At 67.5% G+C, this 113,920-nt stretch carries 99 protein-coding genes (1 of these 99 cut by a window edge); 48 read left to right on the forward strand and 51 right to left on the reverse strand.

From position 1 onward, the window contains the following. From ACO07J_RS03385 to ACO07J_RS03430, 10 genes are all read right to left on the reverse strand, one after another. Positions 1-154: NAD(P)-dependent oxidoreductase (locus ACO07J_RS03385; RefSeq protein WP_422029685.1), on the reverse strand; the 154-nt coding region annotated here is incomplete at its 3' end. 13 nt (positions 155-167) lie between these two features. Then, on the reverse strand, positions 168-1,115 hold the full coding sequence (locus ACO07J_RS03390; RefSeq protein WP_422026317.1) for a glycosyl transferase family protein: 948 nt from the start codon (positions 1,113-1,115) through the stop codon (positions 168-170). After that, positions 1,112-3,742, reverse strand: coding sequence for a molybdopterin-dependent oxidoreductase (locus ACO07J_RS03395; protein WP_422029687.1), 2,631 nt, complete (start codon positions 3,740-3,742; stop codon positions 1,112-1,114). Before ACO07J_RS03395 ends, ACO07J_RS03390 begins: the two co-directional genes overlap by 4 nt. Beyond that, positions 3,742-4,071 (reverse strand): nitrite reductase small subunit NirD, encoded by a 330-nt coding sequence (nirD, locus tag ACO07J_RS03400; RefSeq protein ID WP_422026319.1) that lies wholly within the window; start codon positions 4,069-4,071, stop codon positions 3,742-3,744. Before nirD ends, ACO07J_RS03395 begins: the two co-directional genes overlap by 1 nt. Continuing rightward, positions 4,068-6,503 carry a nitrite reductase large subunit NirB gene (gene nirB, locus ACO07J_RS03405; protein ID WP_422026321.1) on the reverse strand — a complete coding sequence of 812 codons (2,436 nt, stop codon included), beginning with the start codon at positions 6,501-6,503 and terminating at the stop codon, positions 4,068-4,070. The genes nirD and nirB overlap by 4 nt, the downstream gene beginning before the upstream one ends. A gap of 69 nt (positions 6,504-6,572) precedes the next feature. Continuing rightward, on the reverse strand, positions 6,573-8,255 hold the full coding sequence (locus ACO07J_RS03410; RefSeq protein WP_422026323.1) for an ABC transporter ATP-binding protein: 1,683 nt from the start codon (positions 8,253-8,255) through the stop codon (positions 6,573-6,575). Between the two features lie 5 nt (positions 8,256-8,260). After that, a complete protein-coding gene (locus tag ACO07J_RS03415; RefSeq protein ID WP_422026325.1) occupies positions 8,261-9,343 on the reverse strand; it encodes an ABC transporter permease in 1,083 nt (360 codons plus the stop codon). 114 nt (positions 9,344-9,457) lie between these two features. After that, positions 9,458-10,822: a CmpA/NrtA family ABC transporter substrate-binding protein gene (locus ACO07J_RS03420; RefSeq protein WP_422026327.1), complete on the reverse strand. Its 1,365-nt coding sequence runs from the start codon at positions 10,820-10,822 to the stop codon at positions 9,458-9,460. 268 nt (positions 10,823-11,090) lie between these two features. Continuing rightward, positions 11,091-12,266 carry an ABC transporter substrate-binding protein gene (locus ACO07J_RS03425; RefSeq protein ID WP_422026329.1) on the reverse strand — a complete coding sequence of 392 codons (1,176 nt, stop codon included), beginning with the start codon at positions 12,264-12,266 and terminating at the stop codon, positions 11,091-11,093. Continuing rightward, positions 12,263-12,847, reverse strand: coding sequence for an ANTAR domain-containing response regulator (locus ACO07J_RS03430; RefSeq protein WP_422026331.1), 585 nt, complete (start codon positions 12,845-12,847; stop codon positions 12,263-12,265). Before ACO07J_RS03430 ends, ACO07J_RS03425 begins: the two co-directional genes overlap by 4 nt. Before the next feature lie 272 nt (positions 12,848-13,119). Between ACO07J_RS03430 and ACO07J_RS03435 the strand changes: the two genes are divergently transcribed. The 4 genes from ACO07J_RS03435 (at position 13,120) to ACO07J_RS03450 (ending at position 18,622) form a co-directional block, all read left to right on the forward strand. After that, a complete protein-coding gene (locus ACO07J_RS03435) occupies positions 13,120-15,363 on the forward strand; it encodes a TonB-dependent receptor domain-containing protein (RefSeq protein WP_422026333.1) in 2,244 nt (747 codons plus the stop codon). Position 15,364: 1 nt separating this feature from the next. Further along, positions 15,365-17,095: an ABC transporter ATP-binding protein/permease gene (locus ACO07J_RS03440; RefSeq protein ID WP_422026335.1), complete on the forward strand. Its 1,731-nt coding sequence runs from the start codon at positions 15,365-15,367 to the stop codon at positions 17,093-17,095. Then, positions 17,092-17,820, forward strand: coding sequence for a hypothetical protein (locus ACO07J_RS03445; RefSeq protein WP_422026337.1), 729 nt, complete (start codon positions 17,092-17,094; stop codon positions 17,818-17,820). Before ACO07J_RS03440 ends, ACO07J_RS03445 begins: the two co-directional genes overlap by 4 nt. A gap of 130 nt (positions 17,821-17,950) precedes the next feature. Next, a complete protein-coding gene (locus ACO07J_RS03450) occupies positions 17,951-18,622 on the forward strand; it encodes a ChaN family lipoprotein (protein WP_422026339.1) in 672 nt (223 codons plus the stop codon). Here the strand turns inward: ACO07J_RS03450 and ACO07J_RS03455 are convergent. From ACO07J_RS03455 to ACO07J_RS03475, 5 genes are all read right to left on the reverse strand, one after another. Then, positions 18,619-20,109, reverse strand: a complete 1,491-nt coding sequence (locus ACO07J_RS03455) for an AMP-binding protein (protein WP_422026341.1) — start codon at positions 20,107-20,109, stop codon at positions 18,619-18,621. The genes ACO07J_RS03450 and ACO07J_RS03455 overlap by 4 nt on opposite strands. Then, complete coding sequence (gene sauS, locus ACO07J_RS03460; RefSeq protein ID WP_422026343.1) at positions 20,106-21,509, reverse strand: acylating sulfoacetaldehyde dehydrogenase; 1,404 nt, start codon at positions 21,507-21,509, stop codon at positions 20,106-20,108. Before sauS ends, ACO07J_RS03455 begins: the two co-directional genes overlap by 4 nt. A gap of 62 nt (positions 21,510-21,571) precedes the next feature. After that, a complete protein-coding gene (locus ACO07J_RS03465) occupies positions 21,572-22,540 on the reverse strand; it encodes a tripartite tricarboxylate transporter substrate binding protein (protein WP_422026345.1) in 969 nt (322 codons plus the stop codon). Positions 22,541-22,582: 42 nt separating this feature from the next. Continuing rightward, positions 22,583-23,047 carry a tripartite tricarboxylate transporter TctB family protein gene (locus ACO07J_RS03470; RefSeq protein WP_422026347.1) on the reverse strand — a complete coding sequence of 155 codons (465 nt, stop codon included), beginning with the start codon at positions 23,045-23,047 and terminating at the stop codon, positions 22,583-22,585. After that, positions 23,044-24,555: a tripartite tricarboxylate transporter permease gene (locus ACO07J_RS03475; RefSeq protein WP_422029689.1), complete on the reverse strand. Its 1,512-nt coding sequence runs from the start codon at positions 24,553-24,555 to the stop codon at positions 23,044-23,046. Before ACO07J_RS03475 ends, ACO07J_RS03470 begins: the two co-directional genes overlap by 4 nt. A gap of 128 nt (positions 24,556-24,683) precedes the next feature. Here ACO07J_RS03475 and ACO07J_RS03480 point away from each other — a divergent pair, with 128 nt between their 5' ends. Continuing rightward, positions 24,684-25,697, forward strand: a complete 1,014-nt coding sequence (locus tag ACO07J_RS03480; RefSeq protein ID WP_422026349.1) for a LacI family DNA-binding transcriptional regulator — start codon at positions 24,684-24,686, stop codon at positions 25,695-25,697. Between the two features lie 14 nt (positions 25,698-25,711). On the opposite strand, the gene ACO07J_RS03485 is transcribed toward ACO07J_RS03480, so the two are convergent. Then, on the reverse strand, positions 25,712-26,494 hold the full coding sequence (locus tag ACO07J_RS03485) for an IclR family transcriptional regulator (protein WP_422026351.1): 783 nt from the start codon (positions 26,492-26,494) through the stop codon (positions 25,712-25,714). A gap of 97 nt (positions 26,495-26,591) precedes the next feature. On the opposite strand from ACO07J_RS03485, the gene ACO07J_RS03490 reads away from it, so the two are divergent. Then, positions 26,592-28,721 carry a malate synthase G gene (locus ACO07J_RS03490; RefSeq protein WP_422026353.1) on the forward strand — a complete coding sequence of 710 codons (2,130 nt, stop codon included), beginning with the start codon at positions 26,592-26,594 and terminating at the stop codon, positions 28,719-28,721. Between the two features lie 14 nt (positions 28,722-28,735). Beyond that, positions 28,736-29,155, forward strand: a complete 420-nt coding sequence (locus tag ACO07J_RS03495) for a GlcG/HbpS family heme-binding protein (RefSeq protein ID WP_422026355.1) — start codon at positions 28,736-28,738, stop codon at positions 29,153-29,155. Between the two features lie 22 nt (positions 29,156-29,177). On the opposite strand, the gene ACO07J_RS03500 is transcribed toward ACO07J_RS03495, so the two are convergent. Genes ACO07J_RS03500 through ACO07J_RS03530 form a run of 7 tightly spaced genes read right to left on the reverse strand, consistent with a single transcriptional unit; the run spans position 29,178 to position 35,684 of the window. Beyond that, entirely contained in the window at positions 29,178-30,221 is a 1,044-nt protein-coding gene (locus ACO07J_RS03500; RefSeq protein ID WP_422026357.1) for an ABC transporter ATP-binding protein, read from the reverse strand. Further along, entirely contained in the window at positions 30,221-31,006 is a 786-nt protein-coding gene (locus tag ACO07J_RS03505; protein WP_422026359.1) for an ABC transporter permease, read from the reverse strand. Before ACO07J_RS03505 ends, ACO07J_RS03500 begins: the two co-directional genes overlap by 1 nt. Beyond that, the gene (locus ACO07J_RS03510; RefSeq protein ID WP_422029691.1) at positions 31,003-31,869 is read right to left on the reverse strand and encodes an ABC transporter permease; all 867 of its coding nucleotides are present in this window, start codon (positions 31,867-31,869) and stop codon (positions 31,003-31,005) included. The genes ACO07J_RS03505 and ACO07J_RS03510 overlap by 4 nt, the downstream gene beginning before the upstream one ends. 31 nt (positions 31,870-31,900) lie before the next feature. After that, a complete protein-coding gene (locus tag ACO07J_RS03515; RefSeq protein ID WP_422026361.1) occupies positions 31,901-32,941 on the reverse strand; it encodes an ABC transporter substrate-binding protein in 1,041 nt (346 codons plus the stop codon). 48 nt (positions 32,942-32,989) lie between these two features. Further along, entirely contained in the window at positions 32,990-33,913 is a 924-nt protein-coding gene (locus tag ACO07J_RS03520) for a PfkB family carbohydrate kinase (RefSeq protein WP_422026363.1), read from the reverse strand. Continuing rightward, entirely contained in the window at positions 33,910-34,935 is a 1,026-nt protein-coding gene (locus ACO07J_RS03525) for an ADP-ribosylglycohydrolase family protein (RefSeq protein WP_422026365.1), read from the reverse strand. Before ACO07J_RS03525 ends, ACO07J_RS03520 begins: the two co-directional genes overlap by 4 nt. Positions 34,936-34,946: 11 nt before the next feature. Beyond that, positions 34,947-35,684, reverse strand: coding sequence for a GntR family transcriptional regulator (locus ACO07J_RS03530; RefSeq protein WP_422026367.1), 738 nt, complete (start codon positions 35,682-35,684; stop codon positions 34,947-34,949). Between the two features lie 140 nt (positions 35,685-35,824). Here ACO07J_RS03530 and ACO07J_RS03535 point away from each other — a divergent pair, with 140 nt between their 5' ends. Beyond that, the gene (locus ACO07J_RS03535) at positions 35,825-36,631 is read left to right on the forward strand and encodes an enoyl-CoA hydratase/isomerase family protein (RefSeq protein WP_422026369.1); all 807 of its coding nucleotides are present in this window, start codon (positions 35,825-35,827) and stop codon (positions 36,629-36,631) included. A 5-nt stretch (positions 36,632-36,636) separates the two neighbouring features. Continuing rightward, complete coding sequence (locus ACO07J_RS03540) at positions 36,637-38,238, forward strand: AMP-binding protein (RefSeq protein WP_422026371.1); 1,602 nt, start codon at positions 36,637-36,639, stop codon at positions 38,236-38,238. A gap of 6 nt (positions 38,239-38,244) precedes the next feature. On the opposite strand, the gene ACO07J_RS03545 is transcribed toward ACO07J_RS03540, so the two are convergent. Together ACO07J_RS03545 and ACO07J_RS03550 are read right to left on the reverse strand one after the other, a co-directional pair. Then, positions 38,245-39,063 carry an SDR family NAD(P)-dependent oxidoreductase gene (locus tag ACO07J_RS03545; protein WP_422026373.1) on the reverse strand — a complete coding sequence of 273 codons (819 nt, stop codon included), beginning with the start codon at positions 39,061-39,063 and terminating at the stop codon, positions 38,245-38,247. A gap of 27 nt (positions 39,064-39,090) precedes the next feature. Continuing rightward, positions 39,091-40,059, reverse strand: coding sequence for an isopenicillin N synthase family dioxygenase (locus ACO07J_RS03550; RefSeq protein WP_422026375.1), 969 nt, complete (start codon positions 40,057-40,059; stop codon positions 39,091-39,093). 130 nt (positions 40,060-40,189) lie between these two features. Between ACO07J_RS03550 and ACO07J_RS03555 the strand changes: the two genes are divergently transcribed. Further along, a complete protein-coding gene (locus ACO07J_RS03555; protein ID WP_422026377.1) occupies positions 40,190-41,152 on the forward strand; it encodes a GlxA family transcriptional regulator in 963 nt (320 codons plus the stop codon). A 31-nt stretch (positions 41,153-41,183) separates the two neighbouring features. Here the strand turns inward: ACO07J_RS03555 and ACO07J_RS03560 are convergent, their stop codons facing one another. Next, positions 41,184-41,864: a GntR family transcriptional regulator gene (locus ACO07J_RS03560; RefSeq protein ID WP_422026379.1), complete on the reverse strand. Its 681-nt coding sequence runs from the start codon at positions 41,862-41,864 to the stop codon at positions 41,184-41,186. A 113-nt stretch (positions 41,865-41,977) separates the two neighbouring features. On the opposite strand from ACO07J_RS03560, the gene ACO07J_RS03565 reads away from it, so the two are divergent. Next, the gene (locus ACO07J_RS03565) at positions 41,978-42,808 is read left to right on the forward strand and encodes a phytanoyl-CoA dioxygenase family protein (protein ID WP_422026381.1); all 831 of its coding nucleotides are present in this window, start codon (positions 41,978-41,980) and stop codon (positions 42,806-42,808) included. 75 nt (positions 42,809-42,883) lie between these two features. On the opposite strand, the gene ACO07J_RS03570 is transcribed toward ACO07J_RS03565, so the two are convergent. Further along, positions 42,884-43,642 (reverse strand): pyrroline-5-carboxylate reductase family protein, encoded by a 759-nt coding sequence (locus ACO07J_RS03570; RefSeq protein WP_422026383.1) that lies wholly within the window; start codon positions 43,640-43,642, stop codon positions 42,884-42,886. Positions 43,643-43,794: 152 nt separating this feature from the next. Here ACO07J_RS03570 and ACO07J_RS03575 point away from each other — a divergent pair, with 152 nt between their 5' ends. After that, positions 43,795-45,564: a cobalamin-dependent protein gene (locus tag ACO07J_RS03575; RefSeq protein WP_422026385.1), complete on the forward strand. Its 1,770-nt coding sequence runs from the start codon at positions 43,795-43,797 to the stop codon at positions 45,562-45,564. A 178-nt stretch (positions 45,565-45,742) separates the two neighbouring features. Here ACO07J_RS03575 and ACO07J_RS03580 read toward each other — a convergent pair whose 3' ends face one another. Beyond that, the gene (locus ACO07J_RS03580) at positions 45,743-46,810 is read right to left on the reverse strand and encodes a TauD/TfdA family dioxygenase (protein WP_422026387.1); all 1,068 of its coding nucleotides are present in this window, start codon (positions 46,808-46,810) and stop codon (positions 45,743-45,745) included. A gap of 79 nt (positions 46,811-46,889) precedes the next feature. On the opposite strand from ACO07J_RS03580, the gene ACO07J_RS03585 reads away from it, so the two are divergent. From ACO07J_RS03585 to ACO07J_RS03610, 6 genes are all read left to right on the forward strand, one after another. After that, entirely contained in the window at positions 46,890-47,804 is a 915-nt protein-coding gene (locus ACO07J_RS03585; protein ID WP_422026389.1) for a LysR family transcriptional regulator, read from the forward strand. Positions 47,805-48,093: 289 nt separating this feature from the next. Beyond that, positions 48,094-49,128 (forward strand): TonB family protein, encoded by a 1,035-nt coding sequence (locus ACO07J_RS03590; RefSeq protein ID WP_422026391.1) that lies wholly within the window; start codon positions 48,094-48,096, stop codon positions 49,126-49,128. A 177-nt stretch (positions 49,129-49,305) separates the two neighbouring features. Then, positions 49,306-51,207: a PAS domain-containing protein gene (locus ACO07J_RS03595; RefSeq protein ID WP_422026393.1), complete on the forward strand. Its 1,902-nt coding sequence runs from the start codon at positions 49,306-49,308 to the stop codon at positions 51,205-51,207. A 39-nt stretch (positions 51,208-51,246) separates the two neighbouring features. Beyond that, positions 51,247-52,092, forward strand: coding sequence for a CheR family methyltransferase (locus tag ACO07J_RS03600; protein ID WP_422026394.1), 846 nt, complete (start codon positions 51,247-51,249; stop codon positions 52,090-52,092). Beyond that, positions 52,089-52,574: a chemotaxis protein CheD gene (locus tag ACO07J_RS03605; protein WP_422026396.1), complete on the forward strand. Its 486-nt coding sequence runs from the start codon at positions 52,089-52,091 to the stop codon at positions 52,572-52,574. The genes ACO07J_RS03600 and ACO07J_RS03605 overlap by 4 nt, the downstream gene beginning before the upstream one ends. Then, positions 52,571-54,148 (forward strand): chemotaxis protein CheW, encoded by a 1,578-nt coding sequence (locus ACO07J_RS03610; RefSeq protein WP_422026398.1) that lies wholly within the window; start codon positions 52,571-52,573, stop codon positions 54,146-54,148. Before ACO07J_RS03605 ends, ACO07J_RS03610 begins: the two co-directional genes overlap by 4 nt. Before the next feature lie 30 nt (positions 54,149-54,178). On the opposite strand, the gene ACO07J_RS03615 is transcribed toward ACO07J_RS03610, so the two are convergent. From ACO07J_RS03615 to ACO07J_RS03650, 8 genes are all read right to left on the reverse strand, one after another. Beyond that, positions 54,179-55,462: a TRAP transporter large permease gene (locus ACO07J_RS03615; protein ID WP_422026400.1), complete on the reverse strand. Its 1,284-nt coding sequence runs from the start codon at positions 55,460-55,462 to the stop codon at positions 54,179-54,181. After that, the gene (locus ACO07J_RS03620; protein ID WP_422026402.1) at positions 55,455-55,979 is read right to left on the reverse strand and encodes a TRAP transporter small permease; all 525 of its coding nucleotides are present in this window, start codon (positions 55,977-55,979) and stop codon (positions 55,455-55,457) included. Before ACO07J_RS03620 ends, ACO07J_RS03615 begins: the two co-directional genes overlap by 8 nt. Before the next feature lie 52 nt (positions 55,980-56,031). Continuing rightward, positions 56,032-57,012 (reverse strand): TRAP transporter substrate-binding protein, encoded by a 981-nt coding sequence (locus ACO07J_RS03625; protein ID WP_422026404.1) that lies wholly within the window; start codon positions 57,010-57,012, stop codon positions 56,032-56,034. An 87-nt stretch (positions 57,013-57,099) separates the two neighbouring features. Then, positions 57,100-57,981 carry an NAD(P)-dependent oxidoreductase gene (locus tag ACO07J_RS03630; RefSeq protein WP_422026405.1) on the reverse strand — a complete coding sequence of 294 codons (882 nt, stop codon included), beginning with the start codon at positions 57,979-57,981 and terminating at the stop codon, positions 57,100-57,102. A gap of 33 nt (positions 57,982-58,014) precedes the next feature. Next, positions 58,015-59,502 (reverse strand): aldehyde dehydrogenase family protein, encoded by a 1,488-nt coding sequence (locus ACO07J_RS03635; protein ID WP_422026407.1) that lies wholly within the window; start codon positions 59,500-59,502, stop codon positions 58,015-58,017. A gap of 204 nt (positions 59,503-59,706) precedes the next feature. Continuing rightward, positions 59,707-60,792, reverse strand: coding sequence for a TRAP transporter substrate-binding protein DctP (dctP, locus tag ACO07J_RS03640; protein ID WP_422026409.1), 1,086 nt, complete (start codon positions 60,790-60,792; stop codon positions 59,707-59,709). 25 nt (positions 60,793-60,817) lie between these two features. Continuing rightward, entirely contained in the window at positions 60,818-62,116 is a 1,299-nt protein-coding gene (locus ACO07J_RS03645; protein WP_422029693.1) for a TRAP transporter large permease, read from the reverse strand. A 16-nt stretch (positions 62,117-62,132) separates the two neighbouring features. Further along, entirely contained in the window at positions 62,133-62,633 is a 501-nt protein-coding gene (locus ACO07J_RS03650) for a TRAP transporter small permease subunit (RefSeq protein WP_422026411.1), read from the reverse strand. A gap of 256 nt (positions 62,634-62,889) precedes the next feature. Between ACO07J_RS03650 and ACO07J_RS03655 the strand changes: the two genes are divergently transcribed. From ACO07J_RS03655 to ACO07J_RS03675, 5 genes are all read left to right on the forward strand, one after another. Further along, on the forward strand, positions 62,890-64,833 hold the full coding sequence (locus tag ACO07J_RS03655; RefSeq protein WP_422026413.1) for a TonB-dependent receptor domain-containing protein: 1,944 nt from the start codon (positions 62,890-62,892) through the stop codon (positions 64,831-64,833). 89 nt (positions 64,834-64,922) lie between these two features. Continuing rightward, the gene (locus ACO07J_RS03660) at positions 64,923-66,347 is read left to right on the forward strand and encodes a dihydrolipoyl dehydrogenase (RefSeq protein WP_422026415.1); all 1,425 of its coding nucleotides are present in this window, start codon (positions 64,923-64,925) and stop codon (positions 66,345-66,347) included. Between the two features lie 98 nt (positions 66,348-66,445). Beyond that, a complete protein-coding gene (locus ACO07J_RS03665) occupies positions 66,446-66,949 on the forward strand; it encodes a 2Fe-2S iron-sulfur cluster-binding protein (protein ID WP_422026417.1) in 504 nt (167 codons plus the stop codon). Next, on the forward strand, positions 66,946-67,920 hold the full coding sequence (locus ACO07J_RS03670) for an FAD binding domain-containing protein (RefSeq protein ID WP_422026419.1): 975 nt from the start codon (positions 66,946-66,948) through the stop codon (positions 67,918-67,920). The genes ACO07J_RS03665 and ACO07J_RS03670 overlap by 4 nt, the downstream gene beginning before the upstream one ends. Continuing rightward, the gene (locus tag ACO07J_RS03675; RefSeq protein WP_422026421.1) at positions 67,917-70,097 is read left to right on the forward strand and encodes a xanthine dehydrogenase family protein molybdopterin-binding subunit; all 2,181 of its coding nucleotides are present in this window, start codon (positions 67,917-67,919) and stop codon (positions 70,095-70,097) included. Before ACO07J_RS03670 ends, ACO07J_RS03675 begins: the two co-directional genes overlap by 4 nt. Before the next feature lie 12 nt (positions 70,098-70,109). Here ACO07J_RS03675 and ACO07J_RS03680 read toward each other — a convergent pair whose 3' ends face one another. From ACO07J_RS03680 to torT, 8 genes are read right to left on the reverse strand one after another with little or no spacing between them, the layout of a single operon-like run. Continuing rightward, a complete protein-coding gene (locus ACO07J_RS03680; RefSeq protein WP_422026423.1) occupies positions 70,110-71,084 on the reverse strand; it encodes a biotin-dependent carboxyltransferase family protein in 975 nt (324 codons plus the stop codon). After that, positions 71,074-71,946, reverse strand: coding sequence for a 5-oxoprolinase subunit B family protein (locus ACO07J_RS03685; RefSeq protein ID WP_422026425.1), 873 nt, complete (start codon positions 71,944-71,946; stop codon positions 71,074-71,076). The genes ACO07J_RS03680 and ACO07J_RS03685 overlap by 11 nt, the downstream gene beginning before the upstream one ends. After that, positions 71,943-73,340 (reverse strand): acetyl-CoA carboxylase biotin carboxylase subunit, encoded by a 1,398-nt coding sequence (locus tag ACO07J_RS03690; RefSeq protein WP_422026427.1) that lies wholly within the window; start codon positions 73,338-73,340, stop codon positions 71,943-71,945. The genes ACO07J_RS03685 and ACO07J_RS03690 overlap by 4 nt, the downstream gene beginning before the upstream one ends. Positions 73,341-73,344: 4 nt before the next feature. Continuing rightward, a complete protein-coding gene (locus ACO07J_RS03695) occupies positions 73,345-73,584 on the reverse strand; it encodes an acetyl-CoA carboxylase (protein WP_422026429.1) in 240 nt (79 codons plus the stop codon). 40 nt (positions 73,585-73,624) lie between these two features. Further along, positions 73,625-74,353 carry a 5-oxoprolinase subunit PxpA gene (gene pxpA, locus ACO07J_RS03700; RefSeq protein ID WP_422026431.1) on the reverse strand — a complete coding sequence of 243 codons (729 nt, stop codon included), beginning with the start codon at positions 74,351-74,353 and terminating at the stop codon, positions 73,625-73,627. Positions 74,354-74,366: 13 nt separating this feature from the next. Next, entirely contained in the window at positions 74,367-75,398 is a 1,032-nt protein-coding gene (locus ACO07J_RS03705) for an ABC transporter permease (RefSeq protein ID WP_422026433.1), read from the reverse strand. Then, positions 75,398-76,951 (reverse strand): sugar ABC transporter ATP-binding protein, encoded by a 1,554-nt coding sequence (locus ACO07J_RS03710; protein WP_422026435.1) that lies wholly within the window; start codon positions 76,949-76,951, stop codon positions 75,398-75,400. Before ACO07J_RS03710 ends, ACO07J_RS03705 begins: the two co-directional genes overlap by 1 nt. Before the next feature lie 22 nt (positions 76,952-76,973). After that, entirely contained in the window at positions 76,974-78,056 is a 1,083-nt protein-coding gene (torT, locus tag ACO07J_RS03715; RefSeq protein ID WP_422026437.1) for a TMAO reductase system periplasmic protein TorT, read from the reverse strand. 308 nt (positions 78,057-78,364) lie between these two features. Between torT and ACO07J_RS03720 the strand changes: the two genes are divergently transcribed. Beyond that, positions 78,365-79,264: a LysR family transcriptional regulator gene (locus ACO07J_RS03720; protein ID WP_422026439.1), complete on the forward strand. Its 900-nt coding sequence runs from the start codon at positions 78,365-78,367 to the stop codon at positions 79,262-79,264. Positions 79,265-79,398: 134 nt separating this feature from the next. Here ACO07J_RS03720 and ACO07J_RS03725 read toward each other — a convergent pair whose 3' ends face one another. Continuing rightward, entirely contained in the window at positions 79,399-80,112 is a 714-nt protein-coding gene (locus ACO07J_RS03725) for a GntR family transcriptional regulator (RefSeq protein ID WP_422026441.1), read from the reverse strand. 275 nt (positions 80,113-80,387) lie between these two features. Here ACO07J_RS03725 and ACO07J_RS03730 point away from each other — a divergent pair, with 275 nt between their 5' ends. The 10 genes from ACO07J_RS03730 to ACO07J_RS03775 all read left to right on the forward strand — a co-directional run bounded on the left by ACO07J_RS03730 (position 80,388) and on the right by ACO07J_RS03775 (position 91,595). Beyond that, the gene (locus tag ACO07J_RS03730; protein WP_422026443.1) at positions 80,388-81,959 is read left to right on the forward strand and encodes an ABC transporter substrate-binding protein; all 1,572 of its coding nucleotides are present in this window, start codon (positions 80,388-80,390) and stop codon (positions 81,957-81,959) included. A gap of 102 nt (positions 81,960-82,061) precedes the next feature. After that, the gene (locus tag ACO07J_RS03735) at positions 82,062-83,039 is read left to right on the forward strand and encodes an ABC transporter permease (RefSeq protein WP_422026445.1); all 978 of its coding nucleotides are present in this window, start codon (positions 82,062-82,064) and stop codon (positions 83,037-83,039) included. An 18-nt stretch (positions 83,040-83,057) separates the two neighbouring features. Next, on the forward strand, positions 83,058-83,990 hold the full coding sequence (locus tag ACO07J_RS03740; RefSeq protein ID WP_422026447.1) for an ABC transporter permease: 933 nt from the start codon (positions 83,058-83,060) through the stop codon (positions 83,988-83,990). 12 nt (positions 83,991-84,002) lie between these two features. Further along, on the forward strand, positions 84,003-84,992 hold the full coding sequence (locus tag ACO07J_RS03745) for an ABC transporter ATP-binding protein (RefSeq protein WP_422026449.1): 990 nt from the start codon (positions 84,003-84,005) through the stop codon (positions 84,990-84,992). Beyond that, positions 84,992-86,083 carry an ABC transporter ATP-binding protein gene (locus ACO07J_RS03750; RefSeq protein WP_422026451.1) on the forward strand — a complete coding sequence of 364 codons (1,092 nt, stop codon included), beginning with the start codon at positions 84,992-84,994 and terminating at the stop codon, positions 86,081-86,083. Before ACO07J_RS03745 ends, ACO07J_RS03750 begins: the two co-directional genes overlap by 1 nt. Then, positions 86,083-86,706, forward strand: a complete 624-nt coding sequence (locus tag ACO07J_RS03755) for a flavin reductase family protein (RefSeq protein ID WP_422026453.1) — start codon at positions 86,083-86,085, stop codon at positions 86,704-86,706. The genes ACO07J_RS03750 and ACO07J_RS03755 overlap by 1 nt, the downstream gene beginning before the upstream one ends. 23 nt (positions 86,707-86,729) lie before the next feature. Further along, positions 86,730-87,926, forward strand: coding sequence for an amidohydrolase family protein (locus ACO07J_RS03760; RefSeq protein ID WP_422026455.1), 1,197 nt, complete (start codon positions 86,730-86,732; stop codon positions 87,924-87,926). Positions 87,927-87,955: 29 nt separating this feature from the next. Beyond that, a complete protein-coding gene (locus ACO07J_RS03765; RefSeq protein WP_422026457.1) occupies positions 87,956-89,413 on the forward strand; it encodes an amidohydrolase family protein in 1,458 nt (485 codons plus the stop codon). Next, a complete protein-coding gene (locus ACO07J_RS03770) occupies positions 89,410-90,897 on the forward strand; it encodes an amidohydrolase family protein (protein WP_422026459.1) in 1,488 nt (495 codons plus the stop codon). Before ACO07J_RS03765 ends, ACO07J_RS03770 begins: the two co-directional genes overlap by 4 nt. Next, the gene (locus tag ACO07J_RS03775; RefSeq protein ID WP_422026461.1) at positions 90,894-91,595 is read left to right on the forward strand and encodes an aspartate/glutamate racemase family protein; all 702 of its coding nucleotides are present in this window, start codon (positions 90,894-90,896) and stop codon (positions 91,593-91,595) included. The genes ACO07J_RS03770 and ACO07J_RS03775 overlap by 4 nt, the downstream gene beginning before the upstream one ends. Here ACO07J_RS03775 and ACO07J_RS03780 read toward each other — a convergent pair. From ACO07J_RS03780 to ACO07J_RS03790, 3 genes are read right to left on the reverse strand one after another with little or no spacing between them, the layout of a single operon-like run. After that, positions 91,576-93,279 carry a hydantoinase B/oxoprolinase family protein gene (locus tag ACO07J_RS03780; RefSeq protein ID WP_422026463.1) on the reverse strand — a complete coding sequence of 568 codons (1,704 nt, stop codon included), beginning with the start codon at positions 93,277-93,279 and terminating at the stop codon, positions 91,576-91,578. The two genes, ACO07J_RS03775 and ACO07J_RS03780, sit on opposite strands and share 20 nt — an antisense overlap. Beyond that, complete coding sequence (locus ACO07J_RS03785) at positions 93,276-95,339, reverse strand: hydantoinase/oxoprolinase family protein (protein WP_422026465.1); 2,064 nt, start codon at positions 95,337-95,339, stop codon at positions 93,276-93,278. The genes ACO07J_RS03780 and ACO07J_RS03785 overlap by 4 nt, the downstream gene beginning before the upstream one ends. 1 nt (position 95,340) lies before the next feature. After that, a complete protein-coding gene (locus ACO07J_RS03790) occupies positions 95,341-96,126 on the reverse strand; it encodes a helix-turn-helix transcriptional regulator (RefSeq protein WP_422026467.1) in 786 nt (261 codons plus the stop codon). A 142-nt stretch (positions 96,127-96,268) separates the two neighbouring features. Between ACO07J_RS03790 and ACO07J_RS03795 the strand changes: the two genes are divergently transcribed. Genes ACO07J_RS03795 through ACO07J_RS03820 form a run of 6 tightly spaced genes read left to right on the forward strand, consistent with a single transcriptional unit; the run spans position 96,269 to position 102,120 of the window. After that, positions 96,269-97,393 (forward strand): class II histone deacetylase, encoded by a 1,125-nt coding sequence (locus ACO07J_RS03795; protein WP_422026469.1) that lies wholly within the window; start codon positions 96,269-96,271, stop codon positions 97,391-97,393. Between the two features lie 25 nt (positions 97,394-97,418). After that, a complete protein-coding gene (locus tag ACO07J_RS03800; RefSeq protein ID WP_422026471.1) occupies positions 97,419-98,744 on the forward strand; it encodes an ABC transporter substrate-binding protein in 1,326 nt (441 codons plus the stop codon). After that, a complete protein-coding gene (locus tag ACO07J_RS03805; protein WP_422026473.1) occupies positions 98,729-99,517 on the forward strand; it encodes an ABC transporter ATP-binding protein in 789 nt (262 codons plus the stop codon). The genes ACO07J_RS03800 and ACO07J_RS03805 overlap by 16 nt, the downstream gene beginning before the upstream one ends. Next, complete coding sequence (locus tag ACO07J_RS03810) at positions 99,514-100,230, forward strand: ABC transporter ATP-binding protein (RefSeq protein WP_422026475.1); 717 nt, start codon at positions 99,514-99,516, stop codon at positions 100,228-100,230. Before ACO07J_RS03805 ends, ACO07J_RS03810 begins: the two co-directional genes overlap by 4 nt. 1 nt (position 100,231) lies before the next feature. Continuing rightward, complete coding sequence (locus ACO07J_RS03815) at positions 100,232-101,110, forward strand: branched-chain amino acid ABC transporter permease (RefSeq protein WP_422026477.1); 879 nt, start codon at positions 100,232-100,234, stop codon at positions 101,108-101,110. After that, on the forward strand, positions 101,107-102,120 hold the full coding sequence (locus tag ACO07J_RS03820) for a branched-chain amino acid ABC transporter permease (RefSeq protein ID WP_422026479.1): 1,014 nt from the start codon (positions 101,107-101,109) through the stop codon (positions 102,118-102,120). The genes ACO07J_RS03815 and ACO07J_RS03820 overlap by 4 nt, the downstream gene beginning before the upstream one ends. 31 nt (positions 102,121-102,151) lie before the next feature. Here the strand turns inward: ACO07J_RS03820 and ACO07J_RS03825 are convergent, their stop codons facing one another. Genes ACO07J_RS03825 through ACO07J_RS03835 form a run of 3 tightly spaced genes read right to left on the reverse strand, consistent with a single transcriptional unit; the run spans position 102,152 to position 105,189 of the window. Next, complete coding sequence (locus tag ACO07J_RS03825; protein ID WP_422026481.1) at positions 102,152-103,084, reverse strand: NAD(P)H-dependent flavin oxidoreductase; 933 nt, start codon at positions 103,082-103,084, stop codon at positions 102,152-102,154. A 10-nt stretch (positions 103,085-103,094) separates the two neighbouring features. After that, complete coding sequence (locus ACO07J_RS03830) at positions 103,095-103,967, reverse strand: SDR family oxidoreductase (protein WP_422026483.1); 873 nt, start codon at positions 103,965-103,967, stop codon at positions 103,095-103,097. A gap of 1 nt (position 103,968) precedes the next feature. Continuing rightward, positions 103,969-105,189 carry an acyl-CoA dehydrogenase family protein gene (locus ACO07J_RS03835; RefSeq protein WP_422026485.1) on the reverse strand — a complete coding sequence of 407 codons (1,221 nt, stop codon included), beginning with the start codon at positions 105,187-105,189 and terminating at the stop codon, positions 103,969-103,971. Positions 105,190-105,495: 306 nt separating this feature from the next. On the opposite strand from ACO07J_RS03835, the gene ACO07J_RS03840 reads away from it, so the two are divergent. The 8 genes in view from ACO07J_RS03840 to ACO07J_RS03875 are tightly spaced (at most 10 nt apart) and all read left to right on the forward strand, a layout consistent with a single transcriptional unit that may run on beyond the window. Beyond that, positions 105,496-106,278: an enoyl-CoA hydratase-related protein gene (locus tag ACO07J_RS03840; RefSeq protein WP_422026487.1), complete on the forward strand. Its 783-nt coding sequence runs from the start codon at positions 105,496-105,498 to the stop codon at positions 106,276-106,278. Continuing rightward, a complete protein-coding gene (locus tag ACO07J_RS03845; RefSeq protein ID WP_422026489.1) occupies positions 106,275-108,104 on the forward strand; it encodes an acyclic terpene utilization AtuA family protein in 1,830 nt (609 codons plus the stop codon). Before ACO07J_RS03840 ends, ACO07J_RS03845 begins: the two co-directional genes overlap by 4 nt. Further along, positions 108,101-108,799: a TetR/AcrR family transcriptional regulator gene (locus ACO07J_RS03850; protein ID WP_422026491.1), complete on the forward strand. Its 699-nt coding sequence runs from the start codon at positions 108,101-108,103 to the stop codon at positions 108,797-108,799. Before ACO07J_RS03845 ends, ACO07J_RS03850 begins: the two co-directional genes overlap by 4 nt. A 3-nt stretch (positions 108,800-108,802) precedes the next feature. Next, positions 108,803-109,594, forward strand: coding sequence for an ABC transporter ATP-binding protein (locus ACO07J_RS03855; protein ID WP_422026493.1), 792 nt, complete (start codon positions 108,803-108,805; stop codon positions 109,592-109,594). Further along, positions 109,591-110,355 carry an ABC transporter ATP-binding protein gene (locus ACO07J_RS03860; protein WP_422026495.1) on the forward strand — a complete coding sequence of 255 codons (765 nt, stop codon included), beginning with the start codon at positions 109,591-109,593 and terminating at the stop codon, positions 110,353-110,355. The genes ACO07J_RS03855 and ACO07J_RS03860 overlap by 4 nt, the downstream gene beginning before the upstream one ends. A 2-nt stretch (positions 110,356-110,357) precedes the next feature. Next, positions 110,358-112,199, forward strand: coding sequence for an AMP-dependent synthetase/ligase (locus ACO07J_RS03865; RefSeq protein ID WP_422026497.1), 1,842 nt, complete (start codon positions 110,358-110,360; stop codon positions 112,197-112,199). Between the two features lie 10 nt (positions 112,200-112,209). Continuing rightward, on the forward strand, positions 112,210-113,082 hold the full coding sequence (locus ACO07J_RS03870) for a branched-chain amino acid ABC transporter permease (RefSeq protein ID WP_300892794.1): 873 nt from the start codon (positions 112,210-112,212) through the stop codon (positions 113,080-113,082). Continuing rightward, positions 113,082-113,920, forward strand: the 5' portion of a protein-coding gene (locus ACO07J_RS03875) for a branched-chain amino acid ABC transporter permease (RefSeq protein ID WP_422026499.1). It continues 208 nt past the right edge of the window; the window shows 839 of its 1,047 coding nt (coding positions 1-839); the start codon lies at positions 113,082-113,084; its stop codon lies off the right edge, out of view. The genes ACO07J_RS03870 and ACO07J_RS03875 overlap by 1 nt, the downstream gene beginning before the upstream one ends.

The following is a 113,920-nucleotide window of genomic DNA, read 5'->3' on the forward strand; positions in this document are numbered from 1 at the left end:
GCCCCTGCAACTCTTCCTCCAGCGCCGCCGCCACCAGTACGATCCCGGCATCGGTCTTCAGCATCAGCCGCGCCTTCTGCGCCGCCTGTTCGCCGCCGCCGACGATGACGACGCGCCGGCCGGTGGTGCGAATGAACATGGGAAAGGCTTTCATGGCTGTCTCCTTGTCAGGCAATGCACCGGGCGGGCCGCGTCCGCCACAGGGTTTCGGCCTCGCGCGCGGCGCCCTCCCGCCCCAGCGTCGCCAGCGCCAGCGCGGCGGTGCCCAGCACGATCTCCGTCTCGAACCCCGGCCGCTGCGCACCGCTCCAGACCTCCCCCAGACCGGGCCCGTCACCGGCCAGCCGCCGCGTCTCCTCCACCCGCGCGCCGGCCTTGCCCTGCCAAGCCTCGCCCCCGCGCAGGCCGAAGGCGGCGATCTCCTTGCCCGGATGGCGCTCGAACTCGCCCCCGCCACCCTTAATCACGCTCAGGCTCCGCCATCCCAGCCGCGCCGCCGCATCAGCCTGCAACAGCCGGTAGGACGGGTGGAACACCCCCTGCACCCCGGCCCTTGCCCGGCCCGGGTTCAGCATCCGGCACACCGTGTTGACACAGGACCGCAGGCCCAGCACCGCCCGCAACTGCAACAGCCCGAACAGCGCCGGATGCATGTCCTCGAGCGGCAGGTAGGCAATCCGCTCCCGCTCCAGCAAGGCACCGGCCTCCTCCGCCGTCCGCGCAACCCCGATCCCGGCCTCCCCCAGCCCCGCGCGCACGGCCCCGTCGGCCCCGTTCCAGCCATGCAGCAGCACCCGGTGCCCCGCCTGCGCCACCAGCCGCGCCGACAACAGGAACCACGGCGCCCCCCGTGTCCGCCCGGCGGCATAGCTGGGCCAGTCCAGGTCGACCCGGGGCATCGGCCCCACCTCGGCCTGCGCGGCCTCGGCAAACCCGGCGATCTCGTCGGCCGTCTCGCCCTTCATCCGCAGCAACATCAGCAGCGCGCCCACGGCCTCCGGCGCCGCCTCGCCCGACAGCATGACAGCCATCGCCTCCCGCGCCTCGGCGCGGGTCAGCGACCGCGACCGGCCCGGCCCCCGGCCCAGCGTGCGGACATGCGGCGCCAGGCTCATTCCGCCGCCTCGCGCGTCTGCAGCGAACGCAACAGCTCGGCGATCTCCGGCCGGCACGAGCCGCAATTCGTGCCCGCCCCCAGCGCTTCTCCGACCGCTTCGACACTGATCAGCCCCTGGGTCTCGACCGCCTCGACGATGGTGTTCACGCCGATCCCGAAACAGGAACACAAGGTGGGGCCGGGGCTGGGCACATCCGCCGGCGGCCGCCCGGTCAGCGCATCCGCCGCGCCGGTGCCGGGCAGGGTGGCGAGGTAGTCGCGCATCACGGCCACCGGCTCGCGCGCCACGAACAGCGCCCCCGCGATCCGGCCATCCCGCATCAGCACCACCCGGGCCGAGCCGCTTCCGGCATCGATGACCCAGGCCGCCGGTGCCTCCGGCGCCCCGAACAGCCGCCGCGCCTCCGCCTCCCAGTCACCGACCTCTTCACAGCCTGCCAGTTCGGCCCGGTACCCGCGTTCGGTCCGCGCCAGCGCCCAGTACGCGGCCTCCGGCGCCATCTCCTCGCAGGACACCGCGAACCCGTACCAGCGCGCCGCGAACCGGCTGACGGCGACCACCCCGGCCTTGCTCTCCGGCTGGCCCGACACCGGATCGGTCTGCGCCTCGACCACCGCATCGATCCGCGCCGCCGGGGCGGTCTCCCCGGTCCAGTGGATCGGCGCGAAGACCTGCCCAGGCTGCACCGCATCGGTGATCCGCGCCCGCAGGATGGCCTGCCCGCACGGGCTCTGCACCCGAACCAGGTCGGCGCCCCGCACCCCCAGCCGCGACGCATCGCCGGGGTGAAGCTCCAGGAACGGCTCAGCCAGGTGCGCCGAAAGGCGCGGGCTCAGCGCCGTGCGCGTCATCGTGTGCCACTGGTCCCGCACCCGCCCGGTGTTCAGCCGGAACGGATAGCGCGGCCCGGTCCGCGCCGCGGGCGGCCGCCACGTCACCGGCACCAGCCGCGCCTTGCCGTCGGCGTGAAAGAACCGGCCATCCCCGAAGAACCGCCCGCCGGTGCGCCGCCCGGTCACGGGCCACTGCACCGGCGCAAGCGCCGCGTAGCCGGCATCCGACACGTCGGCCAGACCGGAAATGTCGAAATCCCGCCCGAACTGCCCGGCAATCCCCGACAGCGCCGCATGTTCGCGGAAGATCTCGGCCGGGCCGTCGTAATCGAACGCCGCCCCGAACCCCATGCGCCGGCCCACCTCGGCCAGGATTGCCCAGTCCGGCCGCGCCGCGCCGGGGGCGGGCAGGGCGGCTCGCTGCCGGCTGATGGTGCGTTCCGAATTGGTGACGGTGCCGTCCTTCTCGCCCCACGCGGCGGCGGGCAGCAGCACGTCGGCCAGCCGCGCCGTATCGGTCCGCCCGGTCACGTCGCTGACCACGGTGAAGGGGCATTGGGCAATCGCCTCGCGCACCGCGTCGGCCTCGGGCATCGACACGGCCGGGTTGGTGTGGATGATCCACAGCGCCCGGATGCGCCCATCTCCCACGGCCCGGAACATGTCCACCGCCTTCAGCCCCGGCGCCTCCGGCACGCGCGGCGCGCCCCAGAAATCCCGCACCGCCGCCCGGTGATCGGCATTTTCCAGGTCGAGGTGACAGGCCAGCATGTTGGCCAGCCCCCCCACCTCGCGCCCGCCCATCGCGTTGGGCTGTCCGGTCACCGAGAACGGCCCGCAGCCCGGCTTGCCGATCCGCCCGGTGGCCAGGTGACAGTTGAGGATCGCGTTGACCTTGTTGCTGCCCGAACTCGACTGGTTCACCCCCTGGCTGTAGATCGTCACCACCCGCTCGGTCCCGATCCACATCCGGCAGAACGCGGCCAGCTCCGCCTCGCCCAGCCCGGTCACCGACGCGTCGTCGGCCCCCGCCGCGCGCAGCGCCGCGTTAAACCCCTCCGTCCGCGCCACGAACCCCGGATCGACCGCCCCCGCCTCGTGGATTGCGCCCAGCAACCGGTTGAACAGCGCCACGTCCGACCCCGGCACCAGCGCGAGGTGCAGGTCGGCCCCGTCGCAACTGGCCGTGCGCCGCGGGTCGATCACCACGATCCGCGTGCCCCGCGCCCGCCGCGCCGCCAGCAGACGCTGGTACAGCACCGGATGACACCATGCCAGGTTCGAGCCCACCAGCACCACCAGGTCGGCCTCGTCGATATCCTCGTAGCTGCCCGGCACCGTGTCCGTGCCGAAGGCGCGCTTGTGCCCGGCCACCGAGGACGCCATGCAAAGCCTTGAATTCGTGTCAATATTCGCCGACCCGATGAACCCCTTCATCAGCTTGTTGGCGACATAGTAATCCTCGGTCAGCAACTGGCCGGACACGTAGAACGCCACGCTGTCCGGCCCGTGCTCGGCCACGCTTTGCGCGAACCGCCCGGCCACGAGGTCGAGCGCCTCGTCCCACCCGGCCGGCCGCCCGTCCACCTCGGGCGCCAGCAGCCGCTGGCCCAGCCCCACCGTCTCGGCCAGCGCCGCGCCCTTGGAACACAGCCGCCCGCGATTGGCCGGGTGCTCGGGATCGCCGCGCACGTCCAGCCCGCCCGCCCCGTCGGGGCGCAGCAGCACGCCGCACCCGACCCCGCAATACGGGCAGGTCGACCGCGTCCCGGGCAGGCCCGCACCATCCATCACGCGGCACTCCGCGCCATCAGCCGCGCCCCGTCGATCAGGATACGCCCCGCCTCGACCCGCACCGGGAAGGTGTCGATCCGCGCCTCCTCGCCGCTGGCCTGCCCGGTGTTCAGGTCGAACACCCAGTTATGCAGCGGACAGGTCACCGACTGACCGTGCACGATGCCTTCCGACAGCGGCCCGTCCTTGTGCGGGCAGCGGTCAGCGGCGGCAAAGACCTCCTCGCCATCCGTCCGGAACACCGCCACGCAACCCAGCGCGGTCCTGATCTTGCGGGCCCCGCGCAGGGGGATGTCCTCGATTGCGCCGATATCGATCCAGCTCATTCCGCCGCCTCCAGTGTCAGGTCGGCCAGCGGCTGATACCGCGGGGCCTGTTTCGCGTGTTCCGCCCACGGGTCCTTGCGATAGACGGATTGCGACAGCTCGAACGCTTCGATCAGCCGCTGCCGCTCGGAAAGGTCGTCGACCACCCGCTCCCTGACCCAGTCGAGCCCCACCTGCGCCAGCCACTTGTAGGGGCGGTGCAGATACCGGGCGCTCTCGCGGTAAAGCTGGATGAAGGCGACGGTCACGTCGATCGCCTCCTGCTCGGTCGCGACACTGGCCAGCCGCTCGGTCTCCTTCACGTCCATGCCGGCGGCACCGCCGACCCCGATCTGGTAACCGCTGTCGACACAGACGATGCCCACATCCTTGCAGGTCGCCTCGGCGCAGTTGCGCGGACAGCCCGACACCGCCAGCTTCACCTTGTGCGGCGTCCACGCCCCCCACAGGATCCGCTCCAGCCGGATGCCCAGCCCGGTGCTGTCCTGCGTCCCGAACCGGCAGTGATCGGTGCCGACACAGGTCTTCACCGTCCGCAGCCCCTTGGAATAGGCATGCCCCGACACCAGCCCGGCCCGGTTCAGATCGGACCAGATCGCAGGCAAATCCTCGCCCTTCACGCCCAGCAGGTCGATCCGCTGGCCGCCGGTCACCTTCACGGTCGGCACGTCGTATTTCTCGGCGGCATCGGCAATCGCCCGCAATTCGCGCGGGTTGGTGATCCCGCCCCACATCCGCGGCACCACCGAGAACGTGCCGTCCTTCTGGATATTGGCGTGCTTGCGCTCGTTGACGAACCGGCTCTGCGGGTCGTCGCGATACTCCAGCGGCCAATCCGCCAGCAGGTAGAAATTCACCGCCGGCCGGCACACGTGACAGCCGTTCCGCGTGGTCCAGCCCAGCTCCTGCCAGACCGCCTCCTGGCTCTTCAGCCCGCGCGCCTTGATCAGCCGTCGCACCTCTTCATGCGTCAGCTCGCAGCAGCCGCAGATGGGCTCCTTCGCCGGGGCGGCAAACTCCTCGCCCAGCGTGACCTGCAACAGTTGTTCCACCAGCCCCGTGCATGTCCCGCAGGAAGCGCTGGCCTTGGTCTGCGCGCGAACCGCGCCAAGGTCTCCCGCGCCGCCCTCGATCGCCTGCACGATCGTGCCCTTGCAAACGCCGTTGCAGCCGCAGATCTCCGCCTCAGGCGGCAAGGCTGCAACGGCTGACAGAGGGTCCGCGGCGGCCCCCCCCTGAAAGGCCGGTCCGAAGATCAGCGTCTCGCGCATCTCCGAAATGTCGGTGCCGTCCTTGATCAGCCCGAAGAACCAGTTGCCATCGGCGGTGTCGCCATACATCACCGCCCCGATCAACCGGTCGCCCTCGATCACCAGCCGCTTGTAGACCCCGCGCGACGGGTCTCGGAACACGATATCCTCGCGCCCCTCGCCATCGGCGAAATCGCCCGCGCTGAACAGGTCACAGCCGGTCACCTTCAGCTTGGTCGACAGGCTTTTCTGCCGGAACGCCGCCGCCTCGCCCAGCAGGGTCTGCGCGGCCACCTTGGCCTGCTCGTAGAGCGGCGCCACCAGGCCGAAAACCGCCCCGTCATGCTCGACGCATTCACCCAGCGCCAGCACGTCCTCGACCGAGGTCACCATCTGGTCATCCACGTGAATGCCGCGCCCCACGGCCAGCCCGGCGGCCTGCGCCAGCGCCACGTTGGGCCGGATGCCCACCGCCATCACCAGCAGGTCGCAGGGCAGTTCGGTGCCGTCGTCCAGCTCCAGCGCCCGCACCTTGCCGTTCTCCCCCAGGATCGCCTTCGAATTCGCCTGAAGGCGCAGGTCGATCCCCTTCTCCTCCAGCGATTTCTTCAGAAGATACCCGGCCGCCTCGTCAAGCTGACGCTCCATCAGGTGGCCCATGATATGCACCACCGTCACCTGCGTGCCCCGCGCGGCCATGCCGGCAGCGGCCTCCAGCCCCAGCAGCCCGCCGCCGATCACCACGGCCCGCTTGCCGGCGCCAAGCGCCATCATCCGCTCGGTATCCTCGAGGTCGCGATAGGCGATCACGCCGTCAAGGTCATGGCCGGGCAGGGGGATCATGAACGGGTTGGAGCCGGTGCCGAAGACCAGCTTGTCATACCCCAGAACCTCGCCTGCCTCCGTGGTGACCGTCCGCGCCGCGGTATCGACCGCGGCGATACGCTCGCCGAACCGGCAGGTGATGCCATGCGCCTCGTAGAACGCGGCGTCATGGGTGACGATCTCGTCATATGTCTTTTCGCCCGACAGCACCGGGCTCAGCATCAGCCGGTTGTAATTGCCCCGGGGCTCGGCGTTGAAAAGCGTGATGTCATAGGCCTCCGGGTCGCTCTCGACCAGGTGCTCGATCATCCGCCCCGACGCCATCCCGGCGCCGATGATTATCAGTTTCCGTGTCATTTCATGATCTCCCTGCGCTTGGGGTCGGCCGCGCCGCGTGGGCGCGAAAGGTCCGATCTGCGTGCATGGTCATTCCGCCGCCATCCGTGCGGCGGTGCGCGGCGATTTGGGCGTCGCGCCATGCTCGTACTCCTCGAGGAAGTCGAGCACGTCCTGCCGGTAGGCATAGTAATCCGGGTGCTCCAGCAGCGCCTTGCGCGTGCGCGGGCGGGGCAGGTCCACCTTGGTGATCCGCCCGATCGTGGCCTGCGGACCGTTGGTCATCATCACCACCCGGTCGGCCAGCAGGATCGCCTCGTCCACGTCATGCGTGACGCAGATCGCCGTCACCTTGGTGCGGCTCCAGACCTCCATCAGCACTTCCTGAAGCTCCCACCGGGTCAGGCTGTCCAGCATCCCGAACGGCTCGTCCAGCAACAACAGCTTGGGCGACAGGGCAAAGGCCCGGGCGATGCCCACCCGCTGCTGCATCCCGTTCGACAGGGCAGTGGCGGGCCGGTCCATCGCGTCGGCCAGACCCACCCGCTCGAGATAGTATTCCACCACCTCCTGCCGCTCGGCCCTGCTGGCGCGCGGATAGACCTTGTCCACCCCGATGGCACAGTTCTCGCGCGCCGTCAGCCACGGGAACAGGTTGGGCGACTGGAACACCACCGCCCGCTCCGGGTCGGCGCCTTCCACGTGCCGCCCGTCCAGCTTGATCGCGCCCTGCGAGATCTCGTTCAGCCCTGCCGCCATGGTCAGCACCGTCGACTTGCCGCAACCGGAATGCCCGATCAGGCTGATGAACTCGCCCCGGTCGACCTTCAGGTCGAAATCCTCGACCACGGTCAGCGGGCCCTTGGGCGTGGGATAGACCTTGTGCAACTGCCCGAAATCGAGGAACCGGTTGTCGAGCAGCCCCTTCTGCGCATCCGCCACCGCCGACGGTACGCCGTGAATGGGTTGTACGTCCGGCAGGTGCCGCGTGCCCTCGACCCGCGCCTCGATGCCGATATCCATCAGGTATCCCGTCACCTCGGCCCGAAGCCGCTTGTACTCCGCATCGGTGTTCATCGCCGCCCGGTCGCGCGGTCGCGGCATCGCCACCGGGAACGACCGGCCCAGCGTCCCCTCGGGGGTCAGCGTGACGATCCGGTCGGCCAGAAGGATCGCCTCGTCCACGTCGTTGGTGATCAGCACGCAGGTCTTGCCGTCCGCCGCCCGGATCCGCTCGATCTCGTCGGCGAGGTTGGCGCGGGTCAGCGCGTCCAGCGCCGACAATGGCTCGTCCAGCAACAGAAGCTCGGGCTTCATCGCCAGTGCGCGGGCCACGTTGACCCGTTGCCGCATTCCCCCCGACAATTCCGCCGGGCGGCGCGTGGCGGCATGGCTCAGCCCCACCATGTCGACGTAATGCGCGACCTTCGCCGCCTTCTCCGCCCGGCTCAGGCCGGGAAAGACCGTGTCCACCGCCAGCCCCACGTTGCCGCTCACCGTCAGCCACGGCATCAGCGAATAGCTCTGGAAGATCACGCCGCGCTCGGGCCCCGGCCCGGTGATCGCCGCCCCCTTGAAGCGCGCCCGGCCTTCCGTCGGCTGATCGAGCCCCGCCATCAGGTTGATCAGGGTCGTCTTGCCGGTCCCCGAAAACCCGAGGATGACCAGGAATTCGCCCTCCGCCACCTCGAGGTCGATCCCCTTCAGCACATCGGCCCGGTGCGCCCCCTGGCCGAAACTCTTCGATACGTTTTCCAGTGTCAGGATACCCATGGCGCTCACCGGTTGTTCGTGAAGGTGAACAGCGACTGCAGCGCGTACATCACCCGGTCCAGCAGGAAGCCGATGATCCCGATGGTGAAGACCGCCACCATGATCCGCGCCAGCGAACTCGACGACCCGTTCTGGAACTCGTCCCACACGAACTTGCCCAGGCCGGGGTTCTGCGCCAGCATCTCGGCGGCGATCAGAACCATCCAGCCCACCCCGAGGCTCAACCGCAGCCCGGTAAAGATCAGCGGCAGCGCCGAGGGCAGCACCAGCTTGGTGATCTTGGTCCAGGTGTTCATCTTCAGGACCTTCGAGACATTCACCAGGTCCTTGTCGATCGAGGCCACGCCAAGCGCCGTGTTGATCAGCGTCGGCCACAGCGAACACAGCGTCACCGTGATCGCCGAGACCAGGAAGGATTTCGAGAACAGCCCGTCATTGGTGGCGTAGACGGCCGACACGATCATCGTCACGATCGGCAGCCATGCCAGCGGCGAGACCGGCTTGAAAATCTGGATCAGCGGGTTCAGCGCGGCATTGGCGATGGGCGACAGCCCGGCGGCAATCCCCATCGGCACGGCCACCAGCGTCGCGATCAGGAAGCCGAAGAACACCGTTCTGATCGAGGTCCAGATCTGCTGGTAATAGCTGGGCGCGCCGGTATAGGCGATGTCCTTCACCTCGTCCGCCCGGCCCGCATCGATCAGCTTCTGGTTCCGCTGGTCGACCATCGCCTCGAACTTCGCCTGTTTCGCGGCCTTCGCACCGGCATCCTCGTGCAGGGTCACGGCCTCTTGCCAGACCTGCGCCGGCCCGGGCACGGCGCCCAGCGACGTCTCGACCCGGGGCGCCAGCATCCCCCACAGCAACAGGAACACCCCGATCGCCAGAAGCGGCACCGCCAGCAGCCGCCAGATGTCGCGCATCTGGCCTTTCGGATTGTCCCCGGCCGCGGCCTTCAGGACCGGCGTCAGCCACGCCAGCCCCAGAACCTGGAACCACTTGTCGGCGGCGTTGATGCGGGTGAAAAGCTTCGCCCGCCGCGCGGCGCGCTCGGGGCTCTCGGTGAAATTCGGATCGGCGGTTGTCATCTGTCTCGCGTCCTTCATGTCGGGTGGAGGCCCCGGGTCAGGGCCCGGGGCGTGTTCTGTACTGGCCGCGCGCGCCCCGGACCTGGTCCGGGGCCTCGGCCGCGGCCGGACGGCTCAGCCCTCGACCTCGGTGCCGTTCACCGTCTGCCCGCCCTTCAGCCCGATCGGCAGGCTGTCGAGATAGGCGTTGGGCGACCGGCCGTCATAGGCGATGCCGTCGATGATGTCCCCGCCCGGCGTCGGCGCCTTGTACCCGTCGCTGTCCCAGGGGAAATCGGCCTCGTCCGCCAGGCCCTCGTCGACCAGCATCCGCGCGGCTTCCAGATAGATCTCCGGCTTGTAGACCGACCGCGCCACCTCGTCGTACCAGCTGTCGGGCTTCGCCTCGGCGATCTGCCCCCAGCGGCGCATCTGGGTCAGGTACCAGACCGCGTCGGAATAGAACGGATAGGTCGCGTTGTGCCGGAAGAAGACGTTGAAATCGGGAATGTCGCGCTTGTCGCCCTTCTCGAACTCGAAGAAGCCGGTCATCGAGTTGGCGATCACCTCCTCGTCCGCGCCCACGTATTCCGACCGGCTCAGCATCGCGACCGCCTCCGCGCGGTTGGCGTTGTCGTTCTCGTCCAGCCACATGGCCGCCCGGATCAGCGCCTTGGTCACGGCCAGGGTGGTGTTGGGATACTGCTCCGCGAACTCCGCCGAGATGCCGAACACCTTCTCGGGGTTGTTCTTCCAGATCTGGTAATCGGTGATGACCGGCACCCCGATCCCCTTGAACACCGCCTGCTGGTTCCACGGCTCGCCGACGCAATAGCCCGAGATCGTCCCCGCCTCGAGCGTCGCGGGCATCTGCGGCGGCGGCGTCACCGACAGGAACACGTCGGCGCCGATCTGCCCGGTGACGTTCTCGGGGCTGTAATACCCCGGGTTCAGCCCCCCGGCCGCCAGCCAGTAGCGCAGCTCGTAATTATGCGTCGAGACGGGGAAGACCATGCCCATGTTGAACGGCTTGCCCTCGGCCCGGAACGCCTCGACCACCGGCGCCAGCGCCTCGGCGCTGATCGGGTGCTGCGGGCGGCCATCCTCCCTCTTCGGGATATGCGGCAGCATCCGCTCCCACACCTCGTTCGACACGGTGATCCCGTTGCCGTTCAGGTCCATCGAGAAGGGCGTGACGATATGCGCCTCGGTGCCGTAGCCGATCGTCGCGGCCAGCGGCTGACCGGCCAGCATGTGCGCCCCGTCCAGCTGCCCGCCGATCACCCCGTCCAGCAGCACCTTCCAGTTCGCCTGCGCCTCCAGCGTCACGAACAGCCCCTCGTCGAGGAAATACCCGTTCTCATACGCCACGGCGAGCGGCGCCATATCCGTCAGCTTGATGAAGCCGAAGGTCAGTTCGTCCTTCTCGAGGTCCAGTTCCGCAATCGCCGGGCCCGCCAGCAGGGCGGCGGCGGCAATGCCTAGAAACAGCTGTCTCATCGGTTGTCCTTTCGATCCGCCCGGCCGAAAGAAAGCGTCGCCGGGCCAAAAAACGCGAAAAAGGCCGTCCACTTGCCACCGGACTTCCGGCAGAAAGCGAGCGACCTTGCTCAGATATTCCCGATCATTGGGAAGGAATTTCGGACCGACCCACTCCATTGCGCGTCGATGAAACCTTTATGCGGGATGGGCCCCGGCGGCGTGAAGGGAAAATCGCCGCACTGCGGCAATTCCGGCGCTGCGCCCCCGCTCCCTGCTGAAAAATCAGTCAGCCAGCCTCGTTCGGATCAAAAATCCGGCCATCGAAAAACCGGTCCGGCCGCAGGCTCAGCCGCCCGAAGGCCGAGGCGACGGGCGTTTCGTGCCGAATCGCGCCCTCCACCTTCTCCGACGCGCCGGGCAGGTCGTTGCCCGTCACCGAAAGGTGCCGCCTGTACAGGTCGCTGCGAAATGCCTGGGCGACATCCCCCGGCATCGCCGACCTGTCCACCCCGTGCGACCGCGCCATCTGCGCCGCGATCCACCTTGCCTGGCTGCGCCACGGAAAGGTGGCCGCGCCCCGGTGAAACTCGATGAACCCGTCCACCTGCCGCTGCTCGCCGCGCCCCGATACCGTCAGGTGCCCGCTCAATGCCCGGTCGATCAGCTCCGACGGCACGTCCAGGTATTGCGCCCGCGACAGGATTTCGCCCGCCGTCACCCGGCTTTCGGGGTTGGACAGCCACCGCCCCGCGCGCCACACCGCCCGCATCAGCCGGCCCAGCAGGTTCGGCTCGGTCTCGGCCCAGTCGCGGCGCACCGCCAGCACCTTCTCCGGCGCGAATTCCCAGATCGCCTTGCCCGGCAGCAACAGCGCCCCGGCCCCCTCGTCGACCGCGACCGAGCCCCACGGCTCGCCCACGCAGAAGGCATCGACCTCCCCCGCCGCCAGCGCCGAGGCCATCAGCGGCGGCGGCACGGTCCGGATCACGATCCCGTCCTCGCCCAGCGCCGTCGCCCCGCCCCAGTAGCGCAACAACTCAACATGCATGGAAAACGGAAACGGCACGCCGAAGGTGATGGGCCCCTCGCGCACCCCCGCCAGCGCCTTCGCCGCCGCCACCGGATCGTCAAAGTCGAAGCCAAAGCCGCGTGCCCGCAACCGTTCCTCGAGCACGGGCCCGACACCGATGACATTGCCGTTCACCGACAGCACCGACACCGCCGAAATCTCCGTCGATACGCCGCCCAGCCCCATCGCCATCGCCACCGGCACCGGCGACAGCAGGTGCGCCGCATCCACCCGGCCAAAGGCCAGCATGTCGCGCACAGACGACCACGACGGCGCCGCCACCAGGTCGAGCGACACGCCCTCGCTCTCGGCAAACCCCATTTCCTGCGCCACGATCAGCGGCGCCGCATCGACCAGCGGCATGAAGGCGGCGGACAGGGTGACCGTCTTCATTTCAGAAGCCCCGACGCGGTGACCAGCGCCTCGGCCACGTCCGCCACCCGGCGGCCCTGGTCCATCGCCGTCCGCCGCAACAGCGCATAGGCCGCGTCCTCGTCGATCCCCTTGGCCTTCATCAACAGGCCCTTGGCCCGGTCGATCACCTTGCGCTCTTCCAGCGCCCGCCGGGTCTCGGCCAGCTCGTTGCGCATCTGGCGCACCATGGTGAAGCGCGCAATCGCCGTGTCCATCACCGGCTTGACTCGCTCCGGCGACAGCCCGTCCACCACGTAGGCCGAAACCCCGGCCTCGATCGCGGCCTGCGCCAGCCCCCCGGCGGCGCCCGAGACGAACATCGCCACCGGCCGCTCCAGCGGGCCCGAGGCCAGCGTCAGCTCCTCCAGCATGTCGCGGGTCGGGTTGTCGATGTCGATCAGCACGATATCGGGCGCGTGGGCCGCGATCTTCCGCGCCAGCCCGCTTGCGTTCCCGATGATGTAAACGTCGCAATCCGTGGCCGCGGTCAGGGCATCGACAATGGCGATCGCCCGGTCCCGGTCTTCCTCGACAACGACGACTGTCAGCTTCCCGTCCATGTCAGCATCCGTTGTCGCAATCGCCGGCAATCACAAGACGGGCAGGGCGGAGGGCCGGCAAAATTCACCACCGCCGGGCCACCGCCAACCGGGAACGCCTCATATTTAATCACCCGTGTCGCCGGCGGGGCGGCCGTGTTTCCCGGCACGACAATAAGTTGACTCAAATTGTCGGATTAAGTAATCCCATACCCACGACTCACCTCGTACAATCGAAGCCAGCTCCTTCGTGCGCCCGCTACCAACAAGAAACGCACGAAGGGGATGGAGAAATGTCCAGTCCACGAAACGTCACGGCGCGCCTGTCGGCGTGCCTCCTGCTCGGGCTGTGGCCCGCCGCGCCGGCCCTGGCGCAGTCCGGCCATGTCGAACTTGGCACCCTCACGCTCAGAACCGACAGGGCAGGGGGGCAGGTACGCGACGTGCCCGCCAATGTCACCGTCGTAGACTCCGAAGAGATCGACGACCGCCACATCACCGACATGGAGGAACTGGTCCGCACCGTGCCCGGCGTCACCGCACCGCGCCAGACCACCGGCACCGACCCGTTCAGCACCTTCGGCGGCTTCACCATCCGCGGCGTCGGCGGCAACCGCGTGGCCATGCAGGTCGACGGCTCGCGCGTCCCCGAACGCATCATCGACGGCACCCGCGACTATCTCGATTTCAGCTTCACCAAGCAGGTCGAGATCGTCCGCGGCCCGGCCTCGGTGCTCTGGGGCGCCGACGCGCTGGGCGGGCTCGTGGCCCTCGAAACGCTCGACCCCGAAGACCTGCTTCAGGGCCGCGACCGGAGGCTCAACATCAAGGGCGGCTTCGACAGCTTCGACAACGCCACCGACGTCTCGCTCACCTTCGGCCAGCGCTTCAGCGACGACCTCTCGATCCTCGTCGGCCTCAAGCGCGCCACCGCCAACGAGCCGGAACTCTCCAACGCCCGCGACGATGGCGGCATCTACGGCTGCCCCCGCAACATCGCCTCCGGCGCCGTTCCCTGCGGCACCTTCGACCCTATGAACACCGATGCCAACCGCACGCTGGCCAAGCTGGTCTGGACACCGGGCAATCACCGCTTCGAATTCAGCGCGGACATCACCGGCCGCGAAACCGATGTCCGTCAGCTCTCGACGCTGGGCCCGGTAATTTCCTCGATCACCGGCGCCCCCACGGGCGAGGTCACCCACCAGAAAGACCGCTTCCTCGACCTCTACCGCGAACGCTACGCGATCGAGCACAGCTTCACCCCCGGTGGCACCCTGCGCGAACTGCGCACCACCTTCGCCTACACGCCCAACGGCTATTCCCGCACCGGGTTCGAGGCCTCGACCTCGGCCTCGGGCGACAGCATCGTCACCCGGGATTACCTCGGCTATTCCGAGGATTTCTACGAGCTCGACGTCCAGGCCACCTTCGACTTCATGCTGGGCCAGACCGAGCATGAGCTGATCGTCGGCTTCGACGGCGACATCGCCCGCACCGATTACGAACGCCGCGATATCGAGACCAACCTGACCACAGGCACCGTCACCGACACCCGCGCGGGCGGCTTCAACTTCGCCAACGCCACCACCACCCGCGCCGACATCTACCTGCAGGACCGGATCACCTTCGCGGGCGGCGCGTTCGAGCTGACCCCGGGCTTGCGCTTCGCCACCTACAAGATCGACCCGCGCCCCGACGCCAACTACCAGCCGGTGCCGGGCAAGGAGCCGCGCACCCGCGAACAGGAACGCCTGCTCGCCAGCCTCGGCGCGATCTACCGGTTCGACGACACCTGGTCGGTCTGGGGCAAGTACGGCGAGGGCTTCATGATGCCCACCGCGCAACAGCTCTACACCTCGCTGCCGGGCGCCTTCTTCAACCTGATCCCCGCGCCCAACCTGCGCCCCGAAGAGGTGAAAAGCTACGAGCTCGGCCTCCGCTTCGAGAAGCCCCTCGGCTTCTTCGCGATCAACGGCTTCTACGCGCAGTACGACGACTTCATCCAGGATTTCTACAACCCGCCGGGCACCAGCGACTACACCTACCGCAACATCTCCAAGGTCGACATCTGGGGGATCGAGGCGTCGGGCGCGTGGCAATTCACCGACCGCACCGGCGTCGACTTTTCCGCCGCGTGGCAGAAGGGCCGGCAGAAGCTCACGCCCACGGCGCTCGAAACCCCGCACACCCTGCCGCCGCTCACCGCGACCGTGGCGCTCACGCACGAGATCCCGTCCCGCAACCTCACCCTCGAAGGGGTGGCCACATTCGCCGCGGACGTACAGGAAACCGAAAGCCCGACCGACTTCAAACCGTCGGGCTACGCGCTCCTCGACCTCTACGCCAAGTGGGAAATCGTCGATAACGGCTTCCTCAAGCTCGGCGTCCAGAACGTCTTCGACACGCGCTACTTCGTGCCCAACGCCGCCACCTACGGGATGACGGCCAGCGCGGCCGTGGCCAAGACCAACCCGATCGAGCTTCAGACCGGGCCGGGCCGGACCTTCATGGTCAGCTTCGACCGGACCTTCTGAGATGTGCGCCGTTCTCCATCGCATCACCCGCCTGACCCGGCTCGCGGCCTCCGGGCCGGGGGCCTGGGTCGGGCTCACCATGTTCGGCTCGGTGCTCGGCCTGCAATTCGCCGACATCTGGGTCGATGTGCAGATGATCGCCTGGTACAAGCGCTTCTACGACGCGCTGGAAAACCTCGATGCCGCCGCCGCGATCCGCGAGCTCTGGGTCTTCGGCGGCATCGTGCTCCTGTCGTCCATGATCTTCCTGCTGGGCGACTACATCCGCAAGCGCCTGCTCCTGCGCTGGCGCGCCCGCCTCACCGACCGCGCCCTCGATGCCTGGACGAACGGGCACGCCTACTGGCACCTGCGCCCGGGCCTCTCGCCCAAGTCCGTCGACAACCCCGACCAGCGCATCGCCCAGGATTGCCGCCTCTATATCGAGCTTCTGCTGCAGGAAACGCTCGACCTGATCGGCCGCATCGTGGCGCTGGTCTCCTATGTCGTGATCCTCTGGAACCTCTCCGATTTCGTCCTCCGCCTGCCGGTCTTCGGCCGCGAACTCGCCATTCCCCATTATCTCGTCTGGCTGGCCTTCCTCTACGTGGCCGTCTCCAGCGTCTTCACCCACCTCATGGGCCGCCCGCTGAAATCCCTCGTCTTCCGGCAGGAACGGCGCGAGGCCGATTTCCGCTACGCGCTCGTCCAACTGCGCGACAACGCCGGCGAGGTCGCGCAATCAGCGGGCGAGCCGGCCGAACGCCGCCGCCTCGCACAGCGCTTCGACGGCATCCGCCACAACTGGTATCGCCTCATCGGGCGCGAGTTCATCCTCGGCCTCTTCACCCGGCCCTATTACCAGTCGATCCTGCGCATCCCGCTCTTCTTCGCGCTGCCCGCCTATTTTGCCGGCGCGGTCACGCTGGGCGGGCTGATGCAGCTTTCCGGCGCCTTCGGCCGCGTGACGCAAACGCTCAGCTGGTTCATCTTCTCCTACCGCGACCTGGCCGAGTTCGCCGCCGTCGCCGAACGGCTCGACGACCTCTTCGCCAGCGCCGACCGGCCGCCGCCGATGCCCGGCGCGGCCCGCGACATCATCCGCACCACCGCTTCCGACGACGCGCTGCACGTGCGAGGCCTGCGCCTGGTCACGCCGCAGGGCAGGGCGCTCTTCCCCGTGCCCGACCGCACCATCCACCCCGGCGAACGGGTCTGGATCGCCGGCGCCTCGGGGCAGGGGAAAAGCACGCTGCTCGCGGCCATCTCGGGCGTCTGGCCCTATGGCGAGGGCCAGATCGACCGGCCCGCGAACCGGATCCTCTACCTGCCGCAGAAACCGCACCTCTTCGGCGAGGGGCTCGCCGCCGCCGCCTGCTACCCCGAGGATCCCGCCGATGTCCCGCCGGAACGCATCCGCCAGGTGCTCAGCCAGCTTGGCCTCGAACACCGCCTTGCCTCGCTCGACGATGACGGCCCCGGCGCGCTCGAAGGGCTGTCGATGGGCGAGCGCCAGCGCCTCGCGCTGGCCCGTGTGCTGCTGCTCCGCCCCGCCTGGGTCGCCCTCGACGAGGCCACCAGCAGCCTCGACGCCACCGCCGAGGCCGAGATCCTGTCACTCATCAACCGCGCGCTTCCCGACACCGCGATCCTCTGCGTCTCGCACCGGGATCCGTTCCCGCTCGCCCCCTATTCGATCTGGCAGATTGGCCTGCCGCAACAGGAACAAACCCAACAAAGGAACACCGCATGACCGACACCACCCAGGATACACCCCAGGATACCACCGAGACCGCCATGGGCCGCTGGCGTCTCGACGGGGCAGACCCCGCCGCCATCCTGCAACGCCTGCCGGAGATGGATCGGGTAATGCTCGCCATCCGTCTCGACAATTTCATGCATGAACGGCTCGGCACGGTCGACAGCGTCACCGTCGAAGGCGGCCGCATCCGGATCACCGGCCCCGAACAGTCCGCCGACCTGCCGGCCGACGCCTTCGCCTCGGTCGTGCTCGACATCAGCACCATCATGCGCGACAAGCTCTACCCCCGGCTCGAATTCCTCGATGCCGCGGGCGACCGCCTCTTCTCCGTCACCGGCCTCGAAGGCGCCGCCCCGATGGAGGCCGCGCTCGCCGACCTCCCCCGCACCCCGCTCCCCACCGAGCCGCCTGCGCCCCGCGACACCACCGACCCGGACGAGATCGACCCCGCCGACCCCGGCCTCGCCCTCCTCGAAAAGCTGCAGGACAGCGCCCAGCCCGTCACCATCACCGCCGAGCTTTCCGGCCTCACCCAAAACTGGCAGGGTACGATCGAGAAAATCGTTCCGATGGGCGGATATATCAACGTGATGACCAAGGGCTTCCACCTCCACCTCGCCGGCGGCAGCGTCGCGGGCTGGGAAACCGATGCCGACGGCCACCGCGCCCTCGACACGGATGGCGCGCCCACCGGCCTGCGGGTAACCCCGGCATGAAGGCGGGCGACTGGTTCGAACCCGGCACCGGCACGCCGCTGGCCTATCCCGACCTGATCGCCCGGGCCGCCGCGCCCCGGCGGTCCTGCTTGGCGAAACCCATGACCGCGCCGATATCCACCGCTGGCAGATGCACGTCTCGGCAGCGCTGCTGGCCCATGGCCGCCCGGTCGTGCTGGGCTTCGAGATGTTCCCCGCCCGGCTTAACCCGGTGCTGGCCGAATGGGTGGCAGGCCAGCTCGACGAGGAGACTTTCCTCGAGCGCGCCGAATGGGGCGAGGTCTGGAACTTCCCGCCCGAGCTCTACCTGCCCATCTTCCGCTTCTGCCGCGACACCGGGACCGAGATGATCGGCCTCAACTGCCGTCGCGGGCTGGTCAGCGAAGTGGGCAAGCTCGGCTGGGACGAGATCACCGAGGAGGCCCGCGAAGGGCTCACCCCGTCCCGCGACGCCTCGCCCGATTACCGCCGCTACCTGTTCGAGGTCACCGGCGGCGCCCGCCCCGACCGTCAGGCCCAGTCCCCCGAAGACCCCGCCTTCGACCGGTTCGTCCGCGCCCAGCAAACATGGGACCGCGCCTTCGCCTGCCGCATCGCCTCCCGCGCGGCGCAGGACGACGCGCCACTCGTCATCGGCATCATCGGCCGTGGCCACCTCGAATTCCGCGGCGGCACGCCCTGGCAGCTCGAAGACCTCGGCATCCCCGACGCCATGGTCTTCCTGCCATGGGACGAAGGCACACCCCACCACCCCGGCCAGGCCGACGCTTCCTGCGTCATGCCCCGCCTGCCTGCCGGTTAAACCCCGAGTATATCCGCCAGCTTCAGCCGCTGGATCTTCCCCGACGGCCCCTTGGGCAATTCGTCGAGGAAGTGAATCGCATCCGGCGTCTTGAACGCCCCCAGCTTCCCACGGCACAGCTCCAGCAATTCCTCCGCCCCGAGGCTGGAACCCTCCCGCACGGCGACCGCCGCCTCCACCGTCTCGCCATACTTGGCACAGCGCCGCGCAAACGCCGCGGCCTCCACGACGTCGGGATGCGCATAAAGCGCCTCGTCCACCTCGCGCGGGGCGATGTTCTCGCCCCCCTTGATGATCAGCTCCTTCAGCCGCCCGGTGACGAAGACATACCCCTCGCCATCCATCCGGGCCAAATCGCCCGTCCGGAACCAGTCGCCCCGGAAACTCGCCCCCGTGGCCTCGGGGTTCTTCAGATACCCCAGCATCACGTTCGGCCCCCGCACCACGATCTCGCCCTCGGCCTCCGCCGCCACCGGCTTCCCCGCCTCGTCCTGTATCGCCACTTCGCAGCCATAGGCGACGCCCGACGACCCGATCTTGCGCACCTTGGGGGGCAGGGGGTTCGACAGGATCTGCGCCGCCGTCTCGGTCAGCCCCATCGTCTCGATGATCGGCACCGAGAACCGGCTCTCGAACGCCGCCTGGGTCTCCACCGCCAGCGCCGACGAGGCCGAACGCCCGAAGCGCAGCCGCCCACGGCACGCCTCGTCCGGTCCCCCCTCGCCGTGCAGCAGGTGGGAAATGATCGTCGGCACCGCCGAGAACCACGTCACCCCGCCATCCCCCGCCTGCGCCCAGAACCGCGAGGCCGAGAACCGCCCCACCATCGCCAGCGACCCGCCCGAGACCAGCGCGCTCATCACCGTCACGCACAGCCCGTTGATGTGATAGACCGGCAGCACGCAGAACCCCCGGTCCTCCGGCGTCAGGTCATGGGCAATCGCCGTGGTCCACCCCCCGGCCATCAGGCTCGCATGGCTGTGCAGCACCCCCTTCGGCCGCCCCGTCGTGCCCGACGTATACATCAGGAGCGCATGATCCCCCGGCGCCACCTCGTGCAGCGGGCCGTTCCCGTCGCCCTCCGCGCCGATCACCTCCACCCCGGCATCGTTCGCCGCGTCGAACTGCTCGCGACAGGCGGGATGCACGAAGGCAAACCGCGCCTCTGAATGCTCCAGCGCATAGGCGATGGCATCCCGCCCGGCGGCCAGGTTGATCATCGTCGCCCGAAACCCGCCCGCGAGCGCGCCGAAAAAGGCGGTGATCCCCTCGCGGCTGTTCGGCGCCACGATGGCCACGCTCTCGCCCTTCGCCACGCCCAGCCCCGTCACCTGCCGCGCAAACGCCAGCGCGTCCGCGCGCAACTCCGCCCAGCCCAGCGACGTGCCGTCCTCGGGAAACACGATCGCCGTGCCGCCCCCCTCGGCCCGCCGGTCGAGCCACGCGCCCACCGTGCCCCCGGGCGGCGTTTCCCGGTCCAGCGTCATGCCCCGGCAGCTTTCCAGTAATCGCCGAAAATCTCCTCGAGGCTCGGCTCGTTCGGCGGGATCTCCCGCACGATCCGCGTCGTCTGCAGGAAATGCTTCCAATGCACGTTGTCATTGACCGAATTCCCGCCCCAAGCGCCACAGCCCATCGACAGCGAGAATTTCATCCCGTTGGTGAACGACCCGCCCGTCGCGAATGTATGCGCCTGGTTGACGATCACCCGGCTGGTCGGCACCGCCCGCGCCAGCACCATCGGCCGCGCGTCATCCCCGGTATGCAGCCCCACGGAATGCCCCGCGCCCTGGTGCCTCTGGATCCGTCCGGTGATCTCCACCGCCTCCTCGAAATCCTTCGCGCCATAAAGCGCCAGCACCCGGCTCAGCTTCTCCTCCGACAGTGGATGCCCCGGCCCGATCCCCTTGGTCGGCACGGCGACATATTCCGTCCCCTCCGGCACCTTGCCCGTCAGCCCCAGCGCCTCGATCATCCGGTCGGCATCCTGCGCCACGACCATCCGGTTCAGGTGCCCGTCGGGGAAAAGCGCGGCCACCACCGCCGCCTCGTCCTCCACCACGGCCCCACCGGCGCGCGCCATCTCCTCCACGAAAGCCTCCCGCACGGCATCCACCACCACCACGGCATTCTCCGACGAGCAGGACGTGGCATTGTCGAAGGTCTTCGACGCCCGGATCTTCTCGGCCGCCGCCGCCAGGTCGGCGGTCTCGTCCACGATCACGGTGACATTGCCGGTGCCCACCGCCACGGCCGGCGTCCCGGCCGTCTGGGCGCGATGCACGTTGTTCTGGCTGCCTGTCGCCACGATCAGATCGCAGCTTTCCATCAGCCGCTGGGTCTTCTCCTTCGATCCCGGCGCCGGCACCATCTGCACAAGCTCCGGATCCTCGCCGATCTTGGCGAACTCGGCGTGAATGAATTCCAACAGCCGCTCGCAGCTCGCCACCCCCTTGGGCGAGGGCGCCACCACGATGGCATTGCCGCATTTGAGCGCGTTGATGATGTTGTTGGCGGGGGTCGCTCCCGGGTTCGTCGAGGGCACGATCGCCCCGATCAGCCCCATCGGCCGGGCGATCTCGGTCAGACCCGTCGCCGCATCGTCGCTGATCACCCCGTAGGTCGTAACCCCCATGATATCCCGCAACAGCCCAAGCGTCTTCCGATGGTTCTTGACGATCTTGTCGGTCACGTTGCCCAGCCCCGTCGTCTTCACCGCCAGCTCGGCCAGCTCCCGGTTGCGGCCGGGCTCCATGATCGCCCAGCCCACGGCCTGTGCCGCCCGGTCATACCGCTCCTGGCTGCCCTCCGCGTCGTAACGGGCCTGCGCGGCCCTTGCGCTGGCGATCACGGCATCGAGCTCGGGGATCGGGTCAATCGCGTTCATCTTTGAAAACCTTTCCGTAAGCCGGGGCGCGCAGGCCGTCCCGCGCACCCCGCATTGCTGGTTCAGAGACCGGCCAGAAGCTCCTTCAGCGTCGCTTCCCGCGCCTTCCACATCTCGATCACCTCGTCCCGCGTCATCACGTGCATGGGCGAGCCGCCGGCCTTCATCTTGTCGGCCACGCGCGAATTCTCGAACATCGTCGGCACCACCTCGGCCAGCTTGTCGATGATCGGCTGCGGCGTGCCCTTGGGCACCATCACACCGCGAAAGTTCACGCTGGTATTGTCGATGTCGAAGCCCTGCTCCTGCATCGTCGGCACGTCGGGCAGGAAGTCGCTCCGCTCGGTGTCGAAGACCCCGAGAATCTTCACGTTCCCCGCCTCTTTCGCGCGAAACGCGTCCGACAGGTTGTTGACCCCGCCCAGAACCTCGCCCGCGATCACCGCCTTCATGGCCCCGGCGCCGCCCGCGTTGTTGGGAATATAGGCCAGCTTCACCCCGGCCGCCTTCTCAAGCTGCAGCGCGGCGATATGGTGCCCCACGTAAAGCCCCGCGCCCGAGAAGGTCAGCCCGCCGGGGTTCTCCTTGGCGTAGGCGATCACGTCCTCCATCGAGTTGAACTCACTGTCCGCGCCCACGACGAACACCGCCGGGTCGGCGCCCCAGTTGGCGATCGGCTCGAAACTGTCGGCGCTGTATTCCACCCCGCCCTCGATCGACTGGGCGATGAAATGCGGGATGTTGTAGGCGCCCAGCGTATAGCCGTCGGCCTCGGCCTGCGTCGCCAGCCAGTTCCAGCCGACACGCCCGCCCGCGCCGGGCTTGTTGACGATCGCCATGGGCATGCCAAGCGCATCCTCGTTGCCCGCCGTCATCGTGACGATCCGCGCCTGGAAATCTGTGGCGCCGCCCGCGCCATAGCTGACCATCAGCATCAACGGGCGTTCGGGGTAGTTCTCGGCCGAGTCCGCGGCTGCGGCCCCGGTCAGGCCCATCAAGGCGATGGACGCGGCTGCGAAAAGGGTCTTCATGGGGTTTCCTCCCTTGGATGTGATCTCTGCCGCTGTTGCGGTTCAGAGGAATATCTCCCGCGGCGTGTAGACGTTGAGCAGCACCGCGAAGAGGCCGTACATCACCGCGACGAAACCCGCGGTGACAATGATGCGCTTGACCCATGTCCGCACCGCGTCATGCGGCGCCGGGTCGTAAAGCGACAGAAGCAGGAAAAAGGCGATGCCCGACGCGGTGTAGAACCCCAGCGCCTGCGCCGCCCAGAAGACATAGACCAGCGCCACGACAAGCCCCGGCAGGATGTTCCGCAGCGCCTCCGCCGACAGGCCGATCCCCACCTTCGTCTTGCCCAGCACGGCCTTGCCGAAGGTCCACAGCGCCAGCACCACGAAGGCGGTCGAGATGATCCGCGGAAACAGGAAGGCCCGCGCCGGCTCGGACGTGTAGCTGATATAGGCCACGCCGATCCCCACCGCGGCGATCAGGCCGCTGGCCACGATATGCTGTGTGCGGGGCAGGTCGCTCATGGCAGGGTCTCCCCTCTCACGATGGCGTCTTCCTTGGTGGTGTAGCGCCGCTGCCGAAGCTCCATCCAGACCGAGTAGGCGACAGACGCCACCACCAGCCCGATCAGCGTCAGGTTCAGCAGCCCGGTAAAGAAATAGGCCCCGGTGCTCGACGTCGCGTTGGCGATCATCTGACCTTGAATGAAATTCGCCTCGGCAATCGGCCCAAGGATCAGCCCCAGCACCAGCGGCGCCGCCGACAGCCCGAACCGCTCGAGGAAGAACATGCCGGTCCCCAGCGCCATCATCACGTAAACATCGCCCATCGAGTTCTGAACCGAGTAGCTGCCGAACACCGCCAGCCCCAGCACCACCGCCGCCATCACCGCATTCGGCACCTGCGCCACCCGCGCCGCCAGCCCGGCCACCAACAGCCCGAAGACGCACATCAGGATCTGCCCCACCAGCATCGAGTTGATGAAGGTCCACGCCACGTCCGGGTAGTTCTCGAACAGGTCGCTGCCGGGGAAGATCCCGTGGATCAGCAAGCCGCCCAACAGCACCGCCGCCGTGGGCGAGCCGGGGATCGACAGCGTCAGCAGCGGCACCAGCGACGGGCCCACCATCGCGTTGTTGGCGCTCTCGGCGGCAATCACCCCCTCGCTGTGCCCGGTGCCGAACTTGCGGCTCTCCGGGCTCATCCGGCGCGACTGGTCATAGGCCACCAGCCCCGCGATCTGCCCGCCCACGCCGGGGATCAGCCCGATGAACGAGCCCGTCAGCGTCCCGATGGTCAGCGCCCGCGACCGGCGGAACACCTCGCGGATGGCCTCGGTGATCGGGTGCCGCCGCACGCTCAGCACCTCCGCCTCCCGCTCCCGCCGGCCCTTCAGGAACATCGAGATCACCTGCGGAATGGCGAACAGCCCGATCAGCGCCGGGATCACGTTGATGCCCCCCGACACGCTGGAATGAAAGATGAAGCGCTGGGCGCCCATGATGTCGTCGAAGCCGATGGTCGACAGCCACAGCCCGATGCACCCCGCCAGCAGCCCCTTCACCACCGAACTGGAATCGAGCGACCCGATCACCGTCACCCCCAGGATCGCCAGCCAGAACAGGTGCGACGGCCCGAAGGCCAGCGCCCATTTCGCCAGCACCGGCGTCAGGAAGATCAGCAGCAGCACCCCGAACACCCCGCCCACGGCCGACGCCACGAAGGACAGCTGCAACGCCCGCGCCCCTTCGCCCTTCTTGGCCATCGTGTGCCCGTCGAGCGTCGTGGCGATGTTCGCCGGCGCCCCGGGGATCTTCAGCAGGATCGCACTCACCGCCCCGCCCGCGACGGTCGAGGTATAGGCGGCGCCCAGCAGAACCAGCCCCTGCGTCGCGTCCAGCCGGAAGGTGAACGGAATGAGCAGCGCCACCGCCATCGTCGGCGACAGGCCCGGCGTCGCGCCAAGGATCAGCCCGCCGATCGTCCCGATCAGCAGCAGGCCGAAATTGATCGGCGTGAACACGTCACCCATATACGCCAGGAACTCCACGCAGCCCTCCTCCCAAAACGCATTGTGGTTGACGCTCCACGGTAAGAGATGAAAATAGTAATGCAAATGTTTTCATAAATAGGCGTCAATACACGGGGCAACCATCGGAAATGAATGAGAAAAAGGCAGATATCCTCGCCGTTGCAAAGGCCGCCCGCGTCTCCCCCTCGACAGTCTCGCGCTCCTTCAACCACCCCGACCTGGTCAAGCCCTCGACTCGCAAACGCATCGACAGGGCGGTCCGCCGGCTGGGCTATATCCGCAATCGCGCGGCCCAGACGATCCACGGCATCCGCAGTGGCACCATCGGCCTGATCGTCCCCACCATCGACCAGGCGATCTTCGCCGAACTGATCCAGAGCTTCTCCGACGCGGTCGAGGAGACGGGCTTCACCATCCTGCTCGCCTCCCACGGCTACAGCCTCGACCGCGAATATGCCCTCACCCGCAAGATGCTCGAACACCGGGTCGACGGCATCGCCCTGATCGGCCTCGACCACGCCACCGACACCTACGAGCTTCTGGCCCAACAGAACACGCCGGCCCTGCTTCTGTGGAACTACGCCGAAGACGCGCCGCTGCCCTGCGTCGGCTCCGACAATTACCGCGCGGGCCACCTGATCGGCACCCATGTCGCGTCCCTCGGCCACCGTCATATCGCGGCGGTCTTCCCGCCACTCCACGGCAATGACCGCGCCGCCCAGCGGCTTCAGGGTCTCACCGACGGCCTGCGCGCCCATGGCGGCGACCCCGAGATCCTGCAACGCGAAACCCCCTACAGCGTCGCCGACGCCAAGCAGGCCGTGGCCGAGCTCATGGCCGCGCCCCGCCGCCCCACCGCCATCGTCTGCGGCAACGACGTGCTGGCCTGGGGCGCGCTGCACGCGCTCGCCCGGCTGGACATTTCCGTGCCCGGCGACGTCACCGTCACCGGCATCGGCGATTTCCACGGCTCGCAGGATTTCGAACCGGCGCTGACCACCGTCCGCATCCCGGCCCGCGCCATCGGCGCCCGCGCGGCCGAAACCATCACGGAGATGATCACCGGCGACACCCCGGCCCAAAGCCTCGCGTTGCCGCCCGAGCTCATCATCCGCGCCACCTCCGCCATGGCGCCCACCTGATCACCCCGGCCTGATCACCCCGGCGCCGCCACCCCGCCCAGCTTCGCCGTCAGCTCCGCCGCCGCCCGCGCCACCGTCTCGCCGATCGCCCCGATCCGGTCGTCCTGCAGCCGTGCCGCCAGCCCGGAAACCGAGATCGCACAGGCCGCCTCGCCCTGCGGCGACCACACCACCGCCGCGACACAGCGCAGCCCGGTCACGTGCTCCTCGTCGTCCAGCGCAAAGCCTCTCTCCCTGATCCGCGCGATATCTGCCATCGCCGTCTCCAGCCCCCGGTGCGAATGCCCCGTCTGCGGCCGGAAGCCGGTGCGCGCGGCAAACGCCGCGATATCCGCATCCTCCCACGTCGCCAAAATCGCCTTGCCCATCCCCGAACAAAACGCCGGCACCCGCCCGCCGGGGGGCGAGATCGCCCGCATGATCTCGCGGCTTTCCACCTGGCTGATCGTCACCAGCTCGTCATTGTCGAGAATGCCAAGGTTCGCCGTCTCCCGCGTCACGTCCCGCAGCCGCCGCAGGTAGGGCAGGGCGGGCGCCACGAAATTGTGCCGCCGCCCGAACGCCGCGCCCACCGCGAACGCCTCCCGCCCGACATGCCACAACGCCCGCTCCGGATCGAACTGCGCAAACCCCTGCAGCTCCAGCGTCGTCAAAAGCCTGTGCGCCGTCGACACTGCCAGCCCCGATTCCCGCGCCATGTCGCTCACGCGCACGCCCTCGTCATGCCGGCTGAGGATCTTCAGCAGGCCAAGCGCACGCGCGACGGATTGAACCCCTTCGGTGGTCTGAGTGCCCATTCGGTATACCTTTCCATACAATGGAAAATATTTTTCCGTTTCTTACAAGCCTGCAAGGCCTGCGCTAGGCGTGACGCAACGCAACGGAGGATGAAAAATGACCGCGTATGTAGACCGCCACGGGCTCTCCGTGGCCGAACCGCTTGCAAAACTGATCGAGAACGAAGTCCTCACCGGCGTCACGCCCGACGCCTTCTGGTCGGGCTATGCCGAGCTCTTGCGCGACCTCGCGCCGGAAAACGCGGCCCTTCTCGCCAAGCGCGAGAAACTGCAGGAACAGATCGACAACTGGCACACCTCCCGCCAGGGCCAGCCCCACGACCCCGCCGCCTATCGCGACTTCCTGACCGAGATCGGCTACCTCCTGCCCGATCCCGCCCCCTTCACAGTCGAAACCCAAAACGTCGACCCCGAAATCGCCTCCATCGCCGGGCCCCAGCTTGTCGTGCCGGTGATGAACGCCCGCTTCGCGCTCAACGCCGCCAACGCCCGCTGGGGCTCGCTCTACGATGCGCTCTACGGCACCGACGTGATCGAGGGCGAAGCGCAGGGCGACGGCTACGATCCGGACCGCGGCGCCAAGGTCATCGCCTGGGCCCGCGCCCATCTCGACGCGGTCACGCCCTTGGCGCAAGGCAAATGGGCCGATGTCACCGCGCTCTCCGTCGCGGATGGCACACTCTCCATCACCCTCGGTGACACCACCACCCAACTCTCCGACCCGGACCAATTCGCCGGCCACACCGACAGCGGCAACGTCCTCCTCACCGCCCACGGCCTGCTCATCGAACTGGTCATCGACCCCAAGTCTCCCATCGGCAAGGACGACCCCGCCAACATTGCCGACGTCAAACTCGAAAGCGCCCTCACCGCCATCCAGGATTGCGAGGATTCCGTCGCCGCCGTGGATGCCGAGGACAAGTGCCTCGCCTACGCCAACTGGCTCGGCCTGATGCGCGGCGATCTCGAGGACAGCTTCGAGAAGGGCGGCAAGACCGTCACCCGCCGCCTCAACCCTGACGTCACCTATACCGACCCGCAGGGCAAAACCGTCACCCACTCGGGCCGCGCCCTGCTGCTGGTGCGCAACGTCGGCCACCTGATGACCACCGATGCCGTGCTGATGGACGGCGCCGAGACCCCCGAGGGCATGCTCGACGCCGCCGTCACCGTCGCCGCCGCCATGCACGACCTCGGCAAGGACGGCCCGCGCAACTCCCGCGCGGGCTCCGTCTACGTGGTCAAACCCAAGATGCACGGGCCCGAGGAAGTGGCCTTCACCGACACCCTCTACGGCCGCGTCGAAGACCTGCTCGGCCTGCCGCGCCACACCGTCAAGATCGGCGTGATGGACGAGGAACGCCGCACCTCCGTCAACCTGCTCGCCTGCATCGAGGCCGTGAAGAACCGCTGCGTCTTCATCAACACCGGCTTCCTCGACCGCACCGGCGACGAGATCCACACCTCCATGCAGGCGGGGCCCGTCGTGCCCAAGGGCGAGATGCAGAAATCCAAGTGGCTCGCCGCCTACGAGGCCGGCAATGTCGATGCGGGCCTCTCCGCCGGCATGGCGGGCCGCGGCCAGATCGGCAAGGGCATGTGGGCCAAGCCCGACGAAATGGCCGAGATGCTCGAGGCCAAGATCGGCCACCCCCGCGCCGGCGCCAACACCGCCTGGGTCCCGTCGCCAACCGCCGCCACCCTCCACGCCACCCATTACCACCATGTCGACGTGGCGGCCCTTCAAGAGCAGATGAAATCGCGGCAGAAAGCCTCCCGCGACGATCTCCTGACCCTCCCGCTGATGACCGGCCGCAACCTCTCCGCCGACCAGGTCCGGCACGAGCTCGACAATTGCTGCCAGTCCATCCTCGGCTACGTGGTCCGCTGGGTCGACCAGGGCATCGGCTGCTCCAAGGTGCCCGACATCAACGATGTGGCCCTGATGGAAGACCGCGCCACCCTGCGCATCTCCTCGCAGTTCCTCGCCAACTGGCTGCTGCACGGCATCGCCTCCGCGGACGAGGTCGAAGCCTCGCTCAAGCGCATGGCCCCCAAGGTCGACGCCCAGAACGCCCACGACCCGGCCTACACCCCCATGGCCCCCGGCTTCGACGGGCCGGCCTTCACCGCGGCGCATGACCTGATCTTCAAGGGCACCGAACAGCCCTCGGGCTACACCGAACCCCTGCTGCACGCCGCCCGGCGCGCGGCCAAGGCCAGCTGAAAGGACACCATTCCATGATGACCGTCACCCGCCTCGACCTCGAAGACGCCGGCAAGCTCCTCGCCGGCGCCCGCGCCAGGGCCAACGAAATCGGCGTGCCCATGTGCATCGCCATCACCGACGAAAGCGGCAACCTCATCGCCTTCGAGCGTATGGATGGCGGCAAGGTCACCTCGATCACCATCGCCATCGACAAGAGCTTCACCGCCTCCGGCGCGAAAAAAGCCACCCATGAATACGGCGAGGCCAGCCAGCCCGGCGCGCCCGCCTACGGCATCGCCTCGGCCATCTCGGGCCGGCTGATGGTGGTGGGCGGCGGCTTGCCCGTGGTGGTCGACGGCACCGTCGTGGGCGGCATCGGCGTCAGCTCCGGCACCCCGGCACAGGATCGCGACGTGGCCGAGGCCGGCATCGCGGCGTTCCTGTCGACCTGAAGCCAACCTCGCAGGCGGCGCCTCAGCCGGCCCCCGCCTGCGCCCCCGCCGGTATCACCAGCGTCTTCTCCACCGGCCAGCTCAGCCACACAAGCTCGCCCTCGGCCAGCCCGGCGGGAATGTCCTGATCGCGCGAGACCACCTTCATCTCCCCGCCATCCTCGCGCCTGACAAGACAGGTCGCCATCGCCCCGGCAAACACCCGCCGTTCCAGCACGCCCGCGCATCTCGACAGGCCCGCCCCCTCCGGCTCGGTCCGCGTCATCGCGATGGCCTCGGGCCGCACCGCCAGCACCGCGCCGGGCGCCGCGCCCTCCGGCGCGACAAGACCGGCCCCGACCCCGGGCAGGATATTCGCCTCGCCCAGGAAGGTTGCCGCGAACAGGTCGGCCGGCGCGTCATACACCTCCCTCGGCGGCCCGGCCTGCACCAGCCGCCCGTCGCGCAAGATCCCGATCCGGTCCGACAGGGTCAGCGCCTCCTCCTGGTCATGGGTCACCAGGATCGTGGTGATCCCGATCTCCCGCTGGATCCGCCGCAGCTCGAACTGCATGTCCACCCGCAACGCCTTGTCCAGCGCCGACAACGGCTCGTCCAGCAGCAGCACGCGCGGGTTGGTCACGATCGCGCGCGCCAGCGCCACCCGCTGCCGCTGCCCGCCCGACAGCTCGTGCGGCTTGCGCCCGCCGAACCCCTCGAGCTGCACCAGCTCCAGCGCCTCGCCCACCCGGCGCCGCTCCTCGGCCGCGCCCACTTTCCGCACCCGCAACCCGAAGCCCACGTTGTCGGCCACGCTCATGTTGGGAAACAGCGCGTAGTTCTGGAACATCATCCCGATATCGCGCTTCTCCACCGGCACCCGCTCCACCGGCTGATCCCCGATCCGGATGCGCCCCCGGTCAGGAAAGACGAAGCCGGCAATCGCCCGCAACAGCGTCGTCTTCCCGCTCCCCGACGGGCCCAGCAGCGCGAACAGCCCGCCATCCTCGAAGTCGAGGCTCACCTCGTCCAGCGCGGCAACCGTGCCGTACCGCTTGACGATTCCCTCCACCGAAACCCGCGCCATTACCGCTCTCCCCCGAAATTCGAAAACCGCGCCGCCACCAGCATCACCGCCATCGACACCACGATGATCAGGGTCGAGACCGCGTTGATCTCGGGCGTGAACCCCTTGCGGATCGCCGTGTAGATCACCACCGGCAAGGTGCTGTCCCCCGGCTCCGACAGGAAATAGGACACCACGAACTGGTCGAAGCTGATGGCGAAGGCAAACAGCGCCCCGGCGATGATCCCCGGCGCGATCCACGGCAGTGTCACCCGCCGCGTCACCGTCCAGCCCCCGGCGCCCAGCACCCGCGCGGCCTCTTCCAGCGTCGGATCGAACGTCGCCAGCCGCGCGGTCACCACCACGATCACATAGGGCAGCGCCAGCGCCACGTGCCCCACGATCACCGCCGGCGTCCCCCGGCCCAGCCCGATGCCGAAGAAGAACACCAGCATCGCCGTCCCGGTGATCAGCCACGGAATGGCAATCGGCGGAAACAGCAGCACCCGCAGCACCGCCTTGCCCCGGAACTCGTACCGGAACAGCGCCAGCGACGCCGCCGTGCCCAGCACCGTCGCGATCACCGTGGTCACCATCGCGATGCCCACCGACCGCCCGGCGGCCCGCAGGATGCCCCGGTTCTCGCTCAGCTTCTCGTACCACTCCAGCGTGAACTCGAACGGCAACTGGTAATAGGGCGAGGCATTGAACGACATCGCCGCCATCACAAGGATCGGCGCGTACAGGAACACGAGGATCAGCCCCAGCCACACCTTGCCCAGCCGTGCCAGCATCGCCCCGCTCATGCCTGCGCCCTTTTCAGCATCGGGCTCGCCACCGCGAGGATGAACAGCACCACCGCCAACAGGATGAACGACAGCGCCGCCCCCAGCGGCCAGTTATAGACCGCCACGAACTGGTCCTCGATCACCGTGCCGTAATAGGTGCCGACCCGCCCGCCAAGGATGCGTGGCTCCATGAACGCGCCCACCACCGGCACGAAGATCAGCACCGCGCCCGCCACCAGCCCCGGCAGCGACAAGGGCAGGATCAGCCGCCACAGGATCGTCAGCTTCCCGGCCCCCATCGACCGCGCCGCGTCGATCAGGTTGTCGTCGATCGCCTGCAACGCCAGGTACGAGGTCAGGATCACGTAAGGCAGGTAGGAATGCACCAGCCCGATCACGATAGCATGGGTGGTGAACATCAGGCTCACATCCACCTCGAAGGGCAAGAGCGCGTTCAGCCCGAGGTCGAGCACCCCGTTCCCCCGCAGCACGATCGCCCACGAGAAGATCCGCACCAGCGAGTTCGACCAGAACGGCAGGATCACCAGCAGGAACAACGCCTCCCGCGCCCGCCCCCTTATCGCCTTGGCCAGCACGTAGGCACAGGGAAACCCCACCAACAGGCACACCACCGTCACGATCAGCCCCAGCCGGACCGATTTCCACAACAGCGTGGCATAGGTCGGCGTCTCGAAGAACGCCCGGTAATTCTCCAGCGTGAACGCCCACTCCGCCCCGCCGAAGGGCAACTCCGTGACAAGGCTGAAGAACAGCATGGCCGACAGCGGCAGGAAGATCGCCGCTGTCAGCCACAGGTAGGCCGGCGACAGCAGGGCAATCAGCCCGGCCCGCGCACCGCCGATCGCCGTGCCGCCCGCCATGCTCACGCCCCCCGTCGCCCGGCCCGGCCGCCTATTGCGCCGCCTTCAGCTTCTGCCACAGCGCCAGGTAGGCCTCCCGGTCCTCGTCCGACACGGGCCGCTGGAACTGCACCCGCGCCACGACCTCCGGATCGCCCAGCACCTGCCGGTTGAACGCATCCTCCGGCAACGCCTCCGCCGCCTTGGCATTGGCCGACGCGGGCGCCCCTTCCTCGGCCCATTTCACGTAGAATTCCGGGTCGATCATCCAGTCGATGAATTGATGCGCCGCGTCCATCTTGGTCGAGCTTTCCGGAATCGACAGCCCGTCCAGCCAGCCCACGGCGCCTTCCTCCGGCACCACGAACTGCACCGGCAGCCCGCTGGCGATCGACCGGCTGGCCGAGCCCGACCAATAGGTCGCCACGTCCAGCTCGCCCGCCGCCATGAACTGGTTCCAGTCATTCTCCGAGCCCCAGTAGGTCTTGATCTGCGGCATCAGCGCGGTCAGCTTCGCCTCGATGGCCTCCATGTCGCCGATATCGTTGATGTCCTGCCCGGTGGCGATCGCCGCGAACTGCACCGCCTCCAGCGCATCGTCCCGGATCGACACGCGGCCCTCATGCGCCTCGTCCCAGAACACCTCGACACTCGTCGGCGCCTCCTCGAAGGCCTGCGTGTTGAACGCGTAAGCCGTCAGCCCCCAGGTCCACGGCACGCCGTACATCTCGCCATCGGCGTTGAGGTCCTGGTTCTCCGCCATGTCCGCCGGCACATCCGCAAGGTTCGCGATCTTCTCCTTGTCGATCGGCGCGATCAGCCCTTCCTCCTGCGCCTGCGGGGTAAAGGCCGCGTTGATCAGCACCACGTCATAGGCGCCCGGATTGGTCCGCAGCTTGGTCAGCATCTCCTGCTCCGAGTTGAAATACTCGTGCACCACCGTATGCCCGGTCTCCTCGGTAAACGCCTCCACCGCCCAGTCCAGGTCGGTGCCGTAGCCCTGCCAGTTCAGCACCCGGATTTCCTCGGCCTGCACCGCCCCGGCACCCGCCATCGCGGCCATCGCGGCCGCACAGATCAGTCTCTTGGTCATGGTCCTTGTCTCCCTTGTTGTTGGTCTTCGCTGTTATTCCGTCATCTCTCACACCGGCTCCGTCCGCGCCATCGCGGCCAGAACCTCCGCCCGTCCCGGCGCCGTCGCCGGCCCGTACCGCGTGGCCGACAAGGCCGCCGCCACGTTGGCATAGCGCGCGGCCTCCATCGGCCCGGCGCCCTGCGCCAACCGGGCGATGAAACTGCCCAGGTGCGTATCGCCGGCGCCGTTCGTATCCACCACCGCCACCGCGTGCGCCGCCACCGCCTCGCAGCCCTCCGCGCTCGCCACGACACAGCCTTCGGCCCCCAGCCGAACCACCGCACCGCCCCCGCGCTTGCCCGCCGCCAGCGCCCGTGCCGCCGCCACCGGGTCGCCATGCCCGGTCAGCACCTCCGCCTCCACGGCATTCGCACTCACCCACGCCGCCCGCTCACAGGCCCGCATCACCAGACCTCGGGGCAGGGCGGCCACCACCGGCGAGGGGTCGAAGACGAACCCGTCCACCTCCCCCTCGAGCCACGCGTCCAACGCCGGCGCCATCCCCTTGTAATGCAACGCATATCCCGACAGAAGAACCCAGTCATGCGGTACGCCCAGAACCCTTTCCAAAGCCTCCCGCCCCAACTGCCCGTCCGCGCCCTCGCTGGCCACGAAACTCCGCTCGCCCGTGGGCTCCACCATCACCGTACAGCACCCCTGGTCGCGCGCCTCATCCACCTCCCGCAATACCTCGATGCCTTCCGCCGCCAGCGCCCGCCGCGTCATCTCCCCGAACGGTCCGCTGCCGATCCCGCCGCCATAGCGCACCGCCATCCCGGCCCGCCGCGCCGCCACCATGGCGTTGAACCCGCCGCCCGGCGCCATGTCGAACCCCGTCACGATGGCCTCGCCCCCCGACCGCGGCAGCGCCTCGACCCGGTAGATCAGGTCCACCACCACGCCCGACAACTGCAACAGCCCCCCGCTCATGGCCCGGCCGCCCTGAGCGGGGCAGGGGCCTCGGCCACCCGCAGGGCCAGCAGCCCCTCCGCCACATCGTACAACTCCAATCGGTTCGCCCCCTCCAGCACCCGCCGCGCCTCGGCCGGGATCGCGCCCGCCCCGGCACAGGCCCCGGCCATGGCACAGGCAATCGCCCCGATCGTGTCCGTGTCATCCCCGATATTCGCCGCCAGCAGCCCGGCCCGCCACGGGTCGCCCCCCGCCAGCCGCACCAGCCCGAACGCCGCCGGCACCGACTGGTGCGTCGCCACCGAATTGCCCACCCGGTCGGCAAACGCCTCCGGCGCGGGCCCCTCGGCGGCATACTCCAGCGCCGCCGCGATCCGCCGCGCCATGTCATCCACCCCGGCACCATGCCCGCGCGTCTGACCCTCGCCCGCCGCCTCCAGCGCCAAGTCCAGCGCCGCCTCGAACCCGCGCCCCTCGACGCCCGCGCTGATCACCGCCGCCACCGCCGCCGCCCCGGCCACGGCCTCGCCGGTAAAATGCGTCATCCGGCAGGCCTGCTCGACCCGGTCCACCAGCGCGCTGACCGGGGCAGGGGCCGTCGCAATCCCCACCGGCGCGATCCGCATCGCCGCGCCGTTGGTGGTGCCGCCCCGCCCGGCCTCCGCCGCCGGCGTCCCGGCCAGCATCGCGTCCAGCGCCGCCTTCGTCGACGGGCCCAGCAGGTCGCGCAGCCCCCGCGCCTTCACATCCGCCTCCCAGTCCAGCAGATCCCGCGCCAGCGCCGCCTCGTCGATCCGCCCGGCCCCCGCGATCAGCCGATGCGCCAGCAGCAGCGCCTGCTCGGTATCGTCCGTCACCTGTCCGGCCACCAGACCGTGCGACACCGGATGATCCGCCACCGGCGCCACGAACCCCTCGATCCGCCCGTAAAGCCGCCCGATCTCGGCCCGCGACAAGGTCTGCCCCGGCATCCCCAGCGCATCGCCCATTGCCAGCCCCAGAAGGGCGCCAAGGGCCCGGTCCCGCTGATCCGCCGCCACGCCCATGCCCCTCAGAACCGCATGTGCAGGCCGAACCGCTCCGGGTCCAGCACGCTGCGCACGTATTCGATCACGCTGTCATCCGCCGCCCGCGTCAGCCGCCGGAGCAGCAGCATCGGCTCGCCCGCCTGCCGGCCCAGCACCGCGGCATCCTCCGTCGGCAACGCGGCCAGCACGTTCGCCCATTCATCCCCCTTCGCCACCCGCAAGCCCCGCTCGCGCAGCGTGTCCGTCAGCGACCCGTTGGTCAGCCCGTCGCGCAGGATATCCCCGAACCCCGCCCGCCACGGCACCCGGCTCCGTTCCAGCGACACCGCCCGCCCGGTGGCCACCCGGAACCGCAGCCGGTCCACCATCAGGCAGTCGCCCCGCACGTCCTCCGGCGCGTCGGGCAGGTCCATCGCGCCCCGCTCGATGCGCAGCACCCGGGTCCCGATCTCCTCCCCGCCCGAGGCCAGCGCCACGCTCCACCCCCGCCGGTCGTCGATCGTCCGCCCGCCATAGGTCACGAACGACCCGATCCCGCTCCGCGTGGTGATCAGCCCCTTGCCACTCAGGATCTCCAGGCTCTTCCGAACCGTGTTCCGGCTGACCGAGAACCGCTTCACCAGCGCGTTCTCGCTCTCCAGCGCCTCGCCCCGGCCCAGCTGCCCAGACATGATCTCGCGCTCCAACACCCCGGCGATCCGCACCGATTTCGGCGCGCCGATCAACTCGTCCCCTGTATCGGCATATCCCAGCTTGTTCATACCTGTACCCTAGGGCGCGACCGGGCCACCGGTCAACTGCCCCGCGCCATGCCTCTTGATCGGCGCCCGGCCTTCGGCAATCCTGTGCCGGTAGAACAGGACCGGCCCGCCCGACCGCGCCGGCACGAGGGAGGCTCCGAATGACCAGACTGCAATACGAGGTGAAGGACGGGATCGGCTGGATCCGCTTCAACCGGCCCGAAGTGCTCAACGCCTTCGACCCGCCCGAGGTGCGCCGCTTCGTCGAGGTCCTGCGCGAGGCCTCCGCCGACCCGGAGGTCAAGGCCATCATCATCGGCAGCCATGGCGAGGCGTTCAGCGTCGGCGACGACCTCAAGGTCGCGATGGAGGAATACCCCCAGATCCAGAGCGGCGAGATCCACCCGATCCTCGACATCGTCGAGGACATCACCGAGAACCTGCAGGAAATCCCCCGCATCATCCGCGCCGCCCGCAAGGTGGTCATCGCCTGCGTGCGCGGCTATGCCGTCGGCGCCGGTTTCGAGGTGGCGATCGACAGCGACCTCGTCGTCGCCGCCGAAAGCGCCATCTTCGGCTTCCCCGAATCCAACGCCGGGATGACCATCACCGGCGGCGCCTCCAAGCTGCTGCCGCTGATCGTCGGGATGAACAAGGCCCGCGAACTGGTGCTGACCGGCGAATTCATCGACGCGGCCGAGGGCCACCGCATCGGCCTCGTCAACAAGCTCGTCCCCGACGGCGAGGAGGAGGCGGCGGCCGAGGCCATGGCCCGCCGCATCATCTCCCGCGCGCCGCTCGCCACCGTCGCCCACAAGCGGATGCTGCAACGCGTGGTCGACGCCGATTTCGAAACCGCGCTGGAGCTGGAAAAGCAGACGATCACCAACCTGATCTATACCGAGGATTACGGCGAAGCGATCCGCGCCTTCTCCGAAAAGCGCCCGCCGAAATTCAAGGGGCGCTAGGGCCCATGGCGCCCGCCGAGCCCCTTGCCGACCCCCTCCGCGAGCGCGACCTCGCCACCGTCCTGGCCCGCCGCATCGCCGACCGGCCCGATGCCACATGGATCGCCACGCCGGAGCGGAACTACACCTACGCCGAGATGGGCGACCGCTCCGCCCGGCTGGCCCAAGGCCTCTCAACCCTCGGCCCCGCGCCGGGCGAGACGATCCTCAGCATGCTCCCCGACGGGATCGAGGTGATCGACCTCTGGTGCGCGCTGGCCCGCACCGGCATCGTCGAGGTGCCGCTCAACAACCACTACCTCGGCGACATCCTCGCCTACATGATCAACGACTCGCTCGCCCGCGACATGGTCATCCACACCGACTTCCTCGACCGCCTCCCGCCCATCGCCGACCGCCTCGACCACCTCACCCGCCTCATCGTCACCGGCGAGGGCGACCTGCCCGAAGGCCTCGACCGCTTCGACATCCTCCCCCTCGCAGACCTCTACGCCGACACCCCCTTCACCGGCGCAGGCCCCCGCTACAACGACATCATGGCGGTCATGTACACCTCTGGCACCACCGGCCCCTCCAAGGGCGCGATGATGACCCACGCCCATGTCTACGAATACGCCTTCGGCGTGACCGAGATGCTCGCCCTCCGCGACACCGACACCTATTTCGCCCCGATCCCGCTCTTCCACATCGCCGGCCGCTTCGCCGTGGTCTACGCCGCCTGCATCGCCGGCTGCACCGCCGTCGTCCAGGGCGGCTTCCACACCGACAGCTTCTGGCACGACATCCGCCGCCACGGCGCCACCACCTCCTTCCTGCTCGGCGCCATGGCAAGCTTCCTCTACCGCCAGCCCGAAACCCCGTCCGACGCCGACACCCCGCTCGACCGCCTGCTCATGGTTCCCCTCATCCCCGAGGTCGAGGAGTTCAAACGCCGCTTCGCCTGCCGCGTCTCCACCACCTGGGGCGGGACCGAGATGAACTGCCCCACGCGCTCGGGCTTCGACCTGCACGACGCGAAAACCTGCGGCCGCGTGGCCGAGGACCGCTACGAGGTCCGCCTCGTCGACGCCGATGACGAGGAGGTCCCCAACGGCACCCCCGGCGAAGCCATCGTGCGCGCCAAACGCCCCTGGATCATGTCGGCAGGCTACTGGAACCACCCGGAATGGACGGCCAAGGCCTGGCGCAACCAGTGGCTCCACACCGGCGACATGCTGGTCCGCGACGACGCCGGCAACTTCGCCTTCGTCGACCGGGTCAAGGACGCCATCCGCAGACGGGGCGAGAACATCTCCTCCATGGAGGTCGAACAACAGATCCTTGCCCACCCCTCGGTGCTCGAATGCGCGGTCATCCCGGTCGCCTCGGCCGATACCGAGCAGGAGGTGATGGCCGTCCTCGTCCTCAGGCCCGGCGCCGCGTGGGAACCGCATGCCCTCATCGACTTCCTCACCCCCCGCATGCCCGCCTTCATGATCCCCCGCTACCTCGACCGCGCCGAAAGCCTGCCGAAAACCCAGACCGGCAAGATCCAGAAATTCCCCCTGCGCGAGGCGGGGGTGACCGAAACCACATGGGACCGCGGAACCAGACGCAAGAACCGCTGACGCGCCCTAGATCCCGCAGGGCACCCCGCCCGACACCGGCAGCGCCACGCCGGTCACGTAGCCCGAGGCCGGCCCGGCCAGGTAGGCGATCGCCTTCGCAACCTCCTCCGGCCGACCCGCCCGCCGAAGCGCCACGGCAGCATAGCGCTGCGCCTTGACCTCCTCCATCGCAAGGCCCTGCTCGCGCGAAAGCCGCTCGTTCACCGCCATGTGCATGTCGGTCTCCGTATAGCCGGGGCAGACCGCGTTACACCGGATTCCGTCCACCCCATGCTCCGACGCGATCGTCTTGGTCAGCCCGATCAGCCCGTGTTTCATCGTCGTATAGGCGCCAAAGCCCGGCTCGGCCCCAAGGCTGCCGGTCGACCCGATATTGATGATCGACCCGCCCCGCGCCCGCAGAAGCGGGATCGCCGCCTGGCACATCAGGACCACCCCCAGAAGGTTCACCTCGTAGCTGAGTGTCCAGTCCTCGGGCCGGCTGTCGATGAACGCCCCCGTCCCGACAAGCGACGCGGCATTGTTGACCAGGATATCGAGCCCCCCGAACGCCTCCACCGTGCGCGCCATGCACACGGCAACATCCGCGCCCTTCGTCACGTCCACTTCCAGCGCCAGCGCCTCCCCGCCGTCGCCGCGTATCTGCTCCGCCAACGCCTGCAACAGGTCAAGCTTCTCCGCCGTCCCGTCCGCCGCCTTCCCGGCAATGTCCGTCACGACAACCCGCGCCCCTTCCCTCGACAACTCCAGCGCCGTGGCCCGGCCGATACCGCTGGGCGCCGAGGCACCGGTCACGATCGCGGTCTTCCCCTCAAGTGTCTGCATGTCTCTCACTCCTGTCTGCCGTCCGGTCTACACGATGCGCGGGTCGATATCCGCGTCGATCGGCGCCGAATCCGGCCAGTTCCCCGCGATGATCGCCCGGTGCCAGCGTTCCATCCTGATGGCCTGCCGGTCATAGCCTTCGCTCCTTGCCCCCGCCGGCTCGATCACCGCGTCGAAACGCGGCGTGGCGAAATACGGGAAGGAATAGCGCTCCCGTCCGCTCCGGTTGATGACCTTGTGCGGGGTCGATTTGAACACGCCCCCGCTCCAGTGCTCCAGCACGTCGCCGATATTCACGATGAACGCCCCCTCCGGCGCCTCGGCCTCGATCCAGTCGCCGCCGCGCGTCTGCACCAGCAACCCGCCCACCGGATCGGGATAGAGGATCGTGAAGGCGGAACTGTCCTTGTGCGGGTGAATGCCGAACCCGCCCGACGCACCGTCCATCGCCGGGTAATGCAGCAACGTCATGCCGGTCAGCGGCTGCCGGAAGAACGGCAGGAAAAACCCCTCCTCCCTGCCCAACGCCAGCCCGAACACCCGCAACAGCCGGTCCGCCACCCGGTCCAGCGCCGCCCAATACTCCGCCACGGCCGCCTTCGCGCCCTCCAGCCCCTCGGGCCACAGGTTCGGGCCGTAAAGGTCGCAATCCTCGCGCAGCGGGTCGTCGGCGGCCACGTCGAGATGCAGCTTGAACCCCTCGTACTGGTCCGGTGCCGCATCGCCCGAGGCCGGCGTGAAGAACCCGAGCGGAATGTACCCCCGGTAATCCCCGGGCGTGATCCGGTGCGCTGCCTTCACGGGGGCGGGCTGGTCGAACACCTCGACCACCGCCCCGCGCATCCGGGCGATGATCTCCGGCGCCACGCCATGCCCGTCGACGTAAAGAAAACCGATCTCGGTACAGGACCGCCGCACCGTCTCCACCACCTCTCGGCGGATGGCAGGGTCGTCCGACTGGACGTCGTTCAAGTGAATGATTGGAATGCTGGTCATTGGGGCCACCCCTCTGGTTCGTGCCGCGTCTCCTCCCTGTCTGCGGCGGCCCCGGCGCGAATACTTGCCCGATCCGGCCAAATATTTTAAGTTTCAGGCCATAGACCCGGAAACCGCCCCGAACCCGCCCATGCCATCGCCGCGTCCCACCGTCATCGGGGTCGTCCTGATCCCCGAATTCTCGCAGCTCGTTCTCACCCTGCTGACCGAGCTTCTGCGCATCTCCCAGCTCAGGAAGCCCGACATGTTCCGCACCCGGCTCTTCAGCGCCGACGGGCAGCCGGTCCTCGCCAGCAACCGAAAGGCCCAGCCAGTCGATGCCGCCCTGCACGACGCCGGAACTGTCGATGTCGCGGTCGCCTGCGCCTCCTACCGCCCGTTCAGCCATCTCGACCCGAAAGTGCTGAACTGGCTGCGAGTGCAGGAACGGCACCGCGCCCGCATCTGCGGCGTCGATACCGGGACCATCGCGCTGGCCGAGGCCGGGCTCTTGCGCGGCCGCCGCGCCACCCTCCACTGGGACGACCTCGCGCTCGCGCGCAGCCGCTACCCCGAGACCGAGTTCACCAGCGCGCTGGTCGAGCGGGACGGCCGGTTCATCACCTCGCCCGGCTCCCTCGGCACGACCGATTTCGCCCTCGACCTGATCGCCACCATCGCCGGGCGCGACATGGCCGACAACGTGCTCGATCTGGCCATCCACGACCGCAACCAGCCGCAGGGTAAATTCGCCGACCCGGTCGTCGCGAGTGCGGTCGAAGCCATGGCCGCCAATATCGAGTTTCCGCTAAGCCTGTCGCAGGTCGCCGGCCGGGCCGGGGTCTCGGTGCGCCACCTTTCCCGCCTCTTCCGGGCCGAGACCGGGCAGTCCCCGGCGGCCTGCTATCTCGGCCTACGGCTCGATCACGCCAGCGACCTCGTCCAAAGAACCCGGTTCCCGCTGTCCGAGATCGCCTTCGCCTGCGGATTTCAGTCGCTGTCGTGGTTCAGCCGAAGCTTCAAGGCGCGCTTCGGCACCGGCCCGCGGGCGATGCGGCAATCGGCCCCCACCTCAAAAAGCGCCGCAGGAAACACCGACGCAATACCGACGTAATACCGACGCGATACCGACGTCCCGCAATCGGTCAGGCCACGTCGTCCGCATAGATCCGCGCCAGCGCCCTCTGCACCATCAAAAGCACCTCGTCGGTCGACCGCGCCAGGTGCTCCCGCAGGGTCTCGACGGCGGTTTTCCAGTCCCTGACCGCGATCGCCTCCAGCAGCCTTGCATGCTCCGCCAGCGCCTCCCCGTTCCGGTCCGGCGCCTCCAGGTTGATCCGGCGCACGAACCGGATCCGGTCATTGATATTATGGAGAAATTTCATCCTCGGCCCGTTCCCGGCCATCGCCGCCAGCTCCAGGTGAAAGGCCTCGTCGGCGCTCACCAGCTCGTCCAGCGACAGGCTCTCCCCGCGCGCCAGTTCCGCCCGCCACTTGCCCACGAACGCGGCCAGTTCCGCATCCGTGGCCGACGACAGAACCACCACCAGCGCGCCGGTCTCCAGATCCAGCCTGACGTCGTATAAATCCGTTATTTCCCGGACACTTAGCTTCCGGCAGAAGAACCCCCGCCCGGGCTCCAGGCTGACCATCCCGTCCGCCACCAGCCGGTTCAGCGCCTCCCGGATCGGCGCCCGGCTCATCGACAGATCGGCGGCAATCTCCGACTCGTTCAGCCGCGCCCCCGGCTTGACATCGAACGCCACCAGCCGGTCCCGCAACCGCTCATACGCCATGTCCACCGTGCCCGCCGCCGCCTTCGCCATGCAACCTCCCGATCAGCCATCCCATCGTTGACAGAATGACCCTCGGCCGTCAATCTCGTCCGCAAAGCTGTCGACAGAATTGCGGACAGAGAATCCACCAACCGGAGATCCCCATGACCACAACGGAAAATTCACAGGTAGATCAGAGTGTTCTGCTCTCCGACGCCGAGTTGCAGCAGTATCGCGAGAAGGGCTGGATCGTCCCGAAATGGGAGATTCCCCAGGACCTCATCGCCGAGATGCGCCAGGAATACGACGACCTCCTCGACCGCAATCCGCACGTGGAATCCGACATCATCCTCGCCCCGCACCAGACCAATGGCGGCTCGATGGGCATCAAGGGCTCCGAACGCTGGCTCGACTTCGCGACCCAGCCGGAACTGATGGCCATCGCCCGCCAGCTCATCGGCGACGACATCATCCTCTGGGGCACCACCGTCTTCGGCAAACCCGCCCATAACGGCAAGGAAACCCCGTGGCACCAGGATGGCGGCTACTACCCGATCCGCCCGCTCGAAACCCTGACCATGTGGATCCCGCTGGATGACGTCACCCCCGAGAATGGCCCGATGAAATTCATCCCCGGCTCCCACAAGGCGCACGAGCTATTCAACCATTCCTGGAAGGACGGCGACGACAAGACCATCAACCTCGTCACCGATTCCGAGTATTTCGACGAGGACAAGGCCGAGCCCCTGATCCTGCGGGCGGGTCAGGTGTCGTTCCACGATGTCTACATGATCCACGGCTCCAGCGCGAACCGCACCGACAAGCGCCGCGCCGCCTTCATCGTGCGGCTGATGCCCGCGACTTCGCTCTACGATCACAAATTGGGTGCCGAGATCGGCAAGAAGCATCCCGCGCAAGGCTACGGCGTCCGCCCGCTCTACCTCGTCAGCGGGCAGGACAAGGCCGGCAACAACTTCTCGATCGGGCACGACTAGCGCGTGCCCATGCCGTCACCGCGAGGGCAGGGCAGGCGGGAGAAACCGGCGCGTCGCCAGTGGCTTACACCCGCCTCAGGCCTGCCCGCGCAGCTTCCGCAGCACGAGGTCGCAGGCCCCCGCCCACGCCTCCGGCACGCCTTCCGCCTCGATATGGCGCAGCCCCGCCTCGGTGATCCCGCCGGGGGTGCACAGGCTGGCAAGGATGTCGTCCATCGGCGCGTCCTGTTCGCCCTGTATCCGCCCCGAGGCCACGAAGGTCCGCGCCATCAACTGCCGCGCCGCCGCGGGGTCGAGCCCGTTGGCGATGCCCCATTCCGTGCCCGTCCGGATCATCGCCTGCGCCCAGCCATAGACGGCGGCGCTGACCGTGGCGGTCTCGAACTGCTCCTCGCTTTCAAGCGGGATCGGCGTGCCGATCGCCTCCAGGTAGGGGGCCACCTCCGCCCGCATCGGGTAGACGATCGTCGGGCTCGCGCCCAGCTCCGAGGCGGTGATCGGCATCACCCTGACCACCTCCGCCGGCGCGCTCGCCTCAGCCAGAAGGTCAATCCGCACCCCGGCACAGGCCGACATCAGCACCTGCCCCTCGCGCCACGGCAGGCCGCGCACGACCTCCGCCGCATCGCCGGGCCGCACCGCCAGCAAAACCACATCACACGCCTCCACCAGCGCGGCGTTGTCCTCGGCCAGCCCGAACCCGAACCGCTCCGCCATCTCCGGCCCGCGCCCGCGCGGCGACAGGCACACATCCCCTGCCGCCACACCGCCGTTCAGCAGGCCTTTCAGAACCGCCCCCGCCAGATGCCCGACGCCGATCACCCCAAGTTTCATGCCTCTATCCGCCTTTCCCTGCCTTGGGCCGCGCCACCTGTGCCAGCCCCGATGCTTGTCTCGTCCTCCCCGCCTGATAGGGTTTTCACGTCCCCGTTTCCACCCTCCCAAGCCAACCGCACCATGATACCCCACCCGACCGGAGCCGCCCGATGACCCCCGAGCCCGCGCTGACAGCCCCGGAGATGCGCCCCGGCGCCGACCTCCTTGCCAACGGACGCCGCATGGCCGCCGACTGGCCGCTGGGCACCTGCCTCTTCCTCGACACCGAGGGGGTCGCCTCGGAAGCCGCCTACAAGCGCCGCAAGGCCGCCGAGGGCCGCATCATGCAGCACGCCCATATCGGCTTCCGCAGCATCGACCGCACCGTCGCCGCCATGGCCGACCTGCACGCCTCCGCCCTGAAACGCGACGTGCGGATCGACCGGTTCGGCATCACCCTCGACTGGTCCATGGGCTACCCGCCCGACCGCCGCAAGGACGCGGGCCGCGGCACCGGCATCGTGCTGACCGACCCGCAGGATTTCGCCCGCATCACCAATGCCAGCCCCGCCGCCGCGCATTTCGGCGACTTCATGCTGGGCCTGCCCGGCGCGCTCCACAACGTGCAGGCCGCGCTGGTCGCGGGCGCCACCTCGATCGGCAACATGGGGCAGTATTTCACCTTCCGCCTGCCATACTGGGACGACGACGTCGCCACCACCGAGGCCACCGTCACCGCCCTCGGCCTGATCGCCGCGCAGGAGGCCGACATCCTCGTCCACTCCAACCTCGATGACGGCTTCGCCGGGCTCTTCCTCGACATGACCAGCGCCTTCGGCATGATGCTGATCGAGAAGCACATCGTCGAGGACCTGATCGGCGCCAGCGCCTCCTTCTGCTTCGGCCACCATTTCTCCTCGCCCCTGACCCGCGCCGCCTTTCTCGAGGCGCTGGCGCGCGAGGTCACGACGCCCGGCACCATGCTCTTCGGCAACACCGTCGCCTATCGCGGCACACCCGCGGCCAACTATGCCAGCCTCGCCAGCTATTTGCTGGCCGATATCGGCGCGCTGACCCGCGCCCATACCGGCCACGCCATCAACCCCGTGCCGGTGACCGAGAACCTGCGCATCCCCGATGTCGACGAGATCCTCGACGCCCAGACCTTTGCCGCAAGGCTGGCCGAGCACGCTCCGGCCCACGCCGCCCTGATCGACCGCACCCGGATCGACACGGTCGCCACCCAACTGGTCGAGGGCGGCCGCCGCTTCGCCGAAACCGCCCTTGCCGGGCTGGCCGATCGCGGCGTCGACACGGGCGACCCGGCGGCGCTCATGCTGGCCATCCGCCGGCTGGGCGCCAAGCGGATGGAGGCGCTCTGGGGGCAGGGCGCCCAGACGCAAGCCCGCCGCACGCCCCTCGTGCCCGCCGACTGGGCCGAGGAGCTTGACGAGATGGCCGCCGACTGGGTCGCCCGCGCCCGGGCAAAGGACGGCCCGCTCGCCCCCCTCCGCGTGACCATCGGCACCACCGACGTGCACGAGCACGGCGCCTATCTCGTCAGCCGGGCGCTCGACGGGCTGGAGGCCGAGGTGCTCGACGCGGGCGTCGCCCTGGATGCCGAGGTGCTGGTCGACCGCGCCGTGCAGGCCGGGGCGGACGTCATCGCCATCAGCACCTATAACGGCATCGCGCTGGGCTATGCCTGCAAGGTCATGGACGAACTCGCCCGCCGCGGCCTCGACCTCCCCGTCCTGATCGGCGGCAAGCTGAACCAGATCCCCGAGAACTCCAACTCCGACCTGCCGGCCGACGTGACGCCCCAGATCGCCGAGACCGGCGCCATCCCCTGCGCCGGGCTTGACGACATGCTGACAGCGCTCCGGCGCATCCTCCGCAAGGCCACGGCGGAGGCGCAACAGCCCGCCCGGCCGCTTTGACAAACCGCCGGCTTTCCCTATCGTTCCAATGTTGGAATCAATTTGGCGGGCAGGGGCATCATGGCGGATAACTCGATCGACCTCGAAAGCCCCATCGTCCCCGGCAACCACGACATGGGCACCCCGGAAGAGACCACCCTCCCGGACGCGCCGAAAGGGTAGGGGCGGCATACCCCGGCTAGTCGAGCGGGGCGTGGAGCCGCGTCTCCCTCGTGATGATCCCGCCGCGATTGCCGATCTCGATTGAGCCATACCGCTCCCGGAAACACTCCGGCAGCGGGCGATCCCCTTCCAGCGACAGCCAGAGGCGCAGCAGGTGGCGGCGTTCCTTCGGGTCGGGCCAGTCGAGAAAGCCGGTCCGGTCATGCAGCTGCGAATGGTTGTAGACGAACTGCATGTCCCCCGGCTCGAGGTCCATGGCGAAGTTCAGCTCCGGGTCGTCGGCCAGCCGGTCGAACATGTCGAGCGCCTCGACATGCTCTGGCGTCAGCCGCATCGCCTCGTCGAACCGCTGGGCGCTGTCGATATACTGGCGCTGGTAGAAGACCGTCAGGCACCCCTCGTGCCAGTTCAGCACCGGGATCTCCATGTAGGGCTTCGCGCCCTCCGGCACCTCGCCCCGCCGGTCCGTGGCGATCGGGTCGAACAGCTTCAACAGCAGGTCCGGCCGCTCCGCCCGCATCCGGTTGTAGATGCTCTCGGCGCTGACCAGCAGCGACCGGCCGCCTTCCTTCGCCTTCTTCAGGCACAACAGGCCCACCACGTCGGCGCTGTCGGTATGGAAGGTCTGCCGGGCCGAGGTCTGGTAGATCCGGCTGTTCGGGTCGTTGGCATCCGCCCCGGTATCCCGCACATGGCCAAGGATGTGACCTTGGGCATTCTGCGACCGCGCGCTGCCGATATGCGCGCCGATCCCGCAGAAGATGGTCGCCGCCATCTTCTGGCTGTACTCCGAAACCGGCAAGCCGCGCAGCACCTCGACGCCCACGCCCTCACGCATCGTGCACCGCAACTCCTCCAGGTGGCCGGTGAAGCGCTGCAGCGGAAAATCTTCCCGCGTGATCTCGCCCACGTCCCGGCCAAGGCCCAGGAAATGCTCCGCCGCCTGCTCCAGATCGGCGATATCCGCCTCGTCGAGCCGGTACAGCCACCGATCGGGATTGCCGGCCATATCGCGGCCAATCCAGGCAGACGGCCCGGTCAGCTTGTCCGGAAGGTCGTTCAGATCAATCGCAGCCGTGGTCATGTCGGTCTCCTCTTGGTGGCGCCATGTTTATGTTCTAGATTAATCAAATTGCACTTAAAAATGAGTTTCAATCATACTCATGCCCGACCCCTCCCTCACCGTCCTGCGCGCGCTGAAAAGCCTCCGCGAGACCGGCAGCGTCTCCCGCACCGCGGACGGGCTGGGGCTCACCCAATCCGCCGTCAGCCGCGCCGTCGCCGGATACGAACAGGCCACCGGCCTCACCCTGCTGCGTCGCGAGACACGGCCCCTGACCCTGACCGAGGCGGGCGAGGTGGTCGTCGCCCACGCCACCGACATCGACCGCTCGCTCGCGGCGCTCTCCGCAGAGCTTGCCGCGCTGCGCCAGAACCGTGCGGGCACCCTGCGCATCGGCTCCTTCGGGCCGACCGCCTCCACCCGTATCCTGCCCGACCTCCTGAGCCGCTTCCGCAAGGCCCACCCCCGCATCACCGTCAGCATCAAGGAAGGGCCCGACGACACCACCCGCGAGACGCTCTCGAAAGGGTTGACCGATGTCGCCGTGCTCTCCGACCCGGTCGATGATCTCGACGCCCTGCCCATCGCCACCGACCGGCTCGTCGCGCTCCTTCCGGACGGGCACCCGCTGACGGCACGACCGGCCGTCTCGCCCGGTGATCTGGCCGCCTTGCCCTTCATCATGACCCTCGCCGGCAACGAGCCTGCCATCCTTGACTGGTTCCGGGCCGCCGGGCACCGCCCCGACACGCGCCACCGCGTTCAGCAGACCCATTCCATCCTCGCACTGGTCGGCGCGGGGCAGGGGGCCGCCATCGTCGCCTCGCTCTCCCTGCCGCAGGACATGGCGGGCGTCCGCACCGTGCCGCTGACGCCGGGCACGGAACGGCAGATCTACCTCGTGAAGAAACCGGGCACCCCCCGGTCGACCGCGGTCACCGCCTTCTGGGATGTCGCGCGCGGCGCCGGCCTCCGGCTGCCGGGCGCAGACGACACGGCCCGGCCCGAACGATAACAGGTCATCAACTTTCCGGGAAACCCCGGCAAAAAACCGCGATTGTGCCCGTTTCCGGCCCCGCGTCCGATCCGCCCCCCGATGGACCGCGGCGCGCTCTTGCACTAACTATCAAACCGAACCACATAGCTCAGGCCCGTCCTGAACCAAGTCCCTTTGCGATCGGGGTCGCTCCGATGAGATGTTCGATCATGACAGCGCAGGTCGTCGCCCCGCTTCCGGGGCCGCTGGCGGCCGTGCCACGTCGGGTTGCTCCGCCGGGGGCCATGCCTGCGCCCCGGACCTGCTGATGATCAGACGCTCGCTTCTCGTCGCGGCGGTGGCGATCCTGCTGTCACTGCTCACGCACCTGTTGCTGCTGAACTTCGCCACGCGCGAGGTCAGCCGCACCGAGGGAAGCGCGCCCCCGCCGCCCCCCGATGTCAGCGGCACGTTCGACGATTTCGTCGAATCCGCCCCCGAGCCGGTCGAACCCGAACCGACCCCGCCGATGGAGAAACCCGAGGTCACCAGCCCCGATCAGGTCGAGGACTCGCTGGCGACCTCGAACGCCCTGGTCGAATCGGACAATCCGCAAAGCGACATCACGCCCGGCACCGACGCGTCGGAAACGATCACGCCCGATGCCGCCCAGCCGTCCGAGACCGGCGAAGAGGCGGAAACCGAGCTTGCCGCCCAGCAGCCCGAAACGCCCGATCCCACCCCCGAGACGGCACAGCCCGCCGAGGAAACGCCGGACACCCCGGATGACCCGGTCGAGGAGGCCCGGCAGCCCGACGCCCCCCAGGTCACCATCGAGGCAACCGAAGAGACCCCCGACATCCCCGCCACGCCCAGCGAGGACACCGTCGAGAGTACCGCCGTCACCCGCTCGCTGCGGCCGCCGAAACAGCGGCCCTCCACCGAGGCGCTGCGCAGCCCCGAAACGGCACAGGACGACGCGCAGCCCTCCGGCGATCAACGCACCCGCATCCAAAGCAGCGGCCTCGAATTGCTGGCACAGAACGGCGGCCTCGCCGCCGCAAGCGCTTCGGTCTTCGGCAATCTCGGCGCGTCGGGCAATGCCGAGGCGGCCAACTACGCGGGGCGGGTGCTGACCCACCTCAACAGCACCGCGCGGATGAGCACGTCGGAACGCGGTTCGGCCCGGGTTCAGTTCCAGATCAATGCCGACGGATCGATCGCCTGGGTCCGGGTCATCAACAGCTCCGGGTCCTCCGGTATCGACGAGGCGGCGGTCGCACAGGTCCGCAAATCGGCCCCCTTCCCGGCGCCGCCCGAGGGCACGACGCGCCAGATGGTGTTCGTCTACCACAGCCGGTAGCCATCGCGCCGCCCGCTTGCGGCTCACCCCGGGCACGGGCCGGCGCCCGTCGGCCAACACAGGTGAATTTTCGATAAATACCTGAAACGACACCGCCCGGTTCGGGCCGGTTTTTAACCGGGGCTTAAGCCGCGGCGCGGATGGTGCCCGGGTTATATCCAGACAAGGGCCGGGGACATGAACGCCAAGAGTAATGCGGTTGCCACAACCGACGCATCCAACGATGACCAGTACCTGCACGCAGTGGTCGAAGCCGTCCACCGCGTTCAGGCGGTGATCGAGTTCGACCTGAACGGCACGATCCTGACCGCGAACGACAATTTCCTGAAAACGCTCGGCTACGATCTGGCCGAGATCCAGGGCCGCCATCACAAGATGTTTTGCGATCCGCAGCTGGTGGCCTCCGACGCCTACCGCGATTTCTGGATGCAGCTTGCGATGGGCGAATTCATCGCCGGCGAATTCCAGCGCTTCGGCAAGAACGGGCGCGAGATCTGGATCAACGCTTCCTACAATCCGGTCTTCGATGCCGATGGCAAGCCGGTCAAGGTGGTCAAGTTCGCCACCGACATCACCGCCGAAAAGTTGCGCACGGCAGAGCAGGACAGCAAGTTCGCCGCGATCGACCGTGCCCAGGCGATGATCGAGTTCGAGCTCGACGGCACGATCCGCACCGCGAACGAAAACTTCCTGGCCGTGACCGGATACGGCCTCGACGAAATCACCGGGCGCCACCACCGCATCTTCTGCGATACCGACTATGCCGCCAGCAGCGAATACAAGGCGTTCTGGGCCGATCTGGCCGACGGGCAGTTCGCCTCCGGCGAATTCCAGCGCTTCGGCAAGAATGGCCGCGAAGTCTGGATCAACGCCACATACAACCCGATCCTCGATTCCCGTGGCAAACCCGTGAAGGTGGTGAAATTCGCCACCGACATCACAGCCGAGAAACGCCGCACCGCCGAGCAGGACGGCAAGATGGCCGCCATCAGCCGCGCCCAGGCCATCATCGAGTTCGAGCTCGACGGCACCATTCTCTCCGCGAACGAGAACTTCCTCGCGGTGACCGGCTATGCGCTGGACGAGATACGAGGCAAGCACCACCGCATGTTCTGCGACCCCGACTATGTCCGCAGCGGCGAATACAAGGCCTTCTGGTCCGACCTGGCGGCCGGGGAATTCGCGGCGGCACAGTACAAGCGCCTCGGCAAGAACGGCAAGGAGGTGTGGATCAGCGCGTCCTACAACCCGATCTTCGATGCCAGGGGCAAGCCGTTCAAGGTGGTCAAGTTCGCCACCGACATCACCGCCCAGAAGGCGGTGGAGGCGAACGTCTCCCGCATCGCCGCCGACTTCGTGGCGAAATCCGCCGATATCGACGAACAGGCCAAGAAGGTGGCGGAAGGGGCCCAGACCCTCGGCTGCACCACCGAGGAAATCAACGCCTCGGTCGAGGAACTCAGCGCCTCGATCGACTCCATCGCCCAGAACAGCGGCATGTCCGACGAAATCGCCAAGCGCACCAAGGACGAGGCCGATCTCGGCGCCAAGGCCATCGACCGCTCGATCGAGGCGATGGACCTGATCAACGCCTCCTCCGAAGAGATCAACGAGATCGTCAAGGTCATCAGCGAAATCGCCGGCCAGACCAACCTGCTCGCCTTCAACGCGGCGATCGAGGCGGCGCGCGCCGGTGAACACGGGCTCGGCTTCTCGGTCGTGGCCGACGAGGTGCGCAAACTGGCCGAGCGGTCGTCGCAGGCCACCAAGGAGATCACCAAGCTGATCAACGAGACGGTCAAGCGCGTGACCCAGGGCAGCGAGGTCTCGCGCGAGGCGGGCGCCGCCTTCACCAAGATCCTCGCCGGCATTTCCGACACCACCGAGTCCATCACCCAGATCTCCGTCGCCGCCAACGAACAGCAGACCGCCGCCCGCGACGTGGCCGAGGCGATCCAGAGCATCGTCGACGCCTCCGAACAGGCCGTCGTCGCCTCCGATTCCATCGCCGAAGCCACCGACGGGCTCCGGGTGGGGGCCGAGGGGCTGACCGACGAAATCGCGAAACTCGACGCCTGACACCACCAGGCCCGGCTCATTCAGGGAAAGTGCAGCAGCATGGAGAGCTCGAAAACCATGAGCGATGGCGATTTCGCGAAACTGCGCGCCATCGTCTACTCCCAGACCGGCATCAGCATCGGCGACGCGCGCCGTTCGCTTCTGGTCACCCGCCTCCGGCCGCGCCTGCGCGACCTCGGGCTGCCCGATTACCGGGCCTATATCACCCGTCTGTCAAAGGATCCGGCGGAACGGCAGGAACTCACCAACCGGGTCACCACGAACGAGACCTATTTCTACCGCACGCCCCGGGTCTGGACCTATTTCAACGATGTCTTCCTGCCCGATTTCGCGGCGCGGGTGCAGAACCGCCCGATGCGCGTCTGGTCCGCCGCCGCCTCCACCGGGGAAGAGGCCTACACCGCCGGCGTCTACCTCGAGGAGCAGCGCAACCGCTCCGAACGGTTCGACTATGCCATCCTGGGCACCGACATCTCCTCGCGCGTGATCGACGTGGCGACGGCCGGCCTCTACAAGGGCCGCCCCGTCGCCCGCTTCCGGCAGGAACAGCCCGACCTCTTCGACCGCCACATGACCGGCTCCGACGAGGCCGGCTTCAAGGCCGGCCCCAGGATCAGGTCGCGGATCCGCTTCCGGCAGCACAGCCTGCTCACCCCCTTGCGCAACACGGCGCTGTTCGACGCCATCTTCCTGCGCAACGTGCTGATCTACTTCACCGCCGCCGACCAGGAAACGATCCTCCGCCATGCCCGCGCGGCGCTGCATCCCGACGGGGTGCTCTTCATCGGCGAATCCGAATCCCTCAAGCATATCGACACCGATTTCGAACAGGTGGAGCCCATCATCTACCGCCCCGCCACCCGCGCGAAAGGGGGCGGCGCATGACCACCGCCCAGAAGATCCACGTCCAGATCGGCGAAGTGAAGACCGGCGGCCCGGGCGATATCCTGACCGCCATCCTCGGCTCCTGCATCGGCCTCGGCTTCCTCTACCCGGCCCGCGGCATCTTCGGTCTGGCGCATTGCCTGCTGTCCGACTCCGGTACGGTCACCGACACCATCGGCGGGCGGCACGTCGACCAGGCGGTGCGCTCCCTCGTCTCGCTGATGGACATCGGCCCGCTCGACAGGAAGCACATCAAGGCCATCGTCATCGGCGGCGCGAACATGACCATGCCACCCGACACCGACCCGCGGCGACTGGTCGGCACGGTCAATTCCGGAAGCGCCTACCGCGCCGTCCGCAAGCTGGGCCTGCGCAACATTCACGAGGACACCGGCGGCGTGTTCGGCCGACAGGTCACCATCGACTGCACCACCGGCGAATTTGACGTGGCACAGATCCCGCGCCTGGGGGAACGGACATGACCTCGCTGCCGACCGACCCCGCATCGGAACACCCCTCCGCCACGACCGACATGATCGCCCCGGGTCGCGGGCGCGATGCGGCGGACCAGACGATCTACGGCTCGTTCTGGCTGGACGGGATCGAATTCGCCCTCCGCGCCGGCGTGATCCGCGAGGTCGTGAACGAACCCGCGACGATCTCCGCCATGCCCCTGTCGCCCCGCTTCATGCGCGGCCTGATCAACCTGCGCGGCATGATCATCCCCGTCGTCGACCTGCGGGAGCTGCTGGAATTCCCCGCCGGGCAACCCTCCGACCGCAAGGTCGCCATCGTCGAGGATGGCGACCACCGCATCGGTCTTCTGGTCGACCGCACGGGCGAGGTGCTCAAGGTCGAGGAACGCTTCCGCGTCGATTTCCGCCCCCGTGACGGCCAGGTCAAGGACGTGGTCGTCGAAGGTCTGCTCAAGCTCGACGGCGGCGAACGCATCGTTCAGATCCTCGACCCGTGCGAGATCCTCAGCCTCGAGAAGGTGCCGCGCGGCCAGGCCCTGTCGGGCCTCCCGGGCGATCAGGGCCCCTCGCGCGGGCGGCGCTTCAACTGCCTCTCCTTCCAGTTCGGCCACACCACCTGTGCCATCGACCTGCGCCACGTGAAGGAGGTGATGGACGCCCCTGAAATCATGGATTCGATCCTCGTCCACGATTGCTTCATCGGCATCACCAACCTGCGCGGCGCGGTCATCCCGGTCGCCGATTTCCGCAAGTTCATGGGCGACGCGGCCGACTTGCGGTCGACCCGGGAAACACCCCCGAAACGCAAGATGCTGGTCGTCCAGACCGACGGCGGGCCGATTGGCCTGCTGGTCTATTCCATCGACAGCATCATCGCCTGTTTCGAGGACGAGGTGCTGCAATTCACCAAGCTGGCGCTGCCGCGCGCCGATATCGTCGAGGGCTGCCTTCTGGGCGCCGAGAACGAGATCGTCATGATGCTCGACTACGAGGTCATGAAGCGCGACCGGATCCTCGTCGACACCGCCCGCCGCTGCCGCGAGGTGCACCCGCCCGAGGAAACCGCCAGCACCGACCCGGAAAGCCGGACCGCCAGCGCGCGCCTGACCTTCATCGTCTTCGCCTTCGACAAGCGCTTCGCCCTCGAAACGTCACAGGTGAAGGAGGTGATCGACTACCCCGGCACCCTGCTGCAGCCGCCTTACGCCATCGAATTCGTCGACGGGGTCATCAACCTGCGCGGCGAACTCATAAGCCTGATCAACCCGCGCAAGCTGTACGGAATGCCGGCCTCGCGTCAGCATGGCGAAAAGGTCCTGATCTTCCGCAACGACGGCAACAAGTACGGGATCGTCGTCGATACGATCGACGAAATTGTCATCACCACCGAGAACAAGGTGTACGAGATGTCGGCTCTCAACCATCGGGACACGACCATGAAGATTGCCGAGGATGTCTGCGGATGCATTCAAAGCCCGACCCGTGGCAGCGTGATGATCCTCGACACCGGCGCCCTTCTCCGGCGCTGCTTCAGCCGGGCAGGGGGCCATGCGCTGGCCCCGGCCCCGGTAGGCGGATAGACCAGATCCTGATTCCTCGCTGGATCGGATTCAGAACCCGCTCACCCGGGGCAGCCATGTCGACAGGAACGGCACGAAGGTAATCGTCAGCAACGCCACCGCCAGCGCCAGGAAGAAGGGCGGCATCTCGCGGATCAGGGTCGAGGGTTTCAGCCCCATGGTCGAGGACACCACGAAAATCAGGCTGCCCACCGGCGGCGTCGTCAGGCCCAGCGTCAGGTTGACGATCACGATGATGGCAAAATGGTTCGGGTCGATCCCCAGCGCAAAGCTGATCGGCGCCAGGATCGGCACAAGGATCATCACCCCCGGCAGCGGGTCCATGAACAGCCCGAAGACGAGCAGCAGAAGGTTCACCGCCAGCAGGAACACGATCGGCGCCAGGTCCCAGGCGATGATCGTCTCGGCCAGGAATTGCGGAATGCTCTCGATGATCAGCACCCAGGCAAAGGCCCGCGCCGCCCCCAGGATCAGCAGCACCGCTCCCGAGGTCAGCGCCGCGCGCAGCACGATGCCGGGCAGGTCCCGCAACCGCAGCGAGCGATAGACGAACATCCCCACCAGCAGCGCATAGAACACCGCGATCACCGAGGCCTCGGTGGGCGTGAACACGCCGAACCGTATGCCGCCGACGATCAGCACCACAAGGATCAGCGCAGGCAGCGCGAAGAACGCGATCCGCGCGATCTCGGCCAGCGGCGGCATCGGCTCGCCCGAGGCATAGTTGCGCCGCTTGCTCTGCCGGGCATTGGCCAGCAGAACCATCAGCGTGATCAGCAGCCCCGGCAAAATCCCCGCCATGAACAGCGAGCCGACAGACACTTCCTGGTCCTGCATCGCGTAGATGATCATCGTGATCGACGGCGGGATGATCGGCCCGACTACGGCGCTCGAAATCGTCAGGGCGCTGGCATAGGGCCGGTCATAGCCGCCCTTTTCCATCATCCGGATCATCATCGTGCCCGGCCCCGCGGCATCGGCCAGCGCGCTGCCCGATATGCCCGCGAACATCGCCGAGCTGATCACGTTCGCATGGCCAAGCCCGCCGCGCATGTGCCCGACAAGCGATTGCGCCAGCCGCAAGATGGCCAGCGTCACCGCGCCCCCGGTCATGATCTCCGAGGCGAGGATGAAGAACGGCACCGCCAAAAGCGGAAAACTGTCGAGCCCCGCGAACATCTCCTTCACCACGACCAGCGGCTGATAGCTCGAGGCCAGCATGATCGCCGCGAAAGCCGAAATCGCCATCGCGAAGGCAACGGGCAGGCCAAGCGCCAGCAGAAGGAACAGCGCGGGAAACAGGATCTCAGCCATTGGCGCCGCCGGTGACCATTTCATCCGCGCCCTGGCCATCGAGCGGCTTGTAGGCCCCGGCCTCGATGAACGGCCGGGCGATCAGCAGCAGATGCACGATCAGCAGGGCGAACCCCACCGGCATCGCCGCGTATATGTAAATGAAGGGCAGGCGCAGCGCCGGGGTCATCTGGTACTGCATGCGCTGGGCATACTGCCAGCCGACGAACACCATGTAGCCGAAAAACGCCAGCAGGATCAGCACGATGACTGCCCTGAGAACCTTCTGCCCGGTCGTCGGAAGCACGTCCTGCAGGTTGGTAATCGCCACGTGGCCGCCGATCCGAAGGATCAGGCCCGCCCCGATGAAGGTCAGCCAGATCATCAGGTAGCGCGCCACCTCGTCCGCCCATGGCAGCGAATGCGAGGTCAGGTAGCGCAGCGCGATATTGGCCCCCACCACCAGGGCCATGCCCGACAGCATCAGGATCAGCGCCCAGCCGTTCAGCGCAACGAAGGCTCGCTCAATGCGTTTCAATGGCCACCCCCGGAAAGCGCGCCGGCGCCACGTGGGCGCCGGCACAATCTGCTCACTCGAAATCGACGATCGAGTCGACAAGGTCCTTGCCGTAGGTCTCGTAATATTCCTCGTAGGCCGAGGCGATCGACTCCTGGAAGGCGGCCTTCTGCTCGGCCGACAGCTCGTTCACTTCCATGCCGCGCTCCTTCAGCGTCTCGACGCCCGTGGTCTCCACATCGTCGACATAACCACGCATCGCGGTCACGGCCTCTGCCGCGGCCTTCTCGAACACGGCTTTCTGTTCGTCATCCAGCCCGTCCCAGAACGGCTTCGACACGATCAGCATCGCCGGCGAATAGACATGGCCCGACAGGGTCAGGTATTTCTGCACCTCGTCCAGCTTCACCGACACGATCACCGACAGGGGGTTCTCCTGCCCGTCGATCACACCCTGCTGCAGCGACGAGATCACCTCCGGCCACGCCATCGGCGTCGGCGCCGCGCCCATCGCGTTGAAGGCCGCCAGGTGAACCGGGTTCTCCATGGTGCGGATCTTCAGGCTCTGCACGTCTTCCGGCGTCTCGATCGGGTTACGGTTGTTGGTGATGTGGCGGAAGCCCTGCTCGCCCCAGGCCAGCCCGTGCAGGCCGACATCGTCGAACTTGGCCAGGATCTCCTGCCCGATCTCGCCATCCAGCACGGCGCGGGCATGGTCGAGGTCACGGAACAGGAAGGGGATGTCGAACACGCCGGTATCCGGCACGAAATTCGCCAGCGTGCCCGACGAGACGATGGTCGCCTCGATCGTGCCAAGCTGCAGCCCCTCGATCACCTCGCGCTCGCCGCCCAGGCCGGACGACGGGAAATGGTTGAACTCGAACGCGTCGCCGGTCTCGGCCTTGACGACCTCCTCGAACTTCGCGGCCGCGACGCCGTAGTGGCTGTCGGGGGCCAGCGCGTAGCCGATCTTCACTTCGGTCTGCGCGACGGCCGGAACGGCCAGGGCAAGGAAAACGCCGGTCGAAACCAGCCCGCGGGTCATAAACGTCATGGATATCCTCCCGTTGAACGTATGCGATTGCTACACAGGTATTTTTTCGGTGGCAACCCGGTGACATCCGGGCCGCCAGCGTCCGTCTCAGGTGTTGGTTTCCTTCCTGAACAGGCGCACCAGCTCAGGCACGTAAGCCTCTCCGAAACCGGCCTCGACCGTCTCGGCGAGCGCCGCCGACACACCGTCGGCAACGACCTTGCGCGCGCCCGAGGAGTCCGACATGGCGCGGTAATAGTCAATGTCCTTCTGCGCGTTCGCCACGAAGAAGGGCAGGGCGTCGCGATCCTCCGAGACGATATAGGGCGCCAGCCGGTCCAGCGCCGCGCTCGCCCCGCCACCCCCGGCCAGCACGTCAACGAAGACCTGCGGGTCCACCCCGCTATCCGCCGCCTGCGCCGCGGCCTCGGCCAGCAAGGTCATGAACCCGACCGACACGTAATTGTGCAAGAGCTTCAGCCGGTGCCCATGCCCCAGCGGCCCGACATGATCGACCTTCTCGGTAAACGCCGCCAGCACCGGCCGCACCTTTTCCAGCACCTCCCGCTCGCCGCCCACCAGCAGGTTGAGCGTGCCCGCCCGGGCATGCGCCGCCGTCCGCGTCATCGGCGCGTCGAGGTAATCTCCTCCCGCCTGCCGCACGACCTCGCCCATCCGCAGGGTCGACTCGGGCAGCGCGGTCGAGCAATCCACCACCACCGCCCCGGAGCGCAGCGCCGCGGCCAGCCCGTCCTCGCCGGTCACGATCGCCTCCACCTGCGGCGAGCCGGTGACGCAGAGGATCACCACGTCCGACCCCGCCGCCACCTCGCCCGCCGTGGCACAGGCCCGCGCGCCGAGCGCCACGATATCCTCGGTCGGCTGGTTCCCCGGATGCGCCAGAAAGCTCAGCCCGAACCCGCCGCGTTCCATCACGTTCCGGGCAATGCCATGCCCCATAAGCCCGACGCCGATGATCCCGACTTCCATCTTTCCGCTCTCCCTCCGTGCCGGCCGAACCGCTCAGTCCGCGTTGATCCAGATCGCCTTGGTATCCAGGTACTCTTCCATGTGCTCGGTCCCGCCCTCGCGGCCATAGCCCGACATCTTCACCCCGCCGAACGGCACCGCCGGGTCTATGGCGTGGTACATGTTGACCCAGACCGACCCGGCCTTCAGCCGGTGCGCCAGCTTGTGCGCGGTGCCCAGATGGGTCGAGAACACGCCGGCGGCCAGCCCGTAGGGCGTGGCATTGGCCCGTGCGACCACCTCGTCGATGCTGTCGAAGGGCAGGGCCGAAATGACAGGCCCGAAAATCTCCTCCCGCGCCACGGTCATCTGGTCGGTCACCCCGCCCAGCACCGTCGGATGGTAGAAATGCCCGGCTTCCAGCCCCGGTCCCTCGGCCCGCGCGCCGCCAGTCAGCACCTGCGCGCCCTCCTGCGGGCCCTTGGACAGGTAACCGGCAATCCGTTCGGCCTGCCGGGCCGAGATGATCGGGCCGATATCGGTCTCCTCGCTGATGCCATGCCCGATCCGCAGCCCGGCGGCATAATCGGCCACCCGCCGCACGAACTCGTCATGGATCTCCCGCGCCACGAACAGGCGCGACCCGGCGATGCAGATCTGCCCGGAATTGGCGAATACCGCCATCGCCGCCACCGGCACGGCCTTCTCGATATCGGCGTCCCGGCACACGATCACCGGGGATTTCCCGCCCAGCTCCAGCGACACCCGTTTCAGGTTGCCGGTGGCCGCCCGGGCGATGGCCTGCCCGGTCGCGGTCGAGCCGGTGAAGACGAGCTTGTCGACGCCGGGATGCTCGGCCAGCGCCGCGCCCGCCTCGTGGCCCAGCCCGGTGACGATGTTCAGCACCCCGTCCGGCAGCCCCGCCTCCTGCATGATCCGCGCGATCATCAGCACGGTCAGCGAGGCCTCCTCCGACGGTTTCAGCACTACGGTGCAGCCGGTCGCAATCGCCGGCGCGATCTTCCAGATCGACCCGGCGATCGGCGCATTCCACGGGATGATGGCGCCCACCACGCCGACCGGCTCGCGCACGGTCTGCGAATAGATCTCGCCGGGGAAGGAGTTGGGGATCGTCGCGCCGTGAATGGCCACGGCCTGCCCGGCATAGAACCGCAGCATGCCCAGGACCCGACGGCTGTTGGCCAGCGTCCGCTGGATCGGCATCCCCATGTCCAGCGTGTCCGACAGGCACAGGTTTTCCCATTCCGCCTCGAACCGCTCGGCGATACGCAGCAGAAGGTTCTGCCGCTCGAACGGCGTCCATTTCGCCCACGGCCCCTCGAACGCCTTGCGCGCGGCGGTCACGGCCGCATCGATATCGGCGGCGCCGCCCTTCGGCACCGTGGCCAGCAACGTGCCATCGGCCGGGTTGCGCGCCTCGATGGTCTCGCCGGATTGCGCCTCGCACCAGTCTCCGCCGATGAACATCCGGCGGGCCCCGCCATCGTAAAGCGCCGTCGCGGCCGAACTCCAGTCCTTCATATGCGTTCACCTTGCCTGATCGTCATCTTCGCCGGCCCCCGGTCAGACCGTGCCGGACAGGCCGGGTCAGCCACAGCCGTTCTTTACACCCGCGGCTTTCGGAATGACCAGCCGCTATCCGCGCATCGTGCCGCAAGCCACTGCCCTAGAACGGAAAATGCCCGCCGGAATCGGCGGGCATCCTGGTCAATTATCCGGCCAGCCTCAGCCCGCGCATTCGCGCAGGGCTTCCACGTCCGGGCCGTTCGGCGTCCGGCCAAGGTTGAACGGGGCCGAGGCGTCGCGCCACTGCTTGTAGTCTTCCAGGTACTCGACCATGCTCAGGTAGACCTTCGCGGAATTCGGGTTCTCGCAGGCGGTCTCGACGATCACCTCGTTGGCCATTTTCTGGACCTCTTCAAGCGTCTCGTCGTCGTAGCGGTTGATCTCGACCGCCTCGTTGAACTTGGCATAGGCTTCCGTGGCCCGCTTCTCGGTGAAGGCCAGCGACCACAGCAGGGTGGCGTCGGCCGCGATCTGCAGTTTCTCCTGCGTCTCGGGGGTCAGCGCGTCCCAGGCCGACTTGTTGATCATCACGCCGAAGACCGAGGCCGACTGGTGCCAGCCCGGCGTCGCCCAGTAATCGGTGACCTGCTGGAAGCCGCCCGACCAGTCGACATTCGGGGTCGAGAATTCGGCCCCGTCGATCACCCCGCGCTCGAGCGCCTGGTAGATCTCGCCACCGGCCATCGACACCTGGTTGCCGCCCAGACGCTCGAGCAGCTTGCCCTGCTCCAGGCCGGACAGCCGCAGGCGCTTGCCCTGCAGGTCCTCGAGATTGACGATCGGCTCGTTGGTGCGGAAGCCGGACTCGTTGTTGGTCACGCCATAGGGCAGGTAGACCATGCCGAAATTGCCGTAGACCTCGTTATAGAGCTCCGCGCCGCCCCATTGCTGGATCCAGTTCACGTAGTCGACCGCGTTGAACAGGCTGGGCGTGGTGGCCAGCGGCGAGAAGGCGGCATCGCGGCCGGCCCAGTAGCCCGGCCAGTCGGCGCCGGCCTGAACCGTGCCGGATTCCACCGCACCGAAGACCTCGCCCGCCGGCACCAGCGCACCGCCCTCGAAGAACTCGATGGTCAGCTCGCCTTCCGTCAGCTTGTTGGCCAGCTCGACGAAATGCTTGTCGGTCTCAATCAACTCCAGCGACGAGGGCCACGTCGTCGTCATGGTCCAGCTTTCCTGCGCCACGGCCTGCGAGCCGAGGGCAGCCGCCGCGGAGGCGGCGAAAATGAGTGCCTTGGCAGTCATGATACTCTCCTATCTAGGTTGAAAGTCAGTTCGAATAGAGGGCGCCGGGCAGCCACGTCACCAGCGACGGGAACAGCGCCACCAGCACGCACATCACCACGATCAGCCCGATGAACGGCAGCACACCGCGGATGATCGCCGCGGTCTTCACCTCGCGCGGCGCGATGGCCCGCAGGTAGAACAGGGCGTATCCGAATGGTGGCGTCAGGAACGAGGTCTGCAGCACCACGGCCATCAGCACCACGAACCACAACAGGCTCACATCCGGCATCTCCTGCACGATCGGCAAGAAGATCGGGAACGACAAAAGCACGATCCCCGTCCAGTCCAGGAAGGCGCCAAGCACGAAGACGATGGCCATCATCACGGCCACCAGCATCCACGGCTCCATCTCCAGCGCCCGGATCAGCTCCTGCGTGGCGCGCAGGCCCCCGGTGATGTTGAACACCCCGGTAAAGGCCGTGGCGCCGACCACGATGAACAGGATCATCGCCGAGGTGCGGGCGGTTTCCAGCATCGCGCTGTAAAAGGTTTCCAGCCGGAACTTCCGCCGCAGGATCACGATCAGCAGCGCCAGCGCCGCCCCGATGGCCGAGGCCTCGGTCGCCGTCGCGATCCCCGCCAGCAGCGAGCCGAGGATACCGAAGATCAGCAGCAGCGGCGGCAACGCCTCCATCACCAGCATCCGCATCAGCTCGCCCCGGCTGGTCTTCTCCTCCGGCTCCACCGCCGGCGCCAGGTCGGGCCGCAGCACGGAAATCACGTAGACATAGACGGCATAGCTCAGCCCCAGCAGAACCCCCGGTATCATCGACCCGGCAAACAGCTCGCCCACCGACAGCGGCGAATAGCTCGCCATCAGGATCAGCATGATCGACGGCGGAATCAGGATGCCAAGGCACCCCGACGCCGCGATCACTCCGGTCGTCAGCGACTGGGAATAGCCGTATTGCAGCATCGGCCGCAGCGCCATCACCCCCATCACGGTGATCGACGCGCCGATGATCCCCGTCGTCGCCGCCAGCAGGATCGAGATGAACACCACCGCCAGCGCCAGCCCGCCCCGCACCCGGCTGAGCAACAGCCGCAGCGTCTCGAACATCCGGTCCGTCACCCCGGAATCCGACAAAAAGCGCGCCATCAGCACGAAAAGCGGAATGGCGATCAGCGTGTAATTGTCCAGCACATCGCCATAGATCCGGTTGATCACGATCCCCAGGACCATCGGCTTCCCGGCGATGATCGCCGTCAGAACGGCCGTCCCGCCCAGCACGAAGGCCAGCGGATGCCCCATGAACAGGCCCGCCACCAGCAGGCCGAACATCAGAACGGAGATAAGTTCAGGTGTCACGCGCAGCCTCCCCGCGACCCAGCGCGATCTTCAGAACCTCGGATACGCCCTGCAGCAAGAGCAGCCCGGCCGCCACGCACATTGCCATCTTCAGCGGATAGACCGGCATCTGGATCGCGCCATAGGTCACCTCGCCCTGCGCCCAGGACCGCGCCGCGAACTCCCACGACCGGGTCAGGAACACCCAGGCGAACGGGAAGAAGAAGATCACGTAACCCAGCAGGTCGACGATCCTGCGGGCCCCGGGGCCGAATTTCTCGGTCAGGATATCCACCTTCACATGCGCCCCGTGCCGAAGCGCGTAGCCGCCCAGCAGAACGAAGTAGAAGCCGAAAAGCTGCTTCGAGACGTCGAACGCCCACCGCGTCGGCTCGCTGAACGCATAGCGCATCACCACGTCGAAAATGATGATCGCGGCAAAGACGATCGCCACGACCGCAACGATTCGGCCGACGATCTCGTTAAGCCCGTCAATGGCGCGCATTATCATGCGATTCCTCCCGAATTTCGTCTCCACCTACGTGTTCTTTCACACGTCCCGAGGCTGTCCTCCGTGGGCAGACGACGGGAAACTGAAGGCAATCGGCGCGAAGTTCAAGCTGATAGGTGTGCAATGGTATGCAAAACTTATGTAACGGCGGGACGCCGCTTGCATTCCCTCCGGCCCTGTGTCACCTCAGGGCCCGACAGGCAGCCAATTCATCCGCTACCCCCAAATCCAATAACGACAATTCGGGGGACGGATCATGCGCCGCGCGACGCCTCATGCCACGTTTATTTTCATCGTCGGAGCCGGGGGCGCCTTCGCCCAGGCGCCGGAACCCTTCGTGCTCGGCACGATCTACATCGGCTCCGATGCCACGTCCGAAATCGGCATCGACAACGAGGACCTGACGCGAACAACTCCCAAGGATCTGCAGGAAGTGTTCAAGTCCGAACCCTCGGTCTCGGTCGGAAGCTCGCTGCCGATCTCGCAGAAGATCTACGTCAACGGCGTGGAAGAGAACAACCTCAACGTCACGATCGACGGCGCCCGCCAGAACAACCGCATCTTCCACCACAGCGCCACCACCTATATCGACCCCGAACTGCTCAAGGCCGTCCGGGTCGACCCCGGCGTCGCCCCGGCGGATGCGGGCCCCGGCGCCATGGCCGGCGCCATCGCCTTCGAGACGAAGGACGTCAACGACCTGCTGGAAGAGGGCCGCAGCTTCGGCGGCCGCTTCATCACCGAGTACCAGAGTAACGGCAACGTCTTCACCAACAGCCTCGCGATCTTCGGCGTCACAGGCGGGTTCGAGTACCTCGCCTTCGGCAAATACGCCGATGGCGGCCTGCGCGAGGACGGCGACGGGATCGACATCACCGGCTCGGGCACGCAACTGACCAGCGGGCTGGCCAAGGTGGCCTATAACGGCGCCAATGGCAGCCGGCTCGAGCTCAGCTACGAAAACGTCCGCGACGACGCACAGCGCCCCCTGCGGGCCGATTTCGCCGGGCTGCGGGGCATGTTCGCCACCCGGACCTACACGCTCGAGCGGCAGAACCTCGTCCTCTCCTACGAGTTCGGCGACACCACCGACATGTGGAACCCCACGGTCCAGATCGCCTACAACTCCACCGAGCTTTACACCGGCCCCATGCCGGGCCGCACCGACGCCTATTCCGGCGAGACAACCAGCTTCACCGGCAAATTCGTGAACGAGTTCACGGTCGCCAACGGCACGGTCAAGGCCGGCGCCGATTTCTACAGCGATGTCGCCGACATCAACGGCGAGGGCACGGCCGTCTTCTTTGCGCGGGAGAAGGCCAACAATTTCGGCCTTTTCGTGCAGGCCGAGCTTGACGTGACCGACCGCTTCCGCCTCTCCACCGGCGCCCGCTACGACTTTCAGGAGTTTACGGGCGTCGACGGCACGAGCTACGACAATGACGGGCTCTCCGCCAACATCTCCGGCGATTACGACATCTCCGACGCGCTCACCCTCAGCGCCGGCGCCTCGCATAACTGGGGTGGCATCGCGCTGGCCGAAAGCTTCCTCTTCGACCCGGCCTGGACCTATCCCGCCTCGATCTCGCCCGTCACGTCGGAAAACTACTACCTCGGCGCCAATGTCCATCTGGGCAACTGGAATCTGAACGGGCGGCTCTTCAAAACCAATATCGACAACGCCCGCACGCTGCTCGACCCCGCGACCGGGCTGTTCGGCGCCTCCCCGGGCCTCGTCGCCGATCTCGACACCGAAGGGTTTGAGGTCAGCGCCGATTACAACTGGTCCACCGGCTTCGCGCGCATCGCCTATGCCAATATCGACAACAAGATCAACGGCGGCCCGGCCGACAGCTACACCGGCCGCTACCTGACCACGCCGCTGGGTGACAACCTCGTGCTCGAGGTGGCCAACACCTGGGATCCGCTCGGCCTGACCCTCGGCGCCGACGCGCAGATCGTCTTCGACGAGACCGCGGCGGGCGCCCCGGGCGGCAAGATCGGCGGCTTCGAGGTGCTCAACCTCTTCGCCGAATACACCCCGCGCCGGATGAAGAACCTGACCCTTCGCGCCGAGATCGACAACGTCTTCGACGAGACCTACACCGAACGCGCCACCTACGGACAGGAATTCGCGACCGTCACGCCGCTGAAGGAACCGGGCCGGTCCTTCAACCTCCGGGCCTCGCTCCGGTTCTGACGCGCCTGACCGGTTCGGCGGCCCATTCCGCCGTTCCGGAACCTGCACCCCCGTCGCCGGGTTGATCCCGACAGGATGCAGGAGGCCCGATGACCCGCCATGTTGCAGATGTCGCCGTGATCGGCGCCGGCACCGCCGGGCTGGCGGCCGAGCGTCACGCAAGGCGGCAGGGGGCGACGACCCGGCTGATCGACCCGGAATTTGCCGGCACCACCTGCGCCACGGTCGGCTGCATGCCCTCGAAACTGCTGATCGCGGCGGCCGACGCGGCGCATGGCGCCTCCGACGCCGAGCGCTTCGGCATCCATGCCCGGGTCGAGGTGCGCGGCGCCGAAGTGCTCGGCCGCGTCCGCCGGATGCGCGACGACTTCGCCCGCGGCGTCCGCCGGTCGATCGCCGATCTGCCCGACGGCACCTGCCTGCGCGCCCGGGCCCGGTTCGACGCGCCCGGCGTGCTGGCCCTCGACACCGGCGACACGGTCGAGGCCCGCGCCATCGTCATCGCCACCGGCGCCGCGCCCGACCTGCCTGGGCCCTACCGCGCGGTTGCCGACCGGGTGCTCACCAACCGCACCATCTTCGAACTCGACGACCTGCCCGCCAGCATGGCGGTGATCGGCGCCGGGCCGCTAGGGCTGGAACTGGCGCAGGCCATGCACCGGCTGGGGGTGCAGGTGGAACTGTTCGACAGCGGCGACACCCTCGCCGGCCTGCCGCCCGAGACCAGCCGCGCCCTTTATGCCATCCTCTCCGACAGCTTCCCCATCCACCTCGACTGCAAGCCGCACCCCGCGCCCCATCCCGACGGGGTCGAGCTGACCTGGAACGGCCACACAGCCCGGTTCGAGCGCGTGCTGGTCGCCGCCGGTCGGCCGCCCTCGCTCGACGCGCTGGAGCTCGAAAACACCGATCTCGACCTCGACGACCACGGCACGCCGATCTTCGACCCCGACACCCTGCAATGCGGCGACGCGCCCGTCTTCATCGCCGGCGACGCCAACCACGACCGCCCCCTCCTGCACGAGGCCTCGGCCGAGGGCACCATCGCCGGCTGCAACGCCGCCACCTGGCCCGACGTCTCGGCCTCCCCCCGCAAGACCCCCCTCGCCATCTCCTTCACCCGCCCCGAGGCCGCCACCATCGGCACCATCCCCGACCCGGATGACGACACCCACGTCACCGGCACCGTCGACTATGCCGACCAGGGCCGCGCCAAGGTCATGGGGCAGGCCCACGGCCTCCTCCGCCTCCACGCCCGCGCCACCGATGGCCGCCTCACCGGCGCCTCCCTCTGTGCGCCGGGCGGCGAACACCTCGCCCACCTCCTCGCCTGGACCATCCAGCAGGGCCTCACCGCCTCCGACGTGCTCGACCTGCCGTTCTACCATCCCACCCTTGCCGAAGGCCTGCAAACCGCCCTCCAGGACATCTGCCGCCAGACCGAACGCACGCGCCCCTGGCACCGCGACGACGACCCCCGCCCGGGCAGCCAAAGCGGCACACCGACCCCCTGACCGCCGCCACGGAAACCGACCCCCGCAGGAACAATCCCCGCCGGCCGTCGGTTGACCCGACACACGCCCCGCGACCGCCGCCGCCATCCGGAGACCCCATGCAGATCACCCTCACCGTCAACGGCGCCGACCATACGCTCGACCTCGACCCGCGCGTCACCCTGCTCGACGCGCTGCGCGACCACCTCGGCCTCACCGGCTCGCGCAAGGGCTGCGACCAGGGCCAGTGCGGCGCCTGCACGGTGCTGGTCAACGGCCGCCGCATCAACGCCTGCCTCGCCCTCGCCGTGATGCACGAGGGCGACGCCATCACCACCGTCGAGGGTCTCTCCGACGGCTCCCTCTCACCGCTGCAACAGGCCTTCATTGACCATGACGGCTTCCAGTGCGGCTACTGCACCCCCGGCCAGATCTGCTCCGCCACCGCCATGCTCGACGAGCTCGACGCCGGCTGGCCCAGCCATGTCAGCCCCTCGCTGGATGGCCCCTGTGAGCTGACCGAGGCGGAACTCTCCGAACGGATGAGCGGCAACCTCTGCCGCTGCTCCTGCTACCCCGGCATCAACGCCGCCATCCGCGACGCGAAAGACCACCAGGCATGAAACCCTTCGATTTCCTGCGCGCAGAGGACACCACCGCCGCCTGCGAGGCCGGCTTCGGCCGCGGTGCCGCCTTCATCGCCGGCGGCACCAACCTTCTCGACCTCATGAAGCTCGAGGTGATGGCCCCCGACACCCTCGTCGACATCACCCGCCTCGGCCTCGACCGCCTCGAGGAGGAGGATGGCGGCCTGCGCATCGGCGCCACCGTGACCAATTCCGACCTCGCCGCCGATATGCGCATCCGCCGAGACTGGCCGGTCCTCTCCCGCGCGCTGCTCGCCGGCGCCTCGGGCCAGCTCCGCAACAAGGCCACCACCGGCGGCAACCTGCTGCAACGCACCCGCTGCCCGTATTTCTACGACACCGACACCCCCTGCAACAAACGCACCCCCGGCGAAGGCTGCGCCGCGCTGGGCGGCGAGACCCGCAACCACGCCATCCTCGGCACCTCCGAACACTGCATCGCGCTGCACCCCAGCGACATGGCCGTGGCCCTGCGCGCCCTCGACGCCCAGGTCGAGGTGCAATCCCCCGAGGGCCACCGCCGCGCCTACGACCTCGACAATTTCTACTGCCTGCCCGGCGACACCCCGCATATCGAAACCATGCTCGAACCGGGCGACCTGATCACCTCCGTCTTCCTGCCCGCTCCAAAAGGCGACCGGCAGGTCTACCGCAAGGTGCGCGACCGCGCCTCCTACGCCTTCGCGCTGGTCTCGGTCGCCGCGGTGATCCGGATGGACAATGGCAAGATCGCCCACGCCGCCATCGGTTTCGGCGGGCTCGCGCCCCAGCCCTGGCGCGATATCGAGGTCGACGCCACCCTCACCGGCGCCCAACCCTCGGCGGCGCTCTTCGAGAAAGCTGCCGACATCCTGCTGCAGGGCGCCGAAACCCACGGCGGTGACGCATTCAAGATACCGCTCGCACGGCGCCTCCTCCCCGCCGTGCTCGAGGAGGCGACGGCATGACCATCAATCTCAAGCTCGACGACAAGTCCGAAGACCGCGCCGACAGCCTCGCCCAGGGCCTGCTCGGCACCCCGGCCGACCGGCCAGAAGGCCACCTGAAAGTCACCGGCGCGGCCACCTACGCGGCCGACGACGTCCCCGAGGGCTGCGCCTTCGGCGTACTGGTGCGCGCGCCGGGGCAGGGGGCGCTGACCGCCACCAATGCCGAGGATGTCCGTGCCAAGCCCGGCGTCCTCGCCGTGATCCGCGACCCGCGCATGATCCGCAACTCCGCCCAGGGCACCGCCAACGAGGCCCCCGTTCAGGGCGTCGACACCGCCGCCTATACCGGCCAGCCCATCGCCCTCGTCGTCGCCGAAAGCTTCGAGCAGGCCCGCCACGCCGCCAACGCGCTGAAGATCACCGCGGAGGGCCCGCCCGGCCCGGTCGACCCGCAGGCGGTCGAGCCGGAAGGCGAGCCGGACGGGCAGGGCGATCTCGACGCCGCCATGGCCGATGCACCCCACAGCTTCGACGCCGAATACACCACCGCCGGCCATTCCAGTGCCCCGATGGAGCCTCACGCCGCCGTGGCGGCCTGGGACGGCGAGAACCTGACGGTCCGCGCCTCGCTCCAGATGCTGAAATACAATCGCAACGAACTGGCCGACTGCCTCGGCATCGACCCGGCCAGTGTGCGGCTGCTCTCGCCTTATGTCGGCGGCGGCTTTGGCTCCAAGCTCGGCATCTCCGCCGAAACCGTCGCCGCTGCCATCGCGGCGAAGGAGCTCGACCGCCCCGTGCGCGTGGTCCAGCACCGCCGGCAGGTCTTCGAGACCATTACCCGCCGCTCCGAGACGCGCCAGCGCATCCGGCTGGCCGCCGATGCCGAGGGGCGCCTCACCGGGCTCGGCCACGAGGCCCTCGTCTCGAACCTCCCCGACGAATCCTTCGCCGAGCCGGTCACGCAGGCCAGCACCTTCGCCTATGCCGCCGCCAACCGGCTGATCGGCGAACGCGTCGCGCGCCTTCACCGGCCCGCCGCCGGCTCCGTCCGCGCGCCGGGCGAGGCGGTGGGCGTCACCGCCTTCGAATGCGCGATGGACGAACTGGCGGTTCAACTGGGCCTCGACCCCATCGAGCTGCGCCTCCGCAACATCCCCGGGAAGGATCCGCAAAGCGGCATCCCGTTCTCCTCCCACATGCTGGCCGAAACCCTGCAGGACGGCGCGAAACGCTTCGGCTGGCAGGGCCGCGACCCCGCCCCGCGCCAACGGCGCGAGGGCGAATGGTGGATCGGCACCGGCATGGCTGCCGCCTTCCGCGTCAACATCCTGTCCGAGGCCGAGGTGCGCGTCACCCTGACCGCCGAGGGCGCGCTCGTGGAAACCGACATGACCGATCTCGGCACCGGCACCTACGCCATCCTGACCCAGATCGCGGGCGAGGCGCTGGGCCTGCCCGCCGACCGCGTGACCGTGAAGCTGGGCGATACCGAGTATCCGCCGGGCTCGGGCTCCGGCGGCTCATGGGGCGCGGCCTCGACCGGCAACGCCACCTGGCTCGCCGCGCTCGACCTCCGCCAGCAGCTTGCCTCGAAGATGGAGTGCGACGAGCGCGACCTGACCCTGAAGGACTGGCAGGCGACCTTCGGCAACACCACCCGCGCGCTCTCCGACCTGATGGGGGGCGACACGCTCACCGGCCACGGCCATATCGACGCCGGCAAGGCGTTCGAGGATGTCCGGCAATCGACCTTCGGCGCCCATTTCGCCGAGGTCGCGGTCAACGACATCACCGGCGAAATTCGCGTGCGCCGGATGCTGGGCAGCTTCGCCGCCGGCCGCATCCTTAACCAGAAAACCGCCCGCAGCCAGTGCCATGGCGGCATGACCTGGGGCATCGGCATGGCCCTGACCGAAGGGCTGGTCCATGACCGCCGCGACGGCCATATCGTCAACCGCGACCTGGCCGAATACCACGTCGCCACCAATGCCGACGTCCCCCCGCTCGAGGTGCATTTCGTGGAAGAGCGTGACCCCTGGGCCGGGCCGATGCAGTCCAAGGGGCTGGGCGAGCTCGGCATCTGCGGCGCCGGCGCGGCGGTGCTCAACGCCGTCCACCACGCCTGCGGCGTCCGCCTCCGCGACATGCCCGCCACCCCCGACAGGGTGCTGGCCGGGCTCACGAACCTCTAGGCTACGGGTGGCTCAGCCAATCGCCTCGCGGATCCCGTCCAGCATGTCCGACCGGTCCTTCCGCGCGGCCAGCGCGGTGTCCATGTCCACCTTGACGAACCGCGTGGGCGTATTGGGCTGCAACTGGCCGATCAGGTCCATATCCGCCGAAATCACCGTCCCGAGCATGAAATACCCCCCGCCCGACACCGCGTCGCGGTGAAGCACGATCGGCTCCTTGCCGCTCGGCACCTGCACCGAGCCGTAGGGATAGCACGCATCGGTGATGTTCGACGGGTCCGAACCCGCGCTGAACGGCTGCTCCCGCGGCACGAAATCCAGCGGCCGACCGCCCTGGAACCGATAGCCCATCCGGTCCGCCTCGTTCGCCACCTTCCACGTATCCTCGAAGAACGTGCCCTGCGCCGCCTCGGTGATCCGGTGCCAGTAAAGCCCCGGTAGCACCCGCAGCTCCGCCGATCCCCCCGGCAGCCGCCGCAGCTTCTCCGGCACCGTCGCCCCGGGCGTCGCCGCCCGCGCCGGCTTGCCCAGCGGCAGCGTGTCGCCCGGCTGCACCGCCCGGCCCTCGACCCCGCCAAGCGCCCCGATCGGATAGGTCGCGCGGCTGCCCAGGTAGGGCGGCGTATTGATCCCGCCGGAAATCGCGATGTAGACCCGCGCCCCCGCCTTGAGGAAATCGAACGACAGAACCTGCCCCTTCTTCACCGCCAGCGCCGTCCATGTCGGCTGCTCTTCCCCGTCGATCTTCGGCGGCAGCTCGGCCCCGCAGACGGCCACGGTGGCATCTTCCGTGAACTCCAGCTCCGGCCCGACGAACACCGCCTCCAGCCCGGCCGCGTCCTCGGCATTGCCCACCAACAGGTTCGCGGCCCGCAGCGCCAGCCGGTCCATCGCCCCGCCGATCGGAATCCCGAGGTGGTAATACCCCGGCCGCCCGAGATCCTGGATGGTGGTCATGATACCGGATGAAATGACGTTAATCGGCATAGAGGGCCTCCATCAGCTTGGCATTCGTGCCGTCCATATCGGCGTTGAAATCATCGAGCGAAAAGACAACGTCCGCCGTCCGCGGCTCGAACCGTCCGGCCTGCACGTCGGCGACGATGGTTTCGTATTCCTCCCGATCGATCGGCCGCCACTTGACGATGTCGCCCGGCTTGAAGAACACCATGAAATCCTTCAGGTACGGCGTCTTCTGCTGCGGGTCGAAGATCGTCATCGGCGTGATCCCGAACATCTGGTAGCCGCCCGCCCCCCGCACCGAGTAGATGCACGAGAACGACCCGCCGTAACCCACCGTCTGCTTCGGCGTGTCGGTGCGCGGCGTCAGGTACTTGGGCACCTGGATCTGCCGCGCCCGGTCGACCATCTGGTAAAGGAACGGCAGCCCCGACACGAACCCCACCATCGACACGAACCAGGGCGCGCCGTGATGCGCCTCGATGAACGCCTCGACACTGTCATACCCGTTGATCTTCGCGGCATATTCAAGGTCCGTGCCGTTCGGATCCTGGTGGCGCTCACGGAACCGCATGAGGGTCTCGTGCGTCCACGGATCCCGGTAATAGACCGGCACCTCGACGATCCGGGTGTTGAGCTTCGCCTCCTGCTTCTCGGCGCTGGCCTCCATCTCCTTCAGCCGGTCCATCAGGACCTGCGGATGGATCTTGTCGGGATCGAACTTGATCTGGAAAGAGGCATTGGCCGGGCAGATCTCGGTCACCCCTTCGATCTTCGCCTCCCGCACCGCGTTGGTCATCGCCAGAGACGTGAAGAACGCCTCGAGCGACATTTCCTCGTCGACCTCGACGAACACGTGCTCGTCGCCTCCGAATGTGTATCGGCTCATGTCGTTGTCTCTCCCTGTTTGGTGAGTTTGTCGATGTTCCGCTCCAGCCACGGCTCGAGCCACCGCGTATGCACCGCGTTGGCCTGCACGTCCGCGCTGTCGGCCAGCGCGGTGAACAGCGGCGCGGTGGTGGGCAGCCCGCCGATCTTCAGCGTGCTCAGCGCCTCCTTCATCCGTGCGATGGCCTGCGCCCGGTCCGGCGCCCAGACGATCAGCTTGCCCAGAAGCGAGTCGTAGAAGGGCGGGATCGCGTACCCGTCGTAAAGCATGTGATCGAACCGGATGCCTTCGCCCCCGGGAACCTTCAGCCCGCTCACCACGCCGGGGAAGGGCATGAACCCGTTGGCCGGATCCTCGGCGTTCAGCCGCACCTCGATGGCGTGGCCCTCGCGGGCGATCTCGCCCTGCGCGATGCCCAGCGGCGCCCCGGCACAGACCCGGATCATCCCGGCCACAAGGTCGGTGCCACAAATCATCTCCGTCACCGGGTGCTCGACCTGGATGCGGGTGTTCATCTCGATGAAATAGAATTCGCCGGTCTCGTCGTCGTACAGGAACTCCACCGTTCCCGCCCCGCGATACTGCACCGATTTCGCCAGGTCGACGGCCGCCGCGCACAATTTCTCGCGCACAGCTTCGTCCACCGCCGCCGACGGCGCCTCTTCCCAGACCTTCTGCCGCCGCCGCTGCAACGAACATTCCCGGTCGAAGAAATGCACCACATCGCGACCGTCGCCCAGCACCTGCACCTCGATATGCCGGGCGCGCTCGATCACCTTCTCGATATAGATGCCGCCGTCACCGAACGCCGCCTTCGCCTCGTTCGAGGCCTGCGGGGCAAGCTTGCGGAACGCCTCGGCATCGTCGGCCACCCGGATGCCGCGGCCGCCGCCGCCGGCCGCGGCCTTGATCATCACCGGGTATCCCACCGCGCCGGCCAGCCGCTCGGCCTCGTCCATGTCGGTGATCACCCCGTCACTGCCCGGAACCGTGGGTACGCCCGCCTTCTGCGCCTGTTCTCGCGCGGCGGCCTTGTCCCCCATCAGCCGGATCGTGTCGCCCGACGGGCCCACGAAGACCAGGCCGGCGGCCTCTACCGCGTCGGCGAACCCGGCATTCTCGGACAGGAACCCGTAACCCGGATGCACCGCGTCGGCGCCGCTTTCCTTCGCGGCGGCCAGCAGCGCGTCGACATCGAGATACGACTTGGCGGCCTGCGGCGGCCCGATCACCTTCACCTCGTCGGCCAGCCGCGCGGCAAGGCTCTCGGTGTCGGCCTCGCTGACGGCCTGGACCACCTTCAGCCCAAGCTCCTTGGCGGCACGGTTTACCCGACAGGCAATCTCGCCGCGATTGGCGATCAGGATCGTCTTGATCGGCAGCTTATCGGCCATCGCGTCAATCCAGCTCGGCGATGACGGCGCCGGGGGTCACGGGGTCGCCGTCTTCCACCGGAAAGGCCGAGATCGTGCCCGCGCCATCCGCCTTGATCTCGTGAAAGGTCTTCATCACCTCGACCAGCGCGATCACGTCGCCCTTCTCCACGCTGTCGCCCACCTCCTTGAACGGCGGCTCCTCGGGGGCGGGCTTGCGAAAGAACGTGCCCGGAATGGGCGATTTGATCTCGTGTTTGGCCATGTCTCTACTCCCGTTGATGATGCCGTGTCCGAATATGGTCTCAGGCCGCTTCCAGCCGGTTGAGCGCGTCAAAGACCGCCTTGCCGATCGCCACAGAATCCGGCGTGTCGGAATGCACGCAGACGGTCTGCGCCTTCACCGGAAGGGTCTTGCCCCCCACCGTCGTCAGTTTGCCATCGCGCACCGCGGCCACGGCGCGGTCGGCGGCCAGCGCCGGCGCCACCGCCTCGTGCTCGCGCGTGATGATCAGCTTGCCGTCGTCGTCATAGTCGAGATCGGCAAAGAATTCCGGCAGGAAGGTGACCCCGCGCTTGACATAGATTTCCTCGTGCAGCGTGCCGGCAATGCCGGTCACCGGCACGCCGTAGACCAGCGCGGCATCGGCCACCGCCTCGGCGATGTGCTTCTCGCGGGCCGCCATGCCGTACAGCGCGCCATGCGGCTTGATATGGCTCAGCGCCATGTCCTCCTGCTTCAGGAACGCGCAAAGCGCCCCGATCTGGTAGAGGATGATGTTGGCCATCTCCTCGCGCTCGATCTTCATTTCCCTCCGTCCAAAGCCGGGCAGGTCGGGCAGCGAGACATGCGCCCCCACCTTGACGCCGTGTTGCTTGGCCAGCGCGACGGTGTCGCGCATGTGGTTCGGGTCCGAGGCGTGAAAGCCGCAGGCCACGTTAGCTTGCGTGATATAGGGCATGATCCCGGCATCGTTGCCCATACGGTACAGGCCGAAACTCTCACCCATGTCACAATTGATGTCCGCCCGCATGGCGCCTCCTCCCTCAATCTTTCAGTGTTGCCACGTATTTCAGCCGGAACTGGTCCGCGATCACCGCAAGGATCAGCAGCGCGCCCAGCACGACCGTCTGCAGATAGCTCTCGATCCGGGCGAGGTTCATGCCGTTCTGCACCAGCCCGATGAACAGGGCGCCCAGCACCACGTTCTCCAGCCGCCCGACACCGCCGCGCAGGCTGACCCCGGCGATCACGCAGGCGGCGATCGATTCCAGCGGCATCGAGGCGCCGATATTGGCCTCGCCGGTATCCAGCCGCGCGGTCAGCAGCATTCCCGCCACGGCGGCGAAAAAGGCGCACAGCACGTAGGTGAAGAACAGGGTGCCCTGCGTGTTGATCCCCGACAGCGACGCCGCCTTGATATTGCCGCCCACGGCATAGAAATGGCGGCCGAACGGTGTCCGGTACAGGATGACGTAAAGCACCGCGATCAGCACCGCGGCCACCAGCACCGGCACCGGCACGCCTAAGGCCGTGCCGAACCCGAACGTGTCGCCGAACGCGATGGGCATCCCGTAGACCGGCACACCCCCCGTCAGGAACAGCGCGATCCCGAACCCCACCGACGCCATGCCTAGCGACATCATGAAGGGCGAGACGTTGAAGAACGCCACGCCCACGCCGTTGACCACCCCGATCAGCGTGCCCGCCATGACCCCGACGAGACACCCCAGCACGATCGCCAGCCACACCGCCTCGGGCATCGCCGCATAGATCGCCGCCATCGCCATCGCCCCGGCCACCGAACTCAGCGCCAGCACCGTGCCCACCGACAGGTCGAACCCGCCCGTCAGCAGCGCCAGCATCTGCCCGATCGACACGATCATCAGGTACACCGACTGCCGCAGCACGTTGGTCAGGTTGCGCGCCGTCAGGAAATTGTCCGACATCAGCGCAAAGATCACCACCGCCGCCACCAGCAGGAACGGCAGGATCCCCAGCTTGACGAAAGCCCGTTTCAGAAAAAGCGTCACGCCGCCCTCCGGCGTCGCGGTCCCGGCATTCCGGTCCTGGGCCATCAGGCCACCTCCCTTTCGAAAAAATTCCCCAGCACGGCCTCCTCGGTCAGCTCTTCGGCCGCGATCTCGGCCTGCACCCGGCCGCGATAGAACACGTAGGCCCGGTTGCTGAGGTTCAGGATCTCCGGCAGATCGGACGAGATCAGCACGATCGCCACCCCCTGCCGCGCCAGCCCCACGATGAACTCGTAGATCGCCGCCCGCGTGCCCACGTCCACCCCCACCGTCGGCTCGTCGAAGGCAATCAGGCGGAAATCGCGCGTCAGGCTGCGGGCCAGCATCACCTTCTGCTGGTTCCCGCCCGAGAAGTGATCGACCGCCCGCTCGATCCGCCGCGGCTGCAGGTTCAGCCGCTCGGCCAGCTCCAGCGCCGCCTGCCGCTCGCCACCCGGCGTCAGCAGCGGCCCGCTCGAGAACGGCCGCGCGTCGAGCGCCGCCAGCGACATGTTCTCCCTCGCCGAGCGCATCATCAGCAGCCCCTCGTTGCGCCGGTCCGACGGCAGGTAGAGAAACCCGCCGCGAATGTTCCGCTTCGGGCTGTGCCCGGTAATGTCCTGCCCGAGATAGCTGACCCGGCCCCCCGCAATCGCCTTGCCGCCGAACGCGGCCTGGAGAACCTCAGACTTGCCGGCGCCCACCAGCCCGGCCAGCCCCACGATCTCGCCCGCCCGAACCTCGAGCGAGGCGTCCCGCACGGTGTCGTCCCGCGTCGTCAGGCCCTCGATCCGCAGCACCGTCTCGCCCGCGGGCGCGGTGATCCGCTCCGGAAAGATCGCCCCCACCTCGCGCCCGGTCATCAGCTTCACCAGGTCGTCCTCCGAGGCCTCCTGCGCCTCGACCGTCTCGATATACCGCCCGTCCCGCAGCACGGTGATACGGTCGCCGATCCGCCGGATCTCGGCCATCCTGTGGGTGATGTAGACGATCCCGATGCCCCGCGCCGTCAGCCCGCCGATCAGCCGGAAAAGCTGGTCGGTCTCGTGGTTCGTCAGCGACGCGGTCGGCTCGTCGAGGATCAGCACCGACAGGTCCGACCGGAACGCCTTGGCGATCTCCATCATCTGCTGTTCGGCCCGGGTCAGCCGGTCGACCCGCGCCGCCGGATCAAGCCGGAAATCCAGCTCTTCCAGGATCTCCCGCGCATGCTCCCGGCTGCGCTTCCGGTCCAGGAACCCGCCCTTCGTGGGCTCGGCGCCCAGGAACAGGTTCTCCTCCACCGTCATCTGCGGGATCAGGGAAAACTCCTGGAACACCGCCGACACCCCGAGCGCGCGGGCGTCATGCACCGAATGCAGCTCCACCTCGCGGCCCTGGAACAGGATGGTTCCCGATGTCGGCTGGTTGGCCCCGGCAAGGATCGAAATCAGTGTCGACTTGCCGGCGCCGTTCTCTCCGAAAAGCACATGCACCTCTCCCGCGCGCAGATCGAAATCCACCGCATCCAGCGCCCGCACGCCCGGATAGTCCTTGGTAAGCGATCGGGTCTCGATCAGCACCTCACCAATACCGGTTGCGTTGCCGCCGCGCACGAGCGCCGGAGCGGGAGAAGTCATGGCCTCGGTCTCCCCGGTTCTCTTACTCGACCGCGAAGACCGGGCGGAACCCGTCGGGCGCCAGCGTCGAGGACGGGTCGAACTCGCCGTGGTTCTCCTGGTTCACGACGTAAAGCGCCGGCCCCACATGCTTGAGAACCTCCTCGCCCTGCAACAGGCGCACGGCCTGGTCCACCGCGATCCGGCCCTGGATCACCGTGGAATCCGTCGGCGCCGCAAGGATCTGCCCGCGGGAAATCCCGCGATCCACGCCCGGGGTATAGTAGTACGAGACCACCTTGACCGTATCGGTCAGCCCCCGCGACCGCAGGATCGGCACCGCCGCTTCGGCGGTTACCGCCGTGCCGACGATATAGTCGAGGTCCGGATAGGTCTCGAGCGCATCCTCGACCAGCGCGGCCTGCGCTTCCTTGCCGGTGTCGCCATACTTGGTATCGACCACCTCGAGCGCGCTGCCTTCCACCGCGCCGAGGAAGCCGGTATTGCCCGCCTCGACCCAGCCGGCCCCGGCCGGCCCGGGGAACCACGCCGCCTGCACGGCCTCGCTGCCCGCGGGGTGAAGCTCGGCAAGGTACTGCCCCGCCTTCGCCCCCATCTCGCCGAACGAGACCAGCGACTTGGCCGACAGCTTGTCTGACGACATGCCGTTGATCACGTCGATCACCGGAATGTCCTTCGCGCGGATCTCCTCGACCACGTTGTTCAGCCCGTCATAGGAAATCGCCCCGATGATCACCGCGTCGGCCCCGGCCGAGACGCAATCCTCGATCTGCGAGATCTGGGTGTTGAGTTCGGTATACCCGCCGGCCTCGACCACGGTCGCGGCGACCCCGAGGCGCTTGGCCTCTTCGACCACGCCATAGTCGACACCCAGCCAGTAGGCGTCCTTCATGTGCGGGAACGAGACGCAGATGTCCCATTTCTCGCTCGCCTTCTCGAGCGGTTCGTAATCCACGCTCGTCCGCGGGCTCGACATGTCGAAGGGCGGATCCCACACCTCGACCGAGTAGGGGAACCAGTTGTCTGCGGCCTGCGCGGCCGAGCCGATGCCCAGCACCAGCGCCGCGGCGGACGTGCCGCCCAGAAATCTTTTCAGTGGTTTCATTTCTTCCTCCAGGGGACAGTTCGATCAGTGTCACGCCGCCTTGCCGACGGTCTGTCAAAAACTGTACGGACCCTGACCGGAAATGTTAAATACTAATAAAAGTATTTATTTATCTCATTTTTTTATAATAGGTCGAACAGCGATCCGTGCCCGAAAATGCACCGGTTTCCAGTGAAAACCTGAAGAACCATGCAAAGCGAATGGGCAATCGTTCGGGGGCTGTCGCGCCGTCGCCGGCTTGCCGGCGGGGCCGGCAACACGTATAGCGTTACCAGTAATGCAAAAGATTGATGTCAGATATCAATAAAATGAAACAGCCCTCCCTGCGCCAGATTCAATACTTCATCGCCGTGGCCAATGCCGGCCAGTTCTCCCGCGCGGCCCGAGAGCTCAGCGTCTCCCAGTCGGCGCTCACCAACGCGATCAAGCAACTGGAAGAGATCGTCGCCACGCCGCTCTTCAAACGCCACGGCTCCGGCGTCAGCCTCACCTACGAGGGCAGCAATTTCCTCGTCCATGCCCGTCGCGTCCTGGCCGCGGTCGACGAGGCGGTGCGCTCGCCGGGCCGCAAGCGGGACGGGGTCACCGGCCCGTTGCGCCTCGCGCTCACCTATACCGTGGCGGGCTACTACATCCCGCCCTATCTCGAACAGTTCCAGCGCTCCTTCCCCGGCATCGACCTGCAACTGACAGAGGCCTCCCGCGTTGCCATCGAGGACGGGCTGGTCTCCGGCAGTTTCGATCTGGCGGTGATGCTCACCTCCAACATCGTCGACCAGGAGGGGCTGAAGTTCGAAACGCTCATGCAGTCCCGGCGCAGGCTCTGGCTGCCCTCGCTGCATCCGCTGCTTTCGCAAAGCAACATCACCCTCGCCGACGTCTCGCGAGAGCCCTACATCATGCTGACGGTCGACGAGGCCAGCAACACCGCCCAGCGGTACTGGAACAAGACGGCCTACCGCCCCAACACCATCTTCCGCACCTCCTCGGTCGAGGCGGTGCGCTCGCTGGTGGCCAGCGGCATGGGCGTCACCATCCTGTCAGACATGGTCTACCGGCAATGGTCCCTCGACGGTCGCCGGGTCGAGGTGGTCTCGCTGGCCGATGCGGTTCCGACCATGGACGTGGGCCTCGCCTGGGCCGCCAATGTCGAGCTCAACCGCGCGGCGCTGGCGTTTCGCGAATTCATGCATATCGGCGACCAGTGACCGGGCCATTCGCCGCCGGCACCATCCCTCGCACCGTCCCGCGCACCGACAAAATACCGACGTAATACCGACGTTATACCGACGTTGGATTTCCGGCGTCTGACGGCCTTTTCCGGCGGCGGGTACGCCGGGCTTCAGGGGCTCAGCAGGCTCGAACGAAGGTCGCGCCTGGTGTCGTCCTTGGACGAGAAATCAAGCCGGCTCTCGATCCCCCGCAAATGGCGGTCCATCAGCTCCGATGCCTTGTTTCCTTGGCCTTCAAGGATCAGCTCGGTCAGCCGCGTGTGCTCTTCCAGCTCCGCCTCGTCGGGGGTCTTGGCCTCGTAAACCGCGATGATCAGCGACGACCGGGCAATCAGCTCCCTGACGAAATGCGCCATGATCGGACTGTCCGCCTGGTCCGCCAGCACCTGGTGATACTTCCCACACCGCTTGATCACCTGCACCACATCCCCCGCCGCCCTCGCACGGTTCTCGTGCTGGAGGTGGGCGTGCATCGCCTCGCGGATCGAATCGCTTGCATTCACGGCCGCGCGCTCGGCCAGGTGGCACTCGATCACCCGCCGCGCGCGGAACACTTCACGCGCTTCCTCGACCGACGGCTTCGCGACAAACGCGCCGCGATTGGCGACCAGGTTGACCACGTGATCCGCGGCCAGACGGGACAGCACCGCCCGCATCCGGGTCCGGCCGATGCCGAAGATGTCGCACAGTTCGTCTTCCTTGAGATGCGTTCCGGGGGCGAGGTTGTGATCGACGATGGCATCAAAAATTCTGTTGTAAATCTGATCACTATCGACGGTTTCGGCGCCTCCGGGCGCGGCGGACAGGGTCGAAGTCTTGTTCATTATGCCTCTCCTTGCGGTGTCGCGCGACCGGTGCGGCGGCGACGCCGACCCCTCCATGATCCTATCTGCAAACAATGGTTCGGAGCATACCGTATACAACCGTTGTGTGAAAGCCTCTCTAATATTGTGTACGATTTTATTTTACTTTTGTACACAATTATGAAATCTTCTTCGGTATCGGCCCCGGTGCAACCACACCATCCAACCGGGGCTTCGCCGCCGGCAAGCACGCCTGAAGAAGCGTGCAAGGCATCGTCAACCAACGGGAGTTACAGATGAACTTCAGACTTTTCACCGGAACCGCCATCGCGGCCCTCGGCCTCAGCCTGGGCCTCGCATCGGCGAACACGCTGCGCATGGCCGATTCCGCCGATATCGCGGCGATGGACCCGCACTCGATGACGGAAAGCAACACGATCGGCTTTCTCAACCACGTCTACGAAGGGCTGGTGCGTTACAACAAGGACCTCGAGGTCGAGGCCGCCCTGGCCGAATCGTGGGAATTCGTCGAGCCGACCCGCCTGCGCTTCAAGCTGCGCGAAGGCGTGACCTTCCACAACGGCAACCCTTTCACGGCGGATGATGTCGTGGCCTCGCTCGAACGGGCAAGCCACGAGACCTCGCCGGTCAAGAGCAACCTGCCCGGTCTGGAAAGCGCCGAGAAGGTCGATGACCTGACCGTCGACCTGGTCCTGAAAGGGCCCGATCCGATCGTGCTCAACTATCTCACCAACATTTACATTCTTGACAAGGAATGGATGGAGGAGCACGACGCCCTGCTGCCCGCCGACATGCGCCGGGGCAAGGAAAACTACGCCGTGGCCAACTCCAACGGGACCGGCCCCTTCATCCTCGAAAGCCGCCAGCCCGACGCGCGCACGGTTCTGGCCGTGAACGACGGCTGGTGGGACGAGCCGCAGCACAACCTGACCCGGATCGAGTTCAGCCCCATCGGTTCCGACGCCACACGCATTGCCGCGCTGCTGTCGGGCGAGCTTGATTTCATCACGCCCGCGCCGCTTCAGGATATCGAGCGGATCAACCGCGCAGAAGGTGTCTCGGTGATCGAAACACCCAGCTTGCGTACCATCATGCTGGGGCTGAACTATGCGGATTCGCTGCATAATTCGAACCTCACAGACGACAATCCCCTGAAGAATCGCAAGGTGCGCGAAGCGCTGCAGCTTGCGATCAACATGGACCTCATCCAAGACAAGATCATGCGGGGCCGTTCGCGCAACGCCGCGCTGCTCGTGGCGCCGCAGGTGCCGGGCTTCGACGAGGCGCTCGACACCCGACCGGCCGCAGATGCCGAGGCCGCCAAGGGCATGCTGGAAGAGGCAGGGTATCCCGACGGGTTCGAAGTCGGGCTGGATTGCCCGAACGACCGCTATGTCAACGACGAGGAAATCTGCCAGGCGATCACCGCCATGTGGGCCCGCATCGGCGTCAAGGCGCGGCTGACGGCCCAGACCAATTCGAAACATTTCGAAAAGGTGCTGGCCGGCGGGGCGGATGTCTACATGGTCGGCTGGGCCACCCTGCCGATGCTGGACAGCTACAGCGTTCTGTCGGCGCTGCTGCACACGCCCGGCGACCGCATGGGGGCATGGAACCCCGGCGGCTATTCCAACCCCGAGATCGACGCGCTGACCGCCAAGATCGCGACCGAGCTTGACGAGGAAAAGCGCACCCAGATGATGAAGGACGCGCTGACGATCGCGCGTGACGACGTCGCCATCATCCCGCTGCACCAGCAGCCGCTGGCCTGGGCCGTGCGCGACGGGGTCAACCTGAGCGTCACCGCGGATAACAAACCGCGCCTCTGGTACGCCACCATCGAGTAGGATGGGTCACGGCCCGGCCCGCGCGGCACTTCTCCCGGCCGCACGGGCCGACGGCCGAGACATACGCGACCACATCGAACCCAACATCCGGAGTCCGTTCCCATGACAGCCTTCATCCTCCGGCGTCTGATCCAGTCCATCCTCGTCATGCTGGCCGTTGCCCTGATCGCCTTCTCAATGTTCCGCTTCGTCGGCGACCCGGTGAACAGCATGCTGCCCGAGAACGCCTCGGCGGAAGAGCGGCACGATCTGCGCGAACAGCTTGGACTGAACGCCCCCGTCACGACCCAGTTTGCCCGCTTCGTCACCGGCGCGGCACAGGGCGAATTCGGGATCTCCTACCGCAACAAGCGCCCGGTCAGCGACCTGATCGCCGAGCGCCTTCCGGCGACGCTGGAACTGGTCCTGGCCGCCGCGATCTTCGCGCTGGCGATGGGGGTGCCGATGGGCATCTACACGGCGCTGCATCGAAAGGGATTTCTCAGCAATTCCATGCAGATCCTGTCGCTGGTCGGCATATCGGTACCAACTTTCGTGACCGGCATCCTGCTGATCCTCGTCTTCTCGGTCTGGCTGAACTGGCTGCCCTCCTTCGGGCGCGGCGACGTGGTCGATATCGGCTGGTGGTCGACCGGGCTTCTGACGGTAAGCGGGCTGAAATCGCTGGTCCTTCCGGCAATCATGCTGGGGCTCTTCCAGGTCACGCTGATCATGCGGCTGGTGCGGGCCGAGATGCTCGAGACCCTTCGCTCGGACTACGTGCGCTTTGCCCGGGCAAGGGGCCTGACCAACCGGGCGGTGCATTTCGGCCATGCCTTCCGCAACACGCTGATGCCGGTGATCACCATCGTCGGCCTACAGCTGGGTGCGATGATCGCCTTCGCCATCATCACCGAGACGGTGTTCCAGTGGCCGGGCATGGGCCTGCTGTTCATCCAGGCGGTCAGCTTCGGCGATATCCCGGTGATGTCGGCCTATCTCGTGCTGGTCGCGCTGGTTTTCGTCGTCATCAACATGGTCGTCGACCTGCTCTACTTCGCCATTGATCCGCGCCTGTCGATCCGCGCGGGCCGCGCCTGATCCAAGGAGATCCGACCCATGGCAACCCTCATCGGAAAACACTCACGGCTCGCCGCCTTCTTCGGCAGCGACCTGTTCTACAACTTCCGCACCTCGCGGATCACCGTGATCGCCTTCGTCGTGACCATCGGCATGATCCTTGCCGCCGCGCTGGCACCCTGGATCGCGCCGCATAACCCGTTCGACGTCTCGACGCTCAGCCTGCTGGACAGCGAGCTGCCCCCGGCATGGGCCGAGGGGGGCGATCCGCGGTACCTTCTGGGCACCGACAACCAGGGGCGCGACGTATTCTCGGCCATCCTCTACGGCTCGCGCATCTCGCTGGCGGTGGGCTTCATCAGCGTCGCGCTGGCAATGGTGCTGGGTGTCGTCGTCGGCCTTGTCAGCGGGTATTTCGGCGGGATGGTCGATGCCTTCTTCATGCGCATCGCCGACGTGATGCTCAGCTTTCCGACGATCCTCGTGGCGCTGCTGGTCAGCGGGATCGCGCGGGGCATCCTGCCGCGCGAGCTGCATGACAGCGCCGCACTGGTGGTGCTGATCTTCGCCATCACCATCACCACCTGGGTGCAGTATGCCCGCACCGTGCGCGGCTCGACCCTGGTCGAGAAGAACCGCGAATACGTGCTGGCCGCCCAGCTTGTGGGCCGCCGCCCCTCGGCGATTATCTTCAGCCACATCCTGCCCAACGTGATGGGGCCGGTGCTGGTGATCGCGACGATCAACCTTGCCATGGCGATCCTGATCGAGGCGACGCTGTCGTTCCTCGGCGTCGGCATGCCGCCGACCAACCCGTCGCTGGGCACGCTGATTCGCATCGGCAACGAGTACCTGTTCTCGGGCGCCTGGTGGATCGTGATCTTCCCCTCGCTGACGCTTGTGGCGCTGGTGCTGGCGGTGAACCTGCTGGGCGACTGGCTGCGCGACGCGCTCAATCCGAAACTGCGCTGAGGAGACGGACAGATGCAAACCATGACCCAATCCGCCGACCCGCTGCTGCAGGTGCGCGACCTGTCGATCGCCTTCGACACCCGCCACGGGCCGCTGCGCGCCGTCGACAACATCACCTTCGACCTCGCACCGGGGGAAATCCTTGGCATGGTGGGGGAATCCGGCGCCGGCAAATCCCTGACCGGCACCGCGATTACCGGCCTGCTGGAACGGCCCGGCCATATCAGCGGTGGCGAGATCCACTTCGAGGGCCAGCGCATCGACACCCTGTCGAAGGATGCGATGCGCCCGCTGCGGGGGCGCAAGATCGGCGCGATCTTCCAGGATCCGCTGACCAGCCTGAACCCGCTCTTGACCGTGGGCAAGCAACTGGTCGAGACGATCCAGACGCATATGGCCATGTCGAAAGAGGCGGCCCGGAAGCGGGCCATCGACCTGCTGGCCGAGGTGGGCATCCCCGCGCCGGAACAGCGAGTCGACCACTATCCGCACCAGTTCTCGGGCGGGATGCGGCAGCGGGTGGTCATCGCGCTCGCGCTCTGTGCCGATCCGAAGCTGGTGATCGCCGACGAGCCCACCACGGCGCTAGACGTGTCGATCCAGGCGCAGATCCTCGCGCTGCTCAAGCGGATGTGCCGCGAGCACGGCGCGGCGGTGATCCTCGTCACGCATGACATGGGCGTCATCGCCGAAACCGCCGACCGGGTGGCGGTGATGTATTCCGGCCGGCTGGTCGAGATCGGGCCGGTGGAACAGGTCGTGAAAGACCCGCGTCACCCCTACACCAAGGGGCTGATGGGCTCGATCCCCGTCGTCGGTGGCGGGCTAAAGCGCCTGACCCAGATCGACGGTGCGATGCCCCGGCTGACCGACCTGCCGTCGGGCTGCGCCTTCCACCCCAGGTGCCCGAAAGCGACCGAGGCCTGTACCCGCGTGAAACCTTGCGCCGTGAAGGTCGATAACGGGCAGGTCGCCTGCCTTTTGTATGAAGGAGCCCAGTGATGCAGACCGTGACAAGCCAGGGCGAAACGCCGCTTCTGTCCATCACCGGAATGAAGAAGCATTTCGACCTCTCGCCGCCGCTCCTGAACCGGGTGATCGAGCGCAAGCCGGTGCAGCATCTGCGCGCCGTCGACGGGCTGGATATCGCCGTGCCGAAGGGCAAGACCTTCAGCCTCGTGGGGGAATCCGGCTGCGGCAAGTCGACGGTGGCCAAGCTGGTGGTCGGGCTTTACGGGCCGACCGAGGGCAAGGTCATCTTCGACGGGGCCGATCTGACCGATCTGGAAGCCTCGCAGCGGGCCGAGTATCGCCGGCGTATCCAGATGATCTTTCAGGATCCCTATGCCAGCCTCAACCCGCGCTGGCGGGTGCGCGACATCATCGCCGAGCCGCTGCGCTCGTTCGGGCTGGTGGGCTCGAAGCAGGAAGAGCGTGACGAGGTCGGCCGCCTGCTGGAACTGGTCGGGCTGAACGCCCGCGACGGCGAGAAGTTCCCGCATGAATTCTCGGGCGGGCAACGCCAGCGCATCTCGATCGCGCGGGCCATTTCCTCGCGCCCCGATTTTCTAGTCTGTGACGAGCCGACCTCGGCGCTCGACGTCTCGGTGCAGGCGCAGATCCTCAACCTGATGCGTGATTTGCAGGAGGAGCTGGGGCTGACCTACCTGTTCATCAGCCATGACCTGGCCGTGGTCGATTTCATGTCGGATTACGTGGGCGTGATGTACCTGGGCCGGCTGGTCGAGGTGGGCCCGGCGGAGCAGGTCTTCCACAACCCCACCCACCCCTACACCCGCCTGCTGATGGACACGATCCCCGACATGGAGATGACCCGGCGCGACCGGGCGCCGGTGGCGGGCGAGGTGCCGAACCCGATCAACCCGCCGCCGGGCTGCACCTTCCACCCCCGTTGTCCCCTGGCCAATGCCCGCTGCAAGGCCGAGCCGCCGCAATTGCGGGCCATGCCCGGTGATGCGCGGGTGTCGTGCCACGCCGCCGAGGAGGGGCGCATACCGCCGCTGGCCAAGGGGCCACAGGCGCAAAGTGACGCGCCGACGATGCAACTGCGCGCCAGCGCCGGGGGTGCCTGATGGAGGTCGATTTCACCAGGCTCGACCAGCGCGACCGCTATCGCCTGCTGTGCAGCTTCGTCGCCCCGCGCCCGATCGCCCTTGTCACCACGCTGGACGAGGACGGCACGTCGAACGCCGCGCCGATGAGCTTCTTCAACGTGTTCTCCCAAGACCCGCCTCTGGTCATCCTCGGCATCCAGGTGCGCCCCGACGGCGCGCCGAAGGACACGATCACCAACATCCGCCGCAGCCGGGAATTCGTGGTGAACATGTGCGACATGGCCATCGCCCAGCAGATGGTGGATTGCGGCATCAACTTTCCCCAGGGCGTGGACGAGCTGGAGGTGACGGGCCTGTCGCTTGCCCCCTCGCGGCAGGTCGAGCCCGGTTGGGTGAAGGAAGCGCCCTGCGCGATGGAATGCCGGGTGGCGCAGATCCTCGAATATCCGCGCCGGTCGATCGTGCTGGGCGAGGTCGTGCAGATGCATGTGCGCGACGAATGCCTCGACGAGAACGGGCGCTACGTGCGGCCCGACAAGTACCAGCCCATCGCCCGGCTGCATGCCGACAATTACATCGTCTCGAACGACCAGTTCGAGCTGTTGCCCACCGCGGCGCTGCAAACCGCGCGCATCGCGTGACTGACTGACAGGAAGGTAATGGAATGAGTGGAACGCTGTTGTTGCAGAACGTCCGCCCGTGGGGCGCGGAGGCCACCGATATCCTGATCCGCGACGGGCGGATCGCGAAGGTCGCGTCGGGGCAGTCGGCCGAGGGAAGTGCCGCCGAGGACGGGGCAGGGGCCATCCTTCTGCCCGGCCTCGTCGAGGCGCATACCCACCTCGACAAGTCCCTCTGGGGCATGGGCTGGCGCCCGCACCAGGCCGGCCCGCGGCTGATCGACAAGATCGACACCGAGCGGCGGCTGAAGACCGAATGGAACATCGACCCGCACCGCCAGTCGATGCGGCAGGCGCTTTTGTCGCTGTCGCACGGCTCGACCGCGATCCGCAGCCACGTGGATATCGACACCGAGATCGGTCTTGCCGGGTTCGAGGGGGTGGCGCAGACCCGCGAAGTGCTCAAGGGGCAGGTCGACATCGAGATCGTCGCCTTCCCGCAATCGGGCATGATGAGCCGCCCAGGCACGGCCGAGCTGATGGAAACCGCCCTGGCGAACGGTGCCGACGTGGTCGGCGGGCTCGACCCCTGCGGGATCGACCGCGACCCGAAAGGCCAGCTCAACGCCGTGTTCGCGATGGCCGAGAAACATGGCAAGCCGATCGACATTCACCTGCATGAGCCCGACGAGCTGGGCGCCTTCTCGATGGAGATGATCCTCGACCGAACCCGCGCCCACGGGATGCAGGGGCAGGTCACGATCAGCCACGCGTTCTGTCTTGGCATGGCCGATCGCGCCCGCGCCCATGGGTTGATGGACCAACTCGCCGAGGAGAAGGTCTTCATCGCCACCGTCGCCACACCCTCGCGCCCCGTCCCGCCGGCGGCGGAGCTGCGCGAGCGGGGGATCACCCTCTGCGCCGGCTCCGACGGCATCCGCGACACGTGGGGGCCCTATGGCAATGCCGACATGCTGGAACGTGCCATGCTGCTGGGATTACGCAACAATTTCCGCACCGATCCGGATGTCGAGCATGCGCTCTGGTGCTGCTCCCACGGCGGAGCCGAGGTGATGGGGCTTGAAGGCTACGGCCTGAACGAGGGCAGCGTTGCCGACCTCGTGCTGGTCGAGGCCGAGGCCGTGGCACACGCGGTCGTGGCGCACCCGCCGCGGCGGCTGGTGCTCAAGAACGGGGCGGTCGTGGCGCGCGACGGCCAGACCCTCACCGAGGCACCGTGATGCCGGGCCACCAGACAGGCACAACCCTGATGACCGCCCGCTGGGTCGTCGGGCACAAAAACGGGCGGCACGTGCTGTTCGAGAACGGCGAAGTGGCGTTCGAGGGCGGGCGGATCAGTTTTGTCGGGCATGATTTCCCCGGCGAGGTGGCCCGGCGGATCGACTGTGGCGACGCCGTGCTCGGCCCCGGCTTCATCGACCTCGATGCGCTGTCCGACCTCGATACGACCGTGCTTGGCTTCGACAACCAGCCGGCGTGGAAGAAGGGCCGCGTCTGGCCCGCAAGCTATTTGCGTGCCGGACCGCGGGAGATGTACACGCCCGAGGAACTGGCGTGGCAGAAGCGCTATGCCTTTGCCCGGCTCATCCGCAACGGGATCACCACCGCGCTGCCGATCGCGTCGCTCTTCTACCGCGAGTGGGGCGAGACGCCGGAGGAGTTTTCCGCCGCCGCGGACGCGGCAGAGGAACTCGGGCTGCGGGTCTATCTCGGCCCGGCCTATCGGACGGGGAATACTTTCGTCAACGATGGCGGGCGGATCGATTTCCACTTCGACGAGGCGCGTGGGCTTGAAGGGCTGAAGGCGGCTCAGGCGTTCTGCCAGGAACACGAGGGGCGGGCCGGGGGGCTGATCCGGACGATGCTGGCGCCCGACCGGATCGAGACCTGCACCGAGGAACTGCTGCGCCGGACAGCCGCCGCCGCCGACGATCTGGGCGTGCCGGTGCGGCTGCATTGCTGCCAATCGGTTTTCGAATATGAAAGCGTTCTGCGCCTCCGCGGGAAGAGCCCGCCGGAATGGCTGGCCAGCCTTGGCTTCCTGTCCGAGCGGAGCATCCTGCCGCACCTGACCGTGATTTCCGGGCGCAATGGCATCACCCATGAGGCGCCCGACCTTCAGATCCTCGCCGATGCCGGCGCCAGCCTTGCACATTGCCCGCTGGTGATGGCGCGGGGCGGGCTGGCGCTCGACGATTTCGCCACCTATCGCGACGCCGGCCTGACCATCGGCATGGGCACCGACACGCATCCGCCCGACATGATCCTGAACATGCAGGTCGGGCTGATGATGGGCCGGATGGCCGCCGGCCGCGCTCAGGTGCTGCGGTCGGAGGACATGTACGACGCCGCGACGCTGGGCGGGGCCAAGGCGCTGGGCCGGTCCGATCTTGGCCGGCTGGAGCCGGGGGCCCGCGCCGACATCACGGTGATCGGGCTCGACGACCCGGCGATGGGGCAGGTGATCGACCCGATCCAGACGCTGATGCTCAACGGCTCGGGCCGCGACGTGCGCACCGTGGTGATCGACGGGCGCGTGGTGATGCGCGACGGCGTGATCCCGGGGGTCGACGAGGCGGCGATGCAGGCCCGGGCACAGGCCCAGTTCGACGGGCTGGTCCAACAGTATCCCGACCGGACGCATGGCCATCCGCCGCTGTCCGATATCTTTTCCTCAAGTTACCCGCTCCGGAGGGCTGTGACATGACCGACCTGCTGATCCGCAACGTGACCGCCGTGACGGTGGATGCCGGGCGCCGGGTGATCGAGGACGCGGCGATTGCCGTGGACGGTGACCGGATCGTCCATGTCGGCCCCGTTGCCGACCTGCCGTCACAGCACGCCACGGCGGAGAAGGTGATCGACGGGCGCGGCATGGCCGCGATTCCAGGGCTGATCGACAGCCATTCCCATGCCGGGCACGGGCTGGTCCGGTCGCTCGGGGCGGGCAACACCGGCGCCTGGTTCGCCGCCTGCGAGGAGATCTATGCCCGCGGCTCGACCGTCGATTTCTGGCGCGCCGAGGCGGAGCTGGCGCAGCTCGAGCGGCTGATGGCGGGGGTGACGACGAACCTGACATTGCTGGGGGGCGGGGCAGATATCTATCGCACCGACGACCCGGCATTCGGCGATGCCCATTGCGCCGCGACCACCGCATCCGGACTGCGCACGGTGCTGGCCGTGGGGCCGGGGCGGCCTCCCTTTCCGAAGCCCTACAAGGTATACGAGGGGAACGAAGCCCGTGACGTTGCCCTGAGTTTCGAGCGCCAGATGGAGGTGTGCGAGGACCTGATCCGCCGCCATGACGGAGTGCTCGACAGGCGCACCGGGATCGCGCTGATCATGCCGGTCTACCACGCGCATCATATGGAGGAGGCGGGTGACGCGAAGGCGATCCGCGAGATGTCGGAGGCCGTGGCCGACCTACGCGCCCGCCACGGGGTGATCTACACGCAGGACGGCCACCGCGACGGCACCATCGCCCTGGCGCAGGAGCTGGGCACGCTGGGGCCCTTCGCCCTTCTGTCGCACAGCGTCGACCTGACCGACGCCGATTTCGCCGCGCTGCGGGAGACCGGCGCCAGCATCGTTCACAACCCGACCGCCATCATGTCGATCTATGGCCGCTGTCCGGCCCCGGAACTGATCGACGAAGGGATCCGCGTCGTGCTGGGCTCTGACGCCGGCGCGCCGGATCGCGGGTTCGACATGTTCCGGCACATGAAGCAGGCGATGCTTTACCACCGCCGCCACTTTGCCGACCCGGCCTGGATGCCGCCCGGCAAGGTGCTGGAAATGGCGACGATCGACGCGGCCGAGGCGCTGGGGCTGGGGGCCGAGCTGGGTTCGCTCGAGACGGGCAAGAAGGCGGATATCGTGCTGGTCGACATGCGCAAGCCGCATCTCTACCCGGCCAACATGCCGCTGACGCGGCTTACGCATTTCGCCACCGCCGCGGATGTCGACACGGTGGTCAGCGATGGCCGTCTGGTGATGGAAAACCGCCGCGTGCTGACGATGGACATGGGCGCCGTGCTCGACGCCGCGCAGGCGGAACTGACCCGCGCGCTGGAGCGGACGGGGCTGGCCGGCCTGATAGAAGAGCCCGCGGGGATGTGGGGGGCAAGCCGCTTCGACCCGTCCGAGGGCAACCCCTGGCAGCCCGGAGAGCGGGCAGGGAGCCGGTCATGAAGATCCATGTCGTGAACCCCAATTCGACCGCGTCGATGACACGGGAAATCGCCGCCGTGGCCCGCGCCGCCGCGTGCGACGGAACCACGATCGTCGCCAGCAACCCGGCGCACGGGCCGGCCAGCATCCAGGGCCACTACGACATCGCCGCCTGCCTGCCCGGCCTGCTGTCAGAGGCCGCGCGATACCCGGATATTGACGCGCTGATCGTGGCCTGTTTCGACGACACCGGCGTCGACGCGCTCAGGGCGATGCTCGACGTGCCGGTGATCGGCATCGGCGAGGCGGCCTACCACGCGGCCAGCCTGATCTCGGCCCGGTTTTCCGTGGTCACCACCTTGCCGCGCTCGGTGCCGGGGCTCGAGGCGAACCTGACGCGCTATGGGCTGATGGCCCGCTGTGCCTCCGTCCGCGCCAGCAACGTGCCCGTGCTGGATCTCGAGCATGGCCGGGCCGATGCCGAGCGGTTGATCACCGCGAAGGTGGAACGCGCGATCGAACGCGATATGGCCGACTGCATCGTCCTGGGCTGCGCGGGCATGTCCGACATGCGCGCCCGCCTGGGCGAAAGGTTCGGGGTTCCGGTCATCGACGGGATCAGCTGCGCGGTGGGATTCGTCGAAGCGCTGGTCCGGGCGGGGCTCAAGACCTCCAAGGCCGGCGCCTACGCCCCGCCTCTCATATCGGAAAGCGCCTGACGTCAGCCGCCGCCCCGCCGGTATAGCCCATCGCCCTGTCGAACGCGTCCGCGTCGCGGTTGCGCTCACCCGGGTCGCCCCATCCGCCGCCACCGCTTCCCGTCAGCTCGACCACGTCGCCGCGCCTCAGCCGAAGCCCCACGAACTTGCTGCCAAGCTCCCGTGTCTCGCCATCCTTCGGGAACAGCCGGGCCGAGGCCGGGCGCCCGGCCTCTCCCCCGTCATACCCCCAGGCGGCCGTTTCGGGCCGCGTCTGCTGCACATATCCCGACAGGGTGAGCGTATCGCACAACACCTCGTACCGCCGCATGAGCGCCAGCCCGCCCCGCCATTTTCCCGCCCCGCCCGACCCCGGAACCAGCCGGGTCTCCAGCACCCGCAGGGGGCTCATCGCCTCCATGACCTCGGCCGAAAGGATCGCGCAATGGCCGCCGTGATTGTCGATCGCGCTCAGCCCGTCGCCCCCGTCATGGCCGCCCATCCCGCCGCTGATGATGTCGCAGATCAGGAAGTAGGGCGCGGCATTGGCCCGGTCGCGCGGGCCGGGGCGGTCATCCACTCCACCGGCGGTGAATGTCGGAAACGAGATCTGGCAACCCGCCGCGGCATTGCCCGGCATCATCGGCGCCAGCGCCTTCAGCACCGCGTCGGCCACCGCCAGCTGGCTGAGATGCCGGACAGACACCGCCGCCGGCTCCTTCGGGTTCAGGAAACACCCCTCCGGGACGATGATGTTGAGCGGGCGGTTGCAGCCTTCATTCTGCATGAGATCGGGCGAAAAGATCACCTTGGCGGCGTAATAGGTCATCCCGATGGTCGAGGCGACGGGGCAGTTTATCCCGTGCGCCCGCTGCCCGGACGTGCCGGTGAAATCCACCGTCAGGCTCCGGTCGTCCTCGACACGCACCGAAACGACCAGCTTCATCGGCTCTTCCGTGGTCACATCGTCCTCGATCAGGATCGTTGCCGTGCTCTCGGTAACTTCGGCCTGAACCAGCGCGTTGCGCATATAGGTCTCGCCATATTCCAGCCCCGCACCCATCAGCGCCCGCAGCCTGTCCGCGCCGTAGCGCGCACACAGGTCGCGCATCCGCCGCTCTCCGGTCCGGCAACTGGCGATCTGCGCACGCAGGTCGCCGGCACAGGCCTCGGGGTCGCGCACGTTCTTGCGGATCAGCTCGAAAATCGTCTCGTTCGGTGCGCCGCGGTCGATCAGCTTCAGCGGCGGAAAGCGCAGCCCTTCCTCGTAGATCTCGACCGCGTCGGCGGCCTCGGTGCCCGGCACCTTGCCGCCAAGGTCGATATGATGCGCCACGGTGGCGGCGATGGCGATGATCTCGCCGTCATGGAAGACGGGGCTGAACAGCAGGATATCCAGCGTATGGGTGCAGCCGAAATAGGGATCGTTGCAGATGATGACGTCGCCCTCGTGCCACTCGGCAAGGGGGATCTTCTCGAACATCCGCTTCACCGCCGTCGGCATGATCCCCAGCTGCGCCGGGATCGTCTCGGCCTGGGCGATGGTGTTGCCCTCGGTGTCCAGCACCCCGCAGGCATAGTCGAGCATGTCCCAGATGATCGAGGAATAGGCCGATTTCTTCAGCGCCATCGACATTTCCTCGGCCACGCTGACCGCCTCGTACTGAAAGACATCCCGGCTGATGACGTCAATCTCGCTCCTCATGACGCGGCCTTCCTCTCGATCAGTATGGTGTTGCGCGCGGCGACGCGCGCCACGCTGCCGGGCGCGACGATGACGGTGGAATCGAGCTGCGTGATCACCGCCGGGCCCGCCACAGTGTCGCCCGGCCCGAGTGACGCGCGGTCGACGATCCGTGCCTCGACAAATCCCGCCTCGCTGTCGAAAAGGATCGGCCGCGTCCGCTCCGCCTCCTGCGTGTCGGGTCTGGCCGGCGCGGCGTCCTCCGTCGCGTCCGGCTTGTCGATCCGCCCCATCGCGTCGATCTGCAACGACACGAGCTCGACCGGGCTGTTGGGCGACGCATGCCCGTACATCCGTTCGTGCCGGGCGTGAAACTGCGCGGCGACGGCGTCCGGATCCCAGCTGTCCAGCATCTCGCCCGAAATCTCGACCTGAAGCTCGTGAAACTGCCCGACATAGCGCAAACCGGCGAAACAGCGGAAACTGCGGCGATCCCCCGGCATGCCGTCCTGGGCCAGCATCTCGTCTGCCTCGGCCTTCAGCCGGCCCGCGGCCGCAACGAAGGCTTCCGCCGCGGCCGGGTCGGTCAGCACGCCGTGGGCGGGGGCCTGCAGCGCGTGACGGATATCGCTCATCAGCAACCCCTCTGCCGCGAACACGCCGGGATGCGCCGGCACGATGATGCCCCGCATGTCCAGCGCCTGCGCAAGGAACCCCGAGAACAGAGGGCCCGCCCCGCCGAACCCCACCAGCCACAGCCGACGCGGATCCACCCCCCGGTCGACACAGAGCGTCCGGATGGCCTGCGCCATCCCGGCCGTGGCGATACGCACGATCCCCAGCGCCGCCTCTTCCACGCTCAGGCCCAGCGGATCGGCCAACGTTGTCCTGATCGCGTTATGGGCGGCAGCCGCGTCAAGCGTGATCCGCCCGCCGAGGTAATAGTCCGGATCGAGCAGCCCCATGACCACGGCGGCATCCGTCACCGTGGGGTCCGCCCCGCCCTCGGGATAGCAGGCCGGGCCCGGCACCGACCCGGCGGACTGCGGCCCGACACGAAGCGCGCCGCCCATGTCGATCCACCCGACCGATCCGCCCCCCGCCGAAATCGTCTCAACATCCAGCGTCGGCAGGCGCAGCGGCTGGCTGGCGATCAGCCGGTCCCCCACCATCCGCGCCTCGCCATCGACGATGACCGAGAAATCGGCAGAGGTTCCGCCCATGTCGAAGGTGATGGCGTCGGAAATGCCAAGCTCGGCGATCAGCGCACCCGCGGCGACCACGCCTCCGGCCGGGCCGGACAATAGCGTATGCGCGGGGTTGATGCGGGCCGAGGCCGGCGTCGCCACGCCGCCATCGCTGCGCATGATGCGCAACGGCGCGGTCAGGCGTTCCCCCTCCAGCGTGGCCTCGAGTTGGGTCAGGTAGCGGTCCACGATCGGCCCCACATAGGCCGCGATGGCCGTCGTGTTGGCGCGCGGCCACTCCTCGATCTGCGGGTTGACCTCGTGCGACAGGTAGATGGCCGTCTCCGGCAGACGCGCCCGCAGCGCCTTGGCCAGGCGCAGTTCGTGCTCCGGGTTGAGATGCGCGAAGGCCAGGCAGACGGCGACCGACTCGGGATCCGCCGCGGCCACTTCCTCGACCAGCGCATCGAGACCCGCCTGCGTCATGTCCGAGACGACGCTCCCGAAGGCGTCGATTCGCCCGTCGACCTCGAACACCCGGTTGCGGGGTATCACCGGGGCCACCTGCGGCGCGGTCAGGGAATAAAGCTTCGGCCGCAACTGGTTGCGCACCTCGAGCACATCACGGAAACCGGTGGTCGTGACCAGCGCGGCCTCCGCCCCCGCGCCCGTCAGCAGGGCATTGGTCGACACCGTGAACCCGTGCACGAATAGGTCGATATCGCCCGCCTCCAGCCCCGCCTGCGCAAGGATCTGCCGGATCCCCGCCGCGATGGGCGCCGCGGTGCCCCGCGCCCCCGACGGCACCTTGTCGACATAGTGGCGGCCCGTCAGCCCGTCGACCAGCACCATGTCGGTAAAGGTTCCGCCAACATCCGTCGCCAGATACCGCATGTCAGTCTCCTTTCATGCTCTCGACCAGCAACGAGAACAGCTCGTTCTGCGACGAGATCCGCAGCTTCTTGTAGATGTTGCGCCGGTGCACCTTGACCGTCTGGTCCGAGATCCCGAGGCAAAGGCCGGCCGCCCGGCTGGAATGGCCCTGCACGATCAGCGCGGCAATCTCCGCCTCGCGTCGCGACAAGGCATTGGCGCCATTGGCGAAAATGCTCTGGTAACGGTCGATCAGGTCGGGCGCGCTGTGCAGTTCCGGTATCCGCCGCGGCGGGTGCGTGATGACGCGCAGCCGGTTCAGGATGATCGGCGACAATTGCCGGAAATAGCGCAGTTCGTTCGCGCGAAACCGCCCGTGGTCGCGGGTCCGCCCGAGGGAAAGATGCAGCGCGGCATCCGCCCCCAGGCGAAGCGTGGCGCCCAGCTCGTCGATCAGGCCGGTCCGTGCATAGTAATGCGCGTGGTATTCGCTGGTCTCGAAACGGTCCGGGGCAATCTCGCGAAGCTGGTACGCGGTGAATTCGGCCGGACCGAACGCCATGATCCAGAACGGGTCGAGCATGTATCCGATACGTGCATACTCGGCCTCGAACAGCCGGCTCAGCGCGGTGTCCGGGATATAGGCCTGAAGCGTGACCGGCGGCCCTTCCCGCAGGAATCGGATGATCGTGACGGTCTGCGAATTGAAGGTTTTCCCGAGGTATTCCTCCAGCGGCCGCTTCAGCGACTCGAGCGTTTCGAGCCTCACCAGATCGTTCAGGAACTCGTATTCCCCGGTCTTGTCCAATGCGCCATTTCCCCCTCGATACCGGATTGCGGCCCCTGCCAGCCTACCACCGTATGCCCGAAAATCCCTCAAACAATACCAACGTGGTGGTATTTGAATCCCCCTTTCATCCGGGGACACTCGAGCCAGCAAGGAGGGTCAAATGCAGTTTCATTCCGATACGAAATGTGCGCGACGCACCGGGTGGGTCACGTCCGAATTGTACTACTGGCATGACACCCAGAACTGGTGCGGCTTTCTCGAGCCGGGTCTGACCCTTCAACCGGGGGTGCATGTCGAGAACCCCGAGACCAAGCGCCGGATGCACGGCCTGGTCGAGGCGCTCGACCTCGCGCCGCGCCTGCATGCCCTTCGCCCGCAACCGGCCTCCGACGAGGTGATCCGCCTCGTCCACCCGCAAAGCCACATTGACCATATCGCCTCGGTCTGCTCCGGCGGCGGCGGCGACATGGGAGAGCTCACGCCCGGCGGCCGCGCCACGCTCGATATCGCGCGGCTCGCGGTGGGCGGCGTCGTGGCCGCGGTCGACAAGGTGATGACCGGCGAATGGGACAACGGTTACGTCCTGTGCCGTCCGCCCGGACACCACGCCGAGCCTGAAAAGGCGATGGGGTTCTGCATCTTCGCCAACGCCGCCATCGGCGTGAAGCACGCCCAGAAGGCGCACGGCGTCGAGCGGGTCGCCACCATCGACTGGGATGTCCATCACGGCAACGGCACCGAGAAAATCTTCTACGACGACCCCTCGGTCCTCACCATCTCCCTGCACCAGGATAATCTCTATCCGCCCAATTCCGGCGCCCTGGCCGCCACGGGCGAGGGCGCGGGCAAGGGCGCCAACCTCAACATCCCCCTGCCGCCCGGCTCGGGCAGCGGCGCCTACCGCCATGCCTTCGAAAAGCTGGTCCTGCCGGCGCTCGAGGCCTTCAAGCCCGAACTTATCGTCATTCCCAGCGGGTTCGACTCCTGCGCGCTCGACCCGCTCGGGATGCAGATGCTGGAATCGCGCGACTACGCCTGGATGACCGAGCGCCTGATGGAGGTGGCCGACCGCCACGCCAAGGGCCGGATCATCGTCACCCACGAGGGCGGCTATTCCGCCGTCTACGTCCCCTATTGCGGGGTGGCCGTGCTGGAGGCACTGTCGGAAACGAATGTGCGGTTCGAGGATCCTTTCGCCGACTTCATCGCCCAGTATGGCGGCCAATCCCTCACCCCGGATCAAGAGAAGCTCGTGAAGACCGTCAACGACGCGTTCTTCCAATAAAAACCAACAGAGAGGAATGACATAAATGACAAAGCCCAAGATACCCCCGATCAACCCGTCCCGCCGTACCTTCCTGCGCGGGGCCGGCGCCGTGGCCGGCTCGACCGCCATGCTGGCCGGGCTCAACAGTGCCGCCCAGGCCCAGGAGGGCGAGCCGATCGTGATCGGCTGCCCGGCCCCCCTGACCGGCATCGTCGCCGCCGACGGGATCGAGTTCCGCCGCGGGATCGAGATGGCCGCCGACGAGATCAACGAAATGGGCGGTATCCTCGGCCGACCCGTCCAGCCCGTCTTCGTCGACACCGAAAGCAAGGGCGACGACGTGGTCATCCAGGCCTGCCAGCGCCTGCTCGACCGCGACAATGCCAGCGCGCTGATCGCCGGCTACAACCTCGAGACCGGCACGGCGCTGCACGACGTCGCCGCCGATGGCGGCGTCGTCGCGATGCATACCAACACAGTTGCCGTCCATGACGAGCTGATCAAATCCGACCCCGAGCGCTATTGGGGCGTGTTCCAGTACGACCCGCCCGAAACGGTCTATGGCACCGGCCTGCTGAAATTCCTCGCCGATATCGAGGCGGCCGGCACCTTCAAGCGCCCGAACAAGAAACTGGCCATCGTCACCGGGCCCGGTACCTACTCGGTCAACATCGCCAACGCCCTGAACGACCACGCGGCGGAATTCGGCTACGAGGTCTCGCTCTACGAGACGGTCAAGGTTCCGGTCACCGATTGGGGCCCGACACTGGCCAAGCTGCGGGCCGATCCGCCGGCGGTGATCGCGGTCACGCATTTCTACACCTCCGACCAGGCGCAGTTCATGAACCAGTTCATGACCGACCCCACCGACAGCCTGATCTACATGCAGTACGGTGCGTCGCTGGCCGCGTTCCGCGACATCGCGGGCGACAACTCGGTGGGCGTCACCTACGCCACCGTCATCGGCGCGCTGCAGGACGAGATCGGCATGGCCTTCGCCGACGCCTACAAGGCGCGCTTCGGCGAGAACGCCTCGCCCAACGGCGGCGGCCAGACCTATACCGGCCTGCACGCCTATGCCGTCGCGGCCGCGCTGGCCGGCGGTGTCGGCGGCCCCTACGAGGAAGAGCAGAACCGGCGTGTGGCCGACCGGCTGCGGTCGCTGATCTTCCGCGGGCCCATGGGCACCCTGCGCCTGCATCCCGACACGCAATCCGCCTGGTCCTACCCGTCCGAAGTCAACGACCCGTCGCTGGGCATGCCGCATGTCGTCAGCCAGATCCAGGACAAGGCGAAGGATGGCGTGCTGATCGCACCCTGGCCCTACGAGCAGGGCGCCTTCCAGATGCCGCCGTGGATGCAGGGCTGACCTGCATGTCCGACCGGCAGGCAAATGCACTGGAGTGCCGGGGCGTCACCAAACGCTTCGGCGCCCTGGTGGCGGTCGACCGTGTGGATTTTACCGTCGGTGTCGGCGAAGTCGTCGGCATCGGCGGGCCGAACGGGGCCGGCAAGACGACGTTCTTCGACCTCATCAGCGGCCTGACCCCGATGTCCGAGGGCACCATCCGCTACATGGGCCAGGACATCGCCGGCACCGCCCCGCACGACCTTTGCCGCAAGGGCCTGTCGCGCACGTTCCAGCTCAATCCGGGCTTCGATGACCTGACAGTCTACGAAAACGTCCTTGCCGCACAGGTCTTCGGCCGCCGCAGCGCCGGCGGCCTCCTGCTGACCCGCCGCGCCGACCGCGAGGCGGCGCGCGCGGTGCTGGCCGATATCGGGCTGGCGGATATCGCCGATGACCGCGTGGCCGGCATCCCCGTCCTCGCCCGCAAGAAGCTGATGGTCGCCACGGCGATGGTCAACGAACCGGATATCCTTCTGCTCGACGAACCCGTCGGCGGCCTTACCCCGCCCGAGATCGAGGAGTTCATCGCCCTGATGCTGCAGCTCAAGGACCAGGGCCTGACACTGATCTTCATCGAGCACGTGATGCATTTCCTGATGGCCGTCGCCGGGCGCGCCATGATCATGCACCAGGGCCGGATCATCTATGACGGCACGCCGCAGGGGCTGAGCTCCGATCCGACGGTGACCGAGGTCTATCTCGGCTCGGCCGGGCTCGAGGTGCCGGCATGAGCGCGCTTCTGACCGCCACCGACATCGTGGCAGGCTACCTGAACCGCCCCGTCCTGCACGGCGTCTCGGCCCAGGTGGCCGAGGGCGAGGTGCTGGCCGTGATCGGCCCAAACGGCCACGGCAAGACGACCTTCCTGCATACCCTCTCGGGCTTCCTGCCCTGCCGCAGCGGCACGTTCGAGTTCGCCGGCCACCGGATGGAAAACGCCAGCGTCCACGCCCGGGTCGAGGCCGGCCTCATCCACGTGCCGCAGGGCGACCAGCTCTTCGCCGACATGACGGTCGAGGAGAACCTGCTGATGGGGGCCTACCTCGTCAACGACGGCGCCATTGTCGCCGAACGGTTCGAGAAGGTGTTCACGCTGTTCCCCAAGCTGAAGGACCGCCGCAACCAGTATGCCAGCTCGCTCTCGGGCGGCGAACGCCGCATGGTCGGCATCGGGCGCGGGCTGATGGCCGACGCAAAGCTCATCATGCTCGACGAGCCCTCGCTGGGCCTCGCGCCGCTGCTGATCGAACAGATCTACGAGGCGCTCGGCGCCCTGCGCGCCGAAGGCCGCTCCTTCCTGGTGGTCGAGGAAAACCCGAGCCGCCTGATGGGGTTCGCCGACCGGATGTGCCTGATGGATGCCGGCCGCATGGCCTGGTCCGGCACGACCGACGAGGCCCGCCGCTCCGGCGACATCCTGAAAACCTATCTCGGAGGGCATTGAGGTGGAAATCGCGATCCAGATCCTGGTCACCGGGCTGACGATGGGCTCGATGTACGCCCTCGCCGCGGTCGGCCTGTCGCTGATCTACGGCACGCTGGGCATGTTCAACATGGCGCATGGCATGTTCATGACGCTGGGCGCCTATGCCGTCTTCTCGCTCGCCTCCTCGGTCGGCATCCCGCTGGCCCTGGCGATCCCGGCGGCGATGGTCGCCGGCGCGATCGTGGGCATCCTGACCCACCTGCTGATCGTGCGGTTCATGCTGACCTCGCGCGAGTTCGAGACCAACATCCTCGTCGCGACGGCGGGGCTGGCCATCCTGCTCGAGGATCTCGTGCTGAAGGTCTACGGCGGCTATCCCTACCCCCAGCCGGTCCGGGTCGAGGGCAGCTTCTTTCTCGGCGGTGTCAGCATCACCTACCAGGCGGCCATCATCATGGGCGTGGCCCTGCTGTGCATCGGGGCGGTGGCGTGGCTGCTGCTGAAAACGAAATTCGGCCGCGCCATCCGCGCCACGGCGATGAACCGCGACGCCGCGCGCCTGATGGGCGTGCGCACCAACACCATCTACCTGCAGGTCATGGCGCTGGCCGGCGCCCTGGCCGGCGTGGCCGGGCTGATGATCTCGACGCTGGCGACGCTCTCGCCACAGATGGGGGGCGACCCGCTGCTCAAGGCCTTCGTCATCTGTGTCGTGGCCGGTCTCGGCAACGTCTGGGGGGCGGGCCTCTGCGCCTTCGGCCTCGCCCTGATCGAATCCGCCATCGGCTTCTACTTCGGCGTGCGCTTCGGCTTCCCGACGATGTTGATGCTGGTGATCCTCGTGCTGATATGGCGGCCGCTGGGTCTCTTCGGCAAGGAAAGGGTGGTGCGGCTATGACCACGCTGCAACGGCATCTGCTGATCGGCCTCGCGGTGATCGCGGCCTTCGCCGCCCTGCCGCTGGTCCTGACCGAGCGCTACCTGCTGGGCGAGGTGATCATCTTCTTCATCTGGGCCATGGTGGCTATGAACTGGAACGTCCTGATGGGGCACGCCGGGGTCTTCTCGCTCGCGCAGATGTTGTTCGTCGCCGTCGGCGCCTACGGGATGGCGATGGGCGTGACCTTCACCGGCATGTCGGTCTGGGCAGCCATCCCCGTGGCGGCGCTGGCCACCGCGGCGCTGGCACTGGTCGTGGGCATGGCCTGCCTGCGGCTGACCGGGGCCTATGTCGCCCTGCTGACCTATGCGATTGCCGAGATGATCCACGTGCTGATCATCACCGACACCGCCTGTTTCACCCTCGTCGCCAACAACTGCCAGCAGCTCTTCGGCGGCGCCACCGGCTTCTCGCGCTTCGACGATTTCGGCTTCCGGCCGCTCCTCAAGGGCAACTGGATCCTCGGCAACTACTACATCGTCCTTGCCGCCTTCGCGATCACCGTGCTGGTCGTGGTGGTGGTGATCCACGGGCGGCTCGGCCTGGCCTTCAGGGCGATCCGCGACAATGTCGGCTATGCCAGCAGCCGCGGGATTGACCGCAAGAAATACCAGATCGCGGCCTTCGTCATCACCGCCTTCCTCACCGGGCTGGTGGGCGGGGTCTACGCCGCGCATTTCCGCTTCGCCGGGCCAAGCCTGTTCGAATTCTCGACCCTGATGTTCGTGCTCGCGATGGTCGTGGTCGGCGGCTTGGGCTCGACATGGGGGCCCCTGATCGGCACCGGGTCGATCATGATCGTCGTCGAGCTTTCCAAGGAGATGGGCGACGCCCGCAACCTCGTCCTCGGGCTGGCGCTGGTCGTCTTCGTCGTCTTCATGCCCAAGGGTCTGGCCCAGGCCGGAAAGACGGTCACCGACCGGCTCTTCCGCCGCAACAGGCCCCGGCAGACCGCCAAGCCGAACTGATCGAACCGCCAGCGCAGGGCAGGGCAGGGCGCTACCGTATCCCCTCGATCGCCGCCCGGTACTCGTCCCGCAGCCTTGCCACCAGCTCGGCCGCCCCGGGCACGTCGTGGATGCTGCCGACCCCCTGTCCGGCGGCCCACACGTCTTTCCACGCCTTCGCGTCCGTCGTCCCGAAATCCAGCTTGTCGGGCGGCACCTCCGGGTCCAGCCCCGCCTGTCGCAGGCTCTGCGCCAGGAAATTGCCGTTCACGCCGCTGATCGCGGGCGTATAGACGATATCCTCGGCCACGGCCGTGCGTACCATCTCCTTCTGCGCCTCGAAGGCCAGGCTCTCGCGCGTCGCCAGGAACCGCGTGCCGATATAGGCCATGTCGGCCCCCAGCAACTGCGCCGCCGCGATCTGCGCGCCGGTGGAAATCGCCCCGCCAAGGATGATCGTGCCGTCGAAGATCCGGCGGATCTCCGGCACCAGCGCGAAGGCGCTGAGCGTGCTGGCATGACCGCCCGCACCCGAGCAGACGGCGATGATCCCGTCCACCCCGGCCTCCGCCGCCTTGCGCGCATGCCGCAGGTTGATGACATCGTGAAACACCAGCCCGCCATAGCCATGCACCGCCTGCACCACCTCCTCGTTCGCGCCCAGCGACGTGATGACCAGCGGCACCTCGTGATCGACCGTGATCTTCAGATCGGCCTCCAGCCGGGGGTTCGAGCGATGCACCACGAGGTTCACGGCATAGGGCGCCACCGGCCCGGCTTGCCCCTCGAACGCGGCAAGCCGCTCGGGGATTTCCTGTAGCCAGTCGGCATAGCCGTCCGAGCTGCGCTGGTTCAGCGCGGGAAACGAGCCGATCACGCCCGACCGGCAGGTCTCGACCACCAGGTCGGGCCCCGAGACCAGGAACATCGGCGCCGATATGGCCGGAAGCGATAGCCGGCCCACAAGCCGGTCGGGGATCGGCATCAGACGCCTCCTATTCCCTGAAATAATCCGGCTTACCGGTCGTCCACGTCTCGCCCCAGTGCTGGCCGCCGCCCGCCACGTGCACCACCTCGCCCGTGACATAGGCGCTGGCCGGCCCGGCGAGATAGGCACAGGTCTCGGCCACCTCCCACGGGCTGCCATTGCGCATCATCGGGTTCGACCGGTGATAAAGCGCGCGCGCCTCGGCCGAATAGACCTTCCAGCCTTCCGTCTCGATCGCGCCGGGGGCGATGCAATTGATCCGGATGCCCAGCGGCGCCCATTCCACCGCCAGGTTCTGCGACAGCGCCACCACCCCCGCCCGCGCCGCCACCGTGTGCGCGACCCCGTAAAGCCCGTGGCGCGTGACCACCACGATATTGACGATGTTGCCGGGCTGGCCGCGGTCGCGCCAGAACCGCGCGGCGGCCTGCATCATGAACCACGTCCCGTTGAGGTTCGTGGTGATGACCGCGTTCCACCCCTTCTCGGAAAAGTCGATGGCCTCCTGCGGGAACTGCCCGCCGGCCGAGTTGATCAGCGTATCAAGCCGCCCGTACCGCTCGCCTACCTCGTCGAACAGCGCCGCCACCGCGCCGGTGTCGCGTATGTCCATCGCGCGGGCGAGCGCCTCGATTCCGCGCTCCGCCAGCAGCCCGGCCAGCGCCTCGAGCTTCGCCTCGTCCCGCCCCACCAGCACCAGCCGCGCCCCGAGCCGCCCCAGCAACCACGCCGCCGCCCGGCCCAGCCCCCCGGCCGCGCCGGAGATCACCACCACTTGGCCCGCAAAGGCCCCGTCGCGATAGACGGTCTCGGCCTGCGCCAGGTCCGCGTCGCTCATCCCGGCCGGATCGCCGGTGCCGCTTTCGCTTGCCTCCGTCATGTCACTTCATGTCTTTGAGCAGTTCGCCCGCAATGATCATCTTGCGCACCTCCGTGGTCCCCGCCCCGATCTCGAGCAGCTTGATCGAGCGGTAGAGGCGGTTGACTTCCGACTCCCAGATATACCCCGAACCGCCGTGAATCTGCATCGCGTGGTCCAGCACCCGGTTCACCGCCTGGCCCGCGTACATGACCGACGCGGCGGTCAGCATGTGGATATCACCGCGCGGGCCAGAGCCAATCTCCAGCTCCTCCGCCGCGGCCAGCCCGCGATAGGTGAAGGTCCGCAGGGTCTCCACGTCGACATACATCTCGGCCAGCATCGACTGCACCATCTGGAACTTGCCGATCGGCTTGCCGAACTGCTGCCGCGTCTGGGCATACTCGATCGACAACTCCAGCGCCCGCTCGGCGACACCAAGGCACAGCGGCGAGATCATCGCCCGCTCGAGGTCCAGCCCCGACATGACGATCTGCACGCCCCGGTTCTCCTCGCCGACCCGGTTTTCCGCCGGCACGCGGCACTCTTCAAAGACAAGCTCGGCCGTCTGGCTGCCGCGATACCCCATCTTGATCAGCTTCTGCGCCACCTTGAAGCCGGGGAAATCCTTCTCGACGATGAACGCCGAAATCCCGTGCGCGCCCTTCTCCTTGTCGGTCTTGGCATAGATCAGAAGGATGTCGGCCACCGGCCCGTTGGTGATGTAGATCTTCGAGCCGTTCAGCACGTACTCGTCGCCTTCCCGCCGCGCGGTCGTCCGCATCGAGCCCAGCGCGTCCGACCCCGCACCCGGCTCGGTCAGCCCCAGCGCGCCGGTCTTCTTCCCCGAACACAGGTCGGGCAGGTACTTCTTCCGCTGCGCCTCGTTCGCGTTGCGGAAGATGTTGTTGAGGCACAGGTTCTCATGCGCCACCCAGCTCAGCGCCAGCGCGTGGTTCCACCGCCCGAACGCCTGAAGCAGCAGCCCCGAGGTGAACAGGTCCATGCCGACCCCGCCATATTCCTCGGGCACGGTAATGCCGAAATAGCCGGCCTCTCCCATCTTCGGAAAGGCCTCCACCGGCCACCATTCCTCCTCGTCCATGCGGGGGGCGAGGGGATACAGCTCGTTCCGGGCAAACCGGTCGGCCTGGTCGAGGATTTCCCGCTGGGTTTCGTCGAGATCGAAGCGGATGCCCGAGTCGTAATTCGGCAGCCGTTCCGGCGCGGCGGAATTGGTCATGTCTGTTTCCTCCCATACCGCCGGTCCGGCGCGACGTTCGCCGCGGGTCGGCGGATTCTCGGCAAAGTTAGTGAACATCACTTACCGTGTCCACTGTTTATTGAGAGCGGCCCCTTTACACGCATTTCTGGCCTTCTTCCCTGTTTTTGCTGCATTGCAGAACATGTCGTTCGCAGCTGCGGCGCCGGTATCGGGGCAATCTGGCGCCTCCAGAATACTTGTTGACAGAATTAAGTAAATCATACTCACTAAGGCAACGGATTCGTCCGAAAGGACCCGATCCAGCCAGCGAGAAGGGAGGCGCGCGTGGCAGACGACCTGTGCCATCAGACATCCGGCGCGGTGATGACCATCACCATCAACCGCCCCGAGCGGCGCAATGCCCTCAATGCCTCCGTCGCCGCCGGGATCAGCGCCGCGCTGGACCGGGCAGAGGCCGACCCATCGGTGCGCGCCGTCGTCCTGACCGGAGCAGGGGAGAAGGCCTTCTGCGCCGGCGGAGACCTCCAGCTCGACGCCGACGGCTCGCCCTTCACCATCGACGCGGCCGACCCGCGCCACTACGTCGCCGGGCTCTTCCGCCGGATGCGCGCCTGCCGCCTGCCGCTGATTGCCCGCGTCAACGGCCACGCCCTTGCCGGCGGTTTCGGCCTGGTCTGCGCCTGCGATCTCGCCGTGGCGACGGAGGAGGCGCTGCTCGGCCCCACCGAAACCCGCGTCGGCCTCTTCCCGATGATGATCCTGCCCCACCTGCTGCGCATCGTCCCCGAACGCGCGCTGATGGAGATGTGCCTGACGGGCGAGCCCATCACCGCCCGCGATGCCTTGCCGCTCAACCTCGTCAACTACACGGTTCCCGCCGAAGAACTCGACGCCAAGACCGACTGGCTGGTCGAGCGCGTCACCTCCAAGACCCCCACGGGCATCCGGCTCGGCAAGCAATCCCTCGCCCATATCCGCGAAATGAGCTTCGATCACGCGCTGGAATACGCCCAGTTCATGCTCGCCAACATGAGCCGGACCGAGGACGCGCGCGAAGGCATGACGGCCTTCTCGGAAAAGCGCGCGCCGGAATGGACGGGCCGATGACCGACCGTCCCGACACCATCCGCATCGGCTGCGGCGCGGGCTTCTGGGGCGACACGCCCGAGGGGCCGAAACAGCTCATCGAACGCGGCGCGCTCGACTACCTGATCCTCGACTACCTCGCCGAAATCACCATGTCGATCCTCGCCCGGATGAAGGCGAAAGACCCCGCGGCGGGCTACGCCACCGATTTCGTCACCCATGTCGCCGGGCCGCTTGCCCAACAGATCGCGGCCTCCAGCGTCAAGATCGTCACCAACGCCGGCGGGCTGAACCCCGCCGCCTGCCGCGACGCGCTCGAGGCCGCGTTCAGCAAAGCGGGCGTCACCCGCAAGATCGCGCTGGTCCTCGGCGACGACCTGTCCGACAGGGCCGACAGCCTGCGCGCGGCCGACCTGCGCGAAATGGACAGCGGCGCGCCGCTGCCCGACCGGCTGGCAAGCATAAATGCCTATCTCGGGGCGCTGCCCATCGCCGAGGCGCTGGCCGACGGCGCCGACATCGTCATCACCGGCCGCGTGACCGATTCCGCCCTCGCGCTGGGGCCGCTCATCCACGAATTCGGCTGGCGCGCCACCGATCACGACCTCCTCGCCGCCGGCAGCCTCGCCGGCCACGTCCTCGAATGCGGCACCCAGGCGACCGGCGGCATCGTGACCGACTGGCAGGATGTCCCCGGCTGGAGCGACATGGGCTTCCCCATCGCCATCTGCGCCCCCGACGGCAGCTTCGAGCTCACCAAGCCCGAGGGCACCGGCGGCCGCATCACCCCGCTCACCGTCGCCGAACAGATCACCTACGAGATCGGCGACCCCGCGGCCTACGTCCTGCCCGACGTCACCTGCGACTTCTCGCAGGTCACCGTCACACAGGCCGGGCCCGACCGCGTCCGCGTCTCCGGCGCGAAAGGCCGCGCGCCCACCGACAGCTACAAGGTCTGCGCCACCTATGCCGACGGGTACCGCGCCACCGCCACCATGACGATCAGCGGTTTTCAGGCCGGCGCGCGGGCACAGGCCACGGGCGAGGCCATCCTCTCCCGCGTCGCGCGGCTGGCGGCACAGGCCGGCTTCCCCCCGTTCGACGAAACCCTCGTCGAGGTGCTGGGCACCGGCGCGGCCTTCGGGCACGACCCGCGCGCCAGCGCCGCCACCGAGGTGGTGCTCCGCCTCTCCGCCCGCCATGCCGACAAGGGCGCGCTTGCGCTCTTCGGTCGCGAAATCTACCCCGCCGCCACGGCGATGGCGCAGGGGATCACCGGCTTCGCCGGCGGCCGTCCCGCGCCGCAGCCGGTCATCCGCCTGTTCTCGACCTTCATCGACAAGGCGGCCGTCGATATCGAGGTCGACATGGGCGGCACACGCCGCCCCGTCGCCGTGCCCGCCGGTCAGCCCGCCACGCCGCACGCACCCGCCGCCGCGCCCACCGACCCGGCCCCGACAGGCCCGACCGAAACGCTGCCCCTCATCGCGCTGGCCTGCGCCCGCAGCGGCGACAAGGGCGACATCGCCAATATCGGCCTGCTGGCCCGCGACCCGGCCTTCCTGCCGGTCCTGCGCCGCGAAGTCACGGCCGACCGCGTCAAGGCGCATTTCGCCCACGTCGCCCGCGGCCCGGTCACCCGCCACGACTGGCCCGGCCTTCACGGCTTCAACTTCGTCATGGAACGCGCCCTCGGCGGCGGCGGCATCGCCTCGCTCCGCAACGATCCCCAGGGCAAGGGCTATGCCCAGGCCCTGCTGATGATGCCCGTGGCCGTCCCCGCCGCCCTCGTTCGCGCGCACCCGACACTCGCCGCCCACGCGGCCAAGACCAAGGAACCCGCATGAGCCCGTCACCCGAAAAACGGGCGGTCGTCCGCCTGCCGCGCGCCGAACGGATGCACCAGATCGAATCCGCCGCCCGCAAGCTCTTCCACAAGCACGGCTACACCGCCGCGCGGATCAGCGAGATCGCCGCCGACGCCGGCATTTCCGAGGCCGCGATCTACAAGTTCTACAGCAACAAGCGCGACCTGCTGCACACGCTGCTCAAGGACTGGTACATGGGCATGCTCGACGACTTCTACGAGAAGCTCGAAGGCGTCGAAGGCGCGCGCAACCGCATCAAGGTCATCATCTGGCAGCACCTCAAGTCGATCCGGGAATGCCCCGACCTGTGCCGCCTGTTCTATTCCGAAGTCCGCAGCATGCCGGACTATTACGACACCGAGCTCTACGAGCTGAACCGGCGCTACACGCTGGTGCTGGTCGACGTGGTCAAGACCGGCATCGCCAGCGGCGAGTTGCGCCCCGACACCTCCTCCGCCCTGGTGCGCGACGTGATCTTCGGCGGCATCGAGCACCGCGTGACCCCGTTCCTGATGGGCCGCAGCGACATCGACATCGACGAGATGTCCAGCCAGCTTTGCGACCTCGTCTGCCAGGGCATCTGCACCCCCGACGCGGGCCAGGACATGGACAGGCTGATGGCCCGGCTGGAACGCGTGGCCGACCGCCTCGACGGCAAGACGAAAGGCGGCTGACCGATGCTCCGGCTGACCAACGTCCAGATCATGTACGACCGCTCGATCGAGGCGGTGCGGGACGTGTCGCTCAATGTCGAGCCGGGCTCGATCGTGGCGCTGCTCGGCTCCAACGGCGCCGGAAAGTCGACCCTGCTCAAGGCCATCTCCAACGTGCTCTACCCCGAGGAGGGCGAGGTCATAAACGGCACGCTCGCCTTCGAAGAGGCCGACCTCAAGCGCATCGCCGCCGACGAGATCGTGCGCCGCGGCATCGTCCACGTGCCCGAGGGGCGCCGCCTCTTCCCGCTGATGTCGGTGGAAGAGAACCTCTCGATGGGCGCCTTCCTCAAGACCCAGGCCCAGATGAAGGCCGATCTCGAGCGGGTCTACACCCTCTTCCCCCGCCTCAAGGAACGGCGCAACGCGGTCGCCGGCTACCTCTCCGGCGGCGAACAGCAGATGGCCGCCATCGGCCGGGCGCTGATGGCCGAGCCAAAACTGCTGATGCTCGACGAGCCTTCCCTCGGCCTCGCCCCTCAGATCATCGACCAGATCTTCGAAACCATCGTCGCCCTCAACAAGGAGGGCAGGATGTCGATCCTACTGGTCGAGCAGAACGCCTCCCTCGCGCTCGACGTGGCCGATTACGGCTACATCATGGAAAACGGTCGCGTGGTGCTCGACGGCCCGGCGAAGGACATCGCCGACAACAATGACGTGAAGGAATTCTACCTCGGCTTCGGCGAAAGCGGCGCGCGCAAGAACTACCGCGAGGTGAAACACTACAAGCGCCGCAAGAGGTGGCTGTCATGACCGCGCTCCTGTCCCTCTCCGGTGTCACCAAGCGCTTCGGCGGGCTCACCGCCGTCAGCGACGTGGGCTTCGACGTGCCCGAGGGCGCGATCTACAGCGTGATCGGCCCCAACGGCGCAGGCAAGACCACCCTCTTCAACCTCGTCAGCGCGCTCTTCGCCCCCTCCGAGGGCGAGATCGTCTTCGACGGCCACGCCCTGCACCGCGCCTCGACCCACCAGCTAGTCGATTTCGGCATCGGCCGCACCTTCCAGAACCTCGCCATCTTCGGCCACGCCACCGTGGTGCAGAACCTGCTCGTGGGCCTCCACCACACGCTGAAGGCCAACCCCTTCACCGCCGCGCTGTTCTGGGGCCCCGCCCGCAACGAGGAGATCCGCGCCCGCCAGCAGGTCGAGAAGATCATCGACTTCCTCGAGATCGAGCACCTGCGCGACACCCCCGTCGGCCTCCTGTCCTACGGCCTGCAGAAACGCGTCGAACTCGGCCGGGCGCTGGCCACCGGCCCCAAGCTGCTCCTGCTCGACGAGATGGTGTCGGGCATGAACAGCGAGGAGACCGAGGACATCGCCCGCTTCATCCTCGACATCCGCGAAGAGCTGGGCGTGACCGTGGTCATGGTCGAGCACGACATGGGCATCGTCATGGACATCTCCGACCGGGTCGCCGTCCTCAATCACGGCGCGCTGATCGGGGAAGGCACGCCCGCCGAGATCTCCGCCAACGAGGCGGTGATCCAGGCCTACCTGGGGAAGAACTGACCATGCTGCGCGACACGAAGCTGGCCGAAACCACCACCCTTCCGGGCCTCCTGCGCCACTGGGCCCAGACCCAGCCCGACCGGCTGGCCTTCCGTGAGAAAGACCTCGGTGTGTGGCAGCGCTTCACCTACCGCGACTATTACGAACACGCCAAGGATTTCGCCTACGGGCTGCTGGCGCTTGGGGTGGAACCCGGCGACTTCCTCGCGGTGGCCAGCGAGAATACGCCTGAGTGGATGTTCAGCGACCTCGCGATCCAGGCCCTCGGCGGGGCCTGCATCGGCATCTACCCCACCAACCCCTGGCCGGAACTCCGCTACATCCTCGAACATTCCCGCTCGCGGATCGTCGTCTGCGGCGACCAGGAGCAGACCGACAAGGTCTTCGACGCGATCAAGTACGAAGGGGAACTGCCCCACCTCGAAAAGATCATCTGCGTCGACATGAAAGGGCTCAAGCACTACCCGCGCGACATGCTGATGAGCTTCGAGGAGGTGTCGGAGCTTGGCCGCTCGAAACGCGCCGAATACGGCGACCGCTTCGAACGCTCCATCGACGCGCTCACCCCCGACGACCCGGCGATCATCGTCTACACCTCCGGCACGACCGGAAAACCCAAGGGCGCGATGCTGTCGCATCACGGGCTGATCTGGGGCGCGCTGCGCCTGTCCGAACGGCACAAGGTCGACGAGACCAACTGGGAGGTGCTCTGCTACCTCCCCCTCTGCCACGTCGCCGAACGCCTCTGCTCCACCGTCATGCAGCTGGTCAACGGCTCGACCGTGAACTTCGCCGAATCCATCGACGCGGTCGGCCAGAACCTGCGCGAGATCGCCCCCTCCGGCTTCCTCGGGGTGCCGCGCATCTGGGAAAAGCTGCAATACGCGGTGATCGTGCGGCTAAAGGATGCCACGCCGCTGCAACAGAAGGTGGTCGCCCGCGCGCTCGAACTTGGCCGGCCCATCGCCCGGCGGCGGCTCGAGAATGGCGGCCGCTTCGCCTCGCTGCGCGACAGGCTGGTCTATGCGCTGCTCTGGCTCATCTGCTTCCGCCCGCTGCAGAAAAGCATGGGGCTCGACCGGGCGCGCACCATGCTCTGCGGCGGGGCGTCGATCTCTTCCGATGTGCTGGAATATTTCTGGGCGATCGGCCTCAGGGTCTACCAGGTCTACGGCATGACCGAGCTGTCGGGCATCTCGCACAGCCAGTACCCCGGCCACACCGCCCTGGGCGACTCCGGCCCGCCGCTCGAGACCTACGACCAGAAGATCGCCGAGGATGGCGAGATCCTCGTCCGCTCGCCCGCGGTCTTCCCCGGCTACCTGCGCAACGAGGAGGCGACGGCCGCGGCGGTGGTCGACGGCTGGATGCATACCGGCGACGTGGGCGTGATCGGCCCCGACGGCTCGATCCGCATCACCGACCGCAAGAAGGACCTGATCATCACCTCGGGCGGCAAGAACATCACACCCTCGCTGATCGAGAACCGGATGAAGGACTCGATCTATATCCGCGAGGCCGTGCTGATCGGCGAGCGCCGCAACTACCTGACCGCCCTGATCCAGGTCGATTACGAGACCGTCGGCAAGTGGGCCCAGGAAAAGGGGCTGGCCTACACCACCTTCAAAAGCCTCTCCGGCCTGCCCGAAGTGCGGGCCCTGATCGAAGGGGAAATCGAGAAGGTGAACCGCGAATTCAGCCGGGTGGAAAACGTCCGCCGGTTCGACCTTCTGACCAAGGAGCTCGACCACGACGACGGCGAAGTCACGGCGACCATGAAGGTCCGCCGCGCGGTCGTGGAAAGCAAGTTCAAGGACCAGATCGACGCCATGTACGCCGCCTGAGGAGACCAGAATGGACCTGTTTCTCAACCTAGTCGCCTCCGGCCTCGTCATCGGGTCGATCTACGGCATCATCGCCATCGCCTTCGCGATCATCTTCAAGACCACGGGCGTGCTCAACTTCGCCCAGGGCGAGGTGATGATGCTGGTGGCCTATACCAGCTGGAGCCTCGCCACCTCCCTCGCGCTGCCGTTCTGGCTGCTGGTGCCGGTCACCATCCTTGCCGCGGCGCTGATCGGCGTGGTGATCGAATTCGTCTTCATCCGGCCCATGTCGGGCCAGCCGGTGTTCTCGATCGTGATGGTCACAATCGGCCTCGCCATCACCCTGCGCAGCCTGATCATCATGATCTGGGGGCCGGACGCGGCGCCCTTCGACGCCTCGGTCGAGGGCGGGCTGATCGAGATCGGGCCGGTGGTGCTCTTCTCCGAACAGCTCTTCGCGCTCCTGCTCTTCTGCGCGGTCAGCGCGGCAGTCTATCTCTTCTTCCGGTTCACCCGCATCGGCATCGCCATGCGCGCCACCGCGATGGACGAGACATCGGCCCTGCTGATGGGCGTCGACGTGCGCCGCATCTCGTCGCTCGCCTGGGCCATCGCGGCGGTGGTCTCGGGCCTCGCCGGCGTCGCCTTCGCCGTGATGTTCGCCCGCGCGCCCGACATGTGGTTCCAGGGGCTGCAATCCTTCCCGGCGGCCATCCTCGGCGGGCTCGACTCGCCGCTGGGCTCGGGCGCGGGCGGCCTGATCATCGGCGTCATCGCCGCCCTGTCCGAAGGCTATATCGGCCACGGCCTGAAAGAGATCTCGGGCTTCATCGTGATCATCATCGTGCTGATGATCCGGCCCTACGGCCTCTTCGGTGAAAAAGAACTGGAGCGCGTCTGATGCGGACCCGTCACTTCGTCGAAACCTACGAGAAACACGTCTCGCTCAGCCACAACCCGGTGACGTGGTCCTGGGCCCTGCTGCTGGTGCTGGCGCTGGCGCTCCTGCCGATGGTCGCCAGCAGCTACGTCCTCTCGCTCGCCACCACCGTGGGCATCGCGGCGATCGGGGCGATCGGGCTCAACATCCTGACCGGCTCGACCGGGCTGATCTCGCTGGGGCAGGCGGGCTTCCTCGCCTCGGGCTGCTACACCACCGGGCTGCTCATCGCCGATTACAACTGGCCGCCGGAGCTGGCCCTGCTGATGGCCGGCGTGGTGCCCGCCCTGCTCAGCCTGCTGGTGGGCGTGCCCTCGCTGCGCCTCAAGGGGCTCTACCTCGCAATCACCACGATGGCGTTTTCCTTCATCGTCACCCATTTCCTGCTCTACGCCGAGGGCATCACCCACGGCCCCTACGGCGTGCGCGTCGAGGACCTGAATTTCCTCGGGCTCGACCTCGCCACCACCACCGGCCTCTACACGCTGGTCCTGGTCACCGCCATCCTCGTGACGCTGATGGCCCTCAACATCCTGCGCACCCGCGTCGGCCGCGCCTTCACCGCCATCCGCGACCACGACATCGCCGCCCGCGTCATGGGCATCAGCCTCGTGCGCTACAAGCTGCTGGCCTTCATGATCTCGTCCTTCTTCGTCGGCATCGCCGGCGGGCTGATGGCCTTCCAGTTCCGCTTCATCAACGTCGACATCTTCAACGTGCTCCTGTCGATCGAGGCGCTGGCGATGATCATCGTCGGCGGCCTCGGCTCGGTCGCCGGGGCGATCATGGGCGCGGTCTT

The organism is Roseovarius sp. (assembly GCF_965228755.1).
GTDB lineage: Bacteria > Pseudomonadota > Alphaproteobacteria > Rhodobacterales > Rhodobacteraceae > Roseovarius.

Excerpts from the sequence above, each read along its gene's own strand:
- ACO07J_RS03685 (WP_422026425.1), bottom strand. The coding sequence starts at position 71,946 with ATGAGCCGATACACATTCGGAGGCGACGAGCACGTGTTCGTCGAGGTC.
- ACO07J_RS03710 (WP_422026435.1), bottom strand. The coding sequence starts at position 76,951 with ATGACTTCTCCCGCTCCGGCGCTCGTGCGCGGCGGCAACGCAACCGGT.
- ACO07J_RS03720 (WP_422026439.1), top strand. The coding sequence starts at position 78,365 with ATGAAACAGCCCTCCCTGCGCCAGATTCAATACTTCATCGCCGTGGCC.
- ACO07J_RS03605 (WP_422026396.1), top strand. The coding sequence starts at position 52,089 with ATGACCACCGCCCAGAAGATCCACGTCCAGATCGGCGAAGTGAAGACC.
- ACO07J_RS03740 (WP_422026447.1), top strand. The coding sequence starts at position 83,058 with ATGGCAACCCTCATCGGAAAACACTCACGGCTCGCCGCCTTCTTCGGC.
- nirD (WP_422026319.1), bottom strand. The coding sequence starts at position 4,071 with ATGAGCTGGATCGATATCGGCGCAATCGAGGACATCCCCCTGCGCGGG.
- ACO07J_RS03850 (WP_422026491.1), top strand. The coding sequence starts at position 108,101 with ATGAGCCCGTCACCCGAAAAACGGGCGGTCGTCCGCCTGCCGCGCGCC.
- ACO07J_RS03595 (WP_422026393.1), top strand. The coding sequence starts at position 49,306 with ATGAACGCCAAGAGTAATGCGGTTGCCACAACCGACGCATCCAACGAT.
- ACO07J_RS03435 (WP_422026333.1), top strand. The coding sequence starts at position 13,120 with ATGTCCAGTCCACGAAACGTCACGGCGCGCCTGTCGGCGTGCCTCCTG.
- ACO07J_RS03420 (WP_422026327.1), bottom strand. The coding sequence starts at position 10,822 with ATGAGACAGCTGTTTCTAGGCATTGCCGCCGCCGCCCTGCTGGCGGGC.
- ACO07J_RS03555 (WP_422026377.1), top strand. The coding sequence starts at position 40,190 with ATGCCATCGCCGCGTCCCACCGTCATCGGGGTCGTCCTGATCCCCGAA.
- ACO07J_RS03765 (WP_422026457.1), top strand. The coding sequence starts at position 87,956 with ATGACCGCCCGCTGGGTCGTCGGGCACAAAAACGGGCGGCACGTGCTG.
- ACO07J_RS03745 (WP_422026449.1), top strand. The coding sequence starts at position 84,003 with ATGCAAACCATGACCCAATCCGCCGACCCGCTGCTGCAGGTGCGCGAC.
- ACO07J_RS03870 (WP_300892794.1), top strand. The coding sequence starts at position 112,210 with ATGGACCTGTTTCTCAACCTAGTCGCCTCCGGCCTCGTCATCGGGTCG.
- ACO07J_RS03785 (WP_422026465.1), bottom strand. The coding sequence starts at position 95,339 with ATGCGGTATCTGGCGACGGATGTTGGCGGAACCTTTACCGACATGGTG.
- ACO07J_RS03760 (WP_422026455.1), top strand. The coding sequence starts at position 86,730 with ATGAGTGGAACGCTGTTGTTGCAGAACGTCCGCCCGTGGGGCGCGGAG.
- ACO07J_RS03770 (WP_422026459.1), top strand. The coding sequence starts at position 89,410 with ATGACCGACCTGCTGATCCGCAACGTGACCGCCGTGACGGTGGATGCC.
- ACO07J_RS03695 (WP_422026429.1), bottom strand. The coding sequence starts at position 73,584 with ATGGCCAAACACGAGATCAAATCGCCCATTCCGGGCACGTTCTTTCGC.
- ACO07J_RS03395 (WP_422029687.1), bottom strand. The coding sequence starts at position 3,742 with ATGGATGGTGCGGGCCTGCCCGGGACGCGGTCGACCTGCCCGTATTGC.
- ACO07J_RS03505 (WP_422026359.1), bottom strand. The coding sequence starts at position 31,006 with ATGAGCGGGGCGATGCTGGCACGGCTGGGCAAGGTGTGGCTGGGGCTG.
- ACO07J_RS03675 (WP_422026421.1), top strand. The coding sequence starts at position 67,917 with ATGACCATCAATCTCAAGCTCGACGACAAGTCCGAAGACCGCGCCGAC.
- ACO07J_RS03600 (WP_422026394.1), top strand. The coding sequence starts at position 51,247 with ATGGAGAGCTCGAAAACCATGAGCGATGGCGATTTCGCGAAACTGCGC.
- ACO07J_RS03415 (WP_422026325.1), bottom strand. The coding sequence starts at position 9,343 with ATGACAACCGCCGATCCGAATTTCACCGAGAGCCCCGAGCGCGCCGCG.
- ACO07J_RS03855 (WP_422026493.1), top strand. The coding sequence starts at position 108,803 with ATGCTCCGGCTGACCAACGTCCAGATCATGTACGACCGCTCGATCGAG.
- ACO07J_RS03615 (WP_422026400.1), bottom strand. The coding sequence starts at position 55,462 with ATGGCTGAGATCCTGTTTCCCGCGCTGTTCCTTCTGCTGGCGCTTGGC.
- ACO07J_RS03475 (WP_422029689.1), bottom strand. The coding sequence starts at position 24,555 with ATGGGTGACGTGTTCACGCCGATCAATTTCGGCCTGCTGCTGATCGGG.
- ACO07J_RS03550 (WP_422026375.1), bottom strand. The coding sequence starts at position 40,059 with ATGACCAGCATTCCAATCATTCACTTGAACGACGTCCAGTCGGACGAC.
- ACO07J_RS03515 (WP_422026361.1), bottom strand. The coding sequence starts at position 32,941 with ATGACCAAGAGACTGATCTGTGCGGCCGCGATGGCCGCGATGGCGGGT.
- ACO07J_RS03780 (WP_422026463.1), bottom strand. The coding sequence starts at position 93,279 with ATGAGGAGCGAGATTGACGTCATCAGCCGGGATGTCTTTCAGTACGAG.
- ACO07J_RS03540 (WP_422026371.1), top strand. The coding sequence starts at position 36,637 with ATGGCGCCCGCCGAGCCCCTTGCCGACCCCCTCCGCGAGCGCGACCTC.
- ACO07J_RS03610 (WP_422026398.1), top strand. The coding sequence starts at position 52,571 with ATGACCTCGCTGCCGACCGACCCCGCATCGGAACACCCCTCCGCCACG.
- ACO07J_RS03750 (WP_422026451.1), top strand. The coding sequence starts at position 84,992 with ATGCAGACCGTGACAAGCCAGGGCGAAACGCCGCTTCTGTCCATCACC.
- ACO07J_RS03725 (WP_422026441.1), bottom strand. The coding sequence starts at position 80,112 with ATGAACAAGACTTCGACCCTGTCCGCCGCGCCCGGAGGCGCCGAAACC.
- dctP (WP_422026409.1), bottom strand. The coding sequence starts at position 60,792 with ATGACTGCCAAGGCACTCATTTTCGCCGCCTCCGCGGCGGCTGCCCTC.
- ACO07J_RS03430 (WP_422026331.1), bottom strand. The coding sequence starts at position 12,847 with ATGGACGGGAAGCTGACAGTCGTCGTTGTCGAGGAAGACCGGGACCGG.
- ACO07J_RS03650 (WP_422026411.1), bottom strand. The coding sequence starts at position 62,633 with ATGATAATGCGCGCCATTGACGGGCTTAACGAGATCGTCGGCCGAATC.
- ACO07J_RS03680 (WP_422026423.1), bottom strand. The coding sequence starts at position 71,084 with ATGCCGATTAACGTCATTTCATCCGGTATCATGACCACCATCCAGGAT.
- ACO07J_RS03580 (WP_422026387.1), bottom strand. The coding sequence starts at position 46,810 with ATGACCACGGCTGCGATTGATCTGAACGACCTTCCGGACAAGCTGACC.
- ACO07J_RS03730 (WP_422026443.1), top strand. The coding sequence starts at position 80,388 with ATGAACTTCAGACTTTTCACCGGAACCGCCATCGCGGCCCTCGGCCTC.
- ACO07J_RS03735 (WP_422026445.1), top strand. The coding sequence starts at position 82,062 with ATGACAGCCTTCATCCTCCGGCGTCTGATCCAGTCCATCCTCGTCATG.
- ACO07J_RS03665 (WP_422026417.1), top strand. The coding sequence starts at position 66,446 with ATGCAGATCACCCTCACCGTCAACGGCGCCGACCATACGCTCGACCTC.
- ACO07J_RS03510 (WP_422029691.1), bottom strand. The coding sequence starts at position 31,869 with ATGGCGGGCGGCACGGCGATCGGCGGTGCGCGGGCCGGGCTGATTGCC.
- nirB (WP_422026321.1), bottom strand. The coding sequence starts at position 6,503 with ATGACACGGAAACTGATAATCATCGGCGCCGGGATGGCGTCGGGGCGG.
- ACO07J_RS03425 (WP_422026329.1), bottom strand. The coding sequence starts at position 12,266 with ATGAAGACGGTCACCCTGTCCGCCGCCTTCATGCCGCTGGTCGATGCG.
- ACO07J_RS03645 (WP_422029693.1), bottom strand. The coding sequence starts at position 62,116 with ATGTTCGGCCTGCTGGTGGCGGGCCTGTTCATGGGGCATCCGCTGGCC.
- ACO07J_RS03490 (WP_422026353.1), top strand. The coding sequence starts at position 26,592 with ATGACCGCGTATGTAGACCGCCACGGGCTCTCCGTGGCCGAACCGCTT.
- ACO07J_RS03480 (WP_422026349.1), top strand. The coding sequence starts at position 24,684 with ATGAATGAGAAAAAGGCAGATATCCTCGCCGTTGCAAAGGCCGCCCGC.
- ACO07J_RS03520 (WP_422026363.1), bottom strand. The coding sequence starts at position 33,913 with ATGAGCGGGGGGCTGTTGCAGTTGTCGGGCGTGGTGGTGGACCTGATC.
- ACO07J_RS03410 (WP_422026323.1), bottom strand. The coding sequence starts at position 8,255 with ATGGGTATCCTGACACTGGAAAACGTATCGAAGAGTTTCGGCCAGGGG.
- ACO07J_RS03560 (WP_422026379.1), bottom strand. The coding sequence starts at position 41,864 with ATGGCGAAGGCGGCGGCGGGCACGGTGGACATGGCGTATGAGCGGTTG.
- ACO07J_RS03830 (WP_422026483.1), bottom strand. The coding sequence starts at position 103,967 with ATGACGGAGGCAAGCGAAAGCGGCACCGGCGATCCGGCCGGGATGAGC.
- ACO07J_RS03530 (WP_422026367.1), bottom strand. The coding sequence starts at position 35,684 with ATGAACAAGCTGGGATATGCCGATACAGGGGACGAGTTGATCGGCGCG.
- ACO07J_RS03705 (WP_422026433.1), bottom strand. The coding sequence starts at position 75,398 with ATGGCCCAGGACCGGAATGCCGGGACCGCGACGCCGGAGGGCGGCGTG.
- ACO07J_RS03860 (WP_422026495.1), top strand. The coding sequence starts at position 109,591 with ATGACCGCGCTCCTGTCCCTCTCCGGTGTCACCAAGCGCTTCGGCGGG.
- ACO07J_RS03455 (WP_422026341.1), bottom strand. The coding sequence starts at position 20,109 with ATGACGCTGGACCGGGAAACGCCGCCCGGGGGCACGGTGGGCGCGTGG.
- ACO07J_RS03800 (WP_422026471.1), top strand. The coding sequence starts at position 97,419 with ATGACAAAGCCCAAGATACCCCCGATCAACCCGTCCCGCCGTACCTTC.
- ACO07J_RS03755 (WP_422026453.1), top strand. The coding sequence starts at position 86,083 with ATGGAGGTCGATTTCACCAGGCTCGACCAGCGCGACCGCTATCGCCTG.
- ACO07J_RS03810 (WP_422026475.1), top strand. The coding sequence starts at position 99,514 with ATGAGCGCGCTTCTGACCGCCACCGACATCGTGGCAGGCTACCTGAAC.
- ACO07J_RS03390 (WP_422026317.1), bottom strand. The coding sequence starts at position 1,115 with ATGAGCCTGGCGCCGCATGTCCGCACGCTGGGCCGGGGGCCGGGCCGG.
- ACO07J_RS03845 (WP_422026489.1), top strand. The coding sequence starts at position 106,275 with ATGACCGACCGTCCCGACACCATCCGCATCGGCTGCGGCGCGGGCTTC.
- ACO07J_RS03795 (WP_422026469.1), top strand. The coding sequence starts at position 96,269 with ATGCAGTTTCATTCCGATACGAAATGTGCGCGACGCACCGGGTGGGTC.
- ACO07J_RS03535 (WP_422026369.1), top strand. The coding sequence starts at position 35,825 with ATGACCAGACTGCAATACGAGGTGAAGGACGGGATCGGCTGGATCCGC.
- ACO07J_RS03775 (WP_422026461.1), top strand. The coding sequence starts at position 90,894 with ATGAAGATCCATGTCGTGAACCCCAATTCGACCGCGTCGATGACACGG.
- pxpA (WP_422026431.1), bottom strand. The coding sequence starts at position 74,353 with ATGCGGGCGGACATCAATTGTGACATGGGTGAGAGTTTCGGCCTGTAC.
- ACO07J_RS03465 (WP_422026345.1), bottom strand. The coding sequence starts at position 22,540 with ATGAAGACCCTTTTCGCAGCCGCGTCCATCGCCTTGATGGGCCTGACC.
- sauS (WP_422026343.1), bottom strand. The coding sequence starts at position 21,509 with ATGAACGCGATTGACCCGATCCCCGAGCTCGATGCCGTGATCGCCAGC.
- ACO07J_RS03570 (WP_422026383.1), bottom strand. The coding sequence starts at position 43,642 with ATGAAACTTGGGGTGATCGGCGTCGGGCATCTGGCGGGGGCGGTTCTG.
- ACO07J_RS03470 (WP_422026347.1), bottom strand. The coding sequence starts at position 23,047 with ATGAGCGACCTGCCCCGCACACAGCATATCGTGGCCAGCGGCCTGATC.
- ACO07J_RS03630 (WP_422026405.1), bottom strand. The coding sequence starts at position 57,981 with ATGGAAGTCGGGATCATCGGCGTCGGGCTTATGGGGCATGGCATTGCC.
- ACO07J_RS03575 (WP_422026385.1), top strand. The coding sequence starts at position 43,795 with ATGACCCCCGAGCCCGCGCTGACAGCCCCGGAGATGCGCCCCGGCGCC.
- ACO07J_RS03495 (WP_422026355.1), top strand. The coding sequence starts at position 28,736 with ATGATGACCGTCACCCGCCTCGACCTCGAAGACGCCGGCAAGCTCCTC.
- ACO07J_RS03835 (WP_422026485.1), bottom strand. The coding sequence starts at position 105,189 with ATGACCAATTCCGCCGCGCCGGAACGGCTGCCGAATTACGACTCGGGC.
- ACO07J_RS03545 (WP_422026373.1), bottom strand. The coding sequence starts at position 39,063 with ATGCAGACACTTGAGGGGAAGACCGCGATCGTGACCGGTGCCTCGGCG.
- ACO07J_RS03635 (WP_422026407.1), bottom strand. The coding sequence starts at position 59,502 with ATGAAGGACTGGAGTTCGGCCGCGACGGCGCTTTACGATGGCGGGGCC.
- ACO07J_RS03825 (WP_422026481.1), bottom strand. The coding sequence starts at position 103,084 with ATGCCGATCCCCGACCGGCTTGTGGGCCGGCTATCGCTTCCGGCCATA.
- ACO07J_RS03450 (WP_422026339.1), top strand. The coding sequence starts at position 17,951 with ATGCACGTCTCGGCAGCGCTGCTGGCCCATGGCCGCCCGGTCGTGCTG.
- ACO07J_RS03865 (WP_422026497.1), top strand. The coding sequence starts at position 110,358 with ATGCTGCGCGACACGAAGCTGGCCGAAACCACCACCCTTCCGGGCCTC.
- ACO07J_RS03565 (WP_422026381.1), top strand. The coding sequence starts at position 41,978 with ATGACCACAACGGAAAATTCACAGGTAGATCAGAGTGTTCTGCTCTCC.
- ACO07J_RS03590 (WP_422026391.1), top strand. The coding sequence starts at position 48,094 with ATGATCAGACGCTCGCTTCTCGTCGCGGCGGTGGCGATCCTGCTGTCA.
- ACO07J_RS03690 (WP_422026427.1), bottom strand. The coding sequence starts at position 73,340 with ATGGCCGATAAGCTGCCGATCAAGACGATCCTGATCGCCAATCGCGGC.
- ACO07J_RS03625 (WP_422026404.1), bottom strand. The coding sequence starts at position 57,012 with ATGACGTTTATGACCCGCGGGCTGGTTTCGACCGGCGTTTTCCTTGCC.
- ACO07J_RS03820 (WP_422026479.1), top strand. The coding sequence starts at position 101,107 with ATGACCACGCTGCAACGGCATCTGCTGATCGGCCTCGCGGTGATCGCG.
- ACO07J_RS03660 (WP_422026415.1), top strand. The coding sequence starts at position 64,923 with ATGACCCGCCATGTTGCAGATGTCGCCGTGATCGGCGCCGGCACCGCC.
- ACO07J_RS03655 (WP_422026413.1), top strand. The coding sequence starts at position 62,890 with ATGCGCCGCGCGACGCCTCATGCCACGTTTATTTTCATCGTCGGAGCC.
- ACO07J_RS03445 (WP_422026337.1), top strand. The coding sequence starts at position 17,092 with ATGACCGACACCACCCAGGATACACCCCAGGATACCACCGAGACCGCC.
- torT (WP_422026437.1), bottom strand. The coding sequence starts at position 78,056 with ATGAAACCACTGAAAAGATTTCTGGGCGGCACGTCCGCCGCGGCGCTG.
- ACO07J_RS03440 (WP_422026335.1), top strand. The coding sequence starts at position 15,365 with ATGTGCGCCGTTCTCCATCGCATCACCCGCCTGACCCGGCTCGCGGCC.
- ACO07J_RS03585 (WP_422026389.1), top strand. The coding sequence starts at position 46,890 with ATGCCCGACCCCTCCCTCACCGTCCTGCGCGCGCTGAAAAGCCTCCGC.
- ACO07J_RS03670 (WP_422026419.1), top strand. The coding sequence starts at position 66,946 with ATGAAACCCTTCGATTTCCTGCGCGCAGAGGACACCACCGCCGCCTGC.
- ACO07J_RS03500 (WP_422026357.1), bottom strand. The coding sequence starts at position 30,221 with ATGGCGCGGGTTTCGGTGGAGGGAATCGTCAAGCGGTACGGCACGGTT.
- ACO07J_RS03485 (WP_422026351.1), bottom strand. The coding sequence starts at position 26,494 with ATGGGCACTCAGACCACCGAAGGGGTTCAATCCGTCGCGCGTGCGCTT.